The organism is Ekhidna sp. (assembly GCF_040223195.1).
GTDB lineage: Bacteria > Bacteroidota > Bacteroidia > Cytophagales > Cyclobacteriaceae > Ekhidna.
In genome coordinates, this window is sequence record NZ_JAVKDX010000021.1 from 115343 (window position 1) to 222775 (window position 107433).

At 42.7% G+C, this 107433-nt stretch carries 113 protein-coding genes (1 of these 113 running past the window's edge); 48 read left to right on the forward strand and 65 right to left on the reverse strand.

All coding sequences use genetic code 11. The features are described 5' to 3' along the window. The 6 genes from RLN88_RS13035 to RLN88_RS13060 form a co-directional block, all read left to right on the forward strand. Positions 1-135: the 3' end of an ABC transporter permease gene (locus RLN88_RS13035; protein ID WP_350221847.1), read on the forward strand. The gene continues 2295 nt to the left of window position 1, outside the view; the window shows 135 of its 2430 coding nt (coding positions 2296-2430); its start codon lies off the left edge, out of view; the stop codon is at positions 133-135. A gap of 114 nt (positions 136-249) precedes the next feature. Continuing rightward, the gene (locus tag RLN88_RS13040) at positions 250-1734 is read left to right on the forward strand and encodes a sodium-dependent transporter (protein WP_350221848.1); all 1485 of its coding nucleotides are present in this window, start codon (positions 250-252) and stop codon (positions 1732-1734) included. Between the two features lie 20 nt (positions 1735-1754). After that, entirely contained in the window at positions 1755-1841 is an 87-nt protein-coding gene (locus RLN88_RS13045) for a hypothetical protein (protein ID WP_350221958.1), read from the forward strand. Further along, complete coding sequence (locus RLN88_RS13050; RefSeq protein WP_350221849.1) at positions 1834-2304, forward strand: pyrophosphohydrolase domain-containing protein; 471 nt, start codon at positions 1834-1836, stop codon at positions 2302-2304. Before RLN88_RS13045 ends, RLN88_RS13050 begins: the two co-directional genes overlap by 8 nt. Before the next feature lie 62 nt (positions 2305-2366). Continuing rightward, positions 2367-3359 carry a hypothetical protein gene (locus tag RLN88_RS13055; protein ID WP_350221850.1) on the forward strand — a complete coding sequence of 331 codons (993 nt, stop codon included), beginning with the start codon at positions 2367-2369 and terminating at the stop codon, positions 3357-3359. 191 nt (positions 3360-3550) lie between these two features. Then, complete coding sequence (locus tag RLN88_RS13060) at positions 3551-4186, forward strand: SGNH/GDSL hydrolase family protein (protein WP_350221851.1); 636 nt, start codon at positions 3551-3553, stop codon at positions 4184-4186. A 55-nt stretch (positions 4187-4241) separates the two neighbouring features. Here RLN88_RS13060 and RLN88_RS13065 read toward each other — a convergent pair whose 3' ends face one another. Continuing rightward, positions 4242-4706 (reverse strand): DUF2147 domain-containing protein, encoded by a 465-nt coding sequence (locus RLN88_RS13065; protein WP_350221852.1) that lies wholly within the window; start codon positions 4704-4706, stop codon positions 4242-4244. 131 nt (positions 4707-4837) lie between these two features. On the opposite strand from RLN88_RS13065, the gene ffh reads away from it, so the two are divergent. Together ffh and RLN88_RS13075 are read left to right on the forward strand one after the other, a co-directional pair. Further along, the gene (gene ffh / locus RLN88_RS13070) at positions 4838-6166 is read left to right on the forward strand and encodes a signal recognition particle protein (RefSeq protein WP_350221853.1); all 1329 of its coding nucleotides are present in this window, start codon (positions 4838-4840) and stop codon (positions 6164-6166) included. A gap of 103 nt (positions 6167-6269) precedes the next feature. Next, on the forward strand, positions 6270-7124 hold the full coding sequence (locus RLN88_RS13075; protein WP_350221854.1) for a universal stress protein: 855 nt from the start codon (positions 6270-6272) through the stop codon (positions 7122-7124). A gap of 160 nt (positions 7125-7284) precedes the next feature. Here RLN88_RS13075 and RLN88_RS13080 read toward each other — a convergent pair whose 3' ends face one another. Together RLN88_RS13080 and RLN88_RS13085 are read right to left on the reverse strand one after the other, a co-directional pair. Beyond that, positions 7285-8265 (reverse strand): pyruvate dehydrogenase complex E1 component subunit beta, encoded by a 981-nt coding sequence (locus tag RLN88_RS13080; RefSeq protein ID WP_350221855.1) that lies wholly within the window; start codon positions 8263-8265, stop codon positions 7285-7287. Positions 8266-8414: 149 nt separating this feature from the next. After that, positions 8415-10178 (reverse strand): hypothetical protein, encoded by a 1764-nt coding sequence (locus RLN88_RS13085; protein ID WP_350221856.1) that lies wholly within the window; start codon positions 10176-10178, stop codon positions 8415-8417. A gap of 148 nt (positions 10179-10326) precedes the next feature. On the opposite strand from RLN88_RS13085, the gene RLN88_RS13090 reads away from it, so the two are divergent. Next, positions 10327-10536, forward strand: a complete 210-nt coding sequence (locus RLN88_RS13090) for a PspC domain-containing protein (RefSeq protein WP_502880106.1) — start codon at positions 10327-10329, stop codon at positions 10534-10536. Here the strand turns inward: RLN88_RS13090 and RLN88_RS13095 are convergent. Genes RLN88_RS13095 through hisS form a run of 4 tightly spaced genes read right to left on the reverse strand, consistent with a single transcriptional unit; the run spans position 10533 to position 14869 of the window. Beyond that, complete coding sequence (locus RLN88_RS13095) at positions 10533-11519, reverse strand: glycosyltransferase family 2 protein (protein WP_350221857.1); 987 nt, start codon at positions 11517-11519, stop codon at positions 10533-10535. The genes RLN88_RS13090 and RLN88_RS13095 overlap by 4 nt on opposite strands. Then, entirely contained in the window at positions 11520-11852 is a 333-nt protein-coding gene (locus RLN88_RS13100) for a YbaB/EbfC family nucleoid-associated protein (RefSeq protein ID WP_350221858.1), read from the reverse strand. Between the two features lie 6 nt (positions 11853-11858). Beyond that, positions 11859-13484 carry a T9SS type B sorting domain-containing protein gene (locus RLN88_RS13105; protein ID WP_350221859.1) on the reverse strand — a complete coding sequence of 542 codons (1626 nt, stop codon included), beginning with the start codon at positions 13482-13484 and terminating at the stop codon, positions 11859-11861. A 29-nt stretch (positions 13485-13513) separates the two neighbouring features. Further along, on the reverse strand, positions 13514-14869 hold the full coding sequence (gene hisS, locus RLN88_RS13110) for a histidine--tRNA ligase (protein WP_350221860.1): 1356 nt from the start codon (positions 14867-14869) through the stop codon (positions 13514-13516). A gap of 73 nt (positions 14870-14942) precedes the next feature. On the opposite strand from hisS, the gene RLN88_RS13115 reads away from it, so the two are divergent. After that, the gene (locus RLN88_RS13115) at positions 14943-15302 is read left to right on the forward strand and encodes a hypothetical protein (RefSeq protein WP_350221861.1); all 360 of its coding nucleotides are present in this window, start codon (positions 14943-14945) and stop codon (positions 15300-15302) included. Positions 15303-15415: 113 nt separating this feature from the next. Here the strand turns inward: RLN88_RS13115 and RLN88_RS13120 are convergent, their stop codons facing one another. The 4 genes from RLN88_RS13120 to RLN88_RS13135 all read right to left on the reverse strand — a co-directional run bounded on the left by RLN88_RS13120 (position 15416) and on the right by RLN88_RS13135 (position 17912). Continuing rightward, complete coding sequence (locus RLN88_RS13120; RefSeq protein WP_350221862.1) at positions 15416-16261, reverse strand: hypothetical protein; 846 nt, start codon at positions 16259-16261, stop codon at positions 15416-15418. Between the two features lie 125 nt (positions 16262-16386). Beyond that, a complete protein-coding gene (locus RLN88_RS13125; RefSeq protein WP_350221863.1) occupies positions 16387-16914 on the reverse strand; it encodes a chalcone isomerase family protein in 528 nt (175 codons plus the stop codon). 20 nt (positions 16915-16934) lie between these two features. Next, entirely contained in the window at positions 16935-17441 is a 507-nt protein-coding gene (locus tag RLN88_RS13130; protein WP_350221864.1) for a DUF4199 domain-containing protein, read from the reverse strand. Between the two features lie 66 nt (positions 17442-17507). Then, on the reverse strand, positions 17508-17912 hold the full coding sequence (locus RLN88_RS13135; protein ID WP_350221865.1) for a response regulator transcription factor: 405 nt from the start codon (positions 17910-17912) through the stop codon (positions 17508-17510). A 61-nt stretch (positions 17913-17973) separates the two neighbouring features. Between RLN88_RS13135 and RLN88_RS13140 the strand changes: the two genes are divergently transcribed. Beyond that, entirely contained in the window at positions 17974-18375 is a 402-nt protein-coding gene (locus tag RLN88_RS13140; protein WP_350221866.1) for a DoxX family membrane protein, read from the forward strand. After that, a complete protein-coding gene (locus RLN88_RS13145; protein WP_350221867.1) occupies positions 18372-18941 on the forward strand; it encodes a toxin-antitoxin system YwqK family antitoxin in 570 nt (189 codons plus the stop codon). Before RLN88_RS13140 ends, RLN88_RS13145 begins: the two co-directional genes overlap by 4 nt. On the opposite strand, the gene RLN88_RS13150 is transcribed toward RLN88_RS13145, so the two are convergent. Beyond that, positions 18942-19676: a VIT1/CCC1 transporter family protein gene (locus tag RLN88_RS13150; RefSeq protein WP_350221868.1), complete on the reverse strand. Its 735-nt coding sequence runs from the start codon at positions 19674-19676 to the stop codon at positions 18942-18944. Position 19677: 1 nt separating this feature from the next. Further along, positions 19678-20112 (reverse strand): hypothetical protein, encoded by a 435-nt coding sequence (locus RLN88_RS13155; protein ID WP_350221869.1) that lies wholly within the window; start codon positions 20110-20112, stop codon positions 19678-19680. Between the two features lies 1 nt (position 20113). On the opposite strand from RLN88_RS13155, the gene RLN88_RS13160 reads away from it, so the two are divergent. The 7 genes from RLN88_RS13160 to RLN88_RS13190 all read left to right on the forward strand — a co-directional run bounded on the left by RLN88_RS13160 (position 20114) and on the right by RLN88_RS13190 (position 25751). After that, entirely contained in the window at positions 20114-20368 is a 255-nt protein-coding gene (locus tag RLN88_RS13160) for a hypothetical protein (RefSeq protein WP_350221870.1), read from the forward strand. 31 nt (positions 20369-20399) lie between these two features. Then, positions 20400-21422: a D-alanine--D-alanine ligase family protein gene (locus RLN88_RS13165; protein WP_350221871.1), complete on the forward strand. Its 1023-nt coding sequence runs from the start codon at positions 20400-20402 to the stop codon at positions 21420-21422. Between the two features lie 76 nt (positions 21423-21498). Further along, positions 21499-21687, forward strand: a complete 189-nt coding sequence (locus RLN88_RS13170) for a hypothetical protein (RefSeq protein ID WP_350221872.1) — start codon at positions 21499-21501, stop codon at positions 21685-21687. Next, positions 21680-22660: a hypothetical protein gene (locus RLN88_RS13175; RefSeq protein WP_350221873.1), complete on the forward strand. Its 981-nt coding sequence runs from the start codon at positions 21680-21682 to the stop codon at positions 22658-22660. The genes RLN88_RS13170 and RLN88_RS13175 overlap by 8 nt, the downstream gene beginning before the upstream one ends. A gap of 3 nt (positions 22661-22663) precedes the next feature. Beyond that, a complete protein-coding gene (locus tag RLN88_RS13180; RefSeq protein WP_350221874.1) occupies positions 22664-23254 on the forward strand; it encodes a DUF4230 domain-containing protein in 591 nt (196 codons plus the stop codon). After that, positions 23251-24957 carry a DUF4230 domain-containing protein gene (locus tag RLN88_RS13185; RefSeq protein ID WP_350221875.1) on the forward strand — a complete coding sequence of 569 codons (1707 nt, stop codon included), beginning with the start codon at positions 23251-23253 and terminating at the stop codon, positions 24955-24957. Before RLN88_RS13180 ends, RLN88_RS13185 begins: the two co-directional genes overlap by 4 nt. A gap of 5 nt (positions 24958-24962) precedes the next feature. Beyond that, positions 24963-25751, forward strand: coding sequence for a peptidoglycan-binding domain-containing protein (locus tag RLN88_RS13190; RefSeq protein ID WP_350221876.1), 789 nt, complete (start codon positions 24963-24965; stop codon positions 25749-25751). A 187-nt stretch (positions 25752-25938) separates the two neighbouring features. Here the strand turns inward: RLN88_RS13190 and RLN88_RS13195 are convergent, their stop codons facing one another. From RLN88_RS13195 to RLN88_RS13205, 3 genes are all read right to left on the reverse strand, one after another. Then, on the reverse strand, positions 25939-26508 hold the full coding sequence (locus tag RLN88_RS13195) for a redoxin domain-containing protein (RefSeq protein ID WP_350221877.1): 570 nt from the start codon (positions 26506-26508) through the stop codon (positions 25939-25941). Between the two features lie 249 nt (positions 26509-26757). Continuing rightward, positions 26758-27396, reverse strand: a complete 639-nt coding sequence (locus RLN88_RS13200; protein WP_350221878.1) for a transglutaminase-like domain-containing protein — start codon at positions 27394-27396, stop codon at positions 26758-26760. Positions 27397-27403: 7 nt separating this feature from the next. Then, complete coding sequence (locus tag RLN88_RS13205) at positions 27404-28567, reverse strand: methionine aminotransferase (RefSeq protein ID WP_350221879.1); 1164 nt, start codon at positions 28565-28567, stop codon at positions 27404-27406. 171 nt (positions 28568-28738) lie between these two features. On the opposite strand from RLN88_RS13205, the gene RLN88_RS13210 reads away from it, so the two are divergent. Continuing rightward, positions 28739-29953: an outer membrane protein assembly factor BamB family protein gene (locus RLN88_RS13210; protein ID WP_350221880.1), complete on the forward strand. Its 1215-nt coding sequence runs from the start codon at positions 28739-28741 to the stop codon at positions 29951-29953. A gap of 6 nt (positions 29954-29959) precedes the next feature. On the opposite strand, the gene RLN88_RS13215 is transcribed toward RLN88_RS13210, so the two are convergent. From RLN88_RS13215 to RLN88_RS13225, 3 genes are all read right to left on the reverse strand, one after another. Continuing rightward, a complete protein-coding gene (locus RLN88_RS13215; RefSeq protein WP_350221881.1) occupies positions 29960-30844 on the reverse strand; it encodes a LysR family transcriptional regulator in 885 nt (294 codons plus the stop codon). Positions 30845-30926: 82 nt separating this feature from the next. Continuing rightward, positions 30927-31526, reverse strand: a complete 600-nt coding sequence (locus RLN88_RS13220) for a hypothetical protein (protein WP_350221882.1) — start codon at positions 31524-31526, stop codon at positions 30927-30929. A 24-nt stretch (positions 31527-31550) separates the two neighbouring features. Continuing rightward, on the reverse strand, positions 31551-32564 hold the full coding sequence (locus RLN88_RS13225) for a serine hydrolase domain-containing protein (protein ID WP_350221883.1): 1014 nt from the start codon (positions 32562-32564) through the stop codon (positions 31551-31553). A 321-nt stretch (positions 32565-32885) separates the two neighbouring features. Here RLN88_RS13225 and RLN88_RS13230 point away from each other — a divergent pair, with 321 nt between their 5' ends. Genes RLN88_RS13230 through RLN88_RS13240 form a run of 3 tightly spaced genes read left to right on the forward strand, consistent with a single transcriptional unit; the run spans position 32886 to position 35596 of the window. Beyond that, positions 32886-33479 carry a hypothetical protein gene (locus tag RLN88_RS13230; protein WP_350221884.1) on the forward strand — a complete coding sequence of 198 codons (594 nt, stop codon included), beginning with the start codon at positions 32886-32888 and terminating at the stop codon, positions 33477-33479. A 42-nt stretch (positions 33480-33521) separates the two neighbouring features. Next, positions 33522-35093 (forward strand): S41 family peptidase, encoded by a 1572-nt coding sequence (locus RLN88_RS13235; protein ID WP_350221885.1) that lies wholly within the window; start codon positions 33522-33524, stop codon positions 35091-35093. A 50-nt stretch (positions 35094-35143) separates the two neighbouring features. Next, complete coding sequence (locus RLN88_RS13240) at positions 35144-35596, forward strand: YybH family protein (RefSeq protein ID WP_350221886.1); 453 nt, start codon at positions 35144-35146, stop codon at positions 35594-35596. Here RLN88_RS13240 and RLN88_RS13245 read toward each other — a convergent pair. The 8 genes from RLN88_RS13245 to RLN88_RS13280 all read right to left on the reverse strand — a co-directional run bounded on the left by RLN88_RS13245 (position 35593) and on the right by RLN88_RS13280 (position 45578). Beyond that, the gene (locus tag RLN88_RS13245) at positions 35593-36972 is read right to left on the reverse strand and encodes a S41 family peptidase (RefSeq protein ID WP_350221887.1); all 1380 of its coding nucleotides are present in this window, start codon (positions 36970-36972) and stop codon (positions 35593-35595) included. The genes RLN88_RS13240 and RLN88_RS13245 overlap by 4 nt on opposite strands. A 130-nt stretch (positions 36973-37102) precedes the next feature. Continuing rightward, positions 37103-38758, reverse strand: a complete 1656-nt coding sequence (locus tag RLN88_RS13250; protein ID WP_350221888.1) for a S41 family peptidase — start codon at positions 38756-38758, stop codon at positions 37103-37105. Positions 38759-39181: 423 nt separating this feature from the next. Further along, positions 39182-40387, reverse strand: a complete 1206-nt coding sequence (locus tag RLN88_RS13255) for a S41 family peptidase (RefSeq protein ID WP_350221889.1) — start codon at positions 40385-40387, stop codon at positions 39182-39184. Positions 40388-40485: 98 nt separating this feature from the next. After that, positions 40486-41508 carry a helix-turn-helix domain-containing protein gene (locus tag RLN88_RS13260; RefSeq protein WP_350221890.1) on the reverse strand — a complete coding sequence of 341 codons (1023 nt, stop codon included), beginning with the start codon at positions 41506-41508 and terminating at the stop codon, positions 40486-40488. Positions 41509-41514: 6 nt separating this feature from the next. Then, positions 41515-43341 carry an NAD(+) synthase gene (gene nadE / locus RLN88_RS13265; RefSeq protein ID WP_350221891.1) on the reverse strand — a complete coding sequence of 609 codons (1827 nt, stop codon included), beginning with the start codon at positions 43339-43341 and terminating at the stop codon, positions 41515-41517. Continuing rightward, complete coding sequence (gene rnc / locus RLN88_RS13270) at positions 43338-44063, reverse strand: ribonuclease III (RefSeq protein ID WP_350221892.1); 726 nt, start codon at positions 44061-44063, stop codon at positions 43338-43340. Before rnc ends, nadE begins: the two co-directional genes overlap by 4 nt. Continuing rightward, complete coding sequence (gene fabF, locus RLN88_RS13275; RefSeq protein ID WP_350221893.1) at positions 44064-45317, reverse strand: beta-ketoacyl-ACP synthase II; 1254 nt, start codon at positions 45315-45317, stop codon at positions 44064-44066. A gap of 24 nt (positions 45318-45341) precedes the next feature. Next, the gene (locus tag RLN88_RS13280; RefSeq protein ID WP_350221894.1) at positions 45342-45578 is read right to left on the reverse strand and encodes an acyl carrier protein; all 237 of its coding nucleotides are present in this window, start codon (positions 45576-45578) and stop codon (positions 45342-45344) included. A gap of 113 nt (positions 45579-45691) precedes the next feature. Here RLN88_RS13280 and RLN88_RS13285 point away from each other — a divergent pair, with 113 nt between their 5' ends. Together RLN88_RS13285 and pyk are read left to right on the forward strand one after the other, a co-directional pair. Further along, complete coding sequence (locus tag RLN88_RS13285) at positions 45692-46120, forward strand: IPExxxVDY family protein (protein WP_350221895.1); 429 nt, start codon at positions 45692-45694, stop codon at positions 46118-46120. 23 nt (positions 46121-46143) lie between these two features. Beyond that, on the forward strand, positions 46144-47574 hold the full coding sequence (gene pyk, locus RLN88_RS13290) for a pyruvate kinase (protein WP_350221896.1): 1431 nt from the start codon (positions 46144-46146) through the stop codon (positions 47572-47574). Positions 47575-47811: 237 nt separating this feature from the next. Here pyk and RLN88_RS13295 read toward each other — a convergent pair whose 3' ends face one another. The 9 genes from RLN88_RS13295 to RLN88_RS13335 all read right to left on the reverse strand — a co-directional run bounded on the left by RLN88_RS13295 (position 47812) and on the right by RLN88_RS13335 (position 54208). Continuing rightward, positions 47812-48108, reverse strand: coding sequence for a type II toxin-antitoxin system RelE/ParE family toxin (locus tag RLN88_RS13295; RefSeq protein WP_350221897.1), 297 nt, complete (start codon positions 48106-48108; stop codon positions 47812-47814). Continuing rightward, entirely contained in the window at positions 48101-48349 is a 249-nt protein-coding gene (locus RLN88_RS13300) for a type II toxin-antitoxin system ParD family antitoxin (RefSeq protein WP_350221898.1), read from the reverse strand. Before RLN88_RS13300 ends, RLN88_RS13295 begins: the two co-directional genes overlap by 8 nt. Positions 48350-48526: 177 nt before the next feature. Then, a complete protein-coding gene (locus RLN88_RS13305) occupies positions 48527-48988 on the reverse strand; it encodes an HNH endonuclease family protein (protein ID WP_350221899.1) in 462 nt (153 codons plus the stop codon). A 703-nt stretch (positions 48989-49691) separates the two neighbouring features. Continuing rightward, positions 49692-50789, reverse strand: a complete 1098-nt coding sequence (locus RLN88_RS13310) for a serine hydrolase domain-containing protein (protein WP_350221900.1) — start codon at positions 50787-50789, stop codon at positions 49692-49694. Beyond that, positions 50786-52438, reverse strand: a complete 1653-nt coding sequence (locus RLN88_RS13315) for a serine hydrolase domain-containing protein (RefSeq protein WP_350221901.1) — start codon at positions 52436-52438, stop codon at positions 50786-50788. Before RLN88_RS13315 ends, RLN88_RS13310 begins: the two co-directional genes overlap by 4 nt. A 180-nt stretch (positions 52439-52618) precedes the next feature. Beyond that, the gene (locus tag RLN88_RS13320; protein WP_350221902.1) at positions 52619-52777 is read right to left on the reverse strand and encodes a hypothetical protein; all 159 of its coding nucleotides are present in this window, start codon (positions 52775-52777) and stop codon (positions 52619-52621) included. 154 nt (positions 52778-52931) lie between these two features. Beyond that, a complete protein-coding gene (locus tag RLN88_RS13325; protein WP_350221903.1) occupies positions 52932-53306 on the reverse strand; it encodes a DUF423 domain-containing protein in 375 nt (124 codons plus the stop codon). Beyond that, positions 53306-53920 (reverse strand): hypothetical protein, encoded by a 615-nt coding sequence (locus tag RLN88_RS13330; protein WP_350221904.1) that lies wholly within the window; start codon positions 53918-53920, stop codon positions 53306-53308. Before RLN88_RS13330 ends, RLN88_RS13325 begins: the two co-directional genes overlap by 1 nt. 99 nt (positions 53921-54019) lie before the next feature. Then, positions 54020-54208, reverse strand: coding sequence for a hypothetical protein (locus RLN88_RS13335; protein ID WP_350221905.1), 189 nt, complete (start codon positions 54206-54208; stop codon positions 54020-54022). Positions 54209-54381: 173 nt separating this feature from the next. On the opposite strand from RLN88_RS13335, the gene RLN88_RS13340 reads away from it, so the two are divergent. Next, positions 54382-54630, forward strand: a complete 249-nt coding sequence (locus RLN88_RS13340) for a hypothetical protein (protein WP_350221906.1) — start codon at positions 54382-54384, stop codon at positions 54628-54630. A 3-nt stretch (positions 54631-54633) separates the two neighbouring features. On the opposite strand, the gene RLN88_RS13345 is transcribed toward RLN88_RS13340, so the two are convergent. The 3 genes from RLN88_RS13345 to RLN88_RS13355 form a co-directional block, all read right to left on the reverse strand. Beyond that, a complete protein-coding gene (locus RLN88_RS13345) occupies positions 54634-57501 on the reverse strand; it encodes an ATP-binding protein (protein ID WP_350221907.1) in 2868 nt (955 codons plus the stop codon). 201 nt (positions 57502-57702) lie between these two features. After that, positions 57703-58383 carry a nitroreductase family protein gene (locus tag RLN88_RS13350; protein WP_350221908.1) on the reverse strand — a complete coding sequence of 227 codons (681 nt, stop codon included), beginning with the start codon at positions 58381-58383 and terminating at the stop codon, positions 57703-57705. After that, positions 58383-60029, reverse strand: coding sequence for a DUF8614 domain-containing protein (locus RLN88_RS13355; RefSeq protein ID WP_350221909.1), 1647 nt, complete (start codon positions 60027-60029; stop codon positions 58383-58385). The genes RLN88_RS13350 and RLN88_RS13355 overlap by 1 nt, the downstream gene beginning before the upstream one ends. Positions 60030-60148: 119 nt before the next feature. Here RLN88_RS13355 and RLN88_RS13360 point away from each other — a divergent pair, with 119 nt between their 5' ends. The 4 genes from RLN88_RS13360 to RLN88_RS13375 all read left to right on the forward strand — a co-directional run bounded on the left by RLN88_RS13360 (position 60149) and on the right by RLN88_RS13375 (position 64233). Further along, a complete protein-coding gene (locus RLN88_RS13360; protein WP_350221910.1) occupies positions 60149-61789 on the forward strand; it encodes a M28 family metallopeptidase in 1641 nt (546 codons plus the stop codon). Positions 61790-61907: 118 nt separating this feature from the next. Continuing rightward, entirely contained in the window at positions 61908-62477 is a 570-nt protein-coding gene (locus RLN88_RS13365) for a RidA family protein (protein WP_350221911.1), read from the forward strand. A 41-nt stretch (positions 62478-62518) separates the two neighbouring features. Beyond that, on the forward strand, positions 62519-63139 hold the full coding sequence (locus RLN88_RS13370; protein ID WP_350221912.1) for an FISUMP domain-containing protein: 621 nt from the start codon (positions 62519-62521) through the stop codon (positions 63137-63139). Beyond that, positions 63139-64233 carry a BamA/TamA family outer membrane protein gene (locus tag RLN88_RS13375; RefSeq protein ID WP_350221913.1) on the forward strand — a complete coding sequence of 365 codons (1095 nt, stop codon included), beginning with the start codon at positions 63139-63141 and terminating at the stop codon, positions 64231-64233. The genes RLN88_RS13370 and RLN88_RS13375 overlap by 1 nt, the downstream gene beginning before the upstream one ends. Positions 64234-64269: 36 nt before the next feature. Here RLN88_RS13375 and RLN88_RS13380 read toward each other — a convergent pair whose 3' ends face one another. Then, positions 64270-66624 (reverse strand): ABC transporter permease, encoded by a 2355-nt coding sequence (locus RLN88_RS13380; protein WP_350221914.1) that lies wholly within the window; start codon positions 66622-66624, stop codon positions 64270-64272. An 83-nt stretch (positions 66625-66707) separates the two neighbouring features. Further along, positions 66708-67925, reverse strand: coding sequence for a hypothetical protein (locus tag RLN88_RS13385; RefSeq protein WP_350221915.1), 1218 nt, complete (start codon positions 67923-67925; stop codon positions 66708-66710). Positions 67926-68053: 128 nt separating this feature from the next. On the opposite strand from RLN88_RS13385, the gene RLN88_RS13390 reads away from it, so the two are divergent. After that, the gene (locus RLN88_RS13390; protein ID WP_350221916.1) at positions 68054-69370 is read left to right on the forward strand and encodes an acetyl-CoA hydrolase/transferase family protein; all 1317 of its coding nucleotides are present in this window, start codon (positions 68054-68056) and stop codon (positions 69368-69370) included. A gap of 12 nt (positions 69371-69382) precedes the next feature. Here RLN88_RS13390 and RLN88_RS13395 read toward each other — a convergent pair whose 3' ends face one another. Next, entirely contained in the window at positions 69383-70060 is a 678-nt protein-coding gene (locus tag RLN88_RS13395) for a LytR/AlgR family response regulator transcription factor (protein ID WP_350221917.1), read from the reverse strand. Beyond that, positions 70057-71094, reverse strand: a complete 1038-nt coding sequence (locus RLN88_RS13400) for a sensor histidine kinase (RefSeq protein WP_350221918.1) — start codon at positions 71092-71094, stop codon at positions 70057-70059. The genes RLN88_RS13395 and RLN88_RS13400 overlap by 4 nt, the downstream gene beginning before the upstream one ends. Positions 71095-71290: 196 nt before the next feature. On the opposite strand from RLN88_RS13400, the gene RLN88_RS13405 reads away from it, so the two are divergent. Continuing rightward, positions 71291-72718 (forward strand): serine hydrolase domain-containing protein, encoded by a 1428-nt coding sequence (locus RLN88_RS13405; RefSeq protein WP_350221919.1) that lies wholly within the window; start codon positions 71291-71293, stop codon positions 72716-72718. An 8-nt stretch (positions 72719-72726) separates the two neighbouring features. Further along, the gene (locus tag RLN88_RS13410) at positions 72727-73569 is read left to right on the forward strand and encodes a TolB family protein (protein WP_350221920.1); all 843 of its coding nucleotides are present in this window, start codon (positions 72727-72729) and stop codon (positions 73567-73569) included. 2 nt (positions 73570-73571) lie between these two features. On the opposite strand, the gene RLN88_RS13415 is transcribed toward RLN88_RS13410, so the two are convergent. Beyond that, the gene (locus RLN88_RS13415) at positions 73572-73937 is read right to left on the reverse strand and encodes a DUF1987 domain-containing protein (protein WP_350221921.1); all 366 of its coding nucleotides are present in this window, start codon (positions 73935-73937) and stop codon (positions 73572-73574) included. A gap of 92 nt (positions 73938-74029) precedes the next feature. On the opposite strand from RLN88_RS13415, the gene RLN88_RS13420 reads away from it, so the two are divergent. The 3 genes from RLN88_RS13420 to RLN88_RS13430 are packed head-to-tail and all read left to right on the forward strand — an operon-like array spanning position 74030 to position 77336. Further along, entirely contained in the window at positions 74030-74641 is a 612-nt protein-coding gene (locus tag RLN88_RS13420) for an outer membrane beta-barrel protein (RefSeq protein ID WP_350221922.1), read from the forward strand. 4 nt (positions 74642-74645) lie between these two features. After that, positions 74646-75317 carry a hypothetical protein gene (locus RLN88_RS13425; protein ID WP_350221923.1) on the forward strand — a complete coding sequence of 224 codons (672 nt, stop codon included), beginning with the start codon at positions 74646-74648 and terminating at the stop codon, positions 75315-75317. 9 nt (positions 75318-75326) lie between these two features. Next, positions 75327-77336 (forward strand): caspase family protein, encoded by a 2010-nt coding sequence (locus RLN88_RS13430; protein WP_350221924.1) that lies wholly within the window; start codon positions 75327-75329, stop codon positions 77334-77336. A 56-nt stretch (positions 77337-77392) separates the two neighbouring features. Here the strand turns inward: RLN88_RS13430 and RLN88_RS13435 are convergent, their stop codons facing one another. From RLN88_RS13435 to RLN88_RS13450, 4 genes are all read right to left on the reverse strand, one after another. Beyond that, positions 77393-77812, reverse strand: a complete 420-nt coding sequence (locus RLN88_RS13435; protein WP_350221925.1) for a CBS domain-containing protein — start codon at positions 77810-77812, stop codon at positions 77393-77395. A gap of 106 nt (positions 77813-77918) precedes the next feature. Next, positions 77919-80522 carry an ABC transporter permease gene (locus tag RLN88_RS13440; protein ID WP_350221926.1) on the reverse strand — a complete coding sequence of 868 codons (2604 nt, stop codon included), beginning with the start codon at positions 80520-80522 and terminating at the stop codon, positions 77919-77921. Beyond that, entirely contained in the window at positions 80519-80857 is a 339-nt protein-coding gene (locus RLN88_RS13445; protein WP_350221927.1) for a PadR family transcriptional regulator, read from the reverse strand. Before RLN88_RS13445 ends, RLN88_RS13440 begins: the two co-directional genes overlap by 4 nt. Positions 80858-80967: 110 nt before the next feature. Next, positions 80968-81471 carry a metallophosphoesterase family protein gene (locus RLN88_RS13450; protein ID WP_350221928.1) on the reverse strand — a complete coding sequence of 168 codons (504 nt, stop codon included), beginning with the start codon at positions 81469-81471 and terminating at the stop codon, positions 80968-80970. Positions 81472-81523: 52 nt separating this feature from the next. On the opposite strand from RLN88_RS13450, the gene RLN88_RS13455 reads away from it, so the two are divergent. From RLN88_RS13455 to RLN88_RS13465, 3 genes are all read left to right on the forward strand, one after another. Then, on the forward strand, positions 81524-82060 hold the full coding sequence (locus RLN88_RS13455; RefSeq protein ID WP_350221929.1) for a thioredoxin family protein: 537 nt from the start codon (positions 81524-81526) through the stop codon (positions 82058-82060). A gap of 80 nt (positions 82061-82140) precedes the next feature. After that, positions 82141-82887, forward strand: a complete 747-nt coding sequence (locus tag RLN88_RS13460; protein WP_350221930.1) for a head GIN domain-containing protein — start codon at positions 82141-82143, stop codon at positions 82885-82887. 59 nt (positions 82888-82946) lie between these two features. Next, positions 82947-83969, forward strand: coding sequence for a tetratricopeptide repeat protein (locus RLN88_RS13465; protein WP_350221931.1), 1023 nt, complete (start codon positions 82947-82949; stop codon positions 83967-83969). Here RLN88_RS13465 and RLN88_RS13470 read toward each other — a convergent pair. Beyond that, complete coding sequence (locus tag RLN88_RS13470; protein ID WP_350221932.1) at positions 83954-84667, reverse strand: DUF8737 domain-containing protein; 714 nt, start codon at positions 84665-84667, stop codon at positions 83954-83956. The genes RLN88_RS13465 and RLN88_RS13470 overlap by 16 nt on opposite strands. 74 nt (positions 84668-84741) lie before the next feature. Here RLN88_RS13470 and RLN88_RS13475 point away from each other — a divergent pair, with 74 nt between their 5' ends. The 7 genes from RLN88_RS13475 (at position 84742) to RLN88_RS13505 (ending at position 89941) form a co-directional block, all read left to right on the forward strand. After that, positions 84742-85380, forward strand: a complete 639-nt coding sequence (locus RLN88_RS13475) for an NUDIX hydrolase (RefSeq protein WP_350221933.1) — start codon at positions 84742-84744, stop codon at positions 85378-85380. A gap of 68 nt (positions 85381-85448) precedes the next feature. Further along, entirely contained in the window at positions 85449-85598 is a 150-nt protein-coding gene (locus RLN88_RS13480; protein WP_350221934.1) for a hypothetical protein, read from the forward strand. 315 nt (positions 85599-85913) lie between these two features. Continuing rightward, entirely contained in the window at positions 85914-86570 is a 657-nt protein-coding gene (gene fsa, locus RLN88_RS13485; RefSeq protein WP_350221935.1) for a fructose-6-phosphate aldolase, read from the forward strand. Positions 86571-86621: 51 nt separating this feature from the next. Beyond that, positions 86622-86825, forward strand: a complete 204-nt coding sequence (locus tag RLN88_RS13490; protein ID WP_350221960.1) for a fructose-6-phosphate aldolase — start codon at positions 86622-86624, stop codon at positions 86823-86825. A gap of 9 nt (positions 86826-86834) precedes the next feature. Beyond that, the gene (locus RLN88_RS13495) at positions 86835-87545 is read left to right on the forward strand and encodes a cell division ATP-binding protein FtsE (protein ID WP_350221936.1); all 711 of its coding nucleotides are present in this window, start codon (positions 86835-86837) and stop codon (positions 87543-87545) included. Positions 87546-87651: 106 nt separating this feature from the next. Beyond that, positions 87652-88893: a DEAD/DEAH box helicase gene (locus tag RLN88_RS13500; protein ID WP_350221937.1), complete on the forward strand. Its 1242-nt coding sequence runs from the start codon at positions 87652-87654 to the stop codon at positions 88891-88893. Positions 88894-88897: 4 nt separating this feature from the next. Then, a complete protein-coding gene (locus tag RLN88_RS13505) occupies positions 88898-89941 on the forward strand; it encodes a saccharopine dehydrogenase family protein (RefSeq protein WP_350221938.1) in 1044 nt (347 codons plus the stop codon). Between the two features lie 494 nt (positions 89942-90435). On the opposite strand, the gene RLN88_RS13510 is transcribed toward RLN88_RS13505, so the two are convergent. The 7 genes from RLN88_RS13510 to RLN88_RS13540 all read right to left on the reverse strand — a co-directional run bounded on the left by RLN88_RS13510 (position 90436) and on the right by RLN88_RS13540 (position 97016). Next, complete coding sequence (locus RLN88_RS13510; RefSeq protein ID WP_350221939.1) at positions 90436-91266, reverse strand: CvfB family protein; 831 nt, start codon at positions 91264-91266, stop codon at positions 90436-90438. A gap of 94 nt (positions 91267-91360) precedes the next feature. After that, positions 91361-91894 (reverse strand): YceI family protein, encoded by a 534-nt coding sequence (locus tag RLN88_RS13515; protein WP_350221940.1) that lies wholly within the window; start codon positions 91892-91894, stop codon positions 91361-91363. Between the two features lie 84 nt (positions 91895-91978). Further along, the gene (locus RLN88_RS13520) at positions 91979-92632 is read right to left on the reverse strand and encodes a 3-oxoacid CoA-transferase subunit B (RefSeq protein ID WP_350221941.1); all 654 of its coding nucleotides are present in this window, start codon (positions 92630-92632) and stop codon (positions 91979-91981) included. Between the two features lie 87 nt (positions 92633-92719). Continuing rightward, complete coding sequence (locus RLN88_RS13525; RefSeq protein ID WP_350221942.1) at positions 92720-93415, reverse strand: CoA transferase subunit A; 696 nt, start codon at positions 93413-93415, stop codon at positions 92720-92722. Between the two features lie 83 nt (positions 93416-93498). Continuing rightward, complete coding sequence (locus RLN88_RS13530) at positions 93499-96186, reverse strand: ABC transporter permease (RefSeq protein ID WP_350221943.1); 2688 nt, start codon at positions 96184-96186, stop codon at positions 93499-93501. Further along, positions 96126-96521, reverse strand: a complete 396-nt coding sequence (locus RLN88_RS13535) for a PadR family transcriptional regulator (RefSeq protein ID WP_350221944.1) — start codon at positions 96519-96521, stop codon at positions 96126-96128. The genes RLN88_RS13530 and RLN88_RS13535 overlap by 61 nt, the downstream gene beginning before the upstream one ends. Positions 96522-96656: 135 nt before the next feature. Further along, positions 96657-97016: an energy transducer TonB gene (locus RLN88_RS13540; protein ID WP_350221945.1), complete on the reverse strand. Its 360-nt coding sequence runs from the start codon at positions 97014-97016 to the stop codon at positions 96657-96659. A gap of 225 nt (positions 97017-97241) precedes the next feature. On the opposite strand from RLN88_RS13540, the gene RLN88_RS13545 reads away from it, so the two are divergent. Next, positions 97242-100364, forward strand: a complete 3123-nt coding sequence (locus RLN88_RS13545; RefSeq protein ID WP_350221946.1) for a UvrD-helicase domain-containing protein — start codon at positions 97242-97244, stop codon at positions 100362-100364. A 32-nt stretch (positions 100365-100396) separates the two neighbouring features. Here the strand turns inward: RLN88_RS13545 and RLN88_RS13550 are convergent, their stop codons facing one another. The 3 genes from RLN88_RS13550 to RLN88_RS13560 are packed head-to-tail and all read right to left on the reverse strand — an operon-like array spanning position 100397 to position 101669. Continuing rightward, on the reverse strand, positions 100397-100780 hold the full coding sequence (locus RLN88_RS13550) for a nuclear transport factor 2 family protein (RefSeq protein WP_350221947.1): 384 nt from the start codon (positions 100778-100780) through the stop codon (positions 100397-100399). Between the two features lie 2 nt (positions 100781-100782). Next, the gene (locus tag RLN88_RS13555; RefSeq protein ID WP_350221948.1) at positions 100783-101229 is read right to left on the reverse strand and encodes a VOC family protein; all 447 of its coding nucleotides are present in this window, start codon (positions 101227-101229) and stop codon (positions 100783-100785) included. Next, a complete protein-coding gene (locus RLN88_RS13560; protein WP_350221949.1) occupies positions 101229-101669 on the reverse strand; it encodes a VOC family protein in 441 nt (146 codons plus the stop codon). The genes RLN88_RS13555 and RLN88_RS13560 overlap by 1 nt, the downstream gene beginning before the upstream one ends. A 122-nt stretch (positions 101670-101791) precedes the next feature. Between RLN88_RS13560 and RLN88_RS13565 the strand changes: the two genes are divergently transcribed. Then, entirely contained in the window at positions 101792-102772 is a 981-nt protein-coding gene (locus tag RLN88_RS13565) for a GlxA family transcriptional regulator (RefSeq protein WP_350221950.1), read from the forward strand. A gap of 86 nt (positions 102773-102858) precedes the next feature. Here RLN88_RS13565 and RLN88_RS13570 read toward each other — a convergent pair whose 3' ends face one another. The 6 genes from RLN88_RS13570 to RLN88_RS13595 form a co-directional block, all read right to left on the reverse strand. After that, on the reverse strand, positions 102859-103071 hold the full coding sequence (locus tag RLN88_RS13570) for a hypothetical protein (protein ID WP_350221951.1): 213 nt from the start codon (positions 103069-103071) through the stop codon (positions 102859-102861). Positions 103072-103288: 217 nt separating this feature from the next. Further along, positions 103289-103978 (reverse strand): hypothetical protein, encoded by a 690-nt coding sequence (locus RLN88_RS13575; RefSeq protein WP_350221952.1) that lies wholly within the window; start codon positions 103976-103978, stop codon positions 103289-103291. A gap of 438 nt (positions 103979-104416) precedes the next feature. Continuing rightward, positions 104417-104842, reverse strand: coding sequence for a putative toxin-antitoxin system toxin component, PIN family (locus tag RLN88_RS13580; protein WP_350221953.1), 426 nt, complete (start codon positions 104840-104842; stop codon positions 104417-104419). Next, complete coding sequence (vap15, locus tag RLN88_RS13585) at positions 104820-105047, reverse strand: type II toxin-antitoxin system VapB15 family antitoxin (protein ID WP_350221954.1); 228 nt, start codon at positions 105045-105047, stop codon at positions 104820-104822. Before vap15 ends, RLN88_RS13580 begins: the two co-directional genes overlap by 23 nt. A 289-nt stretch (positions 105048-105336) precedes the next feature. Further along, the gene (locus RLN88_RS13590; protein WP_350221955.1) at positions 105337-105939 is read right to left on the reverse strand and encodes a hypothetical protein; all 603 of its coding nucleotides are present in this window, start codon (positions 105937-105939) and stop codon (positions 105337-105339) included. 268 nt (positions 105940-106207) lie between these two features. After that, on the reverse strand, positions 106208-107140 hold the full coding sequence (locus RLN88_RS13595) for a hypothetical protein (protein ID WP_350221956.1): 933 nt from the start codon (positions 107138-107140) through the stop codon (positions 106208-106210). Between the last annotated feature and the right edge of the window lie 293 nt (positions 107141-107433).

Here is a 107433-nt window from a genome sequence, read left to right on the forward strand (position 1 = left end):
TTCAGGATTGATATAGGGATTGGGTTCTTCCTAATGGCCTTTATATCTACACTTCTGATAGCTGCATTGACCGTGAGCTACCGAACCATCAGCACCGCATTGATCAATCCGGCTACCACACTAAAAGATGAATGATCCATGATCCCGGAAAGTAAATTTCCGGGATTTACCCTTTGTAAAAATTGGCTCGACTGGCCTGCCAAACTTTCCATATATTTGGCGGATTCGCATGTTTGCAACTAGTCGTTTATGATCAAAGAACAGTTTAGTAACAGGTGGGGGATTGTGCTGGCTGCACTAGGTATGGCTATCGGAGCAGGTAACCTCTGGCGGTTTCCTCGTCTTGCTGGTCAGTATGGGGGATCGTTTATCCTTTTGTGGATTTTATTTCTTTTCATCTGGTCCATCCCATTGCTATTGTCTGAGTTTGCCATTGGAAAAAAATTCAAAAGCGGGGTGATCGGAAGTTTCGCACGCTTCGCAGGGAAGAAGTACACCTGGATGGGCTTCTTCATTACGATCTGCACCTTAGGTATTGCATTTTATTATTCCATCGTTACAGCCTGGTCTTTCCGGTACATGGCCTTTTCAGTCGGGAATATTTTTAAGGAGGCCACACTTCAGGAAACGCTGCAGTCAAATCCTGATTATCTCAACAATTTCTGGAAAGGAATCTCAAATGGTGATTGGACAACCGTGATTGTCTATATCTGTGTCATTTTCCTGGCTGCATTCATCCTGATCAGAGGGGTAAAAAATGGACTGGAAAAGGCCAACAAATTACTGATTCCAAGCTTGTTTGTTTTGTTGGTGATAATCGTTTTTGTAGCTCTCAATATGGAAGGTGGAGTTCGAGGGCTTGAGTACATGTTTGCGATTGACACTTCCTTGTTTGGTGACCCAACCATTTGGATAGAAGCACTTTCGCAATCCGCCTGGAGCACCGGAGCGGGATGGGGACTGATGATGACCTTGTCCGCTTTCTCGAGAGACAATGAGGATGTAACACTCAATACCTTTATAGGTGCGTTCGGCAACAATACAGCCTCTTTATTAGCCGGGATGGCCATACTTCCCGCAGTGTTTGCATTGTCAGCTTCCGAAACAGAGGCAATCTCTTATCTCCAATCAGGAAATCAGGCACTGACTTTTACAATTATCCCAATGCTGTTCGCAAACGTACCGGGTGGAGATTATTTGTCTGCGCTTTTCTTCCTTGCATTGTTTGTCGCAGCTTTTAGCTCTTTGCTGCCGATGTTTGAGTTATTCCTTCAGAATGTGGCAGACCTGAATATTTCCAAACGAAAGACATTGATTTTTGTAATCATCAGCTTTGTGATTTTCGGTTTTCCATCTGCCTGGTCGCTAAATTTTTTCTCCAATCAGGACTGGGTGTGGGGCGTGGGTCTCATTGTTACTGGCCTGTTCATTTTGATTGCTGTAGCAATGAACAACCCAACCAGGTTTAAAGAATCCACAATCGATGTTGGGTCAGACATGGTCTTGCCATCCGGCTTTTTTAAATGGGCGATTCTACTGAATATAGGTGTGGGATTCTTCCTGATCTACTGGTGGCTTTCACAGGATTACAGTGCCACCTGGTTCAATGAAGAAGGAAAATGGGATTTATTTGGCACCTATAGCAACGCCTCCACCATCACCCAATGGGGAACTGTCATTGTAGTTGGTGTGCTACTGAATGGGTACCTGTACAAAAAATTTGTAAAACAATGAGCAGCGGAGCAATCATCAGTATGATTTTGATTCTTACCACCGTGGTAGGTGGTTTTGTTTATTTTCTAATTAAGGCGATTAAAAACGAGAAAACAAAGAATGGATAAGATAGACCCACTTAATCAGGTAGCAGATTTTCACAGAACGTTTCAGCACCCCATTTTGGCCACCCCGCAGATTCCATCTGAGGATCGGTGCAAGTTGAGGGTATCTCTAATTGCTGAGGAATTGGAGGAACTAAAGGAGGCGATCGAAGACCAGGATATCGTAGAGATTGCAGATGCTCTTTGCGACATTCAGTACGTCTTGTCCGGTGCAATACTTGAGTTTGGCCTGGGGGAGAAATTTCGTGAGCTATTTGAGGAGGTGCAGCGCTCCAACATGAGCAAGGCGTGTGATACGGAGGAGGAGGCCCGGCAAACTGTGGAGCATTACAAGAAAGAAAAAGATACGGAGGGCTACTACGAGAAGAGAGATGGCAAATATCTTGTTTTTAGAAAGGGAGATAACAAAACCTTGAAATCCATCAACTATTCTCCGGCAGATTTGAAAAGTATCCTAGATAGGTAAATCAACTGTTTCAATAACTCAATGAGTCTTTTTTGAATCTTAAATTCTTTAATCTTGAGATTATGAATAGACTATATATTTTCATGGTATCAGTATTGATTCACAATGGGATATTGGCTCAGCATTCTAGTTCAGCAGTTCTGACAACTCACTACTATGAATTTCATAGTAATATTTGGGTTAACCTCCATCATTTTGCTTACGAAAAGGCACGCGGAATTCAAAGAGCCAAGATGAAATCAGATGGGTTTGAATTAGCCAGGATGGAAGAAGATTCTTTGCTGGAAGGACTTACTCAGGAGGAGAGGGGAAAATACGATCGTTTGATCTCCTATTACAAATCCCAATTTAATGATTTAGATATGAGGTCAGATATGTCTGATTTAACAGTTCACTTATCAAATCAGGGATATCACCAACTAGAGCCGGATTCAATATTGAATGTAAACCTCGCATCGGTCCTGAATGATTTTTTACCTATCTACCTACACAAAATTTGGCCTTTGCATGATGGCGCGAATCGAGAATTGGTAATGAAGTATTCAAAAAGTATTGAAAATGCTGAGCGAATGATCATTGCAGCAATGGAGCGCGTCTCAGGAGATACTTGGTCTAGTGAGAAAGTGAGGATCGATATTACGGCATATGCAAGTTGGGCCGGAGCTTACTCTATCATATCACCGAGAATGAATTTGTTTATATCCACAGTTGATCCGGTAAACAATAGTACAACATTTATTGAGACAGTATTTCATGAAAGCAGTCACTTATTATTTTCAAGAAACAGCCCTTTTAGATCGGAGATCTATTTTACATCTCAAGAAATGGGAATAGAGTTTCCAAATGGCTTATGGCATGCCTCTTTGTTTTATCTCTGCGGGATTGCAACGCGGGATTACCTAAGATCGGAAGGGATTGACCATAAATTATATATGGACATAAAAGGGGTCTTTGAAAGTACAAACACTGAAAATTTCAGGACAACTCTTGATAAGTATTATGCGGGGAATATTGACAGAAAAGAGGCGATCAAACTGCTATTATCTGATTACTGATGCTCATTAAGTATCAAATACCCAATGAGTCGTGGCGAGATAAGATGAGCACTAACATTGTGTTATTAGGTTATAACACTTGAAAGTTAGTGTTACATTCTTCTCATTAATTTTTTTAGCATAAGTATGTATGAGGAGGGGGCAGGGAAATTCCCTGCCCTTTTGTTTTAATCCTAAAAAGGAAAATGAAAATGCTCTCACGGCTCATTGGGAAATTTTTGGTTCTTGTCGCAATCATTTACTCATGTGGTTCCTCATCAAAGGATGATAATCCTTTGGCCGACGATACTATTCAGATTTTGTTTCTTGGAAATAGTCTTACCTATTTTAATGACTTGCCTTCACTTGTGGCTCAAAAGGCAAAAGAACAAAACGTGAACATCAAAACTGAAATGATTGCCTTTCCAAATTATGCACTTGAGGATCACTGGAATGACGGGAAAGTGCAGAAGCAGATGAAGACAGGAAAGTACAAGTATTTAGTTATACAGCAAGGCCCATCCTCTCAGGAATATGGCCGGGAGACTCTGTTTGAATATGGAGCAAAACTCAAGCAACTATGTGATCAGAATAATGCTGAATTGGTTTATTTCATGGTTTGGCCATCGCAGACCTATTACTACACTTTCGATGGAGTCATAAAAAATCATCGGGATGCTGCTATTGAAAATGATGCGATCCTTTGCCCGGTCGGTGAAGTTTGGAAAGCTCACTTTGATGAAACGGAAGATTTTTCATATTATGGATCAGATGGCTTTCATCCTTCGCAACAGGGAAGTGAAGTAGCAGCGGAAGTCATTGTTGAGACTTTATTCAATTGGCAATGAGAGCAGCCAAATCCATGAGTTTGGCTGCCTTTCATTACAATCAGAGCATGATGCTTTAATCGACCCGAGTCATGTAAACTGACTTGTTGTCATCGTGCTCATCACTGACGAGGATTCCATCTATGAGCTTCCATTCATCATCGTCCGCACTGATGTTGAAATCGTCCCTATCATCATCAATATCTTCAATGACGAGATATCCTCTTTTATTGATGTACCAGGTGCCAGTTTCTGTTTCTGTCTCGTCGTAGGCATTGACAGTGATTTTCACATCGTTATCACTTTGAAACTCAAAGTAGATTTCAATATCATCCAATATACCACCCACAAAACCTGAAATGGCTTTGATGAATACTTCTTCCAGCATGTTGTCTGCATCTTCTGCTTCCTCCTCCATTTCTTCTTCCACATCGATGATTAGTTTCCAGGTGCCAATGATGTCTTTCTCTGTGACCTTTTGAGCCTGTGCCAAAAATGTCAGACAAAAAACTGCGGTAAATAATGTGATTGTCCTTTTCATTGTATCAGTCGTATTTTGTTATGCAAGGTACTGGTTATACTCCATCTGCATTAAAAGGTTTCATTTTCGTGAAATTATCAATCACTGACCACTATTTTATACCTTTGCAAACTCATTTTTGTAGAAGAAATATGTTTGATAGTTTAAGTGTAAAACTGGATAGGGCGTTTAAAACGCTAAAGGGTCAGGGACAGATCACCGAGATCAATATTGCGTCCACCATCAAGGAGATTCGAAGAGCACTCATAGATGCCGATGTGAACTACAAAGTGGCAAAGGATGTCACGGATAAGATCAAGGAAGAGGCACTGGGTAGAGACGTTTTGATTGCCGTTTCGCCAGGCCAGTTGCTCACTAAAATTGTTTCTGAAGAACTCACAAAGCTGATGGGGGAAACCAATGTTCCGATCAGTCTGGAGGGAAATCCAAACATTATTTTAATTTCAGGTCTACAGGGTTCGGGTAAAACAACCTTCACTGGAAAGCTGGCCAACTTAATGAAGAAGCAAGGCAGGACAGTGTTACTTGCGGCCTGTGATATATACCGACCTGCAGCTATTGATCAGTTGAAGGTACTTGGGGAGCAGATTGGGGTGGAGGTATATGCCGAGCCCGAGAATAAAGATGCCGTTCAAATTGCTAAGAATGCTATCAAGCATGCGAAAGACAATGGCAAGAAAACGCTGATCATAGATACCGCAGGACGATTGGCTGTGGATGAGCAGATGATGAATGAAATATCAGAGCTCAAGAAAGCTGTTAATCCTGCAGAAACCCTGTTTGTGGTGGACTCGATGACTGGTCAGGATGCAGTAAATACAGCAGCTAGCTTCAATGAGCGATTGAATTTCGATGGAGTTGTGCTGACAAAACTTGACGGTGATACACGTGGTGGAGCGGCTCTTTCAATCAGGAAGGAGGTAGATAAGCCGATCAAATACATATCTACAGGTGAAAAAATGGATGCCATCGACCTGTTCCACCCGGACAGGATGGCAAGCAGAATCCTTGGAATGGGTGATGTTGTCAGTCTTGTGGAGCGAGCTCAACAAAATTATGATGAGGAAGAGGCTCGCAGGATCAACAAAAAGATCAGAAAAAACCAATTTGGTTTTGATGACTTCCTGTCCCAAATGGAACAAATGAAGAGAATGGGGAGCATGAAAGATCTTCTTGGGATGATCCCGGGGATGGGCAAAGCCATCAAGGACATAGATATTGATGATGATTCATTGAAACCAATCGAGGCTATCATCAAATCGATGACACCAAAAGAACGTACTCAACCGGAAATTTTAAATGGCACCCGAAAGCAGCGCATTGCTAAGGGAAGTGGAACATCAATTCAAGAAGTGAATCAGCTGCTGAAGCAATTTGAGCAGATGAGGAAAATGATGAAAATGATGAATAAGTCCGGTGGAAAGCGTGCGCTAGCCAACATGCTGGGAGGTATGAAATAGGACAATTTCCCCTGATCAAAAGCATTTGATGCTCTGATATTTATCCTATTAAGGGAATACATTAAGCGGTACTTTGGCCTGCACAACCAACAAGAAAAAGGCCATGAAGAAAATTATAGTACCTACGGATTTTTCTAAGCTTTCCGGCTATGCTCTGGATTTTGCTATACAGCTAGCCCGGCCATTGAATGCAGCCATTGAGGTTTTGCATCTGGAAGAAGTTCCACTTGGAGATTTGTCGCTTCATCTGACCGGCGAGGCTGGCGGAAGCAAAATCTCTGATGATTCGATTTTCAATGCACAACTTTTTCGGGCAAATAAGCAAAAGCTGGAATCGATAGAAAAGGAATATGCATCGGGTGGAGTGGCTGTAAAAGCGCGACAATATGGTGGAGGGTTTTTGAAGGGATTGGAGCATTACATAGCACAAAATGGCGCAGATCTGGTGGTGATTGGAACCACAGGAGAGGAGAGTATTCAAGAATTTTTTAGTGGCAATCATACCGAGCAATTAATTGAGCACCTTAGAGCTCCGGTGATCTCATTGAGAGATCAGCAGTTTCATAAAATAGAGGATGTTGTACTCGGGTTGGATATTGAAGATGAGAAATACACAAAGCAAGTATTTGAAAAGGTGAAAGTCATCACTGAGGCGCTTGATGCCCGTCTTCACATTGTGGATATTACTAAATCTACTGATGATGAGAAATTGCTTCAGCAACTGAATAAGTTTGCCAAAATTGCAGGATTGACAAACTACATGGTAGATGTGATTGAGGACAAGCATGCATCTGAAGCATTACTGAATTATGCTGAGGGAACAGATGCCAGTCTGATCATTACACTATCAGAAGCGAAATCGGGTTTTCATCGTTTCTTTCAAAAATCATTCGCTACCAAACTGACCAAGAAATCCTCAATTCCGGTCATGACCATAAACAAAGGCCATTTTACATAGTATGAAAGAAGCTGTCTCAAAAGCCCTAATTAGGCTGTCATTCTGAGGAACGAAGAATCTCAAATATTTGATATTCTGGCATTCAAAAATTCAAAGATTCTTCACATTCGTTCAGAATGACACTTTTGAGACAGCTCCCGCCTTTTTAAATTTCGTTTATCTAAAGCTGATAAGTCACTGCTTTCACTGCTTCTATGGTTCTGGCCATATTTGGAAGCACCTCCTCAATAAGTGTAGGAGCATATGGTAACGATACATCTTTATTGGTGATTCGGTGGATTGGAGCATCTAGCCAGTCAAAAGCATTTCGCTGCACATGATGGCTGATCTCTGATGAAATGGATGAAAGTGGCCATGCTTCTTCCACAATCACCAGTCGGTTCGTTTTCTTCACAGACTCCACAATGGTGTGATAATCAATCGGTCTTACAGATCTCAGGTCAATTACTTCTGCATCTGTTCCTTCTTTGGCAAGCTCTTCAGCAGCTGCATTCGCTACTTTCATCATTTTTCCAAAAGATAGTAGGGTTACATCAGAACCCTCTCGTACCACATTTGCTTGTCCTATTTCTAACAAGTATTCTTCTTCTGGCACTTCTCCTTTATCTCCATACATCAACTCTGATTCCATAAAGATGACGGGATTGTCATCTCGGATGGCAGTCTTCAAAAGACCTTTAGCATCATATGGATTGGAAGGCACCACCACTTTCAGTCCGGGTGTATTCGCATACCAGTTTTCGAAATTTTGAGAGTGCTGCTGGCTTAGCTGTCCGGCATTGCCTGTAGGGCCTCTAAACACAATTGGCACGTTGTATTGACCGCCTGACATAGATAGCATCTTTGCGGCACTATTGATCACTTGATCAATGGCTACAAGAGAGAAATTGAATGTCATGAACTCAATGATGGGTCTAAGGCCATTCATGGCTGCACCCACTCCAACTCCGGCAAATCCCAACTCTGTAATTGGAGTATCGATTACCCGCTTAGGACCGAATTCATCCAGCATCCCCTGACTTACTTTATACGCTCCATTGTACTCAGCCACTTCTTCCCCCATAAGAAAGACGTTTTCGTCTCTTCTCATTTCTTCACTCATTGCTTCACCCAGGGCTTCTCTGAATTGAATTTCTCTCATTGGATCAATCGATTTTTTCGGATTGCTAAATTAATGATGAAAGCCTGATTATGCAGACTTCAATTACTTTTTAAGTCTTGATTTATTGATGAATGGAAACAAAAAAACCCAGCCTAATTGGCTGGGTTTTAGAATCTTTTGAGTTGTGATTACTTCACAGCTTCATTTACAGCATCCGCAAAGTTGGTGAACTCAAGATCGTTCAATGCCATGTCTTTGTATGAAGGCTCAGCATCTACCGCTTTCTTAAGGTTAGATCCAACACCGGCAGCATTGCCTTGTCTTGCAGAAGAAACAGCTAGCAGGTAGTAAGCATCAGCTCGCTCCACTTGATTGAATTCTGCATCAGCCATTTTGTAATCACCGCTTAGAAGGTAAGCTAGACCTCTGTCAATCATTACATTTTCGCTGTTTGTAGCGGAAGCGAAAGAAGCTTTTGCTTTTTCATATTCTCCCATTTTTGTCTCAACAGCACCTTTCATTGCATTTACTCTGCCATTGATATCGTTAGAAGATGAACTTACACCATTTAAGGTTTCATAAGCTGCATCGTACTCTCCCTGAAGAATCTGAACGGCAGCCATGTTAGCCTGCACTTCAGCAGCATCAGCCATTTTATTCTTAGCAATTTCAAGTTGAGTGGAAGCTCCGTCTAGCTTAGAAGCATCTCCTCTTTTTGCCATTTGGATGTGAGCAGCAGCAAGGTTATTGTGTGCCTGCCACATGCCAGACTTATCAGCAGCAGCCTTGTAGATCGCAGCTTTCTCCTCAAGGGAAGGAGTAAGAGTAGCGCTAAACATCAGCTCTTCGATAGTCAATGTGTCTGCATCAGCATCACCATTTACAATTGCTTTTGCAAGTACTGCAATCTCAGCATTTGATTTCTTTGGCTTCACTGTCAATACTTCAGTTTTAGCTGATCTCAAACCTGGGTAGATGTTGTTGAACACTTTCTTATAAGTAGAAAGCTTTTGCATTTCTTTTTCCTTCTCTACGAAAGATCCTGAACCATTGATAATGTTAGTGTACTGAGATTTTTCATCAGCAGATATTCCTTCGTATCCTGCAAGAGCAGCTTTGAAAGCACTCCAATCCTGAACTACTGGCTTCAAGATGAAGTCAATAGAATCAGCAGCTCCTTTGTAATCATATCGATCCATTCTGTCCCTGTAATACTTTTCGATAGTACCAGCTCTATCCTCTGACAGATCGCTGTTAACAGTCTCGGTACCTTCTGGTGAGTGAGTACCTGTGATAGTAACAGTTCTGGTTACGTTTTTCTCAGCGATAAAAGCACTTAGTTCATCTCTTTTCTTAGCGTTAGAAACACCATCGTAAGACAATGAAGTTCTTAAGTTTGATCGTCCTTGATCAAAGTAGAAGTTCACATTGGTAGGCACAAGCTCTTCTTTATCATTGTAGCCGTGATCGGCGTATGAAGCCATTGCCACATCTTTGATCCACATAGAGGTCAAAACCAAACCTTGAGCTACAGCTAATCTGTCAGTCTCTTTAGTTTTTCCGTTTCTAGTGTCAGTAGCCACACCTTGCACATAAAGTGTACCTGGATTCATACCTTCTTGGTATGGGAAAGTAAAATTTTCAGCCTTTCTGGATGTTGTAGAAGAGCTGTTAGGGAAATCAGAGGCTTGGAATTCGACTGACCCAACGCTTACTTCCTGATCTCCGTACACATAAATTGTGTTTAGGGTGAAGCTAGTGTTCTCCGGAAGAATTTTAGGAGGAAGCACTGCACTCATTTCGAAAGGTACGTTTCCGCCGTGTACTTCAAGTGGATTTGGATTTACTTGAAGGTCATTCTCCTGAGCCAATTTTATCATTTTATCAAGCTTACAACCGGAAAGCAAAATTGCTCCGGCGGCAAACGCCATGGCTAGGTTAAATTTTTTCATTTGATTCAGTTTTTTAATTGTACAAACAATAAATAGTATAATTCTTAGTTATAGTGCAAGCAAAATTAATCGAAAATATCATTTTCGAGCACTAATAAACAAACTATCTAATGGATGTATTGTTTATCTTTGTGCCAAGATTTCAGAGATGCAGGAATATATCGAAAAATATGCTTTTGGTGTTTGCACGAGGTTGGGAGAGAAGTTTCGCATTCCTACTTCCAGCATTCGCTTATTCTTCATCTACACCTCATTCCTGACCTTTGGCTCGCCATTGATCATTTATTTGGGGCTTGCCTTTGTTATGAACTTCAGAAAGCATCTGCGAAGAAGAAATAATACACTCTGGTATTATTAGAGATCACTGAATTTCCGATTTCCTTTAAGATAATATTCGTAAACCATCAGTTTTGACTTTGGGGCCGGGGATATTAATCTTCTTTTTTTCAGCATTTGGGGAAAGCGCAAGGTCGCTGAGAAATGTGCTTTGAGCACGCTCCAGCTATGTTGTGCATTTCCCTCCATTAGAAATTTGAATGCGGCAATCCAGTCCAAAAATATTCGAATAGGCAGCTTCAAAAGGAGTTTTTCCAAGGGTAAATTTTTGATGAGTAGGCATATTCCATTTCTGAAGTTCAGGTATGTTTTGAAAGGACTTGATTTATCCAGAGTACCTCCTCCCACATGATAGACGGTTGAATTTGGTAGAGATTTTATCTTAAGTCCCAGACTGTGAATTCGCCAGCACAAGTCAATTTCCTCCATGTGGGCGAAGAAATCCTGATCGAATCCCCTCGCCTTGAAAAACACTTCTGACCGGACAAGCATGCATGCACCGGAAGACCAGAAGATGTCTAATGGCTCATTATATTGGCCCGAATCGATCTCTACCTCATCAAAAATTCGACCTCTACAATAGGGATAGCCAAGGAAGTCGATAAACCCTCCGCACGCACCCGCATACTCAAATTTTGCACGGTGATTATAGTCTTTGACCTTCGGCTGACAGGCCGCATAGTCTGGATTTTCATCCAAAAATGAGGTGAGGGGAGCTAGCCAGCCTTTAGTGACTTCCACATCTGAGTTCAACAGGAGAAAGTATTCGGTATTGACTTGTTTCAGGGTTTCATTATATCCTCCTGCAAAACCATGGTTTTTGCTAAGCCGAAGGAGACGAATATCTGGAAAAGCTTTTTTCATGAATTGCACAGAATCATCAGTGGATGCATTGTCTGCTACGATGATTTCTGCATTTTCAGAATTTGCGATTACACTGGGAAGAAACTTTTCCAGGTAAGTTTTTCCATTATAATTCAGTATGACAACAGCCGTCTTTGCCATTTACATCATGCCTGAGAGATCCATGCCGGGAATATTTGGAATGAGTCCTTCCGTCGATTTTTTGATATGCTCTTTCGCTTTGACATCTGCCTCACCTACCGCTTTGTTTACTGCCGCAATAATCAGGTCTCGCATCATATCTTTATCGGTCTCGTTGATCAGCGAATCATCAATTTGAAGGCCTATGAGCTCCTTGTTTCCATTGGCAGTGGCTTTCACCATCCCACCTCCGGCTTCCCCTTCCGCCTTGATATCCTTTAATTGATCCTGGGCCTCTTTCATCTTGGATTGCATCTCCTTCACTTTGCCCATCATTTTCATCATATCAAACATGTCCTTCTATTTTTTTATCAATGCAAAAGTACCTTTTTGCGTTCGTTTTTCTCCTCCTGCTGTTTCAAAGATGATTTCATAGAGATAAGTTCCCTCGGCTGCAAGCGATCCGTTTAATGTGCCATCCCAGCCGGGAGAGGGGGTATCTGATGTGTAGATGAGCTGACCCCAACGAGTGTAAATATTGGTAGTGGCAGTTTCGGTAGGCAAGCCAAATAGCTCCAAAGTATCATTCACCCCATCTCCATTTGGGGTAAAGGCTGTGGGCACGTAGATCACCAGCTCATACCTTACGGTTACTGCATTGGATGCCAATATGAGCCCATCCGGATAGGTAGAGGTGGCAGTGATGAATTGCCTCGGACTTCCGTCTTTAGCATTTAGCTGAACGGAAAAACCAGAGGAGGGGATGAAATCCGATGATTGGGAGAAGTAGTTACCTGTTTGATATTCATTTTCTATGGATGCGCCAAGGGAATTTACCGGTGGTGTAAACTCAACAAAATAGGTGTTGACGCTTTCCTTTTCCGCATCAATAAGGGGTGGATTTGTCTCTGCTGTGTAGAGGATTTGGTTGCAGCTATCGAGATAGTCTATTTTGTAAAAGTATTTTCTACCTGTTGAGCCTAATGGATCTGTGAAAGAACCTGTCTGCTCTGATCGAAACTCGAAATCTTCACCCTCCAGTTTTCGATAGATGTTGAAAGTGCCCACATTGACAGGGTCAAGGTTAATGAATATGCCGGTAGAATCATAAGTGGAATAGAGCGTTTCAAAAGGCGAGAGGGACAGTGTGGATGACTCTCCGCAGAAATCGTCACTAGGTTGGGATGTATCGTTGCATGGATCATAGGCCTCAATAGTGATGCAATAATCCTGCTTTGTGAAAGGAATATCGTAGATAGAAATGGATGTTTCAATGATATAACCATCGAAAATCTGCAGAGGGGAGGCTTCCCTGATATTGATTCGATAGTTGATGAGCGTGTCAATTTCGTCCAATTCGAGATATAAGCTAAATACATCTTTGCAGGTCTCTTTGACGACCGCATTAATGATACTGGGAACTTCCAGTGTGGCAGTTGGTATGATTTCTTCGAAGTAAGACTCACATACTTCATCCGCATGATCAAAAAAACCTTTGATGCCAATGGCCTCTGTAACAGCGCTGGAATAGGTAAACTGAGCCACTTCACCGGTTTCCAGGGTAGCGGAATCATTGACACTGAAGTAGACCCGGATGCTATCGTAGTAGGAATCCCTGGAAGTGACAGAGACCTCAAACCCATTGCATTTCCGGATATCAATCCCCGGCTTGATCGGCTCGAAAGCCTCTACAAAAAGGGTGTCTGTTTTATCATCAATTCCATCTGCTCCCACAACCTGAACGATCTGATAAACGCCGGCATCCTGATATGTAAAGGTCTTGCTGTTTGTGATTCCAGCTCCCTCAAAGTAGTAGTATTGCCGGGTGATGCTGCCAAATGCATCGTGCTCGGTAATGTTGACAGTCATGGGGTTGCACCCTCTGTCAAATTCAACCGAAAAACGCCCTTTGCTGCTAAATACTTGTGATAAAAGCAGGGTAGGTAAAAGCAAAAACAAGGAAGCAATATGGTTCCGATGATGCATGAATTGATATACGAACAAGTGTCGTAAAGTTAACCTTTAAAATGCTGGATTATTTTATCCAGGTTCATCGGTTTTTGCTCGCCGGTTTGCATGTTTTTGAGCATATACTCGCCTGATTTCATTTCGTCATCGCCAATGATGAGCGTGAATGGGGTTTGGATTTTATCGGCGTAGTTGAATTGCTTTTTAATTTTTTCAGTATCGGGATATAGATCAGCTTTGATGTCTGCATCCCGCAGCTTCATCAGGATAGGCTGGCCATGTCTTAGATTTTCTTCGCTGAAGTGGACGATTAGTACTTCCAATTTTTGGGTGATCTCTTTTGGGAAAAGATTCAGTTCTTCCATCACGTCATAAATGCGATCAAGGCCAAATGAAATTCCTATACCAGAGATTCCCTCAAGCCCAAAAACTCCGGTGAGGTTGTCATATCGGCCACCACCGCAGATGCTACCCATCTGCACACTTGTTGGTTTTACTTCGTAGATCATCCCGGTGTAGTAGGAGAGACCTCTGGCTAAAGATAAATCCAGTTCTACTTTGATCCCCCTGTCCTGAAACTGATCTAGCGTTTCAAAATATGAAATCACATCCTTCACTCCACTATTTCCCGAATCTATAGATTTGATTCTTTCAATGATGGCTTTTTGATCAGAGATGGATAGAAGTTCCATCACCTCATTTACTCTTTTTCCATCACCATTGAGGGCCAAAATATTTTCAATAACCTTCTCTTCCCCGATCTTGTCTAGCTTATCTATCTCGGTGCAAAAAGGAATCTCCTTTCCTGCAAGTCCTACATATTTTGCCAGGAGGAAAAGTATTTCCCGGTGATTGACCTTTATCATGTAATCCTCAAGACCCAGGTCATTGAAAACATCATTGAAAAGAAGGGTCAGTTCCACCTCATTCCAAATGCTTTTGGTTCCAACGATATCCGCATCGCATTGGTAAAACTCCCTGTATCGTCCCTTTTGAGGTCGATCAGCCCTCCATACGGGTTGAATCTGGAAGCGCTTAAATGGAAAAGAAATATCATGCTGATTCATCACAACAAACCGGGCGAAAGGAACCGTGAGGTCATAGCGCAGACCCTTGTCTGATATTTTGGCGGTCAGGTGCTTTGAACCTTCCTCGTAATCCTTGGGTGTCGTCTTGGATAGATAGTCTCCGGAATTAAGAATCTTGTAAAGTAGCTGATCTCCTTCCTCTCCATACTTTCCTGTCAGGGTGGATAGATTCTCCATTGCTGGAGTTTCTATTTGGCTGAAGCCATATTTAATGAAGTTTTGCTTGATTTTGTCTGTGATGTAGCTACGTTTTGCGGAAATTTCAGGACCAAAATCGCGCGTGCCCCGTGGAAGTGATGGCTTACTTTTAGACATTAAGAATAGGTTTTGGACAAAACTACATAATCCCCTAAATTTGCGGCTCATTTCACGTAAGAAGACCAAGAAAATGGCCGTAACAAGATTAGAAAGAAAAGGAAGAAAAAATAAAAATGTCGCTAAGAACCGAGTAGCTGCTATGAAGCGACTAAACACGGTTCCTACCATCAAAAATGTAGACATTGAGGAGATAAAGGCTGAATTCGCAAAGAAGGCTAAGTCTAAAAAGGAAGAGCCCAAGGCTGAAAAAGCAGAAGCGAAACAGGAGACCGCTCCGAAAGCAGAAGCTACAGAGGAAGCTCCTAAAAAGGAGACCAAGAAGGCTGCTCCAAAGGCTGAGAAAAAGGAAGCCAAGCCTAAAGCCGAGAAGAAAGAAACTAAAAAGGCGGCACCAAAAAAAGCCGCGGCGAAGAAAAAGGAGGATAAATAATCTTCACTTATCTGACGGAAAAACCTCTCAAAATTTGAGAGGTTTTTTTTTATGCATAAAAAAAGCACCTGAAGATATCAGATGCTTTAGCTTAGGTTGGCTGAGTATATTATTTATTCTGTTATAATTCGTTCCCTGATCCTTTTCACTTCCAGAGTAATGTCTCTCATGGCATCTTTTGTTAAAATAAAATCAGGATCGGTGCTAATTTTCTCCTCAATTTCCTGAAGGTCACCTTTATAGAGCCTGTCCAATATGGATAGTTCCGTGATCATATCTGCGATGGTATCATCAAATGGAAGATCCTCTAGCACCTCAATGATATCGAGGAGGGGCTGCTCTTCTCCTAATACAATTTTCACAAGCGGCTCAAGAAGTTGCTGATTTTCCTTAGTGTCGGGGTAGGTTTCAAGGGTGATTACTGCCTGATAGAGTCCTTCCACAAAACTTCCGGTGAGTGCAAGACCGGCCATGGTCAGGTGATGGTCTTTCTCCATTTTCACGCTTGTCTCGAGGAACAGTTTCGCCAGACTATTCGCAATTTCGTCTTTATTTTGACTTGTAATATGTGAGCGGAATTCTTCCAGATCATCTTCGGTATAAATTGCAGAATCGCCAAGAAATTCAGCTATACCATGAGAAGCACGCATATATTCGATGCAATCATCTTCGTGTCCATAGGCTGCCAAATAGCTGATATCTGATGCATACACGCCCATGTTTAAGGCCATTTTATCTGAGTTTGACTTGTAGCTTTCGATCATGCTCAGATCATTGATGTGGGCTTTGTCAAATTCAGCACCGATGGATTTTAATGTGAAAGGGACAAGCGACGGATCTGGAAAGTCCTCCATGAGTTTTTCCAGGTCATGCATGGTTTTTTCTTCAGCCAGTTCTTCTTTAGACTTTTCGCCCTCGCCGGACTTGGAACCTCCGGTACAGGCTGTCAAAAAAGCCATTAAGGTTATCAGAGTTAGGACTTTACTAGGTGACTTCATAAGATTCATTATCAGTTCTTCATTCAAGTTTAATTAGTTTTTGGATTAAAATTTCCCGAATCATCAATTATTGTGTGCTTATTCTTTTAAACTCCAATATCGTAAAGGATGCCGGGGAGATCATGTGGTTCGCCATCCAGGGAAACTTCAATGCGGCTATTTGGTAATTGTGCGTCTGTTTTGAAGATAAAACTTTCTGCACCCTTGCTAAAGAAAAACTGAATATTGTCCTGAAGGACAATGATGTCAATCAGGATATTTCCATCGCTCACAGTAAGATTTTGAAGCTGAAGTCCGCTTTGGGACTGGCCTGGCTCTTTGCTTTCGTTTACAGTCCAGCTAAACTCCTGACCAGCAAAGGTGATTTGCAATTTTTCAAACGGATAAGGAACCTGAAAGCTAAACCAGGACGGCCCATCTGCATAAAGCTTGCTCAATTTCCCCCTTCGTTTGCCAGCCAGATTTGATTGGATATCATCCGGGATGAAAACTCCGGTCACTTTCTTTTCAAATGTAAAAGTTGAACTTTCGTCAGAGCCGGAGCTTTCTTTGTCGGAGCTTGTGCATGCGGATAAAAAACCTACTAGGATCCAAAGGGCTGTTTTCTTTATCATGAAGGAAAATTAGCCAGAAACTACTTCCTCTTCAAGATAAGTGCTGAAATAAGCGAAACAATGAGACCTACCGGAAAAATCTCTGTGAAAGTTATGGCCGCCATCACATGGGGCTGTTTATACGTATCAGTCCACTCGGTGATGTCGGTGATCTGTTTCTGCTTTTCATCATCACTGATGTCTGATTTTTCCACCATTTCAATTTGGGATGCTGCATATTTATCTGCAAAATCCGGGGCAAAATTTGGGACATAAATCATCCAGCCGATCACATAAATGACAGAGGCCACTAGTGTGATCCCAATGCCATTGACAAAACCTTCCCTGAATGAAAGACTTCCTTTTTCATCCCTGATTTTCTTCACCCCAATAAATACGGCAGTCAATGCTGCCACCATGATGATGTACCCAATAACTTCTGTTAGGGCAAAATCCGGGGTTTGACTAAATCCAAGATCAATGAACCATGAACTAACTATTAGTCCGCCACTGATTAATCCGTATTTAAGAGCAATTTTCTTTTTCATTTTTTTTCTTCAAAGCACGGGTATGAGGTTGATTTTTAGATCATTCTTTCGGGTGATTTAGCACTTTCATTCTTTGGAGGGAGTGATTAAGGCTAAATCACGAGCTTTTTGAATGGCTTGTGTTCTTCGCTTCACATTCAATTTTGAATAGATGTTTGAAATATGGGTCTTGGCCGTGTTAAGAGAAACAAACAACCGGTCGGCCACTTCCTGATTGGAGAATCCTTCTGATAGCAATTGAAGAACTTCTACTTCCCGCTTACTTAGCCCAAGCTTTCCGGCATCATATTTTACCGATTCCCTTTTCCTGAATGAACTTGTGCCAAGCCAGATGCCAAAGACGAGAAATAGTAATCCTATGATGCCGCCATACAGCTCCATATTGAGGTCGCGAATCATGGTTTTGTAGTGAACCACTTGCAGTACAACCATCAAGAGGCCCATTACTCCTCCATAAATCCAGTATACCATATTTAACTTCTGTGGCTTTCTCAAATTCTTTATAATTTTCCTGAAACTAAATCACACAACTATGCTTAAGAAGATCGCCTATCTGGTTGCACGATTAGCAGCCGCTATAATAATGGGTCAGACCCTTTATTTCAAATTTACAGGTTCTGCCGAGTCTATGTACATTTTTAAAACCGTGGGAATGGAACCTTGGGGTCGCTGGCTGGTTGGGATCTTTGAACTTGTAGCATGCATTCTAATCTTGATACCCCGAACGGCCTGGATGGGTGGGGTGCTGGCAGTTGGGCTGATGATTGGAGCGATTGGGATGCACCTGACCACACTGGGGATAGAAGTAATGGGCGACAAAGGCCAATTGTTCTATTACGCTTTGATTGTATTTTTGTGTGGTTTGTATGTTGTTTTCAGCAATAAAGAGAGAATTCAAACTGAAGTTTTACCTAAAATTTTTAAGTCAAAATGAAAAGACAAATTTGGATTTTAGCATTTGTATTGAGCGCTTGCGGAGGTTCAAATTCATCACTTTCTGAAATAGAAGAAAGTCAAATACCAGAAGGTGCTATTATACAGGATTATGAAGCAATCCCAGGCTTACAAAAAGCGACAGTAAAAGAAGGAGAGATCACAGTGGGTGAAGGTGATTTCCTCAATGGACTGCATCATGGTACCTGGACTAGCTATGATGTGCAAGGTAAGATTCAATCAATTGCTACTTATTTGAATGGGAGAAAGCAAGGGGTACAACTTCAGTTTGACAATATTGGATATGTGGAGATTAAGGCATCCCTTGTAAATAATAAATTGGATGGAGAATACCTTATCTACAAAAGAAGGGCTATTGTTGGAAGAAAGAATTATAGAAACGGTGAGTTGCATGGATTGCAACAGAAATTGTATTCTAATGGTGTCGTGATGGAAGAATCTACCTATGTCAATGGAAAAATTGATGGGCTAGCCAGGTGGTATGATCAGGAGGGGAATCTCACTATTGAGTATGAATATGACATGGGAAAATTGGTTAATAAGTAGCTAGTTGATCAACTGCTCCAGAAAATCCCCCACAAAATAGGATAAAGTTGCGGCTGCTCCTCCCAGGAGCAGCGTTTCCATTACGCTTTTGATTTTGCTGGTGTTCGTGACCACACTTTTTAGAAAACCTATGCCAACAAAACACAGTCCGGTAAGGATAGAGGACACCATAAAAAGATTTGATGATACAGGATTGAGGTAGTCAATCACATATATAAGAAGAGGAATAAACCCCAGCATAAGAAAGCTCAGAAATGTGATCGCACCCATTTTGAAAGGGGATTTGGTTTCTTCTGCCATCTCCAGCTCTTCTTTCATCATCACATCTACCCACCGGTCTTTATCTGCGGTGATTACGTCCACTACTTTTTCAAGCAATTCTCCTTTAAACCCTTTGGCCTCATAGATTTCACGGATTTCTTCGCGCTCCTTTTCAGGCAGATTGTCTACCTCCCAATACTCTACCGACTTATGCTTCTGATACTTTTCCTTCTCTGTTTTGGTAGAGAGATAGCTACCCACAGACATGGCAAATCCATCCGCAATCAAATTGGCAAAACCCAGAATAATGATAATAGAACTTTCAAGATTGGCCCCCGCAGAGCCAGCCACCACAGCAAAAGTGGTGACACTCCCATCAATACCACCGTAAACGAATTCACCCAGATAATCCTGGATGCGACTCAGCGGGCTATGCTCTCCATGAATCCTTGCCTCATTTTTTGAATGGCTCATCCTATTGCCCCTGACCTATCTGATTAAATTCTTCTTCCCGGATAAATGTATAGAGAGTCTCGCATTCGGTGGTTTCATTGATAAATGAGTAAACCAGGGTGCTTCCTGCTGCGGATGCACTGTAGTTTTCACATACTTCCTCCCCATCTTCCAGCGTGCAAAGCGTGAGCCCGCCGCTGGCATTCCAGTCGCCAGACCTGATCGCCAACCCTTCCTGATACGTGTAGGTGCCGTCATCCTTCAGCTCGAGCCTAAAGCAGGATTCTTCGTCACAGTCAAACGAGTCAAACGAGTTGTTATTCTCATTAGCACAATTGATCACTTCCACGGATAGACCTATCCACACACCCACGAAAGAACCTGTATCGTCATCACCACCACAGCCGGTTGACCAGATGAGAGAAATAGAAAGGAGGAGTAAAAGAATTTTTTTCATAATGGTAAAAATAAATCAAAATTGCCTCAATAATATTGCCTTTGATATGAGTGGACTGGCATTTTCAAGTATGCGGGTGGGCAAAAAGTACCGGCTGATCAACTACGGAGAGAAAAGTGAATTTATGCTTTTGGAGGTGGTGGGCAGGAATGATTATCGTCTCAAAGATCTTTTCTCCATGGAAGATTACCTGATGAGCGAACTCACCCAGTATGGAAGGGGCGAGGACTTTGAACTTCGGGAGATTTACGATTGAAAAGTGTAAGTTCGTTTTATAAACTATTCTTATGATAAACCTTCTTGTCCTTTGCGGCGGTCAGTCGCCTGAGCATGAAATATCAATCCGCTCCACCAAGAATATTCTTGAGGCAATAGATCGATCCAGGTATCAAATCACCGTCATTGGCATAGCCAAATCCGGCTCATGGAGGCTTATTGAGGAGAATGAACTGAAAGAAGTGATCGTGGATCAGGGACTACCGGTTTCCATACATCCTGGAGAAACTCCCTGTTTTAGTTCTACTGGGAAATCTTTATCCTCCTTTGATGTGGTATTCCCCATCCTTCACGGCCCCAATGGGGAGGATGGCACGATCCAAGGCTTGCTACGCTTGCTGGGGATTCCATTTGTGGGGCCTGGGGTTTTGGGCTCTGCGGTTTCTATGGATAAAGATGTGACCAAGCGCCTGCTCAGGGATGCAGGATTGAAAGTTGCCAACTGGATTTTGGTGCAAAGAGGAAGCCTCATACCATCATATCATGAAGTTGAAAAGCAACTTGGTTCGGTGGTTTTTGTGAAGCCTGCCAATATGGGTTCTTCTGTGGGTGTGCACCATGTGACCAATGAGCACGAGTGGACGCATGCAATCGAGGATGCCTTGAAGTATGATCGTAAGGCCTTAGTCGAACGATCCATCAGTGGACGAGAGTTGGAGTGTGCAGTTTTAGGAAATGAAACCCCGAAAGCCTCGGGTGTGGGAGAGGTGCAATCTGGGGAGTTTTACTCTTATGAGGAGAAGTACGCATCCACCTCTCATGCGGAGATAGTGATCCCTGCCCAAGTAGATGAAAAGTACCTCCCAGAGTTACAGAGAACCGCAATCAGGGCTTATCAGGCATTAAATTGTGAGGGGATGTCTCGAGTAGATATGTTTCTCACGGAAGATGGTGAAATCCTCGTGAATGAAGTCAATACCATTCCAGGATTTACCAGCATCAGTATGTATCCTAAGCTTTGGGAAGCGGCAGGACTTAGCTATTCAAAACTTATAGATCGATTGATCGATTTGGCTATTCAGAGAGCTAATTGATAAATACCTCATTTAGGGTATTTGATTTAGGTAAAAAATTGATTCTCTTTAGCGAACCAACCCTAATCACTAACTCATGAGGCATGCGCTCATACTAATTCTTGTTGCGTTAATTACCATCTCTGTTATACTGGTTATTTACCGTCCGGATTTACTGGAGGATGTTTGGTTATGGTTGGTTGGCCTGATCGGTCCGATTATCGGGATTGTGAAAGCCATCGCTAAATCCATTTCCAACTTCTTCAAATCACTGGACAATGCTTGAATTATTCCGCTCACGTGACAAAATAGTATTCAATCGAATCTTAATAAAAGGCCTGGTCGGCTTGCTGGCATTTCTGTTCATACTTCTTTTCGTTAAGGAATATTTTGGTACTCCGTGGATAGGAGGATGGGGCAGTCATGTGGCTATGATGATCTCATTTGCGTCGTTTATTGGCGCATTGGCCCTTTACAAATCCACCACTGAAAGTGATAAGAAGAAACCGGATTCCATGTCCAAATTCTTCTTTTGGGGCATTCGGGTCATTATAGTCATTTTGCTAGGCCTTGGTGCATTTGGGGTAATGATGGTATTCGAAACTAGTGCCGGGGATGGCGCAGTATTCAAAGCCATTGCCTTGGGAATTGTCACCCTGTGGGCGTGCATCTTTCTGTCCTATTTCATCTGGGCAGTCTATTACTACAATATCAATATGGGACTTACTGACGAAGAATGGAATAAAATCTATCAGGCCAAAGAGGATAAGCGTCAGGGCAACTTTTACAATGAAGATGATATTGAAGCTGAGCCTGAATCCAACCCCTACAAGGACGAGACCTTCGGCATGCCGAATGGGACCGTACGAGGGATGATCGCTTTTTCCCTGCTGTTTGGAGCCATCGCGCTGCTGGTAGCGAGTTTTGGGATGACTAATGAAATTGATTCCTCCTCACTTTTTTGGGATCAATATGAGTTTTTCAAAACCGCTTTTCTCATGATGATTGCTTTCTATTTTGGTAGTCGGTCATTGCAATACCTCAGACCCAATGGTGCCCCCGTTCCTGTGGGTAAAAATGGTGGCTCTCCTGCTAGCCAGCCTTCACAAACTTCCATGGCGGATCAGGTAAAAAGGGAAATGGATGAACCTTCCTCGATTGGGGCGGATGACCCGATGAAAGTAACAACCGAGGAGTCACCCAAGGAGGAGAAACCTACTAAGGAAGATTTCGCTGCTGTAGATCCCATGAAAGGATAGACCATGAAGCGGCTCATTTACATCGTTTCATTACTGGTCTTGCTGTCTGCCTGTAAGGATGATCGCGGTTTGGTAGTTGGCAAGATTAAGAAGGCCTCCAAGCTGGCTACCACGGAATTTACGATCGACAAGATTGTTTATGGGGTCAAGCGAAAGCGACTGCTCTGGGTGGTAAAGCTCAATGAAGCTAAGTTTATCGCCCACTCCAAAGCGATAGTGAAGGCAGGGGTAGACCTGGAGAAATTGAAAAAGGAGGATGTGGACATTGAAGGAAAGAGCATCTCACTAAAATTACCTCCGGTGGAAGTGATCAATTTCTCCTATCCGGCTGAGCTTTTCAGGAAAGACACCCTTATTTCTACGGATGCTTTTCTCAATAAAATTTCACTGGAAGATCAGGAAAGTTTTTTTCAGGATGCGGAGATTGACATCCGAAATTCACTCAAGCACATGAACATCATTGAGGCGACTGAAAAAAAGACCCGCCTAATGTTGGAAACCCTACTCAGAAGCCTGGGCTATCAGGAGATTTACATCGACTTCCACAAGGGGGAACTGATTCCGGAAATTACAGAAGGGGAGGTGGGCGCATGATTTACTTTCTCCTTAAAAACTGGAAGCTTTTTCTTGACATCATACTTGTGGTAGGTGCACTCATCGCCTTTACGCTGTGGGATCCCATCGGGATGTTTACCAATGCCCGCACCAAACAAACCTCCAATCTGGTGACAGGCGTTCGGGACATTGGGCAGTTGGTGACTGCCGAATATTATGGAGAGGTCATCTCTTCTTGGAAGGAGTTTAAGCTGACCGAATTTCCGTCCGACACACTCACTGATTTTGCGGAAGCAGCATGGCAGGAGGTGGCGTTTACCATATGGGATGCCGGGGACAAAGATCAACTGAAATCAGCGGTTAGAAGTACAGAGTTTGTAAGAGACCTCCCATCAAAAAATGCCTTCGATGAGTTTGTGGCCTGCTTGGGCAATCACTACCTGAAGCGAGGCATGGACAGGATATACAAAGATGAGAGGCTGGTTGGGAATGTAGAGCAGACGATCTACAAGCGAATGCTCAAGGATTTTAAAAAGGAATACAAGCGTATCGAGAAATCTAGTGGGCTGAGGGGCGATGAGTTGAAGTCTGCCATGAATGCCTACTTATTGGATGTGCCGGCTTTTGTGTATGATTTCTTCCCTTTCTATCAATATCTGGTGGGTAGGGAATTGGAACAAGAGAAAAAGAAAAATATCGTTTTCATAGGGAGAGGATCAGTAAAGGCCGGTTTTGATTTTGGTCAGCTAGACGAGAGTAATTTCCTCTATGAGGAAGACCGAAAGATGATACACTTCTATGGCATCAAGCCTGCTATTCTTGATGTAGATATCAATCCATGGTTTATTCCTGAACGAAAAGTCAAGGGCTTTGAGCTGGTGTCTTTCTCAGGGGACGTCAATTTTGAGGAAGCAAAAGAGGTAAAGCGCCAGTGTAAACAAAAACTGCTGGCACAAGCACGCGGTGCAGAAATTTTGGAACGGGCAGAAGCGAATGGAAAGGAAGCCTTAAGAAATTTCTTCTCTTTACTCCTGGATGAGCCGGACCTGCAGGTTTCATTTCATACGCACCCTTATGATCTACACCTCGCATCCATCAAAGCTGATACGCTCGTAGACCTCCATGAAGCGGTTTTCATTGACAGTCTCTATCAACAATATCTGGGAACGATTGATACTGTGAGTTTCGATAAAGCAGAAAAATTTTCTCAGCATTTTAGGCGATTTGTAGCTGGACTCAAGAAACTCTCATTTCTGGAGAAAGAATACCCATTTAGCTATTATTCAATGAGAATGGCGCAAATCCTTAAAGATACCTTCCATATTGATTCTACTGATGTGCTCCATCTAACCATCACTCGAGACACCCTTCGAACCAATGAGTTTGACCTTGCTACCTCCATTACTAAGCGACATTCAAATTGGTTTGTCTCGGGGGATTTTCGGCAGGAGTGGAATACTTCCATGGTTGCGCTGGACAGTGCCGCACTGACGAAATACGATAGCACGCTGAACCTGAGCATGTTCAAATACCAGCTGATCCCACTTATAGATTCCGTTGACGTGAAGAAGTGGAAGACTTTAGCTATACAGATGCCATCTCCATGGGATTCACTTCAGCTGGCTGAGATTGATACCGTAGCGAAAGTGATCTCACGTAAACAAGAGGAGGAAGAAAAGCTTCGTCCGCTGACACGCATGCAAGCTCGTGTTACTGATTTTATTGACAGACTAAAAAAATAGCACCTATGATCAAGAAACACTACATCAAAGAACTGAACATCACTAAAGTGCTGAAGGTAGGAGAAAAAGGGTACGACGTTCAAAAAGTACAGGAATGGCTCAATTTGTGGCGATTTCTTGATCCTGGCTGGTTTCACCGTGTAACAGTGGATGGTGACTATGGTCCGCAGACCGAGGCAGTGGTGCGGGATTTCCAGACGCACAAAAAACTTGAGGTTGATGGAATCGTGGGGCCAAATACGTTTCGGGTTTTATGTAGTCCGATGTTCAATGCGTTTAGCCGGATCAATGGGAATGACCTACGGCAATTGATTGTGGCTTATGCCCGTCAGCATTTGCAAAATATCCCCCGTGAGCTTTACAATTCAAATATCGGTCCGTGGGTGCGTGCCTACATGGACGGCAATGAAGGCAAAGAGTGGGCGTGGTGCATGGGGTTTGTGCAGACGATCCTGGATCAGGCCACCACTACCTTAGGAAAGCGATTTACAGAGATCATGCCTCATTCTTATAGCTGTGATGTGGTGGGAAGCCATGGGCTGAAAGAAAAGAAATTGCATCGAAATGTTAACCTTAGAAATAATCCTAAGCTCATTGAACCTGGAGATGTGTTTCTGAATATGAAGACCCAATACGACTGGGTACATACGGGTATTGTGATAGGCGTGGAGGGAGACTGGATGCACACCATCGAGGGAAATACCAACGATGAAGGCTCCAGAGAAGGATTTGAGGTTTGCCTGAGAAGACGAAACTTTCAGGCAAACACTATTGATGTGTACAAAGTGAGTTAAGAAGGAGTTTAGTACTTGTTCTTCTTCTCTTTCTTCTCTGCTTTTTTCTCCTTGGCCGTCTTGGTAGGAGCTTTTTTTACAGCTTTTTTGGCGTCTTGTCCTTTACCCATGATTTCTATTGATTTAGGTATGCTAATGTCGCAATTTATGGGTGATGAAATGGTAAGGCTGATTATTTTATTTTCAACTATCCATTCAAAAATTTCAAGATCTCATCCATAGCCATTCGATCTCTCAGCCCACTGGCATAGTGTACTTTTCTGATCGTTCCTCTTTCATCCATGAGAAATTCAGCAGGAATGGTCTTGATGGATTCCTCTCCAGCCATCCAGTGAACCGGAAGTCCTTTCTTCTTGGCTTCAAATACCTTCTGAAAGAAACTGGTGAAATGGCTTTTGGCTGATTTGAGCGCTGAGCTTTCAACTCCATAGGCATCATACCAAATCTTTTCTGGATCAGAGATGAGCGGAATGGGGGAAATGGTTTTGTGGAAATTACTTGAAAGCAAAAGTGCCTTTTTTGACTCAAAGAAGAAGATCATCTCAAGTCCTTTGGTTTTGAGTTCTTTATGGTTTGTTAACAGGTTGTGAACCCGGGTGTTACAAAAGGGACAGCCCGCATGCCGGAAGAAAGCGATAAGCACCTTCTTCCCTCTATAAGCGGTAAGGTCTATTTCTCGATCGAAGATGTCAATTAATTTGAATACAGGTGCCGGGGCATTAATATCCAGCGTTATTCGCCCTTGGGGTTCAGACATGTATTAGTTTGTAACAGATGGGTAATATACGAAGTGTTCTCTCATATTGGGTTTTTATAGGCTTGTGAACTTTTGTATCTCACCGTAGCTTTATCTTTCATGGAATATTGGCAGCTCATACAGGAGGCATACAGCGGCTATCCTCGCCTCCAAAACCTTAATACCGACAACCTTAATACCGACGTGATCAACAATTACATAAGAATTAAAACCAAGCGGTTGCTGTCAAATCATTAATGATTAGACAGCTTAGAATTCCAGCTTACCAGCCTCATTCAAAAGATTTTCAAGCTTTGGATAATTTTCTTTCATATTTTGCTGGATGAACTCAATGGGTACATCATCAAATGATCCATAGTCCTCAAGGTATTCCATAAATTCCTTTCCATCATTGCTGAATTCTTGAAAGATTGAGTCTTCAGTTCCATCAAACTCGAGGGGTTCTACACCGGTGAGCCTGCAAAGTTCCTGATTGAATGCGGGGGTGGCTTTTACCCATTTACCATTTAGAAAGACATCTACCATTCCGTGAGGGGTAAGCTCATTGGTACCAAATTTCTCCGTAAGCCGTTCCACTGCAATGTGATTTTTCACCTTGGCCAGATGAAGCTTTGCAGGGATGCCAAGCGCCCTCAAGCCTGAGATGTACAAGATGGATTTATCGATACAATGTCCATGATTTTTCTGAGCAATGTTGCTTGACTTCAGAAACTCTTTGTTGAAGCTGATGTCGTACGGATTGTAGCGCCAGCCATCTCTGACTTTCAGGTAGAGTTGCTTCGCCTTTTCCAGATCGGACAGCTCTGCATGTCCAAATTCCGATACTAACCGTTGTATAATCGGATGATCATAATCAAAGTAATAGGTGCTAGCAGTATGCTCTTTCATTTACTAATCAACCTTTCAGCCTCATTAATCGTTCTGCTGCTGCCTGGATCGTATCTTCTTTCTTGGCAAAGCACAGCCTGATTACTTTGTCTCCCGGAGGGTTTGTGTAGAAAGGTGACATGGGAATGGCAGCCACCCCGATCTCTGAAGTCAGGTATTTAGCGAAAGTCAGGTCATCCATCTCGCTAACATCGGAATAGTCATAAGCCTGGAAGTAGGTGCCTTTGGCCACTTTGGGTGTAAGTGGCACATCGGCCAGCAATTCATTCATCTTGTCTCTTTTCTCCTGAAAGAAGGAGGGGAGGTATTCATAGTTTTCAGCTTCAGCGAGATAATCAGCGATGGCAAACTGCACGAAGGAGTTGGTGCAGAATACATTCCACTGATGGATGGTCTTGAATTCTTTGATCAGGTACTCCGGACCTACGACATACCCCATTTTCCAGCCGGTGGCATGCAGTGTCTTTCCGAAAGAAAATACGGCAAGCGATTGCTCAAAGAGGTTCGGAAATCGCATGATGCTCTGGTGATCTTCTCCATCATAGATCAGGTGTTCATATACCTCGTCGCTGAGCACTACGATACTGGTCCCTGAGACAATGTCCTCCAGCGACTGCATGTCTTTGTTGGAAAGGATGGTTCCGCTGGGGTTGTGCGGTGTGTTGATAATGATCATGCGGGTCTTATCTGTCACCATGTCTTTTACCCGATTCCAGTCAATCCCGTAATCAGGATAAGTCATGGTATAGGGTTTTACCACCCCACCAGCCAGCTGAATTTGTGGAGTATAGCAATCATAGGCCGGCTCAAAGATGATCACTTCATCTCCTTTGTTTACAAAGGCCATGATAGCGGTGTATAAGGCCTGAGTGGCGCCTGCGGTAACGCATATCTGGGCCTGAGGGTCAATTGGCATGCCATATACATGTTCCATTTTCCTGCTCAGGGTCTCGTTAAGTTTCGGAAGTCCTGCCAGCGGCACATATTGATTCTTTCCTTCCTGAAGGTGTTTGGCTACCAGATCCTTGAGTTTCTGATCGCATTCAAAGTCCGGAAAGCCCTGCCCGAGGTTGATGGCCATATGCTCGGAGGCCAGTTTGGACATGATAGTGAAAATGGTCGTCCCTCCGGAAGAGAGTTTGGGGTGTATAGCTACATGTTGTTTTGACATGTGTCAAAAATAGGAGGGGTGAAGAGGAAATAAAAAATGGAGATGGTGTGTAAGTGCTTTCAAGCGTATATTATTAGGGATTCTAATCAAGCAAATGAGTTTATTTCAGGTATTAAGATTGAATAATCTTGATGAATAGGATGACTTTTGTTTCATTGACCATACGTTACTATGAAAATAATTTACCATCCAATACTAATTTTCCTTTTCACCTCCAGTACTCTTTTTTCTTACGGGCAGCAGGGTGAGGGTGGAATTGACACATTAATGAGGCAATGGACTTTTCAGACTGGGGGTCCCATCTATGGGTCACCGATCGGCTATAAGAACAACTTGTTGATTGGCTCTGCTGATAGTACCCTCTATAGCTTGAATAAGAAGACTGGAAAATTGAATTGGAAACTGGATGTTTCAGGACAGATAAGGTCGGCAATATGCAGAGAGGGGGATATCATCTATTTCCATTCATCATCAGGGGAATTTTATGCTGTCAATGCGGTAAATGGTGATATTCTATGGAAGTACGATGTGGGAGATCCAGAGCGGAAGTTTGATCATTGGGATTACTTCCTTTCAGCTCCTTTGTACTTAAATGGGAAAATCTGTTTCGGCAGTAGTGATGGTCATCTCCATGCATTAGATGCTTCAACCGGTAAATTGATATGGAAATTTAAGACCGATGGGATGGTGCATAGCTCACCATCGGCATCAGACAATACCATTTTCTTTGGCAGTTATGATGGCTACTTCTACGCACTTAATTTAGATGGGTCCCTCAAATGGAAGTTCAAAACCATAGGAGAGACCTATTTCCCCAACGGGGAGATTCAATATCATGCAGTGATAAAGGATAGCACCGTCTACTTTACCTCACGAGATTATAATGTGTATGCCTTGGATGTCAAAACGGGAGCAGGGCGATGGGTATATCATGAGATCGGTAGCTGGTCTATGGTTCCGGTAGTAGCAGGTAATCAATTAATCTTCGGGACTTCTGATACGCATAAAATCAAGTCTTTATCGGCTGGCAGTGGAAGGTTAAAATGGGAGGTTGATGTACGGTTAAATGTTTACGGAGGTATATCAATCGTCGATTCTATGGCTTATGCAGGTGTGGCTGATGGGAGATTGCTTAAGATCAATATTAACAGCGGAGAAGTCCTTTCCCAATTCCAAACTACAAGAAGCATACAAAATGAAGATGAGTTCTTTACTGAAGAAGGACAGCTGAAAGTGAAAGATTTAGTGGATAAGTATGATGGTGATATTTATAAGATCTACGATGCCTTTTTTGAGTTGGGTAGCATACTTTCTACACCATGGGTGGATGATGAGCTAGTCTATTTCGGAGATATGGATGGTGTGGTCCACGCTGTTAAAAGATAGCCTACATTAATTTGATAGATGCTTTATCAAAAGTTCTTTGAAGTACTTCAAGGAGTCATTCTCCTTGTTATTAGCCATTGATATCATATACCAGCTTCGCATAGTTCCATCTTTCGATATACGAATGGTTTTGAAGCCAAGATGTAAGTAAGGTTGTATTGCCCACTTGGAAAGAATAGCTATGCCAAGATCATCTTTCACCATCTGAACGATGGTATCAGTATAGTCTATTTGGATGAATTTCTTTGGCTTGAATGACTCGTCATTTGTCGTTTTTTCCAGCACCATGTTTCGTTCATTCGCCTTTGCGTGAGTGATGATGGTCTCATCGTGGAAATCACTTAGCTCTAAAATAGGTTGCTTGGATAGCTTGTGGTTTGGAGGCACCACAGCTACCAGTTCATCGTCAAATAACCTTGTGCATTGGAATACCGGATCGAATGGGCTAAAGACCATTAGTGCGATATCAAGCTTCCCATCCTGTAACAATCGAAGAGGTTTTGTTGGGTTTTCTGTATTAACAGAAACTTCTATCGATGGGAAGTGATCATTAAATGATTTTAGAATTGGAATCAACCAATGATAAGAGGTGTAAGCTTCCAGGCTAATACGTAATTGTCCAATCTCTTCATTTTTTAGTTTTTTGATATCATTTTCCAAATATTTGATATTTTCTAGCGCTAAATCTGAGTACTTTCGGACAATTTCTCCGGCATGAGTCAATACCATTTTGTTATTTACTCTATTAAATATTGCAATTCCCAACTCGTCCTCTATTTCTCTAAGTTGATGGCTCAAAGCAGATTGTGATAGGAAGAGAATTTTAGAAGCTTTTGTTAAGCTACCCAACCCTGATACAGCTGAAATAAGTCTTAAATGCCTAATCTCCATATTGATTAAAAATACGGAAGAATGTATAATAACAACTGTACTTTTATTTAGATGGTAATAACCTTGTCTGATTTACCCTAGCTCAATCATGATTTTTATATTTTGTTAAGAGCTCCTTCCACCTCAGAGCATTTTCAGTTGAAGGAATAAACTCCTTATTTGGGTATAGCTCAGTTATTTCCATAGAATCGTACTTCAAAGCCCACTCATAAATTGGATCAAGATGTTTATCTGATATTGAATTATCAGTTTCTATCCGTTCATATAGAATGTCTGTTACTTGATTGCTTTCATTCATAGAATAAGTTCTCAAGGTCTTATTCGGTGAGGCGCCAATCATTCTATAGAAGTCATTATCCCCAAAGAAGTAACCCTGGATGGCGTGGGTTTCACAATTATACCAAATCGAATCATAGTAAGAATTAGAATTCATTACTACATCCCATTCACCCCATTTGCTCACTCCTTTTCCTTTATATGATTTTGATGGTTGTTGATCGTCTTTCTCAAACCAAATATTGACTGTGTCAGAGGTGTAATTCCACTTATTGCTGTCCTTCTGTTTTACTAGTTCATAGTATTCCTTGAATTTTAAAATGGACAATTCTCCTTTATTGGATTTTCTACACTGGAAAACCAATCCTGACGTTATTATAATTATTAGTACTAAATATCGTGTCATAAGGTCAAGTTTATTTGATGGATTCTACTGAAGACCATCCTTTGATATCGAATAAATATTTTCCTTTATATCATCACTCTCAACATTCCCAATCACCATCACCACCTTTTTCTGATCCGGGAAAATCATGATGGCTCCTGAGGCGCCCATTCCTGACGCTGTGTGCGCGTTGTAGTTAAGTTCGCCAGTCTTGCCTCTGGAAGTGCCATAGGCATAGCTATTTACTTCACTCAAGGGCTGATAATATTCATTCGGGTTCTTAAGAATCTCACCGTTCAATATAGCAGCATGTAATTTGACGACATCCGTAGCTGACGCGACTATTCCTCCACCGCCCAGTTTGCATGAGTTGTCAATTGCCGGGATCAGTTTGCCTTTGCCTTTTTTTGAACTCCAGTTTTCATAATAAGGAACTTCACCATCCAGCGTATTCTCATCGTCGAGATAGAAGAGTATATCTGCTATGCCTTTAGTCAATTCATTGATATAGTCAATGAAACTTTTACCGGTAACGTGTTCAATCAAGTAGCTTAAAACGACGTAATTGAATGTGCTGTATTGATATTCTTGTCCGGGATTGGAGATCAGAGCATCTGAGGCGAACCAATTCACAGCATCTTTGGCTGAACTACAGTGGTTTTGACTGAATTTTAGCCACTCATTTTTCTCGTAATTCCTGATTCCTGAAGTATGGGTAAGCAGATGTGAGATCTTAATATCCTCATAGTAATCCGGAAGATCTTTCAGGTAGAGTTTGATTGATTGATCAATATCGATTTTCTCTTCTTCGTAAAGCTTGGCTATCGCCAGACCAGTAAGCGATTTACTAATGCTGTACAGATAGTATTTCTCCTTGTTATTATGAATTTTGGGTGCAGTGGTAAATATGGAATCATAGAACTCTCCATTCTCATAGGCTGAAACACTTATGGATGGATATTCCTCCAGAAGTTTTTGGACCTTTTCACCAAGGGTTTGGGCCTGAGAAGATAAAATTAGAATTGATATAAAGAGGAGGGAGGTGCTGATTCTTTTCATTGAGTTTCTTTTGATCGAAGGTAGATTGGAAGGTTAAAATTCTATTCCTGATGGCCTTTAGGTTTTCTCACATCAGCTATTAAGATTATTCACATCGTTAATGGAGGACTTCATTGGAAGGGGTGCGTTATTTGGCCCACGTTAATAGTAGATGGCAGTGCGCTGATTCATTGAAGTTTTGAGTTTTGGTGATACTCCTCAGGAGTATAGCGCACTGCTTTTTTTAGCACATCAATTGAAATGAGGACTATCATATTTGTACTTTTCATAGGGCTTCAAATTAGCCTTTATTCCCAGCAAAATCTGCAAAATATTACCCATATGGTGACATGGTTACCACATAAGGATCAGGGAAAACAATTTGAGGCAGGATATAAACGTCATTTAACATGGCATTCGGAAAATGGTGATACGTGGGAGTGGTATGGGTGGTATGTAGTTTCGGGAGAGCGCCTGGGTACTTTTATAGATGCTTCTTTTGATCATAGCTGGGAAGAGTATGATTCACCACCTGTGGATTTAGCAGGAGATGCCGCCGATAATAATATCAATGTCTACCCCCATGCTGACCTAAAAAACATTCAGCGACTGATATATCTGAAAGAACTGAGTAGGAGTGAATCTCTTAAACTGGATTCAAAATTTATCAGACTTATTACAATCAATGCTTCTGATGTTAGTAAAGCTGAAGAGCAGTTTAGGGTTTTTAAGAAAGCGAATTCTAAATATGAATACCGGCTGTTTAGGATTGTAGATGGTGGAGATGGAGCTCAGTTTCTCATGTTTATCAAAGCAGACTCATTTAAAGACTATGCGAAATCTGAGAGCGTGGTGAATGAACTCAGTTCATCAAACTTTAGGTCTGTAACAATAGAGACTTTGTATCTGAGTAAGGATTTGAGTCTGCTGAAATAGTTAGATACTTTTTAGAAGTATTAGTCAAATACACTTTTAAATATGAACAGAATAAACCTAGTCCTAATTTATGTAATAACTTTTTCGAATCTATTCGCATTTGATAAAACCAATCAAAACAATGGTAATGACTTTACTAAAGACTCACTAACAACCAAACAATACTTAGATGATTTGAATGAATTGTTTGAGATTCTAGGGTCAGTAGATTCGTTTCATAAAGTCAATGACCGACTTAAAGATCAAAATTTTAATGGGCAGAAGATGATTTATCGCGAAAGGGTGAAAAAGATCAGAAGCAATGCTGAATTCTACCTTGTTGTCAGAGAGATTATCAATTCAATACAAGACCCTCATGCTACAATCATTAAAGCTCCAGACAACTGGTCTAGGAACACTCTAAATGAAGTTCATCACAGGTATGCAGATTCTAGTAATTTTTATTACAAGAGAATTCATTCAAATCACATATCAAGTAAAATAATAAGGGTCAGCTTACCAATTGCTTATATAGAAGGGAGTTATAAGGTTTACTATCCCTTTTTGATTGACGATATCGAAATCGATTCAGGGTCTATAGTGACTAAAATAAATGGTCAAAATATCCATGAGGTAGTAAGAGAGAACTACATGCAGATACCACATATTAAGTATGATATTCAGCGGTCACGATTGTTCTACGATAATTTTTATAGATATGGAGCCTTTATGGATAGCACACAGTTCATGTTATCATTTGAGGGTGACCAACATGAAATCCAAGTAGATCTCCTGAGCGATCCAGATGTTGAAATAGATAGAAAGCCTAAAAAACTCATCTGGAGTGGTGATATGGGATACAAAAATGTTCTCTATCTAGAGGATCAAAAGGTGCTTTATATAAGGATGCCAGCAATGGCTGACGCAATATTTTATGAGAACGAAATAATGAAATATTCTGGAAATGATATTGAAAAGGTGGTTGTTGATATAAGGGGAAACCCTGGCGGTCAGGATTTTCCATGGATGATGGTTCTAAGAAAAATAGTCCCTTCTAATACTTCCCTCAACAGGCCTATTAAAGTTGGCTTTCAAAACAAAAATGAGGAAATGAAAAGATACTTGGAAACAATTTTACATGAGGGATGGTATGATAGTTCTTTTGCAAAGCAGGAAATAAAAAGCATACCGGAAATAGGTGGAGAGTATGTAACCTTTGAATCAATCAATCAAGTCTTCACAAATCCCGATTCAGTCACACTTTCTTATGAAGGAAATATATTTATTCTGACTGATGGATTCTACTATTCTTCTGCAGGAAATTTCGTTGCTATGGCTCAGTACAACGACAATATAATTTCTCTTGGAATGCCCAATGGATTCTTTTCAGGAACACAGTTTACGCCAATGGAGTTTATGCTTGCCAATTCAAAAATTATGTTTCGAATAGAACCATCAATTGACTACACAGAAGTAAAGGAAATGGAAGATTACTATCATAACTACATTGACATACCATATCAATATACCACTAAGGATTTCTACAATTTGTCGTTGCTTGATGGGGATGTTTCTTCAATCGACTACTTATTGAATGTTGACCCTCTCATGAAAGCTGTCTTTCGATATGAATGAGAATTGGATTTGTTGTATAGGTGAAAAGCAAATTTTAAAAAAGAAGAAAAATGAAAATAATAAGACTAAATACTATCATAGTAAGTTTATTAATGGTGATTCTTATCAATATCTCATGCGAGGCACCCAGGAGTTCGGGAAACTTTGAAGAGGAAATTAGACAGGCCGAGAAAGCTTTCAATGATATGGCTGCTGAGCAGGGGGTAATGGAGGCATTCCTTGCCTTCGCTGCTGACGATGGTGTATTGAATAGGAGAGGAGGGATAGTTAAGGGAAAAGAAGAGATTCGAAGCTATTTTGAAAGTCAGACTCTTCAGAATGTGAGCCTCCAATGGGAGCCTGAGTTCATTGATGTTTCTAAGTCCGGAGACATGGCCTATACCTATGGGCCATTCACCTTCTCAGCTACCGACACCACAGGGCAGGTTATAGAATCAGTCGGAGTTTTTCATACTGTATGGAAAAGGCAGGTGGATGGGTCCTGGAAGTTTGTCTACGATTAATATAGATCTAGTGCTTTAATCCATGGATCTTTATTCATGAAATAATCTTTAGAATAATACCTTACCTGAATATCAGGGTTTATGGATTTCTCTTTTTCCTGTGGGATGAAACTCCACTCTCTGGTAGAAAGGGTGAGCATAAATCCTGAATTTGGTAAGAAAAGTGTCTTAGGATCACCATAATGATTATGGCCTGCTCCTGTTGGTTCTCCTATGATTTTGAAATCCCTAACTAGTTTAAGTTCTGAAATGAAGTTAATTCCAGCTGAAAAGGTCTTTCTACTGGTAAGGATGGAAATTTCATTTTCACTGTTTGTGAGGCTTTTTACCAAGTCGTTGTAGGTCGTATTGTCTCCGCCTGTATTATTTCTCATATCTATAACCAAGTGATTAACCTGATCTCCGTATGACTTTCTGGTAATTGCATTTCCAATCTCCGTCAGGATGGTCTCCGGGCCAGTTTTGTTGAAGGTCATCCAGAGCAGGGTATCATTTTCTAATTTAATTTCTGGATCCAAGTTTCGAAGGTTATGTCCTACAGGGCGTGGATCATTATCAGGTGCCAATGACCAAATAACCCATTGAATTAACGAGGTTGATTCCAGGTTTACTGTTTTCATTTCATCATCAATCAATAACTGTAAGCTGGCCTCACTTTCCGAAGAAGTTATGCCCAGGCATTGTAGCATATGAATGTTGGGCATGTACAATGAAGATTGGTGTTTCTTGAAAAAAGAGTTGTCACTGCCAATCAAGGGAGCCATCATTTTTGAAACAGTATCAATTTTGGTGTCATTAATGGCTAGAATCTCCGCTCCAATAATTTCCTCCTTGGTGCTTTTTGTTATGAACCATCCATCTTCAAAGTTGAATATTTGGATGGGTAGATATCTGGCTTTTGTATAAAGCTGAAATGGGATTAGATCAGAATGTCCGTCTTCAAAAAGCGCAACCATCTTCATGGCGATTAACAATGCGTCGCAATCGGAGAGCTGAGGTGAAGACTTAATTTGAGTCTCGTAGTTATCTAATGCCACTTCTAAAGAGTCATTGAATGCAGGATGACTACTTAGCGATGACTGCAAAAAGTCAAAATCCGATATCCATTCTTCTTTTGTCAAGGTTTCAGATGATACAGCAGGGAGCAATATGCGGTAGTCAATTTGACTGATAACCACAATAGAAGCAATTGCCAGGGTTAAAACCAAGGAGATGACTACCAGTACTTTCCCAAGGATGGATTTCCTAAACCAAATGAGTGTGAGGTAAACCAAGGTTCCTAATAAACCAATTAGGAACAAAGTGATTGCAAAGTAGAAGCTAAAGCCAAAAGGAAATTTAATTGTTAAGATGATTCCAATTAGTCCAAGGATCATCCCAACAATTAGAAGTAGCAAAATCATATTTTTTTTCATTCCCTTATTGAAAGAGTTTAAGCATCAATTGCTTTACCATTCCAGTATGTTTTTTCATTTTTTTCTTAGAAGCATCTAAACAACAAGCATTTTACTGATAATTATCACTGATAACTTCCAATGCCGGATCCTTTTTTTTAAAGTAATCTTCACTAGAAAACTCTGCAAGGATGTCAGGAGCAATCCACGGGCGATTGTCTAGTGAGTTGTTGGCACCACCTTGATGATATCTGTTGGAAATGATCAGATAAAGCTGACTGTTGGGGAGTTTCAATGCATTAGATTCCCCTATAAAATTGGGACTTGATCCGGTTGGTTCTCCAATAAATGTAGCATCAGTCCAGTATTCTAAATCGCTGGCTAAGTTCATGGCTGCAGAGTATGTTTCTCTTCCAATCAATACAAAAAGTGATTCATCAGAATCTATTGATGGTCTCCTAATGATTTCACTAATTAGATATTTATTGTATGAAGAGTTGCCACCTCCGGCATTCCTTAGATCAATGATTAGTTTTTTAGCACCTCCTTTATCAAAGTCACTAAAGGCAGAGTCTATGTAGTTTTTGAAATTCGTTTCATCATTGTTGAGAATGTATTTTATAGTTACATAAAATGCATCGAGTTCCTTAATATGAGAATGCCAGAAATCTAAATCCCGGTCTCTGTAAAATGGAAGATCTGTTTCTTTGACTTCAAGACCTTTCCAATTTTTTGAATCAAGTTCTTCTAAAGTGTTGAATTGAATAATTGTTTTTTTGTTCTTGTTGTTTTTTCTGCATCCAAGCTCTACGGATTCTAGATTATCATTGGCACCCATGTCTTTTAACGCTTCAGCCATTCTTAAGTATCGGGGACTGATTTTCTTGTGATGCATTTTATTATCATGTCCTCTGTAAGGATAGGATAGATCGTATAGTTCTTCTACTTTCTTCGAGCCAATTTGAGTTATCTGAGAACCAATTAATTCTACATAAGCATCAGTGGCACTTATAATAAATAGTCCATCATTAAACCAATAAAGCTCCAGAGGTAAAGAGTGAAATGCATTATCACCATTTTCCGGAGGCAAAATTTTGGTGTGACCTTCTTCCGCCAATGCAGCAAACTTCATTAGCTCAATTACTACCTCTCTATCTGACAACTCAGGGATTGCAGAGTATATCTTATTAAATGAATGATCCCATACCTCCGCGGAATTGACTCTATATAGGTTGAAGTGTAATAGCTTCATCTTATCATATACAAAGTGAAGGTCATTTCGCCAAGCTTCATTCCTATCCTCAGAGATTTGATCGTGACCAAAAACTTTTTTGTAGGAAGGATGCTCTTTAAGTGGAGTGAAATATTTACTCCTTTCTAATCTGAGATAATCTGGCCAATTATACTCAAACACGCTTTTTTCCAACCAAGAACCTGCTAAATCCAGACTGTCCATATATGCGTAGCTGGCAGCAATGTAGTACGCATAGATGTCGGTCCAAGGGCCAATGTCCATCGCCTTCTTGAATGACTGAATTGCCAAATCGTAGTGATCTGTATAGAAATTTGCTAGAGCAAGCTTTACGCGATAATCATAATTGTAAGGATTTTGGTCAACGAGAATTTTGAAAAAATATCTGGAAGAGTCGTACTGCTTCGTGATATAGTAGTGATTGTATGCAGCAGTAATATCAGATTGACTTTGAGAAACCCCATGCAGGGTTGTAGATATTAGTATTGTGGAAAGGACAAATTTGTATAATCTCATTTCTTAGGATCTTCCGATAGATATTAAAAGTTGGTAGTGAATCTCACGATTCCTGAGTTAATCGGATTCAGATTTCATATGATCAATCGTAATAGTAATTATGAGTTTGGCTAATAAGGATGTTAAAACTTGGCTGCCAGTCAGACACTCCTTAGTTGACTTATCCCATGCTTTTATGCGATTTGCCGGAGATTTTGTGTATGAGATTATTTTAAAATAGCATCGGTGAATTCGAGTAGTATATTTCTAGAGTTATTTGAAAAATAAATTCAAGTTGGGATAGCTATCTCGCATATCGCTGGTGAGGATTTTCGAAGAATTTTATTGCCACCAAACCGAATCTGGATTACGTGTAGCTATTTCACGTTTCTTAAAAATATAAATACATGTTTTATGTAAGTGGAAGGATAACGCTAACCCCCTCTAATCAGTTTTTTTCTGATAGGAAACTATATCCCCATTGAAGTAAACCTTTTTCAAGGTTGAGCCTGCCGTATCAAACATCACTCTAAATCGTTCATCCGAGCTGGTTTCAAGTGAAAAGGTCGTCACGCTAATCGGTATTAGTTTATATCGGAAACCCGAGTGATCCTGATAATAGAGATTTCCATCTTCAAATCTGATTTGGATGCATCCATACATCCCCACAAATGATTTAAGCTCGTTCTCTTCCAGAGAAGCCGATCCTACTGTGAGCCAGTTTTCAAAGGATTCGCCATGAATTTGATTGATCATTTGTAGGTGTCCGGCATCTTGTGGGGTATTTGAGATAATATCCGGAGTTACCCCGTGACCTTCCAGACCAACTGAGTTCAGAGGGTTTTGTTGAATGCCTTTACTAATCAATAAATAGAAGCCATCGGAAAGTGGGACATACTCTGCCAGATTGACCACTCCCAACGTTTGAGTTCCATATACCTTTCCGATATTGAGATTTTGAACTGCATAAGAAAACAATTCTGCTACGGACCCTGTATTCTCATTTACTAGAACAGTCAGCGGCTTATTGAAGAAAGTGCTATGCTTCTTTTTTCTGGTTTTGTATTCATGACGCTTGCCAGTTCGGGGTTCATAAAATGTATCATAGGTAACTTCATCCTCCGCAAAGTATCCAAGCAAATGAGACACCAGATCAGGGTGTCCACCTCGATTGTTTTGAAGGTCTATGATCAATCCCTCAGTGTCTTTTAGTAGAGTCAATGATCCATCCAGTTGGTTAAGGATATCTTCGGTTGGCTGTGGGAACTGATATAGTTTCAGGTATCCGATGTTTCCGAAAAGGAATTTTATTTCACGAATGAAAGATTGATCCCACGGTAGCTTTAGGTTGCCATTCGTACTAACTAACTGAATGTGACGATCATTTTTGATAGAATGAATTTCAACATTGATTTTTGCAATCAAGTCATCCTTGGATAGCCCTGAGAATTCTCCTCTATCTTGCGTTTCGATCATGTGATTGGCAATTTTGTTTGCCACCTCTTCATCGTAGTAGTACAATTTTATGGACTCTGCTACTTCCTCTATAAGCCCTTTGCCTTTGCTTATTGGTTTTTCGCTCTGACTGCTGCAGCTAAAGCTGATAGTGGATATTAAAAGGATAAAAGTGTTCTTGAGCAATTGTTTCATAAGTTGACGTCTAAAATGGTTTTGCAAAAAGACGTCAGCCTAATTGTTCAGTTGCGTATTTGATCACTTAAGGAGTTCAATCAATTTAATTGAACCAATTAGCTCTCTTTTATGAATGTTGATGGAGTGGTGTTTGACAGTTTCTTGAAGTATTTGATGAAAGTAGATTTGGAAGTGAATCCAGTTGAATACATGACTTGCTTAATGCTAAGTTCTTCAGTATTGTTGGTCAAAATTCTTATCGCCTCTTTGGCTCTGTAGGTATTGATAAGTTCAAAAAAGGAGCACTCAAAGTGACTGTTGATTGCCTGAGACACCTGAGATTTTGATATATCTAGCCGCACACTGAGTTGTTCCAATGAAAACTTCGGATCATGATAATCTTCATTTGAATCGAGGAATTCTTTTATTTGAATTCCAATGAGAGAAAGTTCATCCGTTGAAAGATTGGAAGAAGAGTATTTTTTGTGATTGGAAATATACTTTTCATTGGATGCTCTTAGTGCAATAATCAAGAGCGTATTGATGAAGATGTACGTCGCAATGAAGATGGATATAATGAGTTTGTTACTCCATCCGGCCAGGGGAAGCAGTGAAGTAAGAAACTCCAGTATTAGAAGAACGGTGATGAAAAAAGAGAAATAATATAAGACTTTTCGGGTTCTATCGATTTTTGAATCTATCCTCATTGATTCAAATCCCTTTAATGTTTCATAGCTCAATAGCAGGATGCCCGGCAAGGTTTCCAGATCATCCAGTCCAAAAAGCTGGATTTTAGTTTTTGTAAGGAATTGTATGGTAGTGATTGCAAAGGTTGTAATTAGAGCTCCTGTGAAAAGGCCTTTCTGTTTTTTAGATAGCGAAATTCCTAGAGCATTGAATCTATAGGTTTTTAGGGTAAGTCCATAACCAAGAGCATAAACACCGAAGTAATTTAAGAATGGTGAGAGCACTCCAGATTGGATAAGGATTAGGTTGAGAAAATTTATTGATATTAGAAAAACCAGAAATGTAAATGGGTTCAATGGTTGATTCTTTTTTCTCTTGATCAATACAGCTAAAGCCAGATTGATGCACAAAATCACGATTACAATTCCAGTTATGGTTTTGAAATCAGCCATTCTGATCTAAATATTGCTCAACTCCTCACGATACCCACCACTCAAAATAGGGAAGCGGTACCATGAGCGCGGATCAATGTTAAAATCATCAAAGTGAAAGCTGGGAGCAAAGCGTTCACGCTTCCATTGGTTGCGGGTCCAGAGTTGGTAAAACTTCCTGATCCAATTTTTCAGGTACTCAGATGTGTACTCACCTTTCAGCGCTTCATAGACCTGCTTCGGCGACTTCCCCTTCAGGATTGCCTCCCGCTCAATCTTCATTAGAACTTCATACGGCATCAGATCATCCTCATCTGTCTGGTGGTGATCTTCTGGTCGCAGTTCAGCAGTAGGGGTGAGCGCATTCACTTCTTTCAGTCCGGAGAAGCCCAACTCTTTCTCAGCGTATTTCAGCCATTGTAATATGAAATGCTTGTCCACCCCGGCAATGGGGGAGATGCTGCCACTGGTATCACCATCCATGGTTGCGTAACCAACATCTCCTTCACTTCGGTTGGAGGTAGCCAGTAAAAGTTTGTTCTCCAGATTGGCCAGCATCCATATGATTGGAACTCGGGACCGGGCCTGAATATTTTGTAGCGTGATGTCGTCCTGTTCCCAGGTGAGCTTTCGCCCAATTGCCCCTTCGATGGTTGACTGATAATGATTCACTCCATCGTCAATCGTCCAATTGTAGAAAGTAGCTCCAATACTTTCAGCCAAATTCTTCGCAGAAGTAAATGTCGCCTCAGAGGAATTCTTAGTTGCTTGATATGCGGTTGTTAAGAGTTGTTGAGTAATTTCCTTCGCAGTATCTCCAGTCAGCTCAAAGCCAAACTTACGTTCCAGTTCAGCTTTGCCTAGCTGATCTAGTGCGGTTCTTATTGCAAAGCTGACCAAAGCAGCAATTGTACTGGAGTCTGCACCGCCGCTAAGAGAGAGGACAAAACCCTTGCTTCGGCTTTTCCTACAGTAATCGAATAATGCCAGACCTGCAGCATGAGCAAACTCCTCTTTTCGGTCGCTATAGTGGGGTTTAATGTTCTCAGAGGAAGTGTCATTATCAAAGTCCACTTCAACAGTTAGGAGACGGTAATCGTGAAACCAGAGTCGGTGGTTACGACCAATTAGCCTCCCTTTCTGCCCGATCAATACATCTCCATCGTAGATCATGCGTCCGGACTCATTGCCCAAAAGGTTGGCATAGAGGTAAACACAATCGAACTGGTGTGAGCTTTTGATCACTAGCTCTTCCCTGAATGTCGACTTCCCAAACGCAAAATGCGAAGCGCTGGGGTTGAGGATCAGATCCACTTTGGTATTAAGGTGCTCGCACGGACGATCCGGCTGCCATGCATCTTCGCAGATTTCAAAGCCAATTTCAATTCCTTTATGAGCTAGGGTTATATGGCCGAATGGAATAGCTTCCCCATCGATCTTGAACGTCTCAGTTTTTCCGGAAGGCCAGGGGGTGAACCAGCGAGGTTCATAATGTACCCCATCATTGGCCAGTTTTTGCTTGGCATAAATGCCTTTGATTTCACCATCAGCAATGAAAGCTGTGGTGTTGTGGTTTTTCCCGTCTATACGGACTGGTAAACCAACTGTGACAGCAATATCAGTCGTGAGAAGAACAATCTCTTTTAATTTGTCGAGTGCAGATTCATGAAGCCATTCACTTAGAAAGAGATCCTCACAGCCGTATCCGGTGATGCAAAGCTCCGGTAGACAGAGGATGTCCACGCCTTCGCTTTTAGCTTCATCAATTGCTGATTTTATATTTAGAAGGTTATTCTCCCAATCTATTGGTGTTTGATTGAGACATGCGCCTGCCAGCTTTAGTTTGCGACTCATTCGTCTAAGTTAAGTTGCTCGTAGGTCTTTTGGGCTGCATCCTGCTCCGCTTTCTTTTTACTGAAACCAAAACCTTTGGCCATGGGTGCGTCATTTAGGAATACCTGTGCGGTAAACTTGCGATCTTCTTCGTCGATGATTTCGAATCGGAGGTCTTTATTTTCTTTTTGCGACCACTCAAGCAGTCTGCTTTTGAAATTCGTAGTAGTGGATATCAGTTCATCCAGATCATAATGAGGTCTAATGAGTTTCCGCATCACAAACCTCTTACAAAATTTGAACCCATGATCCAGATAAACCGCTCCAATTAAGGCTTCCATACAATCTCCATACACGGACCGATGTGCTCGTGAGCTTTGCTGATATTGCACAAGCTCCTTCAATCCAATCTTTTGTCCGAGTCGATTGAGCGATTCACGGTTTACGATTTTAGCTCGTACCTCTGTTAAGAATCCTTCTTCCTTGAAAGGATAGGTGAGATAGAGGTATTCCGCTATGATCATGCCCAGGATGGCATCTCCCAGATACTCAAGTCTTTCGTAAGAGTTTTTGATGCCGCGATTATTGGTGGAGGCTACACTACTGTGCCGCATAGCCTGCTGGTAAAGCGCAAGATTTATGGGAGACCTACCTGTAATCAATCGAAAAGACTGACGAAGTTTTTTTTCAGATTTGAATGAATTGAGAAGCCGGCCCGATAATCTTTTCGGAAACGATGACACTTATCCGTTGTATTTGCCTATAACAATGGAGGTATTGTGGCCTCCAAACCCGAAGGTATTGCTCATCGCAATATTTACTTCACGCTTCTGAGCCTTGTTGAAGGTCAGGTTGAAGCTTGGATCGATCTCCGGATCATCCGTGAAGTGATTAATAGTAGGAGGAACAATCCCCTTTTCAATTGCCATAAGACAGGCGATAAACTCAATGGCACCAGCAGCACCAAGTAGGTGTCCGGTCATTGATTTTGTAGAACTAATGTTCATATTAGGAGTATGAGCTCCAAACACTCGCTGAGCAGCTTTCAACTCTCCTACATCTCCTGCAGGTGTCGAAGTTCCGTGAGTATTCAGGTAATCAACCTTATCAGGTGTGATTCCAGCGTCCTCAAGTGCACTTTTTAGCACCAACTCAATTCCTGCACCTTCCGGATGCGGAAGAGTGATGTGATGCGCATCAGCAGACATGCCGCTACCTAATACTTCAGCATAGATTTTAGCTCCTCGAGCTTTTGCATGCTCCAATTCCTCCAGCATGATTGCACCAGAACCTTCACCCAACACAAATCCGTCACGGTCTTTGTCGTAAGGCCGGGAGGCTGTTTCCGGGGAATCATTTCTTTCGGACAGGGCTTTCATAGCATTGAAACCACCTACACCAGATTCAATTACTCCAGCCTCCGATCCACCGGTAAGAATGGCATTGGCCTTTCCTAACCGGATGTATGTGTAAGCATCGGTGATTGCATGGTTTGATGATGCACATGCGGATACAGTCGCAAAGTTTGGTCCCATGAAACCATACTTGATGGATAACAATCCAGGGGTGATATCAACGATCATTTTCGGAACGAAGAATGGGTTGAATCTTGGTGTTCCATCTCCCTGAGCAAAGTTCATCACTTCATCCTGGAAAGTGCTGAATCCACCAATGCCTGAACCCCAGATCACCCCGATCCTGGTTTTGTCCACGCTCTCCAGATCCATTCCCGAATCAAAGACAGCCTGCTCGCCCGTCACCATCCCATACTGGGTGTTTGGGTCCATCTTGCGAGCCTCTTTTCGGTCTATGAAGTCAAGCGGGTCAAACCCTTTCACTTCACAGGCGAATTTTGTTCTGAATTTTTCGGTATCAAAACGAGTGATAGGAGCCGCGCCACTTACACCTTTGGCCAAAGAATCCCAATATTCATCTTTAGTATTTCCCAAAGGAGTAAGGGCACCAATTCCGGTTACAACGACTCGTTTTAATTCCATAAGTATCTAAATAAGCTGGGTTACTTACTTAACGTTTTCTTCTAGATAAGTGATAGCATGACCTACAGTGGCAATGTTTTCAGCCTGGTCATCGGGGATAGAAATATTGAATTCTTTTTCGAACTCCATGATCAACTCTACAGTGTCAAGAGAGTCAGCTCCTAAATCATTGGTGAAGCTTGCTTCTGGAGTAACCTCAGACTCTTCTACACCTAGTTTGTCAATGATGATTGACGTTACTTTTTGTGCTATTTCAGACATTTTTGTAATGTTTGGTTAAAAATGAGATGCAAAGAAATATATTCTCAAACTAAAATCAAATTAGTGATTTGAGACATAACTATTGCGAATTTAGGTCTTAGCTTGCACTTTCTATGAAGAAAAATCGATTAGATGAAGGTTATGCTATTGATTTTGAATTATTTGGTCTTGTATGCAACAAAAAGGAGTACAAGCTTGCCTGGTACCTGAATCAGGCTTTAAAAATTTCTTTGGTAAAACAGGACGAGATCAAAATCGAGTATGCGGATAACACTTCAATCCTTATTTCTAATTATCGGTACGAGACAGAATACCTCACAATTGAGCTTTTGCAGAACAGGCTGGTAGGTGGAAGGAGTGGCCAAAATCAACTTCTGATGCCTGAGCTGAAGCAGTTTGATTACCTACTGAAGTTTAAAGATGATACGGATGGGCTTACTTCCGAAAACGTTAACGCAATAATCAAGGAGATTACTATTATAGAGTATGCTGTGCGCCTTAATTTTGATAACCTGAAATCAAAGGAGAATCTACTTTACTAGACCATATTTTTAACCCTCACCAAATGAATTCTGCAACGAAGCGAACCAAAATTGTAGCGACGCTGGGTCCTGCCAGCAATAACCGGGAGGTGATCACCCGTCTGGCCGAAGCTGGCGCGAATGTTTTTCGGCTAAACTTTTCCCATGGTTCTCATGAAGATCACCAAAAGGTCATTCAGATGATCAGGGATGTTTGTCAGGAAAAGGACTATCGCATTGCCTTGCTGCAGGATTTACAAGGGCCAAAAATTCGCATAGGTTTGATGAAAGATGGAGGGGTAGAGATTGCGGAGGGACAAAAGTTGATCATAACCACTGAGGAAGTGGAGGGGGATAATAAGCGGGTAAGCACAGTCTATAAGGAAATTGTGAATGACGTGAAACCGGGGGACACAATCCTGATCGATGATGGGAATCTGGAGCTAAGGACTATTTCGGTAAATGAAACAGAGGTTGAGACAGAGGTGGTGTATGGAGGAATGCTAAAATCAAGAAAAGGAATTAACCTGCCAGATACGGTAGTTTCTGCTCCTTCGCTTACCGAGAAGGATTTGGAAGACCTAAAGTTTGGCTTGTCTCAGGATATAGACTGGGTGGCATTGTCCTTTGTGCGCAAACCGGAAGACATTCGGGTGCTCAAACAGATTATCGAGCAGGCAGGAAAAACCACCAAGGTGGTGGCCAAGATTGAGAAGCCGGAGGCACTTAGAAATATAGATGCAATCATTGAGGAGGCAGACGGGATCATGGTAGCCCGGGGAGACCTGGGGGTGGAAATCCCCATGCACAAGGTGCCGATCTGGCAGAAGAAGATCGTAGAGAAATGCAACCAGGCCGCCAAGCCTGTGATCATAGCCACCCAGATGATGGAGAGCATGATCGAAAACCCACGTCCTACACGTGCGGAAACAAATGACATTGCCAATGCAGTGATGGATGGAGCGGATGCTCTAATGCTCTCGGCTGAATCTGCTGCTGGAAAGTACCCGGTGGAGGCCGTGCAGAAAATGTCTGAGACCATCAAGGCCGTGGAGATGGAGGCAGACTCCATTTACAACAAATATTACGATAAACAATTTGAATCCAGTACCCGGATGAATGACCTGCTCATTCGCGCGGCATGCAGGCTGGCTGAAAACACCAATGCGCGAGCCTTGGTGTGCATGACCAAATCAGGATATACCGGATTCCGCACCTCCATGCACAGGTCTCGATCAGAGATTTACTTGTTTACCAACAATGAGCGGCTGCTCAACCAGATGTGCCTGGTATGGGGAGTGAAAACGTTTTACTTCGATTCACAGGATAATATTGACAAAACGCTGGAGCAGATCGAGAAAAAGCTCCTTGATTCCGGCAACCTAAAAAAAGGAGACATCTTCATCAATACCGCCTCCATGCCGCAGCACTGGCATGGGCATACCAACATGATGAAGATCCACGTGGTGGAGTAATAGCGAGCCCTTGATAACGATGTGATTCGGGTTCTGTGATTACTCGCAACGACCAGCTTTGATGAGTGAGGATTAGAAAAGCACTAATCTCACGTCTCGCACATAGCCATGCCTAAGCGCTCGGCCTTGATTTTAAATTTAAAACTTCGGGTCGCGCAGACGTGACGGACTTTCAAAGTGCCACCAAACTTTTCCTGACCGATGAAACCCCATTCATTCATAGCATTTGTTTGTAGACTATTTCAGTCGATTCTTTAGATCCATGCGTTCGTGCAGAATTCTCGTTATCTCCACCAGCTCGATAGAAATTATGCGAAAGAAAGCGATATGTCGGTTCACTTTGAATCCATACAAACCCGCCCTTATTCCGGCGTAATTACGTCCCTGACTAGGAGTTGAAGCAATGAATTCAAAGGCGTTCACAAGTTGTTCATGGTAGCTATCCGCTTGTCGTTCAGACCAGTTATCAAAAGTGTAGTTCCAAATATCAGATAAGTCTTGAACAGCAAGATTTGTTAGTTGGTATTTACCCATTCGACCTTGCCGACTTTAATTGATTTAAATGTGTTGATGGGTTAAAGTCTTCAGCAATTCCACTGTCGATACCGTCTTGAATAGCTTTCTTAAGCGATATAACCTTGTTCTCTTCTTCTTCAAGAAGCCTTAGTCCGGCTCGTATAACTTCGCTAGCATTCTTAAAACGACCTTCTGAAACACTGTGTTTGACAAAGTCATCAAAGTAGTTTCCGAGTGAAATGGATGTGTTCTTGCTCATGCTTCAAAGTTACCAAAAATTGGTAAAACTTCAAATGCCGAAATTCCACATCAACGTCCAACTATCATCCGTAAGCTGGACTTTTCAAATATCTATAAAAGTATCTCATCCCACCAGCCTTTGCAAAAAGCTCAGTAAGCTTATGGATGATAGTGACTGTTACCTTTAGTTTATGTTTCAGCACCACCATTTTTCTTCGAGATAGTTGGCAATTTCTTCTGTTCGTGCTTCGATATCTTCTTTCTTAAATTGATCTTTATGGGTTATCTGTGTTGCCAATAATCGGGTGATTTTGAATTTACTCTTATCATAATAAGTTACCTTATCATAAACATTTTTATTGTTCACGCTACTGTTCAGCGACTTTTCTAATAGAGTTAGATTACCAAATGTATGTTCGAATTCGAGATACTCATCATTACTCTTAAACCCATGAGTTTTAAGAGTAAACTTAGGCTTTTGAGAAAGTATATGTTCGATTGTTAAGGACTTACCTTTAACAAAGGTTTTTAGTGAATCCAAGTCGAATATCTTTCCAGATAAATGTTCTGAATAGTCCAAAAGTATCATGGGTAAAACAGCTCTGCTCTTCTGATAAATTGAGCCATATAGATTGTTGCGAAATTCATTTTCATTCATCCAGCGACTATTAAACCAAATGAGCCAATTCTCAATATTTTCGTTAGACCATTCTTCGTGAGTTATATCATATGCAAGCCTTGAAATATCAGCCTTGGGATCGGTACCTCTAACCTTATAAACACGAACATCAATTATCTCAACTAAATCGAGAAAGGTGAATTCCGTTAATTCCTCGCCTTCAAGTAGTTTCCTTTATGCAAACTTGGTATTTTTTTAAAAGCCGAAGGGATAGCACTAAATAGATAATAAGCGATACCAAGGTTATATTAAACTCGAAATCATAAGTAAAAGGTTTATGCACTTCTAACCAAAACCAACGTCTATATTCGTACCCTTTAAATGATAAAAAAATATACAAACCCGCTTGAAATAAGGCTGGAAGAAAATGCCATAAATGCGTTCTCTTAAATTGAAAATCTGGGTGAGTAAGTGCTTTGGTATAAAAGAAAATTAGAGGTCCAAAAGCAAAGGAATAGTATATAGGCAAAAAATACAGATTGGCATTTTGACCATAAAGATTAGCCACCCTAAAAAAGGTGTCGAGCAACCATAAAATGAAAATGAAAATCAAAACACTTAGGTACCTATTGGCTTTTTGATTCGCTTTTTTAAAAAGCAATAAGATAACCACAAACAGTCCTTGCGATATAATCGCCAATACAATAACAGTAGAAAGGGTAAAGGGTATTTGGTACATGTATTAATAGCTCTCTAATGCACTAAGAATCTTCCCAAGAATGGCATAAGCTCTTCGGTGAGCATAACCTTGTCCGTATGCACTTGACGTTAATGCGATGACCATATTCATTTCGGGAACGACGATCAGGTGATTCCCTCCGTTTCCTGAAGCGAATAGATATTCGATTTTTTTGCCATTATAAGCTCTCTCGGATTTATACCAAAGCATCCCATAAGTATCCGTTAGGTACCAGTAATCGGTCAGGTCGAATACTTGGTGTGTCCGTAATCTTTTTATGTAATCTGACTGAATTATTTGTTCCTCTCCCCATCGTCCATGGCTTGCTACCAAGACACCAAGTTTGGCAAAATCTAAAGTTGATAGATATAAGTTCCCTGCGGCTACTGTTTGATTAGAGGCATTCGTTTGCCAATAAAAATCCTCGATACCTAAGGGATCGAATACTTTTGCTTTGGCAAAATCCCGTAGGCTCATTCCAGATTTTTCTTCGATTATTGCTCCGATCAGCGCAGCGTTGATGTCCGCATAAACCCATTTTTTACCCGGTTCTTCAATCATTGGAATACTCAGGAGGTAACTAACCCATTCATCCCTTCCAATCCACTGACCCGCATTGCCGGGGGTTTCCGGATCATCTGAATCTGCATGCAGCCCCGAACTCATATCGAGCAGGTGCTTGATTTCGATTTTCTTGTAATCTTCGTGCAAGGAAGGATACTTCTCCTTAGGAAAGAAGGAGTAAACATCTTGATCAATATTTTGAACCAAGCCCTCTTTAATCGCGACGCCCAGGAGCAGAGATGTAATGCTCTTTCCAGCAGATCTGATATCATGAATGTGATTCCGCCAAAAAGTATTGAAATACCATTCAATGACTATTTTGTTGTCTTTGATTACCACTAAACCTCTAAAATCTTTGTGCTCCGTATTTTCAATTCTGGTGTAGAGGTTATTAATGGAATCTCGGTTAAACCCGGCCTCTTCCACTCCAGTTTCTGGAAGATTAGGAATAGGTTTTCTTTGACCATAGGAAGATATTGATACACCTATACAGAAGGCGATAATTAAACCCTGGAAAAGAATGAGTGATCGATTCATTTTACAATCTTTTTTAAAATATATTTCTCCATAATGTCTTCAGGCTGAAATCCTTTGCCATTTCTGTAATTGCCCGAAGTAATGACAGCTACCAATTGGTATTCAGGAATGATAAATAAATATTGCCCCCCTGATCCTCTGGCTTCTATCGATTCAACGGTCTTGCCATTAACATCATAGCTTCTGTGCCAAAAGAGGTAGCCATATTCGTTTTTGTTCACGGTGTTTTCAAGAATTCCGTACTTGCGAAAGGACTTTTCCACCCATTGTCGTGGCATCACTTCTTTGCCCTCCCAAAGCCCCTTGTTCAAATAGAGTTGACCAAATTTCAGTAAAGCTCTGGGTGTCAAATACCATCCTCCGCCAAAATAAGGCTGGTCTGCATTATTCGTTTGTATTCGATAATTGCTAATTGAGAGCGGTCGGAATAATTTTTTATGTATATAAAATTCAAGTCTTTCATCTATTGAAGCACTCAGAATGGGAGCAAGCAAATGTGGATTTCCAGAGCCGTAATTGGCTGTTTTTCCTGGTTCGGAAACCATCGGGGCAGTGAGAATGTATTTCGTCCAATCTTCCTCATTTTGGTATGCGCCCTCGTTGGCAAAGGAGTTTCTGTTCAGTCCAAAGTCAATCGCATCTAATCCACTCGACATAGTGAGCAGATGTAGAATAGTGATGTTTTCTTTCCCATCCTTCCAAGCTATTTCAGGATACTGGGTTTCATAAAAGTTCTTGATAGGTATATGTTCATCTTTAAGTTTTTGATCTGCAATAGCTATTCCGACCATTGCAGAAGCAAAACTTTTAGAAAGTGAACGTGTATCGTGAGGGGTATTAGATGTGAAACCATTAAAGTATTTTTCAAAAATGATTTCTCCAAATTGAGAAATGACCACAGAATGGGTTCTTTCTAGAGTATCACTTTTGATGTCCATTACAAGTTGAGAGAATCGAGTTACATCGCTATTTTCATTTTCTATTTCAGACGATTGTCCAATTTGCCATTGGTCATGGGGTAGTGGTGACAGTTCAATTTGAGTGAATTCATTCAGAAAGCGAAGCGTAAGGTCTATACGCTGATTCTTTAATACACCGTTAAATTTGATATTGGAGCGAAGGTCTCTAAATTCAATTTTGTTTTCTGAAAAGCCAAAATCTTGCGCCAACATATAATGATAAGTCGGTTCTTTAAAAAAAGTAGAAGCTGCATAACTGCCGTCATCCTGCTTATCCAAGGACAAATAGAAGGTTGGCAAAGTCGGACCTTCCATCAAGAGATTCCAATTGCCTTTCCAAGTTCCTGATGTGGACTGACTTACTTCAATATTCGACAAATGATGTCCTGTTTGAACAAATACAATTGGAATTGTGCTGGTGGTATCTATTCTTATAGTGAGCTGATTTTCGAATTTCCCAACTAGATAGTTGTTATTTTCAGGTTTAAGAAGAAGTTTGGTTGTATTGTGCTTGCCTGTAAAATTGGCAAAAATCCCATCTTCAGTTGGAATGATTTCAATGTCAAATAGGAATGGATTTTTTTCTTCGCAAGTTCCAGACCAGCCACCTATATAATTGTCAAAGGTTCGTTGAGCATTGCAAGAAGTGGTAACCAGCAGGCAAACTAATATGAGGATGTTTATTTTCATTTTCTCTAATTACACACAACTATAATGTAATGCGCACAGTGCGCGTTATTTTCCTTATATATTTTTTAAGTGCGATTCATCTAACTAACTGACTGACAGTTACAAAATCAATTATTTGTCGTTTGTAAGCGTTTGTTGTCGGATATAACACGCACTCTTTGTTATCAAATATACCGTTTCTTAAAAAACAAACAGATACAGCAGCATTACCACAATCAAAATGATGGCGATCCACTTGTAGCTGGTTTTGGTTTCGGCAAACTCATACTGACAGATCGGGCAGACGTTAGAGGAGGGGTCTACTTCCATGGCGCAGGATGGGCATTCTTTGGTCTTCATTTCTTCAATTTAGTTCCATAAGGTATGTTAAAGAAGGGTTCATTGATGCTAATGTCACCCCTGAACTTGTTTCAGGGTTTATTCTTACAAATAGATGCTGAAATAGATTTAACATAACTTGAAACAAAGAAATATGGAATCAAACTCTATTGCATCACAACGACTTTAAAGCAGTCATCAGCAAGCACACCCAGCCTGCGATAAATAACAGTCCGCCGATTGGTGTGATCGCTCCGAGCCATTTCATCCCAGTAAAGCAAAGCACATAAAGTGATCCTGAAAAGATCAGGATGCCGAAGGTCATGCTGTAGCCGGCATAATTGAGCCATTGGCTTTGAACCTTTGTCAGGAGCAAAGCAATCGCTAGCAATGCCAGTGTATGATAAAAATGGTACTGCACAGCCGTCTGGTAGGTTTCCAGTGTTCCTGCTTTGGTTAGTTTGTCTTTGAGTGCATGCGCCCCGAACGCCCCGAGTGATACGGCAAGTATTCCTGAGATGGAAGAGATGATGAGGAAGAGTTTATGCATTACTTCTGTTCGGTATAATATTCAGGGAAGGTGAACAGAATCAGATTAGGAGAAACATCCAGTTTGATTTCTGTTGCAGTGGTTTCAATGAGCCGGTCACCCAGCTTGGCTTTTCGTTTCAGCACCAGGCCATTCCACACCCAAAGCTCCTGGATAGCTTTTCCTTCAAACGTCCATACCTGACAGGTTTTGTCCATAAGTGTGGAGTCCGACTGCTGCTCTCCGCCCATGGAAAATAGAATTGCTTCAGAGACCTGATCAGGGCTTTTGTAGGATGCTTGCTGGCTCCATTTGAAATCTTTGCGTACCACATAGGTTGAGTCTTCCGGGTTCACCCGATAGATGAAATCTCCGTCCGTAATTTCATGAACATTCTGAGTGCTCGTGATGCCATAAAGCTCAAACGTCATCGTCTGCTGCTTCAGGCTGGTCCATCCATAGTCAGTGAAAACCATGACTTCTTCTCCTTCAGCATCCCCGGTGATTTCGTAGGTGATTTCTGCACTTTCAATGCTGTATTTTTTCAGGTCTTGAGCCCGCAATTCTTCGGCTGTTTTGGCTTGTCCAAAAACTAGCAGGGGGACGGAGAGTAGTGTGAATAGGGATGCTTTCATGACGGGTGCTTTGTTGATTATTTCAAAGATATAATAAAAAACCCCTGACAAGCGTCAGGGGTGTCAACCAGCTATAGTCAAAAATCCCTAGTCAGGGGATTATCTTAGGCGCGAGAGCTGACACTTGTTCAACTCGGCAACAATTTTTTTGAGCGTGTTTTCGGATGCATCTCTAAACCGCTCCAGTGCCAGTATTTCATTAGGCATTCCGGAAATCTGAAGTTTGAATTCTTCGTAGCTTCCAAACTGGTAGGCTCGCTGCAGGGTGTTGTACCAAATTACTTTCATCGTATGGTGGCTTTATGATTCGTATTTGACACGACTAAAGTCTGATAGTTTAATTTAAAATTCCTGCCAACCATCTTCTATTTCCTGCCATTCTGCAATTGCTGGAAAAATGGGCTGTTTTTGAAATAAATCAGACATTTCATTGATTGGGATCATAGTTTAATTCAGGATTAATGTGGACTTTCATCCCATCAAAAAAGGATAAGGTCATGTATGTAGCAGAGAAAAAACACTTGCACCCCAGGAGTTTCCATCACCGGATACGGGATGGAGCAGGGAGCTATTTCGATTCCAATCATTTCCTTGGTTTAGACCCCATGGATCATTCCAGATTTCAGGGTCTGTACCACGGAAAGAGACATACCAAGCACAACCTGGTTTTGGAGGCGGAAGATACCAACCATCTAATCAGCAATTGGTAACCTTTAGCTGATAGCTTCTCGGAATGGGTAGCCGAATCGTTTTTCGAATTGATTGGAAAACGAGCTGGCATTGCTCATGCCAATGATTTGTGCCGCTTCGGTCGCCGTTTTCACTTTATTGTTCTTCAGGTAGTTTTCCAGATACTGCCATCTCACTTCTTTGATCAACTCATAAGGGGTGAGACCTGAGATTTTTTTGATCATGCGATAGACTTTTCGCTCGCTGGCAGCCATTTCATCCGCCAGATCCAGAACGGAGAGATGCGGATCATCGATTCGCTTGATGATGAGAGTCTCCAGGCGGTGCATCACATTTCGCTCAAATTCCTCTACCGTCTCACCATAGAGTTTCGTCAAAGTTTGGCTACTATCCCAATCTCTGCCAAGTATGTTCTGGATTTTAGCCAGCAATTCCTCCTTGTCGAATGGCTTACTGATCACATCTTCGGCACCCTTGGATATCAGATCCAGTTTTTCCTTTTTGTCCGTTCTGGCGCTCACCACCATTACCGGTATTTTCTTCAGCTCCTTGTCATTTTTCAGATGATCTACCAGCTCAAATCCATCCATGTAGGGCATCATTAGGTCGGTAATGATGAGATCAATTTTTTCAGACTGAAGCAATTCCAAAGCATTGGCACCATTGGCAGCCAGATAAATCCGGAAGTTGGAGTTGAGGATGCTTTGCAAATAGGTGCGGAGCTCCTTGTGGTCTTCAACGATTAGGACTGCCTTAGCATTCTGATCAGCATTCTTGATGCCGGGAATTTGCAAGCGCTCACGCTCTTCCTGGAGGTCCATCCAGAGAGAATTTCGCGTCACTACATCCAGTGACCGTTCCGGGATAATTGCTTTGGAGACCCAATCGCTTTTCTTAAATGGAAACTGAATGGTGAAAACAGACCCTTCTTTTCCACTGGTTGCTTTAATGGTACCGCCATGCAATTCTACTAGTTCTTTGACCAGCGCCAGACCAATTCCAACTCCTGCTTGTGATGATTTAGCACTCGATGATTGATAGTAGCGATCAAAGATCAACTCCAGGCTTTCTTTAGGAATGCCCGGGCCGGAATCAGAGATAGAGATTTCTACATGAGAATTGACAGCATTTAACTCTACATCCACGGTTCCTTTTTCCGGTGTGAACTTGATGGCATTAGATAGGAGGTTGTAGATGATCTTTTCAAACTGATGTGGGTCGATTTGTAAGGTGGTTTCATCTTCTGCGTATGATGAAAATCGCAACTCAATGTTTTTGATGTCTGCGGCACTACTAAACATCTTGGTGAGCAAGCGCAGGTAAGGAACAATTTTAACATACTCTAAATCAAGTGTGACTTTTCCTTCCTCCAGTCTTGTCAAATCCATGATCTCATCAGCAAGGTAGAGCAGGCGCTTGCCATTTTTGATGCCCATATCTAGTAATTCCCTAGACTCCTTATCCAGGACCTCATAGTCACGCTCAGTGATTTTATCCAGCGAGCCAAGGATCAACGTAAGGGGAGACCTGAGGTCATGCGAGATGTTGGCGAAGAAGCGGGTCTTGGCCTGATCCAGCTCTTTTAGTTTTTCTGCCTGTGCTTCAATTTTCCTGAGCAGTTTTTTTCGTTCGTTGAGTTGCTTCCTAAAAAGCATCGCAATGATGATCAATAAGACTACAATGCTAATGATCGAAATGATCACTGTACTTTGAAAGCGGATTTGTTGGTTTTGAATTTGAGCTTCTTCCCTTAAAATGAGATTTTCCTTTTCTTTTAGTGCATTTTGAAACTTAGCCTCTGCTTCTTCAGCCGCCTGAAGAACCGACTTGGACAGTAAGGAATCTTTTAAAATGTCATATTCATCATAGTATTTAAATCCGGCTTCATAATTTCCGGATTTAGTTTCTATTCTGGAAAGTACCCTTAGCAGCTCAATCCTGTGGTCGAGCGAAGGGTTTTCCTCAAGTATATCAAGGCCTATCTTTCCATAAGTCCGGGCTTTATCAAATTGATTGAGGTTTAAGTAAATTTTGCAAAGAGTGACAATTGGGTGCAGGAGATTGGTTTGCTGACCAATTTCTCTTTTTAGATTGTACGAGGCTAATGTATAGTAGAGCGCAGAATCATACTTCTCTTCGCGGAGGTAAGTAATCCCCAGATTACCATAAATGGAAGAAAAGGTGGATTTGTTATCGCTAAGACTTCTTCCTTTGATTGATTTCATGAAAGAGGATCTGGCAGCTTCGTAATCTCCTTTTTTCATTTGCATCAGACCAATATTGTGCAAAATTCCTTTGGCCCTTGGATGAGCCGGTCCCATGATTTTCAATGCTTCATTTAAATAACTCAACGCCTTATCTACATTTCCTATTCCCTCATAAGCAAGTGCAAGATTACCCATAGTACCGGCAGCAGACATACTATCTCCTACTTCCAGTTTCAGTGCTATAGCTTTAGTGGTGTAGTAGATGGAAGAATCATATCTGCCTTGACTTTCAAAGGAGTTTCCCAGATTGGTATAGTTGGAAGCAATTCTCCTTTTGTCACCCAGGCTTTCGCTGATTTCAAGAGCTTGTCTCAATTCACTTACTCCAAAATCACCAATACCATTCTCATTTTTAGTGACACCAATGGTGGCCAATAATGTAGCCTGGAAAGCGGGATCCATTTGATTGGCAATTTCCAATCCCATTTTGCCATACATCAGTGCCGAATCAGCATTTACTCGTTTGTAAGTCCAGGCTAATTCATCCAGTACTCGCATGCGTAAGGAATCATCTGTAACAGTAGCAAGATCATTTTTCAGACTATCTAAAAACTGCCGAAGCTGAGCATCGGCTTGGCTAATCAGGAGAAATGTAATTAGCGTTAGAATTGATTTTTTTAGCATGCGTGCATTCACTTGTTCACTAATATAGAAAAAGCTCCCTTGAGATGTTCAAGAGAGCTTAGCTTCTACACGGTGTTTGCGTGATTTAGGTGGATTTCAATGTAAATGTATAAGTCTGGTTTTTAACAATTCTGCCAACCTGCTTCATTATCCTGCCAGTTTAGTCACATAGCCACCATTCCCCTCCAAGGAGGGGACTTTTCATTCATAGAATACTGCCACATCTTTCAATGGCTTCCTCTCCAGATCCGGAACATACACTTCATCCTTTGGATAACCGATGGGGAGTAGTAGGTATGGGCGCTCATTATCTGGTCTGTTTAGGATTTTAGTCAGGAAATTCATCGGAGAAGGTGTGTGAGTAAGTGTAACTAGTCCAGCCTTGTGAATAGCCGATATAATCATACCACAAGCAATGCCCACAGATTCGTTCACGTAGTAATTGTTGTTCTTTTCACCATCCACCATTTCGTAGACCCGCTTAAAAATCACAATCAGCCAGGGAGCTTCCTCCAAAAAAGGCTTGTTCCAATCCGTGCCAATGGGCTCCAAATCCTTCAACCAGCGTTCGCTCATCCGGCCATGATAGCTATCGTATTCCTCCTTTTCAGCGGCTTCACGAATGGCTTTCTTCATCTCCCGATTGGAAATCGCGCAGAAAGTCCAAGGCTGCTTGTGAGCCCCGGAGGGTGCGGTGGACCCGGCCATGATCAGGCTTTCGATCAATTCTTTGCTAACAGGCTTGTCCGAAATATCCCTAACCGTGCGCCTGGTATCGAGCCATTCATAGTAAGACTTGGCTCGCTCTTCCGCTTCCTTCAGGTCATACGTATCCCTTCGATAGGCTACATGCGGATGACCATTGATTTCCTTTTTCTCCATTACAATCCTAAAACTTCCACACCTTGTTCAAATACAATATCTACCGGGATATTCTGATCAGCCAGTCTGTCAAGTTCAGATTGTAATACTTCACCAATCTTGCCTTTCTCGGCAACCAACTGAGCTACTCCATCATAGTCTCCTTCACCTTGAAGTGTCAATATTTTTTCTGAAAGTGCGTCCATCGCTTCCCGCATCTTGTCAAAGTTTACCATGTATGTACCAGTCTCCTCGTCCTTTGCAAATGCGCCATACTCATTGAAGAAATTGAACCGGATCATATTGGCTTTGCCGTGCGAGCTGGCCGCTCCGAATCTTACGGATCGGAAGATTCCGGCCATGAAGGTCACATAGTAGTCATTGAGGTCGCCTTCGATTTCTCCTTTTTCATGAAGCTGGGTGATCATATAAAGACCAAGGATATCTGCCTTGCCTTCTTCCAGGGCAGATGAATGTTCTTTCAATGCACTTCGCACAGTTCCTTTTCCATTGATCGTGTTCTTGATGCCCAGGCCATGAGCTACTTCGTGAAACATGGTATTGCCAAAGAATGCATCGAACGTGATGTGTTTACGCTGATCGGGGTGGATCAACACATCCGCGATTGGTACAAGTATGTTGTCAAACTTGGCTTGCATGGCATTTTTTAGTTGCAATCTTCTGGAGCCTTTTGCTAACTGTACTTCTTCATCATTTGGAAGGTTGATGGCAATGGTCTTGGAGCCTGAGTTACAATCTCCGGCATAGTATACCACGTCATAAGCGTTCAGGTCTGCATCGGTACCAGGAGTTTCAGCTTTGTATTCATCTGCCACCGGCAGGCCAGCCTGCAGCTCAGGAAGGAAGTCAGCATACTTTGCAAGGCGCTCACTCCAGCTTTTATCTTTCACCAGCACATACGCCTCATGTGCTGCTTTATAATTGTAAAGCTTGTCTTCATAGTTCTCGATTGGGCCTACCACGAAATCCAAGCCATTGGTTTTCATGTCCATCCAGGCCATGTCACTTGGCTGATACTCATCATTCAGGAGTGCGTCTGCTCTCAGGCTTAGGTACTTTTTTAATCCTTCGTCTTCAGCCAGTTCAGCACATTGGCGCAACAGATCAGAAGCTCTTTGCACTTGCTCGGCAAACATTTCATAATACGGCACGGCGATAAGGTCTCCCTGCTCGTCTCTTCTTATGAATGTGTAAAGGCTGGTTTTTCCATCCAGATCAGCAGCTTCAAATTCTTCCCTGGTCATATCAGTAGGATAGTAGTTGGCTCCTTCCGGTTTTTCCCCAACTCCCTCTATAAAGGGCTCATTGTTCGCCAATCGATCCCATGGGCCATAGTTAATGTAGACATATTTCTTAGTGGCCGGGTCTGTAAGTGAAGCAAGCAGCGAATCCTTTTTCCCATAAGCCTCATACCAGAAAAGCTCGTCCATGATTTTGGACACCTCGATCATGAGAGGGATCATTTGCTTTTCGTTTTCGCTTAGTTGACTGATATCGGTAGTCAGCTTCACATTTTTATAAATATTCACTTTGGCCTCCATCGGAGAAGGCTCAGTCGTAGTTTCGGTTTCTTTCTGTTCAGGAGCAGTACATTGGCTCAGCAACAACAGACCAATGAAACTAATGCTTGGGATTTTCTTTATCATAGCTTTAATTGTTGGGTTTAGAGTCACCGAAGTTAAGAAGAATCTGCCTCGTATTTAAAGCCCTGCTTTCACTTCTTTATTTTCAATTAAATTGGTGGGCAAAGAAATTAACCTAAACTATGAAGAAGCTACTTTCCATTTTATCTTTTGGGGTTATTGCCTTTTCCTGCCAGCAGCAAACTGCAGAGGAAACCAATGCTCCATCCGTTTCTGAGGAATCCCTGAAGGCACACATTCATGTGCTGTCTTCAGACGATTTTCAAGGCAGAAAACCATTTACCGAAGGTGAAATAAAAACAGTCAACTATCTGGCTGATCAATTCAAATCTTATGGTTTGGAACCGGGTAATGGTGACTCTTATTCTCAGGAAGTACCAATGGTGGAACTAACAGCCATGCCATCTGAAACCATGACCATTTCGGGAGGTAGCGAAGATGTGGTGCTTAATGTGCTGGATGATTTTGTGGCTTACACAGAGCGAGTGGTTGAAGAGACCTCTTTGAATGCTTCTGAGCTGGTGTTTGCGGGCTATGGGGTTGTTGCGCCAGAGTATGGCTGGAATGATTACGAAGGATTGGATGTGAAAGGTAAAACGGTGATTGTGTTGGTAAACGATCCCGGGTTTGCTTCCGGGGATTCCACCTTTTTCAAAGGAGAGACCATGACTTACTACGGTCGGTGGACGTACAAATTTGAGGAAGCGGCCAGACAAGGAGCCGCGGGATGCCTCATTATTCACGAGACCGTTCCGGCAGGATACCCTTGGCTGGTGGTAAGAAATTCCTGGTCGGGAGCAAGTCTGTATCTGGATCAATCAGGAGAAAATTTCCAACCAGATGTACTTGGATGGATTACCAGGGATGCAGCTATCAGAATCTTTGAGGCTTCAGGTCAGGATATGAAAAACTATGGGGAGATGTCCAGAAGTGTGGATTTTAAGCCATTTAGTTTGGGACTGAATGCCACCGTGACTGTGAAAAACAAAATCAAACGAGATCAATCCAAGAACGTCATTGCAAAGATCACCGGAACGGAACGACCGGATGAATATGTGATCTACTCTGCACACTGGGATCATCTGGGTATCGGCCAGGAGATCGATGGAGATAGTATCTACAATGGCGCTCATGATAATGCATCAGGTACTGCCACTATGCTCGGAATTGCTGAGGCAATGTCTAAAATGAAAACTAAGCCAAAGCGGACAGTGGTATTCCTTGCTGTGACTGCAGAGGAGCAAGGCTTGCTTGGCTCCAAGCATTACGCACAAAACCCAATTTATCCACCATCTCAAACGGTGGCCAACATCAATATGGATGGCATCACGGCCTGGGGACCGATGAAAGACCTGACGGTTGTTGGGTATGGACAGTCTGAGCTGGAAGATATTGCAGAGGATGTTGCTCAGACTCAGGGCAGGTACATCATTCCTGATCCTGATCCTGGGAAAGGGTATTTCTTCCGATCCGATCATTTCCAGTTTGCCAAGGTGGGAATCCCTGCACTTTATGCTTCCGGATCCTATGAGCACATGACCAAAGGCGTGGATTATATCGACAGCCTGAACCAGATTTACCTGAACACCCAATATCACCGTCCGCAGGATGAGTATGATCCGTCTTACTGGACATTTGACGGTATGGCGCTGGATGGTAATTTGTTAATGGAGGTAGGTCTGAGAGTTGCCAACTCTGAGGACTGGCCCGCATGGAAAGATGGCTCAGAGTTTAAGTCCATTCGGGAGAATAGTATGAAATAGCAACCTTATAGTGTCATCCTGAGTGAAACGAAGGATCTTATCTTTTGAAAATAAATCCTTCACTTCGCCTGCCTGTAGCAGGCAGGTTCAGTATGACATTCTTTAAAATGATTTATCTATGAAAAACCTGATCCTAACCCTGACCATTTCTGCTTTTGTTTTTGGCTGCCAGCATAGCCATGAACATACACATGATAAGCCCACAGAGACCGTAGAGCTTTATGATTATGATGTGGAGGAGAAGATTGCTTCAATGGGCATTGTCCTCAAGGAGCCGCCTGCCCCGGTTGCCAATTATGTCAATGCTGTTCGGACTCAGAATCTGGTTTTCCTTGCCGGGAAAGGCCCTAATCTTCCCGAAGGGGGATATGTGACTGGAAAGGTGGGCATAGATCTGACTATTGAGGAAGGCTATGAAGCTGCCAAGCTGGTGGCTCAGGCACAGCTCTCTGCACTAAAGGCTGAGATCGGCGACCTAAACAAGGTGGTGAGAATAGTGAAGGTGCTTGGCATGGTCAATTGTGCACCTGATTTCGGAAACCAACCGGAAGTGATCAATGGCTTCTCAGATACCTTGGTGGAAGTATTTGGTGAGCGGGGCAAGCACGCTCGGGCAGCAGTCGGGATGGGTTCCTTGCCACGAAACATTGCCGTGGAGATAGAGATGATCGTGGAGGTGCAGGAGTAAAAGTCTGGTTTTTTACTATTTTGCTGATAAATCACATAGCCATGATAAAAACTACGATCGCTGCAGCATTGCTTTTGGTGTCTTTTTTGACTTTTTCTCAGGAACATAGTCGGGAGGAGAAAAACAAGCATTTTTCCCATGAAATGGGAAGCTATACTGACCCACGCGACGGTCAGACTTACGAAACCATCACGTTCATCAGGGAGCACCACGGCGCATTTATCAAGCGAACATGGTTTGCTGAGAATGTAAAATTTAAAGTGCCAGGCTCCAAGGTTTATAATAATACAGAGGAATATGCCGGCACCTTTGGCCGACTTTACAATTATGAACAAGCTAATCTTGCTTGCCCGGAAGGGTGGCATGTCCCCACCATCCATGAGTGGCAGCACTTGCTTCATTTTTTTGGAGGGTGGCATCATTCAGGGAAGTTTTTGATCGAAGGAAAGGAAAGTGACATGGATATGCTTTTTGGGGGATTTGGTCAACCTGATGGAGAATTCAAAGGAATCGGCGAGCATGGAAACTGGTGGGACAATGAGCTGAAGGATAGTAATTCTGCCGGTATCATCACCCTGAAAAAGGATGACCAAAATATCTACCATTCCAAGGTAGGAGATAGCTATTATTTAAGTTGCAGATGCGTGCAATTTCATAATTGATGAAGAATGAGAGGGTGAGAAATATTCTCAGTTCATTTCTACTAGTGCCTCTTTTTTTATTTGGGCAGACGGCTGACTCGCTGGATAGCAAGAACTCATTTGCCGTATTTCCGGTGATTAGCTATGCCCCTGAAACGAGCCTGCAATTGGGAGCGGTGGGGATTCTGGTATTGAAAAAGGAGTCAGATTCCGCGTCAGGGTTTAATCGTCAATCTTCCATAGCACCCCTTTTCATTTATACACTGAAAAAGCAGTCCATAGCCTCCATAAGCATTGATAATTATTTCTCTAATGGTCAGAACCTTGTTGCCAAGGTTCGGTATTTCAACTTTCCCGACTCCTATTTCGGGATTGGCAACAGCAACGATCCTGATGTTTCCGAGAAATACACAAATAGTTTTTTTCAGATAGAGGGACAGTTTTTACATCCCGTGAATGATCGAATATTTTTTGGAGTGGCGTATGATGCGCATTTCACTACCTTAAGAAAAGTAATCCCAGGCGGCCTGATCGACACAGATAATCCTACTGGTAGAGAGGGGGGCAACTTGTTCGGTATTGGTCCGGCTTTTCGGTACGATACACGGGACTATACCATCTATCCGACGGAAGGATATTTCATCTCAAGCAGAGTAGTGTTTAATGGCATAGGTGATTTTAGTTATGCCAGATATGTGGCGGATTTCAGGAAATATATCAGTGTGGTGAATAAAGAAAACATCATCGCATTTCAGTTTCAAACACAGCTTACATTTGGATCGGATGTTCCGTTTTACAAGCTGCCTCAGTTGGGCGGAGACGAGCGATTGAGGGGCATTGCCAATGCCAGCCTTTATCGTGATCGACAGCTTGCTTACACGCAGGTGGAGTATCGTAGGCCACTTTTCTGGCGATTCGGGATGACTGTTTTTGCCGGGGTTGGGGATGTGGCTTATGATATCAATGACTTTAATCTACCTGAGTTTAAATATGTGGTAGGAGTGGGGGGCAGGTTGGCCATCATTCCGGAGCGCAAGCTCAATGCACGCTTAGATATCGGGTTGGGCAGGGGAGGCCAGACCGGAATCTACATCGGGGTAAGCGAGGCATTCTAAACGAAGAAGCGTCTTTCGGCCCCTCTTCTTATTTCATTATTCACTTCTTAAACTCACCACCGGATTTCTCAGTGCTGCTTTGACAGACTGCCATGAGATGGTTAATATTCCCAGCATCAATGCAATGAACCCTCCAAGTGCAAAGGGTACCCAACTAACCTCAATGCGATAGGCGTAATCTGAAAGCCAATCCTTTGAGATGTAGTAGGCAATGGGAGATGCGATCACAAAAGCAATGAGGATCGGCTTGGCAAAATTTTGGGAAAGCAGGCGTGTGATGCTGCTCACCGAAGCTCCAAGTACCCTGCGAATGCCGATTTCCTTCGTTCTTCGCTCTGCAGTGAAAATGGACAACCCATAAAGACCCAGACATGAAATGAACATGGCCAGAATAGTGAAGACCAATACCGCTTTGGAAAGCACTTTCTCACGCTCCACAAGTCTGGCGAAGTTTTCATCCAGAAAATAATAGCTAGGCTCTCCTTTGGCACCCATTGATGCCCAAATGTTGTTGAGGTCGGCAATCAGCTCATGGGACTTCTCCCCGGAAAACTTGATGGAAAGATTATTGGCTGAACCTTTAGCCAATTTTAGCATGGCTGGACCAACTTCTTTTTTTAGCGACTCATAATTGAAATCGCTGATCACCCCGATGATCCTATAGGCACCATCACTCACTGTTTTCCCTACCGGATTTTCCAGTTCCAATTCTGCCACAGCCGATTCATTGATGATCATAGCAGCCGTATCAGAAGCAATGTCCTCGTCGAAATTGCGACCCTCCAAAAGCCGGAATCCTAAACAGTCCATCAAGTCTTCATCACCTGAAAATTGCTGAATGTACACTTCTTTCTTTTCATCGTTGGTTACAGAGGATATAGAAAGGGTATTGCTATTTGCCGGCATTCTCTGGTTGATACTCACCGCTTCAACATAGGATTTTCTCAGCAGTTCTTCTTTTAATATCTGGGCATTCAATGTTTGATCCCGCATGATTTCCACTACCATCACATTGTCTATGTCAAAGCCCATGTCTTTGTTTTCGATGTAGCTGAGCTGATTATAAATGAAGATTGCCACGATGAGCAGGCAGATGGAGATGGAAAACTGGAAAAGCACCAGGCCATTTCGGAGCATCCCTTTTTCTCCTGTCTCCAGGTTTCCTTTTAGCACGTGCACCGCTTTGAATCTGGTGATGTAAAGTGCGGGATAAGAGCCCGCTGCAACACCGAGCAAAACCGCCCCTAGATAGATGATTATAAACTGCTCCGGGTTTCCAAAAAGCGTGGATAGTAGTTCCAGTCCTGTGATCTTCTCAAAAATCATTAGGAAGATCTCTCCCACGCCAATGGCTAGCGTCACAGCAATGAGGCAAACCAAAACGGACTCCATCGTAAACTGCATGATCAGTTCGGCCCGATTGGTGCCCAGTGATTTTCGGATGCCTACTTCCTTTGCTCGGGTGGTAGCTCGCGCGGTAGAGATATTGATGAAGTTGATACTTGCTAGCACAAGAATAAGGAGTGCAATGCCAGCAAAAACATCTGTGGTTTGTTTGCTTCCTGTGGATGAAGGCTCGAATTTCTGCTCTGACTGAAGGTGGATATCTGTGATCATCATCGGTAGGAAGATGTATGAACCACTTGCTTTGAATTCATCCAGCTGCACATCGGGGGCAAACATAGACTGGATTTCAGCTTGCTGCTCTTCCAGAATTTCGGCCAGTCGCACAGCAGGGTTTTCACCCTTCATTTTTACGTACTGATAAGATGAAGCAGAAGCCCAGTTTCCTGTGTTTGGTGCCTCCATCGAAAAGAACATATTTGCTGGGATATGTGATCGATTCGATCCATCAATTACTCCGGTGATTTTATAGGTGCGGGTATCGTCCTTCGCCTCAAGTACACGTCCCAACACATCCGTTTTACCGAACAGTTTCATGGCGGCTTCTTCGGTTAGTACCACCGTGTTTGGCTCATCAAGAGCAGTAGCGGGATCACCCTGCAAAAAAGGGTAAGAGAAAACTTTGAAGAAATTTTTATCTCCTTTGAAGCCTCGCTCTATAGTGATTTCCTGATTTTCTACCAAGAAAGTCAGATCCCCTTTGGAACCCATAGAAGTTACATATTCCACGTCTGAGTACGCACTTAGCTTCTCATGCAAAATCTCCGGACCTACGGCCAGATTTCCAATGTTGAAGAAGTTGACCCCTACCCGAAAAATTCTGTCTGAATCCTGAAAATGCATGTCATAGCTGTATTCCTGATGCACCCAGATGCCGATGATCAGTGTGCAGGCCAGCCCCACGGTAAGCCCGAAAATGTTCACAAATGAATAGGTAAAGTGCTTCTTCAGATTGCGAAGCGAAACGAGCAGATAGTTCTTTAGCATTGTAAGTTGAGTTTTGACCTAGACCAAATATCTAAATTAAGTGCCTGATCTTAAAGAATTTAAGAATCTTTAACAGAGCTACACTACTCAAAAATCCGCTCATAAAAATATACCAGGCCATGTGGCTGTTCCTCATTAGGATAGTACAGAATACCCTCGATTTGCCCAATCCATTCCCCTTCCAGTATGTAGTGATAGTTTATGGAGTTTAGCTCTTTGCCATTTTTGAAAGTTTTCTCTACCAGTAGATTGTTTTCCATGAGTTTCTCTGAGATATCTGATGTTAGGAAATTTTTTTGACCGTTTAGTCCATAGGAATAGTTAATGGCATTTCTAAAGCCATTCTTCTTCAGGATGAACTGTTTGTGAATGTTCTTTTCCAGGCTGGTCTCATTGTGGAAGGTCTCCTGATATTCGTTGATGATGATTTCACTGCTGTTATATGTGACCTTGTTGAGGATTAAGAATTTAAGTTCTCCACTATACAGTTTTCGTTCATAAATTCCTTTTTCTACGATTCTACCCTGATTGTCATATTTGGTTCTGAGGGCATACTTATCATTTTCACTATCAATCACTGTTTGGACCAAAAGTCCATCAACCATTTGGTATTTATACTCATTATTTATTCTGAAGGTACCATCGTTGCGTAGAATGGTTTCCTCCGAAATTCGTCTATCCCCAAATGCTGTAGCAAAAGTTCTGGTAAAAGTGTGCCCGGTTTTCGAACTATTCTCAAATGTGTTTACTGACTCAAAAACCGTTTTATCGCCAGTTTTATAGGTTTTTATAAAAGAGGTCATAATCGAGTTAGGGTCAAGTCTGTTTTTTGTGGTGATGAGATTAGTAATATACTGATCCGACATCCCACGGCTATACAAAAATTGCATGTAAAGATTAGGTTCATTATCCCTTGCATTTTCTCGTTCGATAAAATGAAGCGTATCCTCTGAGTAATAATATTGATGACTGATACGATACTCCTGCTTTTTATTCAGACGATTATTTTTGTAGTAGAACACTGCAGAATCTGCTATCTCGCTCATAAATATAGGTTGAGCAGCTTTGTTTGAAAGTGCGGAGAAACTCCTCCTTCTATCCTCTTCCTTTACCGTAATCTTATCATATCCTGTGATGTAATACTCTTCAGAAATGGCATCTCTTGAGTATAGATGTCGGCTTTCATTTTCCAGTAAGTCATCCAGTAATCCATACAATTCATTCTCTTTTGGAGTTTGAGCCTGGCTGGTGAGTAAAAACAAAAAGGATAGGAGCTGAAGAAATCTTCGTAAGTTCATCATAATAAAAAGTTAGGTTTGAATCCTTAAAATAATGAAGGATTTGAATCCAGAAGGTTTGATGGGGAAATTGTCTTGGATTTCCTGACGGATATTATCGAAATCGCTGATTTTTATCCTAATTCCCGATTATGGAAGCATCCATCTTCGCGCTTAATACTAAAGTAACTATGGGCCAAATGACCAAAACTCCTGAAGAAGCAGTATCCATCATCGAATCCGGAGAGGCCGTATTCATCCACACAGCAGGGGCTACCCCGCAGCGACTGGTGAAAGCGCTTTCCAGCAGGGGAGATGAGCTTCGGGATGTCACGATCTACGAGATGCACACGGAGGGTGTGGCACATTACATCGAGGAGCAATATCGGGATGCTTTCCATGTAAAGGCACTATTTATCGGCCCTAATATTCGCAAAGCAGTCAACGCTGGTTATGCGGATTTTATTCCAAGCTTTTTCAGTGAAGTGCCCATGATGTTTCGCAGTGGTGTGCTGCCGGTGGATGTGGCGCTCATTCAGGTTTCTCCTCCTGACAAGCATGGCTATTGTTCGCTGGGCATTTCGGTAGAGACCACCAAAGCTGCCGTAGATGTGGCTAAAAAAGTCATTGCACAGATCAATCCACGAATGCCTCGGACGCACGGTGACGGACTTTTGCACATCAGCCGGTTTGATCGATGTGTGGAATTTGAAGAGGAACTGCCAGAAATTCCGCCTCATACCCTCACCGACGAGGAGCGACGAATCGGGCAGCATGTGGCGGGTATTATAGAGGATGGAGCCACCTTGCAAATGGGGATTGGCGCAATACCGGATGCGGTGCTTTCCTGTCTGGGCAACCATAAAGATCTGGGTGTGCATACGGAGATGTTTTCGGATGGCATCTTGCCGCTGGTGGAGAGTGGGGTGATCAACAACCGACTGAAAACCAGACACCCCGGAGTGATCGTTTCGGGCTTCCTTCTGGGCTCTCGCAAGCTCTATGATTTTGTGGATGACAACCCTGTGGTGAGGATGCTGGATATCCAGTATGTGAACGATACGGCGGTGATCCGACGCATGCCTAAGATGACAAGTATCAACAGTGCGATAGAAATAGACATCACAGGCCAGGTGTGTGCCGATTCTATAGGCACCCGCATTTACAGCGGAGTAGGGGGACAGATGGACTTCATCCGTGGGGCCTCTCTCTCTCCGGGAGGCAAGCCGATCATTGCGTTACCTTCTAGCACCTCGCGTGGAGAGTCCAAGATCGTGCCGATGCTGAAGCCGGGAGCTGGAGTGGTGACAACAAGAGCGCACGTACACTATGTAGCCACTGAGTTTGGCATAGCAGACTTGTATGGAAAGCACCTGCGCGAACGGGCAAAACTGCTGATAGAGATATCACACCCCGACCATCAGGAGACCCTGGAGCGAGCAGCTTTTGAGAGGTTTGGGAGGTTGTAGCGGATTAATCGTTTACAACCCCCTCAAATGATTTGCCAGGCGCATGCTGAAACTGGCACCAACAGGTATTTCAGTTTTACCGATTAGCACCGTCTCCTTTTGAATACTGGTGAGTTTTCTCAGATTAACAATGAATGAACGGTGCACCTGTAAGAAATAGTCTGGAAGATGATCCAGTGATTCCTGGGTGGATTCCCGGGCTATAATCCTGGTAGTGTCCGTATGGTAAGTGATGTAATTGCCGTCTTTTTCCAAGTATAGGATGTCTTCCGGCTTCACAAGGTGGATAGTGGCCCCACTTTTTATCTGGATCACTATTGACCCATGCACTTGCCCGGACTCTTTCTTGGTAAGTACCTTGCTCATGGCCTGGGTGAGGCGTTCCAGCGAGATGGGCTTGAGGAGATAATCAATTGCCTGTACTTCGTAGCTCTCTACCGCATATTCGGAGTAGGCTGTCGTGAAAATCAAATTTGTTTGCCTGTTGATCATTTTGGATAGAGATATGCCCGATATGTGTGGCATGTTAATGTCCAGGAAAATCAGATCCACATGCTCAGTGGAAAGAAACTCAAAAGCTTTCAGTCCATTACGAAATGTGCTCACCAGCTCTACACCGCTGAAATGCTGCAGGTAGCTTTTCAGTAGCTCTATTGCTTTGGGTTCATCATCTACGATTATCGCTTTCATTCAGTCTCAAGTTTGAGGTCAACGAAGAAGTCAGGTTGGTCTTTGATTTCCAGTTTATACCTGTTCGGGTAGACAATATCAAGTCTTTTTTCGATTGATGAAATGCCTGTCCCCATGCCTTTTAGTGCGGGGATAGTCGCATGATCGTTCCTCATCGTAAAATGAACCAGGTTTTCCAGTTCCAGATTAAAGCACAAATCGATATGCATTTGCTTCTCAGGCTCAGTCCCGTATTTAAACGCATTTTCCACAAAGGGAATAAACAAACCAGGCTCTACCGGCTGGCCTGTATATTCGCCCTTTACTTCAAAGTTGAATGTCACTTCATTCGCCTCAAACCGGTGGAGCTGTAGTGATACATAGTTTCGAAGAAACCCGATCTCTCTTTGGATGGGCACCTTGTCGGATTTGGTTTCCTCGATGACATACCGCAGGAGGTGGGATAGCTGCTCAAAAGATTGAGCCAGTTTGGGGGACGTCTTTTGATCTACCATCGAGAGAAAATTATTAAGCGCATTGAACAGAAAGTGGGGCTGTAGTTGATTGCGAAGCAGGGAAAGCTCCGCCTGTTTTTTTTCTACTTCAAGTTGCCGCTGGTGTTGCTCAGCCTGCACCCATACCAACGCAAACCCATAGGCCGTGGAAATGGTGAAATAGAACAGAATGATGCCAGACAAAAGTGAGAATGGGAGCATAAAAGGCATATGGTCATAGATCACAAAGCGATCCAGTGTTAATACCAAAGCGATTGTTGCCATTAATAGGATCATTGAACGAATGGTAGCAACTCTCTTTTGGCCTGGCTTAAGATATTTCCTCACGTTCCATAGATTAAGATAAAACGTGAGGGCAGATATGCCGATGTAGGTCATCAATTTGATCATCAGCATTGGATTTCTCACGGTCTTGACTGTCTCCACGTCATTGATGATTTCTATTTCTTGTCGCTCAATGGAAAATCCACTGGCTATTAGCCAACCAGTGGCCAGCCAGAAGAGAAGATTGAGGCTGATGGACTTCCATGACAAATGCATTAATCAAAATTAAACCTCAGCAGTCGTTCGATTACTCAAGTGGTACGAACTCATGCAATATTGGTACGAATAGAGGTAAATCGGCTTAACAACTTTTTTCAGGCAATTCATCACACCCATCAAGCGATCTCTACCAGATGCATTTAAGTAGATCGTATTTAATCTATCCTTGGTCAAAATCAAAATAATCAAGGAAATGAGAAAAGCATTTTATTCAATGTCAATCATGGTATTTCTGATGGCCTGCCATGGTCAGTCAGATAAGAAATTGGAAGTTTTAACAGACCCCAGACTGGAGGAGAAAGTGGATGCGCTGGTGAAGCAGTACATGGATATCGATATCTTTTCCGGGGTGGTGCTCATAGCTGAGAAAGGACAGCCGGTTTATCATAAGGCATTTGGTTTGGCCAATAGGGAAAAGGGAATCCCCAACACGACGGACACCCGGTTTGACATTGGCAGCATGAATAAATCTATGACCAAGGTGTTGATTTTAAAATTGGTCAGTGAGGGAAAATTGTCCCTGGATGATAAGTTGGGCGTATACCTGAAAGGCTTCCCAAAAGAGGCTGCCGAAAGCATTACAGTCAATCACCTATTGAACCATCAATCCGGCTATGGTGACTATCATACACCGGATTACTGGGATCTGCCAATGGAAGAAAAGAGCCTTGAAACTGCTGCCGAATTCATCCGAAAGCTCCCATTGTTTTTTCCACCGGGTGATGGGCAGGAATATAGCAATGCCGGATATGTACTTTTAGGGCTCATAGCGGAAAAGGCAACAGGCGAATCGTATTATGATTTAATCGAAGCATACATCACTAGCCCTATGAATATGAATAACACCTTTCTAAGAGAAAAGTACACTACACCGAACCGGGCAATTGGATATTACAAAAACATGAAGGGTGAGTTGATGGACAATGAGGATTTTGGAGAGATACCTACTCCGGCAGGAGGGTTCTATTCCATCACAGCCGATATGCTGAAGTTTTATCGGGCATTTCACTATGGGGATAAACTTTGGGATGAAGCAACTCGCTCGATGGACGGATTGTATCCGTTTTACCAGCAGCATCAAACCACGGGTGGTGCCATGACGCATGCAGGCGGATTTGAGGGGTCAAATACTGTGCATTATGAAATCCTAAGAGACCAAATATCAGTGGTGGTGTTTGCGAATATGGATGAAGTGGTAGCTGAAGATTTAGGGGCTGGCATTTTGGCTATAATACGGGGACAAGAGCCAAAAGAGCCCTCACTTCCTGCTGAGCAGAATGTGTACCAGGCATTTACCAAAAGGGGGGCTGATTTTGTAAAGAAGAATTGGGAAGATTTGACAGTGAACTTTCATCCACAAGATCCCAAGGATATGATCCTTAATAGTGTGGGATACAATTTCCTATTCGATGGAAAGGTGGATCAGGCCATTGAAATCTTCAGATTAAATACGGAGTTGTTTCCTGATATAGCCAACTGTTGGGATAGCTACGGGGAGGCACTTTTGAAGATGGGAAAAAAGGAAGAATCATTAAAAGCTTATAAGAAAGCGCTAAACATACGGCCGGATTTGCCGTCGGCTCAAGACGCAGTAAATAAGCTTGAAAGTGGGCAAGACTAAAATAGCAGATGAGGGTAAGTTGGTTTCTTTTCATAGCATATTGCTACGCCGGGTGCAGCAATACCCATGCATTAAATGATGCTATGGTGATTGGGCTGAGTTCATTATCTATCGGTAATGGACTCAGCTTTCATCCGGTTGAGAATCTGATCCTCATTTCCAAGCCTGGTGCTCAAATGGACAAAGCTTCAGGCAAACCCATATACCAGATATACTCTTCATGCTGGAAGGGGGGAAAGTGGACAGAGCCTGAGCTGGTTTCATTCAATGATGATTTCCACAGCTATCACCCTGTTTTCTCACCTGATGGACAGTGGATATATTTTAATTCCAATCGCCCGGTTCCTGGCGAAAGCACCCGATCAGAAAAGGTTAATATCTGGCGGGTAAGCTATAGTGAAGGGGGATGGGGCACCCCGGAATTTCTTGAAGACATCAATACAGCTAGTCATGAATCGTATCCATCACTAGCCTCGAATGGGGATTTGTACTTCAATTCGGATAGGCCAGGAGGCTCAGGATCTATGGATATCTATGTTGCCCGAATGAGAGGGGATGGATTTGGGCCGCCAGAGCCAATAGAAATCCTAAATAGTGCAGATAGCGAAAATGACCTGGCTGTTGATCCAGAGGGACGATTTTTGATTTTCAACCGCTATCATTTTAATGATGGTGAAATATCGCTATTCATCAGCTACAAGGAAAATGAAGGATGGTCACCTCCTCAATTGATGGGTAAAATCAATCAACCAAATGTATGGGAACTCACCCCAACACTATCCCCAAATGGAGATTGTCTTTTTTATGAAGTAGATGGAAGAATCAACTCGTATATGCTCCACCATAGATAGCCTCACTTATTCTTCACATACTGAAAAGGAATCCCTGCTTTCGATTCCAGGTCTTCCCCCAGCTCCTTGTGGTCTTCGTCACCCTCATCGCTAAACCACCGGATGAGCACAGTGGCACCCATTTGTTTTTTACCATTCAGGATTTGAAAGATTTGGTACAGACATCTGGCCGTCCCTGTATTGAAGTGCTCCAGCTTAATATCGATGATATAGGTAGGAACGGTGGTCTTGTCCAGTTGATCAATGATCGGTTGGTAGAAGTCCTGCACGTCCCGCATCAGCGACCTTCCTTCCAGCTTCAAAAGGCCACTTGCGGCATTAAATGTTACGTCAGGTTCCAGTTCTTTATTCGGCGATGAGTCGGTCATAATGGTTGATACCTTATTGGTCAAACATGTAACCAAAGATAGGTCAGATTAGGATTAAATGGTTAAATTAGAATGTCACCAAATGACCTAACATGAGAAAACTACTACCCATCTGCATCTGCATGCTGGCGTTTGTGTATAGCACATCCACCAACGCCCAGGTGCAGAAATCAGATCAGAATCTAGGATTCGGGTTTGATATTCGATCCTTAAGCGGGGATGGAAAGCAAAGCAACACCAATTTATTTATAGCCTATACCTATTACCTGAGCAATCGGATATCTATTGGTGTAGGCCCAAAATTCGGGTGGCAAACAAACAGTACCTCTAATGAAGACCCCATGACAGGGGAAACTACTGTTACCACAAACAAAACAAGTACAATAGGCTATAATGCCTTTTTGAACTATTCTTTTGTTACTGAAAATGGGTTTGCCATGCCATACTTTGGAGGCCAGTTTCTGAGGTTTATTCAAAAACAACCCAGCACGGACAATATTGTAATGAACAGCTATGGGGTGAATGCAGGCATCAAGTTCTTCATTACCGAGCGGCTAAATGTAGACAACAATGTGAGCTACACCTGGGTAACTCAGGAAACAAAGACCATCAATTCAGGGGGAATCCCGATTGAGCTGGATCTGGAAGGAACAGTGCTGCAAATCAATGTGGGGCTAGGATATATTATCGGACGAAAAAACTAGGATCATGAGAAGACTATTATCAATCATCACGATCCTAATCGGATCAATCGCTTTTGGCCAGGTCCAAAAGGGTGATATCAACCTTGGAACCAATTTTGGTTTGATCAAGCAAAATGCAGATGCAGACATACTGAATACTACTACGAGCTACCTTGCCGTAAACTTTCAATATTACGTTTCAGACAATATTTCGCTAGGATTTGGGCCGGCGCTGAATAGATCAAGTACATTGAATGGGGCATTTATTGTGAATGATAATATCTGGAATTTTTTCGCGGACTATTCCTTCTTGTCGGCCAATGGAAAAACCCTTCCTTATGTTGGAATCAGCTACTCATTTTATAACACAAAAGTGAAGCAAGGGGATTTATCAGGAACCGGCGATGACCTGGGAGATCTTTTTGGTTTTCCGGTAGGTGGAGGTGGAGGTGGTGCCTCAGGGGTAAATGTAGACGTAAAGTATAAGCGATCAGTTGCCTCACTGATTATGGGAATCAAGTTTTTCGTTACAGAACGACTCAATATCGATAATAAATTCTCCTATGGCACAGTGCTGAGTGAGACCATTGAGTTTGATGTGTTCGGGTTTGGAGCATCCATAGATGGTCCTGCGGATGGTAAGTTGCTTCAATTCACCGTTGGCTTTGGATACATCATAGGCAAAAGAGGAACCTAGTAGTTGATCATGATGAGGCTTTTCGGATTTGTACTTCTCTTAGCCGGGCTTGCAGGGCAGGCCCAGCAGATTTCCATCGTGCCGGTGGGAAAGCTGTCTTCTTCCCTGGATCGGATTACTTCTGTGGCGTTTTCATCGGATAGCGAATGGATGGTAGCCGGCGACCGGAAGGGAAATTTTCAGCTTTGGGATTTGAATGAGCTCCGGCCTGTGCGTCAGGGCAGTGTGAGTGATGATGTGCTATTTATTGATTTCCTGGCAGATGATGTGGAAATTCTGGTGGTGGACTATTCCGGCAAGCTTCAGTTTTTCAACGCGGAAACCCTCCAACCTACTCGCCAGGCTGATTTAGATGATGACCCGATCCTGGTAGCGGTTGATCCCGAAAAGCAATCTCTGAGCTATGTAAACAAAGCCGGTGAGCTCAAGGAATATAGCCTTCGAGCCCAGATGCTTCGTTCCCAGATTCGCATCTCAGACAGGGTGAAAAATCCCATTTATCTGGGTTATGACAGGTTTGGCCAGCAGGTCGCTGTGATGGGACAGGATGGCACCACGCTCATGTGCGACCCCAACACCCAGCGGGTGCTGCGTGAGGTAACCCTGCGCAGCAATGAGTTTGAAGGGTCTTCCTCTGTGATGCACTCAGGGGCTTCCAACAAAGGAAGTGACCTGTTTGTGACAGGAGTGCAGGAGGTGTTTATTCCGAAAGGAGGAATACAGGGCGGGCAGCCGGAGCGCAGAAACAGCCTGATTGCTTATGACTGGGATTCATCAAACGAGATCAAACGCATTCGGGTAAATGACCGGGTGGATGAGATAGTTCTGGGTCCCGGACCAGCTCACATAGCTTATTATACGGAGAAGCGCTTCACCATCACCGTAGTGGATTTAGAAAGAGGAGCTTCTGCCAGTGAGGTTACACTGGAAGAATTCCCAGAGACTATTTCCATCTCAGGAGATGATGCATACCTGGCTGCCGGGGACAAAAATGGCACGGTTCACCTCTTCGAGCTTCAGCGAAATGCTGCCCCGGAAATTCGGATTACAAAGCCTGCTTTAAATAGAAATTATGCAGAGGCTATCGTCACAGAAGAGGAGGTGGAGATGCAGGGAGTGCTTTCCGATGGTGCCAAAATCAAGACGGTGACGGTGAATGGTCAAGAAGCCAAGATTCTACCCAATGGAAAATTTAGTGCGCAAATCAACCTGATTCCAGGCAAAAACAAGGTGCGAGTACTTGCAGAAGACTACAGCTCCAACATGGCTTTCAAGGATTTTTATATTACCAGAAATCCAGGGCAAATTGTCAGTCATACAGATGCCGAGGTGGATTTCTCTAATCAAAGGCGTGTGGCGTTGGTGATCGGAAATGCAGGATACTCGGGAGCCGGAGCACTGAACAATACCATCAATGATGCAGAATCGATGACCAAAACGCTGAAGGAGCTTGGCTTTGAAGTGACCTCCGTGTTGGATGGATCCTATGAGGATATGAAGCGGGCGATCTATAAATACGGCACCAGCATTCGGGATGTGGATGTGTCCGTGTTTTTCTATGCGGGGCATGGGTTGGAGATCGAAGGTGTGAACTACCTGGTGCCGGTAGATGCTTCCATAGCCAGTGCCCTGGATGTAAAGATCAAAACGATCCCGCTGACCGGGGTGCTGCGCACGATCGAATATGCCAATGAGGATGGACTCAACATGATCATCCTGGATGCTTGTAGAAACAATCCTTTCCCAACAGGGAAGCGGGGTGGGGCAGGACTGGCCAAAGAGACACCACCATCCGGAACCCTGATTGCCTACAGCACCGGTCCGGGCAATGTTGCTTCTGATGGTGAAGGTGATAATGGGCTATACACGGGTGAGCTCATCAAGCAAATGAAACAGCCTCAGCGTATCGAAGATGTATTTATGCGCACAAGGAATAGTGTGGAGGAGCTTAGCGACGGAGCTCAACAGCCCTGGGAGGAGGCTCGTCTGAAAGGTATTTTTTACCTAAAGTTTAACTGAAAATGTAAGTAGAAGGCAGGCACATAGCCTGCCTTGCTTTTACGGAAACTGGAGACTCAAAACTGCTCCAGGAAATATTTCATAATATCTGTTGTGGTGATGATACCAACCAGCTTTCCATCATCCACCACAGGCAGCCCGTGAAATTCCCGTTCGGCCAGAATTTTTGCTGCGTCCTTAATTGTGTCTTCTGAGGATACCGTTACCGGACTGTGTTTCATCACCTGGTTGATGGAAAGCATCTCGAAGATGGCCTCATCGCTTCCTTCCTGCTCATCGCCAAAGGTATTTCCAAAGCTGATGCGAAGAATGTCGGTCTGACTTAAAATACCAATGAGCTTATCTCCGGAAACAACCGGAAGATGCCTGATGTGTTTCTTTCGGAAAAGCTCATTGGCTTCCTGCAGTGAATTATTTATGTTGACCGTGACGACATCCTTTGTCATCACGTTGGCTATTTTTTCTCTCTTTTTCATCGTTATTCCTTTTAGTGTTGTCTCAATGGAGGCAATCTAAGTGCTGACTTTTATCACCAAAAGGAGGATGATCAGTGAGGGCTTTGACTTATGTCACTATCACATTTTATTCGTCTTTAAGGGCTATTGCAGGATTTGAAACGGCAGCCTTGTAAGACTTGGCGCTTACCACGATCCACGTAAGCAGAAGTATGAGCAAAACAGGAATGAGCAGGAGGTACCATTCCATATCAATTCGATAACTATACCCATCCAGCCAGTCATTTAGCCAGTAGAATGCAATGGATATCCCTATCGCTCCTCCAATCAAAACAAGTCTGGTGAAGTCTTTGATCATCATGCGAAGCAGGGATGGAACGGAGGCTCCAAGCACCTTGCGCACAGCTATCTCTTTGAAACGTTTCTGCAACACAAAAGTGGTGAGGGCAAAAAGGCCTAGGAATGCAATGAGAATGGCCAGCAATGAAAATGTAGTAAAGACCTGTCCAAATTTCTTCTCACTTTCATATTGCTTTTGATATGAGTCGCTAAGGAACATCGCGTCAAAGGGATATTCCGGCACAAGTTCACTCCACAGATCTTCAATTTTTGAGACCGTATTCAATACATCTTTGGTATCAATTCTGGCCAGAATATACGCCTGATGAAACATGCCTACCTCATTATTTCCAGGGCCATATCGGAATATTAAAGGGGATATTTCCCTTTTTAGGGAGGCATAGTTGAAGTCTTTCATCACCCCAATAACTCGATACGTCTTTCCGCCCGGCCTTTCCAGTTCTTTCCCCACAGGATCGTCCCAGCCAAGTTCTACTGCAAGGGCCTTATTTATCACCACAGAAGCTGTATCTGAGACTCTATTGCTATCAAAAAATCTCCCCTTTATGATTTCCAGACCTAAAACCTTTTCATAATCCGAGGAAACAAAATTATTGGAAGGGTTCACCCTTTTATTATCCTCATTGGGAACCTGATAAGTCCAATCCCCAAACCCGTGGAACGGAATTCCGCTGGAACGAGAAACCACGCTTACTTCCGGCATAGATTCCAGTTGATTTTTGAACACATCATATTTATCACCAATTTCCCTTCCGTTGTTGATGACAAATGTCTGCTCAATATCTACTCCCAAATTCCTTGATTGCATGAACATCACCTGCTTGTAGATGACTGCAGTGGCAGCCACCAGGAAGATGGAAATGGCGAATTGGAAGGCAACCAGACCACTTCTTAGGCCACTCTTTCCGGCTTGCTGCATTTGTCCCCTTAGTGCTTTCAATGGAGTGAAGCTGGAAATAACATAGGCTGGGTAGCCCCCCGCCAGCAAGCCAACAATTATCAAAATGACCACTATGGATATGATGTTTGTTGCAGAAAACAGATCACTCATTTCGAATACCCTTCCAGTTAACTGATTGAAGAAATTGAGTGAAACTGCCGATAAGACGATAGCAAGAATAATGGCAATGAAAGTAATAAGTGTTGACTCAATCAAAAACTGGGAAATGACATTGCTGCGATAGGAACCTAACGCTTTCCTGATACCCACTTCTTTGGATCGTATGGCAGATCGGGCTGTTGCCATATTGATGTAATTCACACAGGCAATTAGTAAGATGAAAATTGCGACAAGTGAAAAGACAAGTACATTCTTTTTGTCACCTTTTGGGCCCATGGAAAAATGCGGGGTTTCGAGATGGATTTCCCTCAAGGGATGAAGCGTGAAGCCATAGAGCCTGTCCGGATAGTCAGCCATCAGATCTTCAAAAGTGGCATGTCCTGAAAACTGGATTAGTTCCGGTCCTACATACTTTTTGTACAGATTTATGAGCAAATTATTTACATCTGTTTTGCTAGCCTCTGGCCGCAGTTTGGCATATGTCCAAAAATTATTTCCCGTCCAGTTTTCATTTGCAGTCGGATTGTTCCATACCGTGCCAATAAACTTAAAAGGGAAGTGCGTGTTGCTGGGAGGATCTTTCACTACGGCAGTTATTTTCATGGCCGTTCCATCCACGATTATCGTCTTGTCAATGGCGGATTCATTTGGAAAGAATTTGCTTGCAAGACTTTCCGTCAGTACCAATTGGTCGGGATTATTGAGGGCCGTCTCAGGGTTGCCACCAATAAATTCCATCTGAAAGACTTTGAAGAAATTTTGATCTGCCCATGCGGCTCCATCCTGAAAGAATCCTTCATTACCAACCTTGAAATGTGACTCCCATAGCCCGGAGATTCTTGTTGCTACTTCAATTTGTGGATACTCCTCCATCATGGTGCCGGCCAGAAGTTCTGGAGTCCACCTTCCGGCTTCACCATTGGCCACCCGATACACCCGATCCCCCTCAGGGTAGAAGTTATCATAGCTTCGTTCGTGAAAAACGTACATCATGATAAGGAGGCATGATGCCAGCCCTATCGCCAGGCCGGCAATATTTATCCCGGCATACGTTTTCTGCCTTATCAATGTCCTAAATGCAACTTTTAAGTAGTTTTTAACCATGGCAAGTGTTGTTAATTGTTCAAAATCGTCTAGTCCTTTTAAATATCTCAATCTGAAAAATCGAAGGGTGTTCCACGCAAAGCGAACCCTCGAATGATCCCTTTCGAAGAGCTCTAACAAATCTCCCTCGATCTGCTCCAGGTATCTGTCCTTTATGAAAGTCCTTAGGATTTTCAGCGTCCATTTTGGTGGATTCCGTTCCTTCATGAGAAGCTCAATAGCGTTTTTGGAATCTGGCTGTAGAGGGAATTTCTGGTTTGATGCACAAACTCGATGGCTTGTGAACCTTCCGTAGTAACCTTAAACAACCGCTTTCTTCTGCCACCCCGCTCAGCACTTGCCCCTCCCATAAAAGAAGAAACAAAGCCTTTTTTCTCGAGCCGATCAAGCACCGTGTGTACTGCGCTGATGTTTACTTTCCGGTTTACCTGCTTTTCAATTTCATCCATCACCAGGACACCATAGGCCTCCTGATTCAAGATAGCCACCATCATCAGCACCAGCTCCTCCAGCTCACCCAATTGATACGATTGATTTCTCATATTATTTTCATAATTGTCAATCAAATATATCATTGATCACACACTTTCATTCATAATTGTAAATGAAATACAATCCAAAAGGGAAAGAGTTGCATCTTTTGATGTGAAAATTATTGCGATTTCGCTCTTGGGCCTAGCTCTACCACCTCCAGGTTTTTGATCTCACCATTCTTCAGGTCAAATCTTAAGAGTGTTTTTACCTTATGAAACCCATGCTTTCCTGCAGCACCAGGATTCATAAATAGAAGCCCGTTTTGTTTATCCGGCATCACCTTTAGGATGTGCGAGTGCCCGCACACAAGCAGTTTAGGTTTGTACTGCCTCACATATCCAAGCACTTTGGGATTATACTTAGGAGGCTTAGCAGCTATATGTGTGATCAACACTCTCACACCTTCACGCTCAAAGATTTCTCCTTCCTTGCATTCCACCCTTAGTTTCCCCCCGTCAATATTTCCCCAAACAGCCACCGTAGGTTTGAAAGCCCTCAATTTCTCCAACACTTCTATTGTTCCAATGTCTCCTGCATGCCATATTTCATCTACATTTTCGAAGTACTTATAGATTTTAGGATCCAGGTAGCCGTGGGTGTCTGATAGGAGACCTATCTTCATTCGTTTATTTTTGTATTGAAACTAAAATCGGGTGTCAATCCGTTTAATGGTCATGAGATTGCTAAAGTATCTATTTGTCAGCGTAATCCTTTTGGGCCTAAGTTCTTTTGACTTACCCAAAGCAGAGGAGAGTGAAGTGAACTGGCTCACTTTCGAAGAAGCAATTGCGCTGCATGAAGAGAACCCAAAAAAGCTGCTGATAGACCTATATACTGACTGGTGTGGGTGGTGCAAAGTGATGGATCGCGAGACCTACAGCCAGGCAGAAATTGCTGACTACATCAATAAAAACTTCTACCCGGTAAAGTTTAATGCAGAGCAAAAGGAATCGGTGGAATTTAAAGGGCACACATTCAACTATGTGGCTCAAGGAAGAAGAGGGGTTCATGAGCTTGCAGCTGCATTGACAAGGAATAAGCTTAGTTATCCAACTACAGTTTTTATGGATGAAGAACTCAGGATCATCCAGCCAATTGCCGGGTACCTAAAACCACAGCAAATGGAGCCCATTCTGGAATTCATAGGCGGTGACCATTTCAAAACAACCAAATGGGAGGATTTTCAGAAAAATCATAAATCCTCTCTGTAATCTGCAACCTTTGCTCATTTTCATAATCTATATCTTTAAAATGCCGGAGTGGTCCGGTGCTAACTATTAAAAGACTTGATATGAAAAAGACATTACTAACCTCAATACTCGGGATTCTGGTAGCTGGATTTGCCCTGGCCCAATCCGAAGAAACCAGAAATTTATCCTCCTTCTCTGAAATTGCTGCACAGGAAGGAATAGATGTATTCATAAAGCAGGGAGATAAAGAAGAGGCTCGTGTGGTATCTGAGAGCCATGATCTGGATGAGGTGCTCACAGAGGTGAGTGGTGGAAGGTTAAAGATTCACCTGGAGGGCAATAACCACCGAAACATTGATGTGGATGTCTATGTGACATACAAATCGATCCAGGCTATCTCAGCTTCCTCAGCTGCTTCACTCACTTCAGAAGGCACCATTGATGCGAATGGGAATGATTTTGATGTGGATGTGAGCAGCGCAGGCGATGTTGATGCGAAAATTGAAAATGCAGATGAACTCTCTATAGATGCCTCCAGTGCCGGTGATGCGCGCCTGAAAGTACAAGCAAACGAAGTGGAGGCCGAAGTTTCAAGTGCCGGAGAGATAGAAATTTCTGGTAAAGCAAGAAAACAAGATATTGGGGCCAGCAGCTCCGGAGATTATGATGGATATGATTTGGAGAGTGAAGAAGTTGAAGCAAATGCCAGCAGTGGAGGCACGATCAAGGTGAATGTGAGTAACCGATTGGATGCGAGAGCAAGCAGCGGTGGCAGTGTTAGATACAAAGGCAGTCCGCAATATCTGGACGCCAGCTCCAGCAGCGGAGGATCAGTGAGGAAATCTTAAGATATCCTGCATATGAATAAGAGGCCTGCATAACTTTGTGCAGGCCTTTTTATTTATCCATGAGAAAATCCATTCACTTACTTTTTGTTTTAGCTGTTTTGCTTACTGCCTGCGAGTCTTCCGAGGAGCGAAGGGATCGGTTTTTTGGCTTGGGAAATACCGCGCTCAATCAAGGGGAATTCATCCGGGCAATCGAATATTATGACCTCTCGCTAAAGGAAGATCCGAATTACACCCCGGCTCTCAATAATCGCGGGGTGGCCAGAATTGAGTCGGATCACCCGTATGAGGCCATTCTGGACTATAATCAGGCTTTGCAAAGAGATACCAAATATCTTGATGCCCTTTTCAACAGAGCGTATGCATATGAGGAGATCGGCCAATATAAAAATGCGCTGGAAGATGTGGAAAGCATTCAGAAGCTGGTTTCTGACTCGGCATTTGTATATTTCTATCAGGGGCTGGTGCAAACCAAGATGCGCCGATATGAGGAAGCCTTGAGAAGCTTTAGTGTAGCTGACAGCCTGAATCCGATGAATCCTGAGACCATCATCAACATGGCTACCATCTTCTACTTTCAGGAGAAGTATGACTCGGCAGTTTCTCTGGTGAGCAAAGCACAGGAGCTGAATCAGGAAGATGCCAATGCCTACAGCCTACTTAGCTTGATCGAACTGGAAAGGCAAAACTATCAACGTGCTCTTGCAGAAATCAATCGGGCATTGGATGTAGTTCCAAATGAACCTTACTTTCTAAACAACCGGGGCTATATCTACCTGCAGATGGATAGTCTTAATGCAGCAATCAAAGACATCAATCAGAGTATTGTACTTAATCCTAAAAATGGATGGGCATATAGAAACAAAGGAATTTATCTTATGAAAACCGATGATTGGGATGGGGCTCTTGAACTTTTCAATCGGGCAGTGAAGACCGGTGAATTCATAGATGAGCTTTACTTCTATTTGGGACAAACACATATGAAGCTTGGAGCTTCCGCCCTGGCGTGTGAGGCTTGGCAAAAAGGAGCAACTTTCAATGAACCCAGCAGCGAGAAAATGCTTGTTCAGAATTGTGACTGATCTTTCTTGAAAATCAGTTGATACAAGGAAACCAAGTGACTGAATAGCACCACCGGCACTACAAAGGTGGGTAACAGCACGTAAGGAAAGTAGAAGACACCCAGGTTCGCAACCTCACCACCTGTTGGAGTAAAGAAGTAAGGCAAATAGCTGATGGCCGTCCCCACAATATTGACTAGCAAGCCAAGGGCGATTAAGTTCCAGATGATGGCACCAATGCGACTTTTGCTTCTTGTGCCTACCATAAATACTGCTGCAAAAGGAGCTGAAATACCAGAGATAATATCGAAGTTACTCCCTTCAAATGTCATATCGAAAGGAATAGCTCTCGAGACAGCCAGCCACCATAGCACCATTTCCACAGGCACACGAATGATGTGCATATAATGAAGGGTGGTGATGGGCATATTCATCAGCACGGCTCTGGTTCTTGGCCAGATCAACAGTAGAATGATGGTCAATGTAGGTATTGCGACGAAAATAGGGAGTCGGGGAACACCGGAGAGATTGGTGAAAAAGCCATTAAACGTCTGGGCGCTTACGAAAAATATCCACCCAATCAATAACGTAATAACCACAGAAGAAGTGATGTTCTTTTTGCCGGGAGCCGCCACGCTGACTGCATAATAAATGAATCCTAAAACAGCTATAACAATAGCTATGAAGGTGGCCGAAACGTAACTTGGAATATCTTCCATTTATTGATTAGGGGTATGCTGTTCAATTTAAGTATAAATGTAAAATGAATAGCACATGCTTAATTTGCAGCGAAATGAATTTCGATGAACTGACAAGATTCTTGGAGAAGCGGGTGCAACAACCCATGCCTGGCGACCTGGCGCATCAGCGGATGAAGCCAAAATTGCCAAATGGAGCTCCGGTAAAAATGAAACATGCCACCCCACCAAGAAAAGGAGGGGTGCTCATTTTACTGTATGAAGACCAGGGTATCGTTCGTTTTCCGCTGATCCAGCGACCCAACTATGTGGGAATCCACAGTGGGCAAATGGCCCTGCCCGGAGGTCGATATGAAGAGTCTGATCAGGATCAATTTTACACGGCACTAAGAGAAAGCCAGGAAGAAATAGGCGTGGATAGAGGTCGGGTCGAGATCATCGGCAGCCTCTCTGAGTTTTTTGTGGCGGCAAGTAACTACATGGTGCTGCCCGTAATCGGGAAAATAGATCATATACCTGATTTTGTCCCCGAGCCAAGAGAAGTGGATGACATTGTCACACCGCCAATCACTCACTTGATTGACCCGAATCGGCTGAAGGAGAAGGAGATTGTGGTGCGCAGTGATTTCAAGATGATCTGCCCATATTATGATCTGGAGGGGCGCACCGTTTGGGGTGCCACAGCCATGATGCTGAGCGAGTTGGTTGCCATCCTTCAGGAATTTCCGCGATAACATTTTTATAATTCAATCCTAATACTCCAGCTCAGCTTTTGAAACAGGTTAATTTATAATTTTGTGTCATGGAACCTTTCGAAAGAGAATATCAGGATCAATGCTCCGATTTTGACGATCGTCCGGAATGGGATGATCTTTCTTCATTTGAGGAAACAGATGAAAATGATGGCCGAATGGATGAGGAAGATTTCTACCGCCACCTGGAAGAGTACTAATCCTACATTGTCAAGTTCTAGATACTGAATGAATTCAGTATGACTGAATATTTCGTTAGCCTACTCCTTCACAAAAATGTCATACTGAACTTGCTTAAGTATCTATTTAAAAATGAACTTGGCAAAGTAGGACTAATCTAAAATAATCTTTACTTACTACTAATCTATTTACTAATTTTGCAGCGGCAAACGGGTACGACCAGCTCCTGCTGAATCCCCCAGGACCTGACGGTAGCAAGGGTAGGCGGTCGTAGCGGTGCGATGCTTCGTTTGCCATTTTTCTTTGAGGATTCTACACTAAACCCCACCCAATAGATGAAATTTTTCATTGACACTGCAAACCTTAATGAAATAAGAGAAGCTCAGGATTTGGGCGTACTCGACGGTGTAACCACCAATCCCTCCCTGATGGCCAAAGAAGGCATCACCGGGGAAGCAAACATCCTGAAACACTACAAAGACATTTGCAACATAGTGGATGACAATGTGAGTGCTGAAGTAATTGCTACCGAATTTGAAAAGATGGTGGCTGAGGGAAAGGAGCTGGCTAAAATTGACGATAAAATCGTGGTGAAGGTTCCAATGATTCGGGATGGTGTAAAGGCAATTTCAGCACTCACTGCAGAAGGAATCAGAACAAACTGCACCTTAATCTTCAACGCAGGACAAGCCATTCTAGCAGCAAAAGCAGGAGCAAGTTATGTTTCTCCTTTCATTGGAAGACTGGATGATATTTCGATGGACGGTCTCGCATTGATTGAGCAGATCGTAGGGATTTATGATAATTATGGTTTTGAGACAGAGGTGCTTGCGGCATCCATCAGACATAACATGCACTTGATTCAGTGTGCAGAGATTGGTGCCGATGTTGCTACTTGTCCGCTGAGCGTGATAACCGGACTACTGAAACATCCGTTGACGGATAGTGGACTGGAAAAATTCCTCGCGGATTACCAAAAATCAAACAAATAAGTTAATACGTAGTTGATGATGGAAGCATTGGATTTACTTAATTTAGAAGAAATGTACATCATCAAGGTCAAGGGGAAAGCAAAGATTCCCGATTACATTCAAATCAGGGATCAGGATTTCGTTTTGGTGGCTTATTTTAGAACTGATCGTCCTTTGAAAAGAATGGATAAATTTGGCCTTGAGGGTAAAGATCAGGAGCTAAAAAACCTGATTCAAGGTTTGCCTTATGGCAAACTACAGAAGCTTGAGTTATAAGTAAACCAAATGTCATTTTCACAAGAACCTGTCGTTCGAGTTTCCAACGCATCTATTTTTCAGGAAGACCATACGGTCTTAAGCGAGATTGATTTCACTGTTGATAAAGGTGAGTTTGTGTATCTCATAGGACGCACAGGGAGTGGGAAATCCTCATTGCTCAAGACTCTTTATGCCGACCTACCGCTCCGTCTGGGACATGCGGAGGTAGTCAGTTATTCCATCAACAATATCAAGTCTAAAGATGTGCCGCATCTACGCAGGAAGATAGGTATCATCTTTCAGGATTTCGAGCTTTTTTATGATCGCTCAATAGCGGAAAATCTCACTTTTGTAATGAAGGCTACAGGCTGGAAAGACCCTGCCAAGATGAAAAACCGTATTGCTGAGGTGCTGATGCGGGTAGGTCTTGGTGCTATTTCAGCAAAGATGCCTCACCAGCTATCCGGCGGGGAGCAACAGCGCGTTGTGATTGCCCGGGCGATGATCAATGAACCGCAAATCCTATTTGCGGATGAGCCTACCGGAAACCTTGACCCGGATGTGAGCGAAGGTATTCTCAAGCTTTTCGAGGAAATCAACAACAGCGGAACAGCCGTCTTGATGGCTACTCACAATCATCGATTTATTGAAAAATTTCCGCATAGAGTCTTAAAATGCGAAAAGGGAAGAGTGCTGGATTCCTCGAAGGAAAAGTTTGAATTGAGTGGGTGGTACTAGCTATCAGCTTTCTAATTACTTCTTAAAAGTCTCCCATTTTTTTAGATGTACCTTTGCCTAACATTCGAAGTGGTTGGGAAAATCGCCGTTTCGTCAAACAATCTTTATGACATTTAATTCATTGGGCTTATCCGAGCCCTTGCTTAGAGCGATCAGCAAAAAAGGATATACAGAACCTTCGCCAATCCAATCGAAAGTAATCCCGATTATTTTAGAGAAATGCGATGTGCTCGCTTCCGCACAAACCGGCACAGGTAAGACCGCCGGGTTTACATTGCCCATGCTTGAGCTTTTATCCAAAGGAGAAATTCTTCGTAAGAGGCCCATTAGAGCACTTATTTTGACACCTACCCGTGAACTGGCAGCTCAGATATACGATAACGTTCGTGCTTATTCAGCCTATCTTGATATCAGGTCTGCGGTGATTTTTGGTGGTGTGAAAGCAAACCCGCAAATAGCCTCACTTCGAAATGGTGTAGATATCCTAATAGCCACTCCGGGACGCTTGCTGGATCTTTATAGTCAGCAAGCACTTTCATTGCATAAGGTGGAGATCCTGGTATTGGATGAAGCAGACCGGATGCTTGATATGGGTTTTCAAAGAGACATCAATCGCATACTGGAAAAGCTGCCACCCAAAAGGCAAAACCTACTTTTTTCGGCCACTTTTTCAAAGGAAATCAAGCGGCTGGCCAATGCCTTTATGCGGCAACCAAAATACGTAGAAGCCACTCCGGAAAACACGACGGTTGAAAAGATTAATCAGCAGGTCTATCGGGTGGATAAGAATCGCAAGACCGATTTGATCCTGGATTTAATAGCCGGTGGCAAATGGCAGCAGGTACTTGTTTTTACTAGAACCAAGCATGGTGCCAACCGATTGGCAGAAAAGATGGTCAAAGCAGATATAGGTGCTGCGGCAATACATGGTAACAAAAGCCAGGGGGCCAGGACCAAAGCTTTGGACGGATTTAAAAAAGGAGAGGTAAGAGTTTTGGTCGCTACGGATATTGCGGCACGGGGTTTGGATATACCCCTGCTTCCGCATGTGATCAACTTTGAGTTGCCAAACGTGCCGGAAGACTATGTGCATCGGATTGGACGAACGGGCAGGGCAGGGGCGAGTGGTATCGCATTGTCATTAGTTAGTTTGGACGAGATGGAATATTTAAGAGATATTGAGAAATTAATAGAGATAAAAATTCCCTCTGAGGTGGTGAATGGATTTGAACCAACAGAGAAGCCAAGCGATTTGCCAGCATCCCCAAAAAAGAAGAACTTTAGTCCTTCCCAATCGAAACCGAAGCACAAGAACTTTAGAAGAAACAGAAAGCCAAAACGGAATTAGACAAATGAACAATCTTCTCATATATGGTGCGTACGGTTACACAGGTCGATTGATAGTAGAAGAATGCCTGAAGCAGGGTATTAAACCAATCATTGCTGGGAGAAGCCCTGAAAAGGCAATGACATTTGCGAATAAAAAAGGTCTGGAATATGACGTTTTTGAAGTTACTGAGAGGGAGAAGCTTGAGAAGTGGCTGAAGCGGGGAGATGTAGTTATTCATTGTGCGGGACCATTTATTCATACAGCGAAGGAGATGGTACAGGGATGTTTGGCCACCAATACCCATTACCTTGATATCACTGGGGAGTTTCAGGTTTTCGATTTGATAAAGGAATATGGAGAAAAGGCAAAGCAGCGTAGCATTATGCTCTTGCCCGGAGCTGGATTTGATGTGGTGCCGTCCGATTGTCTGGCAAAATACCTGCATACCAAGCTCCCGTCTGCCACCGATTTGAAGCTGGCATTTGTAAGCAAAGGCGGGAAGCTTTCGAAAGGAACTGCCAAAACCATGATCGAGAATATGGGCGATCCGCAGACACGCAGAAGAGATGGTGATTATGAAGGCGTGCCAATGGGGAAATCCATTTTAGATGTGGACTATGGTGAGTTCAAGCAAATCTCCATGGGCATTTCCTGGGGAGATATTTCCACAGCATATCATAGCACAGGCATTCCAAATATTGAAGTCTTCTCTGGAACTACAGAGCAGCAAATTTCCAAAGTACGAAAGACGCTTAGACTTTCATTCATGCTAAAATCCAAGGTGGTTAAGAACTTCCTGATCCGACAGCTGGACAAGCGACCTGATGGGCCGAAGGAAAAGCGACGAAAAGAATCCAACATGTATTTATGGGGAGAGGTTAGTGATGGAAACCAAACCATCGAGGCAAGGCTCCTGACCCCCAATGGCTATACGCTGACTGCCTTGACCTCTGTGATGATAGCTCAAAAAATTCTTACCGGTGATTTCAAAGCAGGCTTCCAAACCCCATCTACAGCTTATGGAGAAGGTCTGATTGAGGAAGTGGAAGGGTGTAGGTTTTCATAGAGAGGAGTTGGAGTTGGTTAGGAGTTTAGGATGAGGTAAGGAGTAGAGGCCTCTGCAGATGTTATAATAGTATATACCTGATTTAAAATATCTTATCACATACCTCCCAGCGTCAAGGCTCTCAGACCTTTGAGGATAAATATCCAGTCATTACCATCTTTTCTACCGTTATCTTACGTATTCCGTTAAAGCGATGAGCGGGAGCTTAGCAACAAAATCTTCTACTTCTTCGGTAGGAGTCACATACAAACCATCCGGTTTTGCCCATATCCTAGCTGGTTTTGGCAAAGAATTTATTGTAGTAGATTCCAGCAGTGGTTATGAGACCAGCTAGCTCTTAGATGCTGGCCTTGTTTCTTTAGCGATGAGTGTGCCAAAGTTTAATCCGAACTAATTTTCCGTTAAATTCAGATAAGTTTTCATCAAGTGAGAGGGGCTCCACTAAGATCAGTGTACTCAAAAGAACACCTCCTGAACCTGGCAGGACAGCAGTTCTATGATAATTTCACCAGCCCGATTCCATCGGACTCAAGTTGAATGAGCTTTTTCTTATAAAGAATTCCAACCGAACGCTTAAAGTTCTTTTTGCTCATCTGAAGCAAGGACTGTATTTCCTCCGGATCACTTTTGTCATGTAGTGGGAGGTAGCCTTCATTCTTTTTCAGTTCATCGAGAATTTGCTGAGCACCCAGCTCTAGGTTTTCCAGCCCCTCTTTTCTAAGACTCACATCTATTTTTCCATCCTTTCGAATGGTTTTAACATAGCCCTTGATTCGATCCCCCTCCAGCACATCATGAAAAAGATCATTCTCGAAGATCAACCCCTTAAATCTATTGTTTACCACCACGTTCACTCCCAGATCCGTCGTATTAGTTATGAGTAGGTCCACTTCTTCACCTTCTCCCAGATCAACCTCAGAATCAAAGTACTTGGCCACTTTGGCTGTGGCTGCCAATCGATCCGTTTTCTCATCCAGAAAAAGATACACCAGGCACCACTGCCCCCTTTGAAGTTTATTTTTTTGCTCCCGAAACGGTACAAGTAAGTCCTTGTCAATCCCCCAATCCATAAAGGCACCCACATTTCCGGCATCTCTCACTTTCAGGTATGCAAACTCATTTACCTTGGCATAGGGCTTCTGCGTGGTGCAAATGATACGGTCCTCCGAATCACGATATACGAATACGTTGAGTTTATCACCTTTCTTAGTGCCATTAGGGATGTACTTGGTTGGGAGGAGAACGTCTTCCGTTCCATCAGTTAGATACGCGCCGGGGTTGGTTAACCTATCGACGGTCAGAAGATGATATTGGCCAATGTTCATTGGAGCAAAGTTACCAACAATGAAATCAGGGAAGCATATAAAAGGAAAAAGTCCCATAAAAGGGACTTTAGAATTGATTTAAGTTGTAGCCCAATTAAGATTGTACCAATTGAATATTTAGGTGAAGCTTTACTTCATCACCTACTACCACTCCCCCTGCCTCGGTCACCATACTCCAGGTCAATCCAAATTCTTTCCTGTTGATCTTTCCGTTGATCTCAAACCCAGCTTTATTCTGTCCGTAACCGTCTACCATTGTTCCGCCAAGCTCAACATCCAGTTCTACGTCTTTGGTCACGTCCTTGATAGTGAGTGGGCCAACCAATTTATAATCACTTCCACTTTTCCTGAGCTGGCCCTGAAAGGTGATGTTGGGGTAAGTGTCTACTGCAAAGAAATCATCACTTTTAAGGTGATTGTCTCTATCTGCAACATTGGTGTCAATGCTACGAGCATCCAGGCTGAAGGATGCTTCTGCACCATCAAAATCTTCATTTTCTGTTTCCAGTGCACCTTCAAAATTCTTAAAAGTTCCAGTCACAGTAGAGATGACTAAGTGTTTTACTTTAAACTGCACCTCACTGTGGGTGGGATCAATTTTCCATTGTGTCTTTGTCAAGGTTTCCATATTCTTATTTTTAATGTATTAACAATTAATGTATATACATGTAATAAGATAGAATTGTTTCAGCTTTTTGAAATTTGTTTCTTTTTAAATCTTCATTTCAGGGATTTCGCCATCAATAACCAGGCGGCCGGCAGTTGCATTTTTGATTTCCTCCACTGAAACACCAGGTGCTCTTTCAATGAGGTTGAATCCTTCAGGGGTAATGTCTAGTACGGCCAGGTCGGTCACCACCTTCTTCACACATTTTACACCTGTGATCGGGAGTGTACATTCAGCAAGAAGTTTTGATTCACCAGCCCGGTTGGTGTGCATCATGGCTACAATAATATTCTCAGCGGAGGCAACAAGGTCCATAGCACCACCCATTCCTTTCACCATTTTTCCGGGGATTTTCCAGTTGGCAATATCTCCATTATCGGCCACTTCCATAGCTCCAAGCACAGTGAGCTGTACGTGCTGTCCGCGAATCATTGCGAAGGAGGTAGCTGAATCAAAGATCGAAGCTCCGGGAAGTGTGGTCACCGTCTGTTTTCCGGCATTGATTAAGTCAGCATCTACTTTATCTTCAGTGGGAAAAGGCCCCATACCCAGTAGACCGTTTTCGGATTGAAATTCCACGCTAATTCCTTCTGGGATATAGTTTGCTACCAAGGTTGGGATTCCAATGCCCAGGTTTACATACCAGCCATCTCTTAATTCCTGTGCGATTCGTTTCGCTATTCCGTCTTTATCTAACATAGTCTCTTAGTTGATTAGTGACTAAGTAATTGGTTGATTAGTGATTTAGGCTTACTCTACTATTTCACTAGTCAACTAATTAACCAATCACTTTTTTACAGTTCTCTGTTCAATTCGTTTCTCGTACTTCTCTCCCTGAAAAATTCGCTGCACGAAAATTCCCGGTGTGTGGATGAAGTTTGGGTCCAGTTCACCCGGCTCCACCAATTCTTCTACTTCAGCAATGGTGATCTTGCCAGCCATAGCCATAGGAGGATTGAAATTTCTTGCGGTACCCTTAAAGACGAGATTTCCCGCCCTGTCACCTTTCCAGGCTTTTACAATTGCAAAATCCGCAGTAAGGGCAGATTCAAGAATGTGTGGCTTGCCATTAAACACGCGCACTTCCTTTCCCTCAGCTATTTCAGTACCGTATCCGGCAGGAGTGAAGAAAGCAGGAATACCTGCCCCGCCAGCTCTGCATCGTTCGGCAAGGGAACCTTGCGGGATTAAATCGACTTCCAGTTCACCACTTAGCATTTGCCGTTCAAACTCTGCATTCTCTCCTACATATGAGGATATCATTTTTTTAATCTGCTTCTTTTGAAGCAACAGTCCAAGTCCGAAATCATCTACACCGGCATTGTTGGAGATACAAGTCAAACCTTTGATATTCGCCTTTACCAGAGCAGCTATACAGTTTTCCGGGATGCCGCATAGCCCAAAGCCGCCCAACATCAGGGTCATATTATCTTCAATTCCGCGGATGGCTTCCTCCGCATTGGCTACTACTTTGTCTATCATGGTTTGAAGTTATGGCGATTAGATAAATTAAAAAAAGCCACCCACATAAATGTGAGTGGCTTTGATGCTCATACTAATGATTTCTATTCATCCTTTAAGCATTCTACAGGGTTTACCCGAGTGGCTCTGAAAGTTTGATAGGAGATGGCACCAACGGTGAGCAGGATAACTGCAAATACCGGCATCAGGATTAGGAAAATGGAAATGGATGTACGGTAGACAAACGTATCCAGCCAATCATTCATGAACCAATAGGCTGCAGGCAAACCGATCAGGAAGGCTATACCTATCAAAACCATGAATCGATTGCTGATGATCATCCAGATGCTGGCAGTGGACGCACCCAGTACCTTTCTTACGCCAATTTCCTTGAGCTTTGTCTCGATGATGAATCCCACCATTCCGATTAGGCCAAGACATCCAATGAGGATAGCAATCACCGCAAACACTTTGATCATGGTACTTAGGCGTTCCTCATTTTGATATTGTTCATTAAAAAGGTCATCAACAAAACGATAGTTGGCTTCAGTGTCTGGATCAAATTGGGCGTACACATTTTCGATGCGGCTAAGCGTTTCTTGCATACCATCTGCGGATAGTTTTAGGCTAATCCTGCGGTATCGATCCATATAGATAAACACCATGGGCACAATAGGGCTGTGGAGCGACTCAAAGTGGAAATCTTCCATCACCCCTACAATTCTCCCTTCGGATGGCCCATATCCCATTTTTTTGCCAACGATCTCTGCCGGGTCGTCGAATCCCAATGCTTTCACTGCCGCATCATTGATGATGTAATAACCCACTGATGTGGTATCCTGCTGAAGGACGGTTTCCATTCCCTCCCGGAAATTCTCCCCTGCCAGTATTTCGATTCCATATGCATCAAGAAAGTGCTTGTCTATCGTGACCACAGGTAATCTGAAATCAGTAGAAACTGCGGAATCGCCTTTGAAAAAACGAGACCCCCAACTATCAGCAAGGCGACCGGTCGGGATTCTGGAAGAATAAGAGGCCTTTTCAATTTTTGGGTCTTTCAGCAATTCATTTCTGAATGTTTCAGGATTGTAGTTTCCACGGGGCAAAGAAAGACTGAGCATCTGCTCCCGATCAAACCCAGCGTCCGTATTCCTTATGAATCCCATTTGGCTTTCAATCACCCCAATGGAGAAGATCAGCCCAATGGTTACTATATATTGAAAGGTGACGAGAAACGAACGGAAGTTCCACTTGCCGGCATTCATGGACTGCTCACCTTTTAGCGCCTGCACCAGGTTAATTTTGGAGAGGAATAATGCAGGATAAATTCCGGCGAGTCCACCAACAAGCATCAGGAGCAAGATCAATCCAACGAGTATATCCGTCTGCACAAGCGGATTGAAAGCCAATTTTTTATCCATGAATTCATTGAGGTAGGGGAGTGCCCAGAGGATGAGCATCACAGCAATCGGTAGTGATATAATCACTACCAAGAGTGACTCGGAAAGAAACTGTTTGATCAGGGAGCTTTTGAAGGCCCCGATAACTTTTCGAACCCCCACTTCTTTCATTCTGCGCGAATAATGGGAGGTGGCAATATTCATGTAATTGACACAGGCCACCAGGAGCAGGAGAATGCCTATTACACTAAAAATGTATACCTGATCTATTGATCCGTTGGTTTCAAATTCTCCCTCCAGATTGGAAGTAAGGTGAATATCTAAAAGCGGCTGGAAAACGAAATCGTAGTAATCCCTGGCGTAAACACCAGGTTGAAATTCGCCAATATACTTATCCCAGAATTCTTTATTAGCACTTTCGGTGAGCTCAGGAACATTTGCTCCGGATGCAGTCCTGATGTAGGTAAGCCAATTGTAATTTCCTCCCACATTGTTGGCCACATCCTCACCCATAATCATCTCCACAAAGCGAATAGGTGCGAGGTATTCAAAATGAAAATGTTGCTGCTCTGGCATGTCTTCCATTACACCTGTGACCTTAAAGGGTGCTTCGTTTCCATCTCTTGCGAGAGTCACCGTTTCACCAATCACACCTTTCTCCTCCCAGTCAGTCCCAAAAATTTTAACAGCGGTAGATCTAGTGAGCACCAGCGAATACACATCAGGAAAGGCAGTTTCTGCACTCCCGGCAATGAATTCAAAACTGAAAATATCAAATGCATCAGGGTCACAGAAGATCACCTGCTCCCCTAAAAATTCCTGTTCCTTATAGGAGATGTCAGGAAATGCCCACGGATAAAACCTTGTAGCATGTGTAATCTCACTGTAGTCATCCTTTAGCCTATTGGCATGCCCTGCAGAGGCAAAAGCCCAGTGTCGGCTTAGCTCTCCCTGTGTTGTATAGTTTTTGACAGTCACCCGATAGATATTCTTGGCATGTTCATGGTGCCGATCATAGCTAAGTTCATCTTTTACGAAAAGCGCAATAAGCACAAATGCCGCAAGGCCGGTGGCGAGTCCAATGATATTGATAACCGTACTGGATTTGTATTTCCAGAGGTTTCTTAGTCCGATTTTAAAGTAATTTTTAAACATAGTCGTTTCTTTTTCGATTGAGTTTTGAGCTTCGATTTTTTTTGCCATTTCGGGTTTAAAGAGTTTGATGATTTGCCAACTGTACCACCTCTTAGCCCTGGCTAGGCCTTTACTTTTGATTAATAGTTGATACTCCTCCTCCAGGTCTCCTTGGATATCCTCATAGTAGTCCTCTTTTAGAAACCATGCCAGGAACCTGGTAGACCAGGACGGGGGAGAATGCCTGTTGTTATCCATGCTTTTGAGTATTCATACGAGACGTTAGGTACTGCAGACCAAAGTTTCATTCGTGTTTCTTTGGCATAGTCCAGTGCAGCTTTCCCTGTCTTCGTGACCTTAAAATAACGTTTTCTTTTGCCACCACGAATTGCTGTGGCTTCACCTAGTTCAGATTTTAGATAGTCTTTTTTTTCCATTCTGCGGAGGGCAGTCTGAAGGGCACTCACGCTTACCTTTCGGTTTAGTCTTTGCTCAATGTCCTCTTTGATAGATACACCATAGGCGTCTTCATGAAGGATGGCAACCGTCAGTAAAACGATTTCTTCAAACTCTCCAAGTTGGTATTCTTTCATGTTCAGAAATTTAATTTCTAAATGTAAATTAAATGATAAAGTTACTAAACGTAAATAATATAAGAAGGTTGGGCACAAAAAAACCACCCCAATTGCTCGGGGTGGCCTACAAATTGATCTAATCTTATTACAAAATTAGATTGTTAGCTTAAAGTTAACAGGAACAGCAATTAATCCAACAACTGCTTCCCCGTTTGAATTTTTTGCAGGAGTAAAAGTAAGGCTTGGTAACACTTTCTTAACAGCATCTCTCAGGTCTGTGCAAGGGTAGCTTTCAAATCTATGATTTATCACTTTTCCAAATTGATCAATTTTTAGGGTTACTAAAACCTGACCTTCAATGCCTTTTTCCTTACATACTTGTGGGTATTCGATATCTGAGATCACTTCTTTATAATTCAAAGCCTTAGGATTTTCTGCTTTTCCATCTCCATTGCCAGCGTATGCACCTAGTACAAAAAGTGACATTGCTAAAATTAACAGTTGCTTTTTCATGATCTCCTTGCTTTTAAATGTTTCCTAAATATTACGTTAATAACATTGTAATGTTACCTAATGTTTACCTAAAATCAAAATTAAAGTAATCTTTTGTTAACATTAAGGTAACATTAGAAAGTAATATCGATGAAAAGCTCCTTTCTAAGGTTCAAATAGCATTTTGTGGATAAGTAATTGCCCATCTGTAATGTCACTAGTGTACACAGGAAGTATTTTAGTACTATGTCACTGACTATCTACAAGTCTTCTGCAGGTTCTGGGAAAACCTATACGCTTGCCAAGGAATATTTAAAGCTTGCCCTACAGTCAAAGGATTATTATCAAAATATACTCGCCGTGACATTCACCAACAGGGCGGCCGAAGAGATGAAAGAGCGTGTGCTCGATTTTCTAATCAAAATTTCAAAAGGCAAACATGAGCTAGTTAATGTATATGCTAAAGAGCTTGGTAAAAGTGAACAGCAAATCATAGAGGCCGCAAAGAATGCGCTAACTCACCTGTTGCATCACTATGGCTATTTCAACATCACAACGATTGATACATTTTTTCATCGGGTGATCAGGTCGTTTTCAAGAGAGATTGGTTTGCAGGGAAGCTTTGGGATTGAGCTGGACACAGAAAAAGTAGCGGAATTTATTACATCCAGTGTGTATGAAGGTGTGGAGGAGAATAAGCAGCTAAGAGATTGGCTGGTGGAGTTCTCTATGGAAGGACTGTCTGACGGTGAAGGATATGAAACCAAAGGACAGGTGAGCAAACTAGCAAAACAACTGTTTCAGGAGGAATTCAAAAAACTACCTCAAGGACAGTTTGCTGATGATCAGGTGAAAGACAAAATCAAAACTTTAAAGGGAGAACTACTAAAGACCAAGAAAGCTTTCGAGAGTGCTTTGATCAACATTGCCAGAAAGGCGGATGAGGCTATGCAATCAGCAGGGGTGACGATCGATGACTTACTTTATAAAGCATCCGGGCCAGGAGGATTTTTTCCAAAGCTTCATCGCAAAGAGTATGACTCATTGTTGACGAAGCGTGTGGAAACTGCGAAAGAGGATTCCACCGCCTGGACATCCAAATCAAGTAACAAGCAGGACCTGATCATTCAACTTGCCGAATCAAGTTTGATGCCTTTGATGAATGAAGCGCTGGATTACATTGAAGAAAGCAAACAGGATTATTACACGGCCAATGCGGTACTAAAGCACCTCTATACCTTAGGTCTCATGAGCGATCTAGCCCAGAAACTGCAGGACTATAAGCGAGAGGAGGAGATAATTATGATCTCGGATCTTCCGGATTTCCTATCCCAGATCATCGATGATAGTGGTTCACCATTCATTTATGAAAAAGTAGGGACATGGTACTCTCACTTCCTGATTGACGAATTTCAGGATACGTCACAATTTCAGTGGAACAATTTCAAACCGCTACTTGAAGAAAGCCTGGCGAATGGAAATGAAAACATCATCGTGGGGGATGCCAAGCAATCCATCTATGGATGGAGAGGCGGGGACCCGACCTTGCTGCTGACCCACGTGCAGAGGGATATTCCTCAAGCAAAGGTAGATCCAACGAAAAGTACCAACTGGCGAAGTGCACCAAGGGCTGTAGAATTCAACAATCAGCTATTTGCTTCTTTACCCCAAATTATGGCGGAGGAAATGAGCGAGGTAATTTCAAAGGAAGAGGCGGAGATGATAGTTAAGACCTATGAGGGTGTAGAGCAAAAAGTAGCGGATAAGAATCAAGCTTTAGATGGATTTGTTCAGTTGGAGTTTTTGGAAACCGAACGCAACGAATGGAAGCAGCAGGTGATGGAACGCACCATTGAAACAATGGAAAATTTGCTACGGGAGGGTCACAAGCTAAACGATATGGCCATACTGGTGCGCACCAATAAGGAAGCAACCGAAATTGTGAATCACGTGCTGGACTACCGTCGCAATCATGAAACGCAAATAGAAGTGATATCTGCAGATGGTATGTTGCTGGAAAATGCCAAGGTGGTGCAATTAATTCTTTCCGCATTCAATCACCTGATCAACCCCAACGATATCAGCATCCTGGCAGACCTGACCTATAGGTATCAAAAGGATGTGAAGAAAACCGGATTTTCGTCCCATGCTGATTTTTCAAGGTTAGGGAATGGTGGTTTACCTGCGAGCTTTACCAAGTACCAACAGCATCTGCTTCATCTTCCGATCCTGGAATTGGTGGAGGTGCTGATCAGAACGTTTGAGCTGAATGTACTGGAGGCAGAATATGTCTACCTTCAGGCCTTTCAGGATGCAGTACTGGAGTTTACTAAAAACAACCGCTCTGACCTGCGTCTGTTTATGGAGTGGTGGGAGGACAATGGAAAGAAACGCTCCGTACAGCTGACGGGGGCTTTGGATGCGGTAGAGGTGATCACTTCGCACAAATCCAAAGGACTACAATATCCGATCGTATTTGTCCCCTTCTGCAATTTCAATATGGACAGCAGACCCAAGCCTGTCTGGTACCAGTCCCCATTTCAGGAGGGAGAAAGTCTGCCGGTGGATTACAAATCCGAGCTGGAGCAAACGAAGTTCGCTTCACATTACCAAAAGGATATTGCCAAGTGGCACCTGGAAAGCCTGAATGTATTGTACGTTGCTTTCACCCGTGCAGAAAACGGACTATTTGTGTTTTGCGAGCCGCCTCCTAGCCGGAAGGAGAAAATGTATGGTACAGCCAGTAAGTTGCTTTGGGCCTTTTTTGAAAAACATCAAATAGAGGGATGGAATGAAGGACAGAAGGTATTCAGAATTGGGAGCTTACCTGTGAAACATCGGGAGGCGGATGAGCAAATGATCCAGTTGCGCAGCTACACTTCCAACAAGTGGAGCAATAAGCTCCAAGTGCGAAAAACCGGTAAGGCATACTATGATGATGAGGTAGAAAAGAGCCGAAGTGAAGGAACCCTGCTGCATCAAATTCTATCAGAGATCATTCATCATGAAGAGACTGTCCGTGTCTTGGATAGGTACGAACGAGCCATGCAGATTACGACAGATGATCGTAAGCGGTATGAGGCGTTGATCAATAATCTGTGGGAGAATGAGATTGTCAAAGGCTGGTTTAGTGGCGTAGGGGAGGTGAAGACTGAGGTAGTGGTACTTCCTAAAGACGGAGAAACGAAACGGATGGACCGTGTGGTGATAGATGGAAAGAAAGCGACGGTGATCGACTTCAAGAGTGGCCAACCAAAGAGTGAAGATAACCGACAGCTAAAAAAGTATGCATCGCTACTCACCGAGATGGGCTATGAAGTAAATGGATATTTATTGTATCTGAAGAATGGGGAGGTGAGGCAGGTTTGAACGTTGGTGTGCTTCAAGAGAACTGACCTCATTCATAAATCACCCGTTTTGATAATGTAGGTCTTCATGCCCCTAATTTCCTGACTTCCTGCGCTGGTAAATTCATATAGGTCGCAAAAGGCATACGTACGATTGCCCATCTTCATCTCTCCACTGATCGCTGCTTCTTTTCCATGCGTTAATATATGGTGAATTTGAAGTTCATCTGCCGTGTAGTCTTTCATGATGTTCATTTCATTCCGAAAAGCTTCCTTCCCTTGGATTTCCTTGTCGCCGTAGATGATCCAGTGAATGTCGTCACTCACGCTATTGATTAGGAAGTCTGCATCTCCTGTAGCGAATGCGATATTGAAGTTTTTCAAAAATTCCTTTTTGGGCGAATGGCCACAATCCGGATGTATGGATATCCTGGTCATAATCATCGGTTATAAGCTTCTTCCAAATCCTTCACGATGATCTTCCGCATTTTCAGCATGGCGTCAAACACCCGTTTGGATTTTTCTTTATTCGGATTACTGGTTAGTCTCATCAATGCCTCCGGGATGATCTGCCACCGCACACCGTACTTGTCCTGCAGCCAGCCGCACATGGATTCCTTTCCTCCATCCTTGACAAACGTATCCCAGTAATGGTCTACCTCCTCCTGATCTTTGCAATCCACGAAAAAGGATACGGCATCATTGAATGGATCATGCAGGCCTGCCTCCAGGATGGCAAATCGCTGACCACTCAGCTCAAATGTGGTGACCATAGGTGCCTCAGAGACAATTTTTGAGTTGGGGAAAATACGTGTGTAGTATTTTGCTGCTTCTTTTCCTTGCGATTCAAACCAAAGGAAAGGAGTGATTTTTTGAATGGTTGCCATTACCCCGCTTTTTCCTCACAGTTAAACATCCACTGCACGCCAAACTTATCGGTGCAGCTACCGAAATAATCTCCCCAAAACATATCCTGTAGCTCCATGGTCACTTCACCGCCATCAGATAGCGCAAGGAAGAGCCTTTTTGTTTCCTCCTTTGTATCAGGCTGTAAATTGATATGAATATTGTCTCCAAACTTTACAGTGCATCCCATGGATTCCAATGCATCTGTACCCATTAGCATGTGACCACCAAGAGTAGGTAGCATGACATGCATGACCAGGTTTTTATCTGCCTCAGGCAGTGGGGGCATTCCTTCTTGCGGAGGTACATCGCCCATTCGGGAGATATGTCCAATGAATTCAGTTTGAAAGACCTGCCTGTAGAAGTTAAATGCTTCTTCGGTATTTCGATTGAAATTAAGATACGTGCTTACACTTGCCATAATTGTTTTTTAGTCAAAGGTGGGAAAATCTTTCATAGGGGAAACTGTGCAATTGCGACTATCTGGAGGGTTGATTGCGACGTGCTTTCAGCCTACTTTTGACGTTCACTTAATCGCATATTATGAAGCACGTTTCCATCCTCATCCCCAAAGGACAATACAGCATTGTCAATATTGGTGGCACTTTTCAGATGCTAAACTGGGCCAATGATGTCTACACCCAGCAAGCCAGAAAACCCCTGTTCGATGTGGAGTTTGTGGGAGTGAGCAAGCCATCCAAGGATACAAATGGGTTCTACACGGTGATGCCTACCAGGGCGATCGACCAGATTGAAAGGACCGATTTGATCATTGTGCCTGCCGTACATGAGGAGAATGCCAAAGCGATTGAAATGAATAGGGAGGCGATCAATTGGATCAAAGCTCAGCATAATGGTGGGGCGGAGGTAGCGGCCTTTTGCATCGGCGTGTTTCTGCTCGCGGAAACCGGTCTGCTCAATGGAAGGCCCTGCAGTACGCACTGGGGGCAGGCAGCAGAGCTCCAGGAGATGTTTCCGGATGTGCTGGTGCAATCAGAGAAGATTATCACCGAGTGCGACGGTCTTTATACCAGCGGGGGAGCGTATGCCTTTACCAATTTGGCTATTTACCTCATTGAGAAATTTGGGGGGCGGGAACTGGCCATCCTGACGGCCAAGAGCTTCATGATAGACCTGGACAAAAACGATCAGTCGGTTTTTACCATCTTTTCAGGGCAGAAGCACCATGACGATCAGATGATTCTGAAAGTGCAGAGAACCATCGAAGACAAATACAAAGAGGCACTGACTGTGGAATACCTGGCAGATCTGCAGGCGACCAACCGGCGCACACTGGAACGAAGGTTTCGGGCATCTACGGGTAACTCTGTGATCGAGTACCTGCAGCGGGTGCGGGTGGAGTCAGCGAAGAAAGTGCTGGAGCGGGAAACAGGCAATGTGACAGAAGCGATGTACTCAGTAGGATACAATGACCCAAAAGCCTTCCGTGAGGTCTTCCGAAAGCATGTGGGCATCAGCCCGATGGATTATAGGAAGAAGTATAGCAGGGCGGTGCTTAGCTAATGTTGATGTCATGTCTGCCTGATGCGGTTATTCAATGGGGGTTGTATCTCTGCGGCAAATGAGGGGGATAAAGGGGTGAAAATGTACTATGCTACTATGCAAATGATCTTTGCTGCGATGTAGCCACCCTTTGCTTTCATGTAAGTGTCCGTTGCTGCGATGTAAGCAACCATTGCTTTGATGTAAATGGCTCTTGCTTTGATGCAAGTGGCCATTGCTACACTGCAAAAGGTTCTTGCTGTAATGTAAATAGTCTTTGCTATGCTATAAGTGGATATTGCGGTGATGTAAGGACTCATTGCTTTGATTCAAGTAGTCTTTTGTATTGTGTTTTACCACCTGGATTTGTGATGTCACTCCCTAACCCCGAAACGACGGACCGCCTAGAGGGGGAACTTGGTTTTGCACCATCATTTCCCCCTTGAGGGTGATTGAGATGGAGGTGCTAAGCCGGAATCTTGATTATTTGGTTTTAGCACAAGCGGACGCTTGCCCCAGTTGGGGGCTTGTTACCAGCTATTTATTAGCTGTCATTATAGTCACTATAAGTCCGACTTTAAATCCACCTACATTTAATTCTGGAGCATTTGTAGTAGAAAAATCTCCATTATACCAATAATGATCAAAAGGGATTTGATACCTGAAGTCAATTCCTATCGATTCGGGCTCTTTATATGGAATCATGGCTCTGAAACCTAGAGTTGCTGATAATACTTCGCTATGTAGTTTCGAAATATTCTGATTCAAAATTTGTTCCTCAATGTTTGTGTCATTTGGTGGTAAATTTTGAATTTCGACTCTTAAACCATCGACTGAAACCCCCAAGTATGGAATCATATTTACTTTAAATAAATAAAATTTATATCCGTAGTTTATTCCTATTGTTGAAACTGCTGCATCTGTTCTAACATCATTAATATCTTCACTTGAGGTGAATCCAATAGACGTGATTCCTTCTAAACTTATTAGGCTCCTGCCAAATTCATAATGAATGGATGCCCCAATAAGAGGATGTTTAGAAGTGGCAGCAGGAATACTTGCTTGTTTTAGAATTCTATTAAGGTTATCAAAGTTTACGAATTGTATTCCCCAATACAAGTTGAACCCGAGTTTAGAAGATCTTTTAGTATGAAGTGTGTCTGTGGAGTCTTGTGAGTAAGTTGAAATTACAATAGTGAAAAGTAATATTGTCAGAACTCTCTTCATTTGGAATGCATTATTGCTGGTAACGCCTATGTATGGTGAATGCGCTTGCACTTTCCAGTATCACTAAAGTATCGGATTACTTCTAAAGTTGAAAGTAGCTCGAAAGCGCATTCACTATACATTTTGTTAGGTTTTCGTGTTTTCTCGTTCTGGTGGGATGGAATAGGCTAGCTCTTTGGCTGGTTTTGGTTGAGAGTTGCATGTGCGACCAGCCAACGCCAAGCTAGCAGGAGTGCGCCCCGAGCTTAGCAAGTTCCGATAAAAGTAGCGATTCTGGCTCCAACTCACAACGGTTCAGATACAGCACGTTCCACAAGCATTTTTCTGAGTTGCAATAAGAAATGTAGAAAGCACAGACCTTTCCAAAAGCCAGAAATCGTGGTTCAGTTGCACTGAAAGTAGCAGATAGGCAGTAGCCACATGCATTTTTACCGTCTGTTACCTGTCGGGTATTTTAGCTAGTAGTTGATTAGGTTCAATGATCTCCGTTCCCTCAAAGGGATTCAGTTCCAATAAGTCTTGATCTCCCGTTACTAAAAAGTTAGACTTTGAAACTCTGATCAATCCCAGCAAAAAGTTGTCTTTCGGATCTCTGCAAATGTTCGGATACTCTATGATCTCATAGTCAGTTCCGATGAAGTTCATCAGTTTCAGAAGTTCGGCTACCTTCTCTTTACTGAAATATTTTTGAAATTTCTTCCTTCGTGTTACTTCAGTCAACTCCGTTCGAAGTTGTTCGGATAGTATGATTTCAATTCTTTGAGAAGTTAGAAGTTCTGTCAACTCACTAAGTTGATGACCAATGAGGTAACTGATCCAAATATTGGTATCGAATATGACCTTAGTTCGCTTTTCGCTTGTCATAAAGGTCTTGTCTGACTTGTTCAACTTCTGACGTTATCTCGTTCATAGAAAGTTTGTCAGTTCGGAAAGTAGTCAAAAGTTCAGTCAGTTTGGAGCCAATAGTTTCCTTCTCAAGTTCTCGGGAAATCTTGATCTTCTGTTCGCCTGGCAAGTTCCTAACCAGTTCGAGTATTTGTGAGAAAGAAAGGTTCATGTTCGCTTCCATAAGATAAAGTTACGAAAAAGTAGCACTATCTGTTATCATTGCGCAGCTGACAGGTAACGCTCAGATATGGCGCTGTGGCCTCCGAGCTTAATTAATTGCGATAAAAGTAGCTTATCTGCCGGTGCTCACAAAGTATCCAGAATCCACTACGTCCAGAAAGATGAAAAATCCTGCGAGCTGAAGAAAGTAGAAAGCGCCAACCTTTCTCAGCGGCTGATTCATGGTGATGTTCGCACTAAAATCTGTAAATTGGCAGTTGGCGCATTCGTGCTAGCGATTGTTACCAGCTTTAACTTTTTGCAATATCCAGCCTGTTCAAAAAAGCAGTGATTAGTTGTTGCATTTCGGTGCATAATTGTTCAGAATTAGTTCGTAGTTCAGGAAGCCGTACGGGTTCAACTTGTTCATTAGAACCGATTTCTTTCCAGATGATTTCATCGTATCCGTATTCCCAAAGTTGCCTAAGGTTCGGTTTGTTTCTAAGTGTTCTGATTTCCAGATCGCCAGTTTGCTCGTCGAAATCACCGCATAAATTTATAAAGTTGATGGCTTCAGTAATTGTCCTTTTATTGAAGGTTTTGGTTTGAATAGAATCCTCAAGAATCTCCAATTCAAAAAGTGTTGAACTACACTCCAATTCGCGTACCTTGTTCAGCCAAGTTAAAGTGTTCACCGGATCAGGAAGAATGGGTTTTACTTTGATGATCTCTTCCATTAGAGTTTCATAATCTTCTGTGGCAATAATTCTATTTTGTTGATTAACCATGAATTTGTCCTGATCCTGGTCTGTTGAATCAGTTAGCCATATAACAAAGACGGGCTGAGCAAGTGAATTTGATGAAATGCGAATTACCCATGTTAAGTATTGTTGGCATATGTCGTCAAAGTTCATGAGTAGATTTCTCTGTGGAGTATTGCTGGTAACGTCTAGCTAAGCGGCGGATGTCCGAAACTTGCTAGGTAACGATAAAAGTAACGAAGGTGCACCACCCGCACAAACTTCCAGATACCGATGCGTACAGAAAGACATTCGCCAGATGCATAGGAAAAAATAGAAAGCATTGCAACTTGCAGAAGGTGCACCGAAGTGGGCGAGTCCCTAAGCAGTAGGTAAATGGGCAGTAGACATCTGCCGACTTAGCGCCTGTTACACACTGTTATTACCTATTTAAAATGTCACTGGCTTTGTTGATACCAACATCAGTCATAAACATGTCATCATCGTTGATGTATTTGATTAGACCTTGTTTAATCAGAGTTCTTATGCTTTGAGTTAGATTCTTAACTCGTTGCTGGGTTCGTCTATTTGATTCATCATATTTAACCAATAAATCTTCCCTTCTGAATTCCGACTTTCCATAATCGCTGGTGTAAAAGGCATAAATTAATATCCACTCGCTTTCTGTTTTAGGAAGATCTCTTATTACAATATCGCGCATTACTGGGAGATCTTTGGGATGTGATTTTGTAACTGGTTTGGTTGGGGTAGATGTTTCTTTGGACTCAGTTCTCTTTCTAGTTGTCTTCTTTTTAGTTTTTGGTTTAGATGGACTTTCTTCAGAATTATCCGAACCTGATGGTTCTAATGACTCGTCCACATCTGGTTCTTCATTATCAATTAGTTTCTTAATCTGATAATCCTTCTCTTTTAGCTGTTCTTGTAATTCCGCTATTTGTTCTTTCAATCTGGAAATATCTGGGCTTCCCTCTCTAATAATTTCGAGTTGCCATTCTTCGGCAGCAATCTCTTGTTTATGTTGGATGTCGGCAATTCGATGGTTTTTTGAAATAAGTTTTCTAAGTGCAATTGCTCGTTGAGAAAGCCAATCAAATAAGGCTAAAATGTATGGTAAGACGATCAAATAAAAAGCTGTTACAATCAAGGGAACGTATAGATTTAGCCATATGTCCAAGTAGCAATTTTCAATTAGTTCTATTCTTTCCTCAATTGTTGTATCTGACAAAATAAGGATGAAGATTATTCTCCAATTCAGAGCAGACCAGGCAAAAATGAAAGTGCCAATTACTGGATTTTTAAGTCGTTCACGGGCTGACTCGAAAAATGAAAGAAAGAAATCTTTGAAAGTAGTCATTATCAATGAGTTCGTTTGAAGTTAGTAAGAATTATATAAACCGTTCTTTACGGTACAATTCTTAATAACCGAGATGGTGTGTAACTATAATGTAACGCGCACAGTGCGCGTTATTTTTCTTATATATTTTTAGGCGCTTTTGATTCTAACTGGTTGATGCTCAGCTTTGAAAACGACATTTAGTCGTTTGTAAGCATTTATTGTCGGATATAATGCGCACGCTTTACCCTTTCAAATATACCGTTTTCTCTCAACTACATCCCATTCATTACCTCACCAAAAACCCACCGTTA

Bases quoted from the DNA above. Each gene is read 5' to 3' on its own strand.
- RLN88_RS13040 (WP_350221848.1), top strand. From the start codon at position 250: ATGATCAAAGAACAGTTTAGTAACAGGTGGGGGATTGTGCTGGCTGCA.
- RLN88_RS13045 (WP_350221958.1), top strand. From the start codon at position 1,755: ATGATTTTGATTCTTACCACCGTGGTAGGTGGTTTTGTTTATTTTCTA.
- RLN88_RS13050 (WP_350221849.1), top strand. From the start codon at position 1,834: ATGGATAAGATAGACCCACTTAATCAGGTAGCAGATTTTCACAGAACG.
- RLN88_RS13055 (WP_350221850.1), top strand. From the start codon at position 2,367: ATGAATAGACTATATATTTTCATGGTATCAGTATTGATTCACAATGGG.
- RLN88_RS13060 (WP_350221851.1), top strand. From the start codon at position 3,551: ATGCTCTCACGGCTCATTGGGAAATTTTTGGTTCTTGTCGCAATCATT.
- RLN88_RS13065 (WP_350221852.1), bottom strand. From the start codon at position 4,706: ATGAAAAGGACAATCACATTATTTACCGCAGTTTTTTGTCTGACATTT.
- ffh (WP_350221853.1), top strand. From the start codon at position 4,838: ATGTTTGATAGTTTAAGTGTAAAACTGGATAGGGCGTTTAAAACGCTA.
- RLN88_RS13075 (WP_350221854.1), top strand. From the start codon at position 6,270: ATGAAGAAAATTATAGTACCTACGGATTTTTCTAAGCTTTCCGGCTAT.
- RLN88_RS13080 (WP_350221855.1), bottom strand. From the start codon at position 8,265: ATGAGAGAAATTCAATTCAGAGAAGCCCTGGGTGAAGCAATGAGTGAA.
- RLN88_RS13085 (WP_350221856.1), bottom strand. From the start codon at position 10,178: ATGAAAAAATTTAACCTAGCCATGGCGTTTGCCGCCGGAGCAATTTTG.
- RLN88_RS13090 (WP_502880106.1), top strand. From the start codon at position 10,327: ATGCAGGAATATATCGAAAAATATGCTTTTGGTGTTTGCACGAGGTTG.
- RLN88_RS13095 (WP_350221857.1), bottom strand. From the start codon at position 11,519: ATGGCAAAGACGGCTGTTGTCATACTGAATTATAATGGAAAAACTTAC.
- RLN88_RS13100 (WP_350221858.1), bottom strand. From the start codon at position 11,852: ATGTTTGATATGATGAAAATGATGGGCAAAGTGAAGGAGATGCAATCC.
- RLN88_RS13105 (WP_350221859.1), bottom strand. From the start codon at position 13,484: ATGCATCATCGGAACCATATTGCTTCCTTGTTTTTGCTTTTACCTACC.
- hisS (WP_350221860.1), bottom strand. From the start codon at position 14,869: ATGTCTAAAAGTAAGCCATCACTTCCACGGGGCACGCGCGATTTTGGT.
- RLN88_RS13115 (WP_350221861.1), top strand. From the start codon at position 14,943: ATGGCCGTAACAAGATTAGAAAGAAAAGGAAGAAAAAATAAAAATGTC.
- RLN88_RS13120 (WP_350221862.1), bottom strand. From the start codon at position 16,261: ATGGCTTTTTTGACAGCCTGTACCGGAGGTTCCAAGTCCGGCGAGGGC.
- RLN88_RS13125 (WP_350221863.1), bottom strand. From the start codon at position 16,914: ATGATAAAGAAAACAGCCCTTTGGATCCTAGTAGGTTTTTTATCCGCA.
- RLN88_RS13130 (WP_350221864.1), bottom strand. From the start codon at position 17,441: ATGAAAAAGAAAATTGCTCTTAAATACGGATTAATCAGTGGCGGACTA.
- RLN88_RS13135 (WP_350221865.1), bottom strand. From the start codon at position 17,912: ATGGTATACTGGATTTATGGAGGAGTAATGGGCCTCTTGATGGTTGTA.
- RLN88_RS13140 (WP_350221866.1), top strand. From the start codon at position 17,974: ATGCTTAAGAAGATCGCCTATCTGGTTGCACGATTAGCAGCCGCTATA.
- RLN88_RS13145 (WP_350221867.1), top strand. From the start codon at position 18,372: ATGAAAAGACAAATTTGGATTTTAGCATTTGTATTGAGCGCTTGCGGA.
- RLN88_RS13150 (WP_350221868.1), bottom strand. From the start codon at position 19,676: ATGAGCCATTCAAAAAATGAGGCAAGGATTCATGGAGAGCATAGCCCG.
- RLN88_RS13155 (WP_350221869.1), bottom strand. From the start codon at position 20,112: ATGAAAAAAATTCTTTTACTCCTCCTTTCTATTTCTCTCATCTGGTCA.
- RLN88_RS13160 (WP_350221870.1), top strand. From the start codon at position 20,114: ATGGTAAAAATAAATCAAAATTGCCTCAATAATATTGCCTTTGATATG.
- RLN88_RS13165 (WP_350221871.1), top strand. From the start codon at position 20,400: ATGATAAACCTTCTTGTCCTTTGCGGCGGTCAGTCGCCTGAGCATGAA.
- RLN88_RS13170 (WP_350221872.1), top strand. From the start codon at position 21,499: ATGAGGCATGCGCTCATACTAATTCTTGTTGCGTTAATTACCATCTCT.
- RLN88_RS13175 (WP_350221873.1), top strand. From the start codon at position 21,680: ATGCTTGAATTATTCCGCTCACGTGACAAAATAGTATTCAATCGAATC.
- RLN88_RS13180 (WP_350221874.1), top strand. From the start codon at position 22,664: ATGAAGCGGCTCATTTACATCGTTTCATTACTGGTCTTGCTGTCTGCC.
- RLN88_RS13185 (WP_350221875.1), top strand. From the start codon at position 23,251: ATGATTTACTTTCTCCTTAAAAACTGGAAGCTTTTTCTTGACATCATA.
- RLN88_RS13190 (WP_350221876.1), top strand. From the start codon at position 24,963: ATGATCAAGAAACACTACATCAAAGAACTGAACATCACTAAAGTGCTG.
- RLN88_RS13195 (WP_350221877.1), bottom strand. From the start codon at position 26,508: ATGTCTGAACCCCAAGGGCGAATAACGCTGGATATTAATGCCCCGGCA.
- RLN88_RS13200 (WP_350221878.1), bottom strand. From the start codon at position 27,396: ATGAAAGAGCATACTGCTAGCACCTATTACTTTGATTATGATCATCCG.
- RLN88_RS13205 (WP_350221879.1), bottom strand. From the start codon at position 28,567: ATGTCAAAACAACATGTAGCTATACACCCCAAACTCTCTTCCGGAGGG.
- RLN88_RS13210 (WP_350221880.1), top strand. From the start codon at position 28,739: ATGAAAATAATTTACCATCCAATACTAATTTTCCTTTTCACCTCCAGT.
- RLN88_RS13215 (WP_350221881.1), bottom strand. From the start codon at position 30,844: ATGGAGATTAGGCATTTAAGACTTATTTCAGCTGTATCAGGGTTGGGT.
- RLN88_RS13220 (WP_350221882.1), bottom strand. From the start codon at position 31,526: ATGACACGATATTTAGTACTAATAATTATAATAACGTCAGGATTGGTT.
- RLN88_RS13225 (WP_350221883.1), bottom strand. From the start codon at position 32,564: ATGAAAAGAATCAGCACCTCCCTCCTCTTTATATCAATTCTAATTTTA.
- RLN88_RS13230 (WP_350221884.1), top strand. From the start codon at position 32,886: ATGGTGACATGGTTACCACATAAGGATCAGGGAAAACAATTTGAGGCA.
- RLN88_RS13235 (WP_350221885.1), top strand. From the start codon at position 33,522: ATGAACAGAATAAACCTAGTCCTAATTTATGTAATAACTTTTTCGAAT.
- RLN88_RS13240 (WP_350221886.1), top strand. From the start codon at position 35,144: ATGAAAATAATAAGACTAAATACTATCATAGTAAGTTTATTAATGGTG.
- RLN88_RS13245 (WP_350221887.1), bottom strand. From the start codon at position 36,972: ATGATCCTTGGACTAATTGGAATCATCTTAACAATTAAATTTCCTTTT.
- RLN88_RS13250 (WP_350221888.1), bottom strand. From the start codon at position 38,758: ATGAGATTATACAAATTTGTCCTTTCCACAATACTAATATCTACAACC.
- RLN88_RS13255 (WP_350221889.1), bottom strand. From the start codon at position 40,387: ATGAAACAATTGCTCAAGAACACTTTTATCCTTTTAATATCCACTATC.
- RLN88_RS13260 (WP_350221890.1), bottom strand. From the start codon at position 41,508: ATGGCTGATTTCAAAACCATAACTGGAATTGTAATCGTGATTTTGTGC.
- nadE (WP_350221891.1), bottom strand. From the start codon at position 43,341: ATGAGTCGCAAACTAAAGCTGGCAGGCGCATGTCTCAATCAAACACCA.
- fabF (WP_350221893.1), bottom strand. From the start codon at position 45,317: ATGGAATTAAAACGAGTCGTTGTAACCGGAATTGGTGCCCTTACTCCT.
- RLN88_RS13280 (WP_350221894.1), bottom strand. From the start codon at position 45,578: ATGTCTGAAATAGCACAAAAAGTAACGTCAATCATCATTGACAAACTA.
- RLN88_RS13285 (WP_350221895.1), top strand. From the start codon at position 45,692: ATGAAGAAAAATCGATTAGATGAAGGTTATGCTATTGATTTTGAATTA.
- pyk (WP_350221896.1), top strand. From the start codon at position 46,144: ATGAATTCTGCAACGAAGCGAACCAAAATTGTAGCGACGCTGGGTCCT.
- RLN88_RS13295 (WP_350221897.1), bottom strand. From the start codon at position 48,108: ATGGGTAAATACCAACTAACAAATCTTGCTGTTCAAGACTTATCTGAT.
- RLN88_RS13300 (WP_350221898.1), bottom strand. From the start codon at position 48,349: ATGAGCAAGAACACATCCATTTCACTCGGAAACTACTTTGATGACTTT.
- RLN88_RS13305 (WP_350221899.1), bottom strand. From the start codon at position 48,988: ATGAATGAAAATGAATTTCGCAACAATCTATATGGCTCAATTTATCAG.
- RLN88_RS13310 (WP_350221900.1), bottom strand. From the start codon at position 50,789: ATGAATCGATCACTCATTCTTTTCCAGGGTTTAATTATCGCCTTCTGT.
- RLN88_RS13315 (WP_350221901.1), bottom strand. From the start codon at position 52,438: ATGAAAATAAACATCCTCATATTAGTTTGCCTGCTGGTTACCACTTCT.
- RLN88_RS13320 (WP_350221902.1), bottom strand. From the start codon at position 52,777: ATGAAGACCAAAGAATGCCCATCCTGCGCCATGGAAGTAGACCCCTCC.
- RLN88_RS13325 (WP_350221903.1), bottom strand. From the start codon at position 53,306: ATGCATAAACTCTTCCTCATCATCTCTTCCATCTCAGGAATACTTGCC.
- RLN88_RS13330 (WP_350221904.1), bottom strand. From the start codon at position 53,920: ATGAAAGCATCCCTATTCACACTACTCTCCGTCCCCCTGCTAGTTTTT.
- RLN88_RS13335 (WP_350221905.1), bottom strand. From the start codon at position 54,208: ATGAAAGTAATTTGGTACAACACCCTGCAGCGAGCCTACCAGTTTGGA.
- RLN88_RS13340 (WP_350221906.1), top strand. From the start codon at position 54,382: ATGTGGACTTTCATCCCATCAAAAAAGGATAAGGTCATGTATGTAGCA.
- RLN88_RS13345 (WP_350221907.1), bottom strand. From the start codon at position 57,501: ATGCTAAAAAAATCAATTCTAACGCTAATTACATTTCTCCTGATTAGC.
- RLN88_RS13350 (WP_350221908.1), bottom strand. From the start codon at position 58,383: ATGGAGAAAAAGGAAATCAATGGTCATCCGCATGTAGCCTATCGAAGG.
- RLN88_RS13355 (WP_350221909.1), bottom strand. From the start codon at position 60,029: ATGATAAAGAAAATCCCAAGCATTAGTTTCATTGGTCTGTTGTTGCTG.
- RLN88_RS13360 (WP_350221910.1), top strand. From the start codon at position 60,149: ATGAAGAAGCTACTTTCCATTTTATCTTTTGGGGTTATTGCCTTTTCC.
- RLN88_RS13365 (WP_350221911.1), top strand. From the start codon at position 61,908: ATGAAAAACCTGATCCTAACCCTGACCATTTCTGCTTTTGTTTTTGGC.
- RLN88_RS13370 (WP_350221912.1), top strand. From the start codon at position 62,519: ATGATAAAAACTACGATCGCTGCAGCATTGCTTTTGGTGTCTTTTTTG.
- RLN88_RS13375 (WP_350221913.1), top strand. From the start codon at position 63,139: ATGAAGAATGAGAGGGTGAGAAATATTCTCAGTTCATTTCTACTAGTG.
- RLN88_RS13380 (WP_350221914.1), bottom strand. From the start codon at position 66,624: ATGCTAAAGAACTATCTGCTCGTTTCGCTTCGCAATCTGAAGAAGCAC.
- RLN88_RS13385 (WP_350221915.1), bottom strand. From the start codon at position 67,925: ATGATGAACTTACGAAGATTTCTTCAGCTCCTATCCTTTTTGTTTTTA.
- RLN88_RS13390 (WP_350221916.1), top strand. From the start codon at position 68,054: ATGGAAGCATCCATCTTCGCGCTTAATACTAAAGTAACTATGGGCCAA.
- RLN88_RS13395 (WP_350221917.1), bottom strand. From the start codon at position 70,060: ATGAAAGCGATAATCGTAGATGATGAACCCAAAGCAATAGAGCTACTG.
- RLN88_RS13400 (WP_350221918.1), bottom strand. From the start codon at position 71,094: ATGCATTTGTCATGGAAGTCCATCAGCCTCAATCTTCTCTTCTGGCTG.
- RLN88_RS13405 (WP_350221919.1), top strand. From the start codon at position 71,291: ATGAGAAAAGCATTTTATTCAATGTCAATCATGGTATTTCTGATGGCC.
- RLN88_RS13410 (WP_350221920.1), top strand. From the start codon at position 72,727: ATGAGGGTAAGTTGGTTTCTTTTCATAGCATATTGCTACGCCGGGTGC.
- RLN88_RS13415 (WP_350221921.1), bottom strand. From the start codon at position 73,937: ATGACCGACTCATCGCCGAATAAAGAACTGGAACCTGACGTAACATTT.
- RLN88_RS13420 (WP_350221922.1), top strand. From the start codon at position 74,030: ATGAGAAAACTACTACCCATCTGCATCTGCATGCTGGCGTTTGTGTAT.
- RLN88_RS13425 (WP_350221923.1), top strand. From the start codon at position 74,646: ATGAGAAGACTATTATCAATCATCACGATCCTAATCGGATCAATCGCT.
- RLN88_RS13430 (WP_350221924.1), top strand. From the start codon at position 75,327: ATGATGAGGCTTTTCGGATTTGTACTTCTCTTAGCCGGGCTTGCAGGG.
- RLN88_RS13435 (WP_350221925.1), bottom strand. From the start codon at position 77,812: ATGAAAAAGAGAGAAAAAATAGCCAACGTGATGACAAAGGATGTCGTC.
- RLN88_RS13440 (WP_350221926.1), bottom strand. From the start codon at position 80,522: ATGAAGGAACGGAATCCACCAAAATGGACGCTGAAAATCCTAAGGACT.
- RLN88_RS13445 (WP_350221927.1), bottom strand. From the start codon at position 80,857: ATGAGAAATCAATCGTATCAATTGGGTGAGCTGGAGGAGCTGGTGCTG.
- RLN88_RS13450 (WP_350221928.1), bottom strand. From the start codon at position 81,471: ATGAAGATAGGTCTCCTATCAGACACCCACGGCTACCTGGATCCTAAA.
- RLN88_RS13455 (WP_350221929.1), top strand. From the start codon at position 81,524: ATGAGATTGCTAAAGTATCTATTTGTCAGCGTAATCCTTTTGGGCCTA.
- RLN88_RS13460 (WP_350221930.1), top strand. From the start codon at position 82,141: ATGAAAAAGACATTACTAACCTCAATACTCGGGATTCTGGTAGCTGGA.
- RLN88_RS13465 (WP_350221931.1), top strand. From the start codon at position 82,947: ATGAGAAAATCCATTCACTTACTTTTTGTTTTAGCTGTTTTGCTTACT.
- RLN88_RS13470 (WP_350221932.1), bottom strand. From the start codon at position 84,667: ATGGAAGATATTCCAAGTTACGTTTCGGCCACCTTCATAGCTATTGTT.
- RLN88_RS13475 (WP_350221933.1), top strand. From the start codon at position 84,742: ATGAATTTCGATGAACTGACAAGATTCTTGGAGAAGCGGGTGCAACAA.
- RLN88_RS13480 (WP_350221934.1), top strand. From the start codon at position 85,449: ATGGAACCTTTCGAAAGAGAATATCAGGATCAATGCTCCGATTTTGAC.
- fsa (WP_350221935.1), top strand. From the start codon at position 85,914: ATGAAATTTTTCATTGACACTGCAAACCTTAATGAAATAAGAGAAGCT.
- RLN88_RS13490 (WP_350221960.1), top strand. From the start codon at position 86,622: ATGTACATCATCAAGGTCAAGGGGAAAGCAAAGATTCCCGATTACATT.
- RLN88_RS13495 (WP_350221936.1), top strand. From the start codon at position 86,835: ATGTCATTTTCACAAGAACCTGTCGTTCGAGTTTCCAACGCATCTATT.
- RLN88_RS13500 (WP_350221937.1), top strand. From the start codon at position 87,652: ATGACATTTAATTCATTGGGCTTATCCGAGCCCTTGCTTAGAGCGATC.
- RLN88_RS13505 (WP_350221938.1), top strand. From the start codon at position 88,898: ATGAACAATCTTCTCATATATGGTGCGTACGGTTACACAGGTCGATTG.
- RLN88_RS13510 (WP_350221939.1), bottom strand. From the start codon at position 91,266: ATGAACATTGGCCAATATCATCTTCTGACCGTCGATAGGTTAACCAAC.
- RLN88_RS13515 (WP_350221940.1), bottom strand. From the start codon at position 91,894: ATGGAAACCTTGACAAAGACACAATGGAAAATTGATCCCACCCACAGT.
- RLN88_RS13520 (WP_350221941.1), bottom strand. From the start codon at position 92,632: ATGTTAGATAAAGACGGAATAGCGAAACGAATCGCACAGGAATTAAGA.
- RLN88_RS13525 (WP_350221942.1), bottom strand. From the start codon at position 93,415: ATGATAGACAAAGTAGTAGCCAATGCGGAGGAAGCCATCCGCGGAATT.
- RLN88_RS13530 (WP_350221943.1), bottom strand. From the start codon at position 96,186: ATGGATAACAACAGGCATTCTCCCCCGTCCTGGTCTACCAGGTTCCTG.
- RLN88_RS13535 (WP_350221944.1), bottom strand. From the start codon at position 96,521: ATGAAAGAATACCAACTTGGAGAGTTTGAAGAAATCGTTTTACTGACG.
- RLN88_RS13540 (WP_350221945.1), bottom strand. From the start codon at position 97,016: ATGAAAAAGCAACTGTTAATTTTAGCAATGTCACTTTTTGTACTAGGT.
- RLN88_RS13545 (WP_350221946.1), top strand. From the start codon at position 97,242: ATGTCACTGACTATCTACAAGTCTTCTGCAGGTTCTGGGAAAACCTAT.
- RLN88_RS13550 (WP_350221947.1), bottom strand. From the start codon at position 100,780: ATGACCAGGATATCCATACATCCGGATTGTGGCCATTCGCCCAAAAAG.
- RLN88_RS13555 (WP_350221948.1), bottom strand. From the start codon at position 101,229: ATGGCAACCATTCAAAAAATCACTCCTTTCCTTTGGTTTGAATCGCAA.
- RLN88_RS13560 (WP_350221949.1), bottom strand. From the start codon at position 101,669: ATGGCAAGTGTAAGCACGTATCTTAATTTCAATCGAAATACCGAAGAA.
- RLN88_RS13565 (WP_350221950.1), top strand. From the start codon at position 101,792: ATGAAGCACGTTTCCATCCTCATCCCCAAAGGACAATACAGCATTGTC.
- RLN88_RS13570 (WP_350221951.1), bottom strand. From the start codon at position 103,071: ATGAGTCCTTACATCACCGCAATATCCACTTATAGCATAGCAAAGACT.
- RLN88_RS13575 (WP_350221952.1), bottom strand. From the start codon at position 103,978: ATGAAGAGAGTTCTGACAATATTACTTTTCACTATTGTAATTTCAACT.
- RLN88_RS13580 (WP_350221953.1), bottom strand. From the start codon at position 104,842: ATGACAAGCGAAAAGCGAACTAAGGTCATATTCGATACCAATATTTGG.
- vap15 (WP_350221954.1), bottom strand. From the start codon at position 105,047: ATGGAAGCGAACATGAACCTTTCTTTCTCACAAATACTCGAACTGGTT.
- RLN88_RS13590 (WP_350221955.1), bottom strand. From the start codon at position 105,939: ATGAACTTTGACGACATATGCCAACAATACTTAACATGGGTAATTCGC.
- RLN88_RS13595 (WP_350221956.1), bottom strand. From the start codon at position 107,140: ATGACTACTTTCAAAGATTTCTTTCTTTCATTTTTCGAGTCAGCCCGT.